General features: G+C 61.2%; 101 protein-coding genes, 1 tRNA gene, 1 pseudogene and 1 CRISPR repeat array (1 of these 104 running past the window's edge). Of the genes and pseudogenes, 23 read left to right on the forward strand and 80 right to left on the reverse strand.

Going from position 1 to position 115,343, the window contains the following annotated elements; all coding sequences use genetic code 11:
- Positions 1-174: 174 nt before the first annotated feature.
- The 8 genes from rplT to DMP07_RS02635 all read right to left on the reverse strand — a co-directional run bounded on the left by rplT (position 175) and on the right by DMP07_RS02635 (position 5,813).
- Positions 175-531: a 50S ribosomal protein L20 gene (gene rplT / locus DMP07_RS02605; RefSeq protein WP_123197616.1), complete on the reverse strand. Its 357-nt coding sequence runs from the start codon at positions 529-531 to the stop codon at positions 175-177.
- Positions 532-548: 17 nt separating this feature from the next.
- Positions 549-746: a 50S ribosomal protein L35 gene (gene rpmI, locus DMP07_RS02610; RefSeq protein ID WP_123197617.1), complete on the reverse strand. Its 198-nt coding sequence runs from the start codon at positions 744-746 to the stop codon at positions 549-551.
- Between the two features lie 39 nt (positions 747-785).
- A complete protein-coding gene (gene infC / locus DMP07_RS02615) occupies positions 786-1,343 on the reverse strand; it encodes a translation initiation factor IF-3 (protein ID WP_123197618.1) in 558 nt (185 codons plus the stop codon).
- Positions 1,344-1,641: 298 nt separating this feature from the next.
- Entirely contained in the window at positions 1,642-2,571 is a 930-nt protein-coding gene (locus DMP07_RS02620; RefSeq protein ID WP_123197619.1) for a histone-lysine N-methyltransferase, read from the reverse strand.
- Between the two features lie 63 nt (positions 2,572-2,634).
- Positions 2,635-2,775 carry a hypothetical protein gene (locus DMP07_RS08745; RefSeq protein ID WP_161957007.1) on the reverse strand — a complete coding sequence of 47 codons (141 nt, stop codon included), beginning with the start codon at positions 2,773-2,775 and terminating at the stop codon, positions 2,635-2,637.
- 148 nt (positions 2,776-2,923) lie between these two features.
- Positions 2,924-3,850, reverse strand: a complete 927-nt coding sequence (locus DMP07_RS02625) for a SufB/SufD family protein (protein ID WP_123197620.1) — start codon at positions 3,848-3,850, stop codon at positions 2,924-2,926.
- 11 nt (positions 3,851-3,861) lie between these two features.
- Positions 3,862-4,638, reverse strand: a complete 777-nt coding sequence (locus DMP07_RS02630) for an ABC transporter ATP-binding protein (protein WP_123197621.1) — start codon at positions 4,636-4,638, stop codon at positions 3,862-3,864.
- A 122-nt stretch (positions 4,639-4,760) separates the two neighbouring features.
- Positions 4,761-5,813: a substrate-binding periplasmic protein gene (locus tag DMP07_RS02635; RefSeq protein WP_123197622.1), complete on the reverse strand. Its 1,053-nt coding sequence runs from the start codon at positions 5,811-5,813 to the stop codon at positions 4,761-4,763.
- 484 nt (positions 5,814-6,297) lie between these two features.
- On the opposite strand from DMP07_RS02635, the gene DMP07_RS02640 reads away from it, so the two are divergent.
- Positions 6,298-6,987, forward strand: coding sequence for a ComF family protein (locus tag DMP07_RS02640; protein ID WP_123197623.1), 690 nt, complete (start codon positions 6,298-6,300; stop codon positions 6,985-6,987).
- Positions 6,988-7,234: 247 nt separating this feature from the next.
- Complete coding sequence (locus tag DMP07_RS02645; RefSeq protein ID WP_123197624.1) at positions 7,235-8,542, forward strand: glycosyltransferase family 2 protein; 1,308 nt, start codon at positions 7,235-7,237, stop codon at positions 8,540-8,542.
- On the opposite strand, the gene DMP07_RS02650 is transcribed toward DMP07_RS02645, so the two are convergent.
- Complete coding sequence (locus DMP07_RS02650) at positions 8,487-9,371, reverse strand: TIGR03915 family putative DNA repair protein (RefSeq protein ID WP_123197625.1); 885 nt, start codon at positions 9,369-9,371, stop codon at positions 8,487-8,489. The genes DMP07_RS02645 and DMP07_RS02650 overlap by 56 nt on opposite strands.
- A 65-nt stretch (positions 9,372-9,436) precedes the next feature.
- On the reverse strand, positions 9,437-10,741 hold the full coding sequence (locus DMP07_RS02655) for a putative DNA modification/repair radical SAM protein (RefSeq protein ID WP_123198017.1): 1,305 nt from the start codon (positions 10,739-10,741) through the stop codon (positions 9,437-9,439).
- Between the two features lie 226 nt (positions 10,742-10,967).
- On the opposite strand from DMP07_RS02655, the gene DMP07_RS02660 reads away from it, so the two are divergent.
- The gene (locus DMP07_RS02660; RefSeq protein WP_123197626.1) at positions 10,968-11,327 is read left to right on the forward strand and encodes a hypothetical protein; all 360 of its coding nucleotides are present in this window, start codon (positions 10,968-10,970) and stop codon (positions 11,325-11,327) included.
- 105 nt (positions 11,328-11,432) lie between these two features.
- On the opposite strand, the gene DMP07_RS02665 is transcribed toward DMP07_RS02660, so the two are convergent.
- From DMP07_RS02665 to DMP07_RS02675, 3 genes are all read right to left on the reverse strand, one after another.
- Positions 11,433-11,507, reverse strand: a tRNA-Thr gene (locus tag DMP07_RS02665).
- A 240-nt stretch (positions 11,508-11,747) separates the two neighbouring features.
- Positions 11,748-12,761 carry an aspartate-semialdehyde dehydrogenase gene (locus tag DMP07_RS02670; RefSeq protein ID WP_123197627.1) on the reverse strand — a complete coding sequence of 338 codons (1,014 nt, stop codon included), beginning with the start codon at positions 12,759-12,761 and terminating at the stop codon, positions 11,748-11,750.
- Positions 12,748-14,127: an aspartate kinase gene (locus DMP07_RS02675; RefSeq protein ID WP_123197628.1), complete on the reverse strand. Its 1,380-nt coding sequence runs from the start codon at positions 14,125-14,127 to the stop codon at positions 12,748-12,750. The genes DMP07_RS02670 and DMP07_RS02675 overlap by 14 nt, the downstream gene beginning before the upstream one ends.
- 225 nt (positions 14,128-14,352) lie before the next feature.
- Here DMP07_RS02675 and thrC point away from each other — a divergent pair, with 225 nt between their 5' ends.
- Both thrC and thrB read left to right on the forward strand, forming a co-directional pair.
- Positions 14,353-15,834 carry a threonine synthase gene (gene thrC, locus DMP07_RS02680; protein ID WP_123197629.1) on the forward strand — a complete coding sequence of 494 codons (1,482 nt, stop codon included), beginning with the start codon at positions 14,353-14,355 and terminating at the stop codon, positions 15,832-15,834.
- On the forward strand, positions 15,831-16,718 hold the full coding sequence (gene thrB, locus DMP07_RS02685) for a homoserine kinase (protein ID WP_123197630.1): 888 nt from the start codon (positions 15,831-15,833) through the stop codon (positions 16,716-16,718). Before thrC ends, thrB begins: the two co-directional genes overlap by 4 nt.
- A 298-nt stretch (positions 16,719-17,016) precedes the next feature.
- Here thrB and DMP07_RS02690 read toward each other — a convergent pair whose 3' ends face one another.
- The 34 genes from DMP07_RS02690 to DMP07_RS02855 all read right to left on the reverse strand — a co-directional run bounded on the left by DMP07_RS02690 (position 17,017) and on the right by DMP07_RS02855 (position 53,873).
- A complete protein-coding gene (locus DMP07_RS02690) occupies positions 17,017-17,910 on the reverse strand; it encodes a radical SAM protein (RefSeq protein WP_123197631.1) in 894 nt (297 codons plus the stop codon).
- Between the two features lie 64 nt (positions 17,911-17,974).
- Entirely contained in the window at positions 17,975-18,901 is a 927-nt protein-coding gene (locus tag DMP07_RS02695; protein ID WP_123197632.1) for a DegV family protein, read from the reverse strand.
- 67 nt (positions 18,902-18,968) lie between these two features.
- Complete coding sequence (locus tag DMP07_RS02700; protein WP_123197633.1) at positions 18,969-19,871, reverse strand: DegV family protein; 903 nt, start codon at positions 19,869-19,871, stop codon at positions 18,969-18,971.
- A gap of 139 nt (positions 19,872-20,010) precedes the next feature.
- A complete protein-coding gene (locus tag DMP07_RS02705; protein WP_123197634.1) occupies positions 20,011-21,510 on the reverse strand; it encodes a nicotinate phosphoribosyltransferase in 1,500 nt (499 codons plus the stop codon).
- Between the two features lie 81 nt (positions 21,511-21,591).
- Positions 21,592-22,959, reverse strand: a complete 1,368-nt coding sequence (locus tag DMP07_RS02710) for a PSP1 domain-containing protein (protein WP_123197635.1) — start codon at positions 22,957-22,959, stop codon at positions 21,592-21,594.
- Positions 22,952-24,085, reverse strand: a complete 1,134-nt coding sequence (locus DMP07_RS02715; RefSeq protein ID WP_342210398.1) for a DNA polymerase III subunit — start codon at positions 24,083-24,085, stop codon at positions 22,952-22,954. Before DMP07_RS02715 ends, DMP07_RS02710 begins: the two co-directional genes overlap by 8 nt.
- Positions 24,082-24,819, reverse strand: a complete 738-nt coding sequence (tmk, locus tag DMP07_RS02720; RefSeq protein WP_123197637.1) for a dTMP kinase — start codon at positions 24,817-24,819, stop codon at positions 24,082-24,084. The genes DMP07_RS02715 and tmk overlap by 4 nt, the downstream gene beginning before the upstream one ends.
- On the reverse strand, positions 24,812-25,345 hold the full coding sequence (locus tag DMP07_RS02725) for a FumA C-terminus/TtdB family hydratase beta subunit (RefSeq protein WP_123197638.1): 534 nt from the start codon (positions 25,343-25,345) through the stop codon (positions 24,812-24,814). Before DMP07_RS02725 ends, tmk begins: the two co-directional genes overlap by 8 nt.
- Entirely contained in the window at positions 25,342-26,223 is an 882-nt protein-coding gene (locus tag DMP07_RS02730) for a fumarate hydratase (RefSeq protein WP_123198018.1), read from the reverse strand. Before DMP07_RS02730 ends, DMP07_RS02725 begins: the two co-directional genes overlap by 4 nt.
- 299 nt (positions 26,224-26,522) lie before the next feature.
- Positions 26,523-27,191, reverse strand: a complete 669-nt coding sequence (locus DMP07_RS02735) for an N-acetylmannosamine-6-phosphate 2-epimerase (RefSeq protein ID WP_123197639.1) — start codon at positions 27,189-27,191, stop codon at positions 26,523-26,525.
- Between the two features lie 2 nt (positions 27,192-27,193).
- Positions 27,194-28,117: an ROK family protein gene (locus DMP07_RS02740; RefSeq protein ID WP_123197640.1), complete on the reverse strand. Its 924-nt coding sequence runs from the start codon at positions 28,115-28,117 to the stop codon at positions 27,194-27,196.
- 141 nt (positions 28,118-28,258) lie between these two features.
- Positions 28,259-29,179, reverse strand: a complete 921-nt coding sequence (locus tag DMP07_RS02745; protein WP_123197641.1) for a dihydrodipicolinate synthase family protein — start codon at positions 29,177-29,179, stop codon at positions 28,259-28,261.
- 185 nt (positions 29,180-29,364) lie between these two features.
- Positions 29,365-30,210, reverse strand: a complete 846-nt coding sequence (locus tag DMP07_RS02750; RefSeq protein WP_123197642.1) for an ABC transporter ATP-binding protein — start codon at positions 30,208-30,210, stop codon at positions 29,365-29,367.
- A complete protein-coding gene (locus tag DMP07_RS02755) occupies positions 30,210-32,228 on the reverse strand; it encodes a dipeptide/oligopeptide/nickel ABC transporter permease/ATP-binding protein (protein ID WP_123197643.1) in 2,019 nt (672 codons plus the stop codon). The genes DMP07_RS02750 and DMP07_RS02755 overlap by 1 nt, the downstream gene beginning before the upstream one ends.
- A gap of 3 nt (positions 32,229-32,231) precedes the next feature.
- Positions 32,232-33,188 carry an ABC transporter permease gene (locus DMP07_RS02760; RefSeq protein WP_123197644.1) on the reverse strand — a complete coding sequence of 319 codons (957 nt, stop codon included), beginning with the start codon at positions 33,186-33,188 and terminating at the stop codon, positions 32,232-32,234.
- A 184-nt stretch (positions 33,189-33,372) separates the two neighbouring features.
- The gene (locus tag DMP07_RS02765) at positions 33,373-34,281 is read right to left on the reverse strand and encodes an SGNH/GDSL hydrolase family protein (RefSeq protein WP_123197645.1); all 909 of its coding nucleotides are present in this window, start codon (positions 34,279-34,281) and stop codon (positions 33,373-33,375) included.
- 229 nt (positions 34,282-34,510) lie between these two features.
- On the reverse strand, positions 34,511-36,106 hold the full coding sequence (locus tag DMP07_RS02770) for an ABC transporter substrate-binding protein (RefSeq protein WP_123197646.1): 1,596 nt from the start codon (positions 36,104-36,106) through the stop codon (positions 34,511-34,513).
- A 324-nt stretch (positions 36,107-36,430) separates the two neighbouring features.
- Positions 36,431-36,712 carry a 50S ribosomal protein L23 gene (gene rplW / locus DMP07_RS02775; RefSeq protein WP_123197647.1) on the reverse strand — a complete coding sequence of 94 codons (282 nt, stop codon included), beginning with the start codon at positions 36,710-36,712 and terminating at the stop codon, positions 36,431-36,433.
- Positions 36,712-37,335: a 50S ribosomal protein L4 gene (gene rplD / locus DMP07_RS02780; protein ID WP_123197648.1), complete on the reverse strand. Its 624-nt coding sequence runs from the start codon at positions 37,333-37,335 to the stop codon at positions 36,712-36,714. Before rplD ends, rplW begins: the two co-directional genes overlap by 1 nt.
- 29 nt (positions 37,336-37,364) lie before the next feature.
- Positions 37,365-38,000 (reverse strand): 50S ribosomal protein L3, encoded by a 636-nt coding sequence (gene rplC / locus DMP07_RS02785; protein ID WP_123197649.1) that lies wholly within the window; start codon positions 37,998-38,000, stop codon positions 37,365-37,367.
- A gap of 12 nt (positions 38,001-38,012) precedes the next feature.
- Positions 38,013-38,327, reverse strand: a complete 315-nt coding sequence (gene rpsJ, locus DMP07_RS02790; RefSeq protein WP_425303982.1) for a 30S ribosomal protein S10 — start codon at positions 38,325-38,327, stop codon at positions 38,013-38,015.
- A gap of 25 nt (positions 38,328-38,352) precedes the next feature.
- Complete coding sequence (gene fusA / locus DMP07_RS02795) at positions 38,353-40,458, reverse strand: elongation factor G (protein ID WP_123197650.1); 2,106 nt, start codon at positions 40,456-40,458, stop codon at positions 38,353-38,355.
- 17 nt (positions 40,459-40,475) lie between these two features.
- Entirely contained in the window at positions 40,476-40,946 is a 471-nt protein-coding gene (gene rpsG / locus DMP07_RS02800; protein ID WP_123197651.1) for a 30S ribosomal protein S7, read from the reverse strand.
- A gap of 88 nt (positions 40,947-41,034) precedes the next feature.
- The gene (rpsL, locus tag DMP07_RS02805; RefSeq protein WP_123197652.1) at positions 41,035-41,406 is read right to left on the reverse strand and encodes a 30S ribosomal protein S12; all 372 of its coding nucleotides are present in this window, start codon (positions 41,404-41,406) and stop codon (positions 41,035-41,037) included.
- A 446-nt stretch (positions 41,407-41,852) separates the two neighbouring features.
- Entirely contained in the window at positions 41,853-42,335 is a 483-nt protein-coding gene (locus tag DMP07_RS02810; RefSeq protein WP_123197653.1) for a universal stress protein, read from the reverse strand.
- A gap of 90 nt (positions 42,336-42,425) precedes the next feature.
- Positions 42,426-43,127: a response regulator transcription factor gene (locus DMP07_RS02815; protein ID WP_123198019.1), complete on the reverse strand. Its 702-nt coding sequence runs from the start codon at positions 43,125-43,127 to the stop codon at positions 42,426-42,428.
- Positions 43,102-44,850, reverse strand: a complete 1,749-nt coding sequence (locus tag DMP07_RS02820; RefSeq protein WP_123197654.1) for an ATP-binding protein — start codon at positions 44,848-44,850, stop codon at positions 43,102-43,104. The genes DMP07_RS02815 and DMP07_RS02820 overlap by 26 nt, the downstream gene beginning before the upstream one ends.
- Before the next feature lie 32 nt (positions 44,851-44,882).
- Positions 44,883-45,551 (reverse strand): TorD/DmsD family molecular chaperone, encoded by a 669-nt coding sequence (locus DMP07_RS02825; protein WP_123197655.1) that lies wholly within the window; start codon positions 45,549-45,551, stop codon positions 44,883-44,885.
- A gap of 110 nt (positions 45,552-45,661) precedes the next feature.
- Complete coding sequence (locus DMP07_RS02830) at positions 45,662-46,276, reverse strand: 4Fe-4S dicluster domain-containing protein (protein WP_123197656.1); 615 nt, start codon at positions 46,274-46,276, stop codon at positions 45,662-45,664.
- Between the two features lie 13 nt (positions 46,277-46,289).
- Complete coding sequence (locus tag DMP07_RS02835; RefSeq protein WP_244594825.1) at positions 46,290-48,914, reverse strand: DMSO/selenate family reductase complex A subunit; 2,625 nt, start codon at positions 48,912-48,914, stop codon at positions 46,290-46,292.
- A 394-nt stretch (positions 48,915-49,308) separates the two neighbouring features.
- Entirely contained in the window at positions 49,309-50,577 is a 1,269-nt protein-coding gene (locus DMP07_RS02840; RefSeq protein ID WP_123197657.1) for a dicarboxylate/amino acid:cation symporter, read from the reverse strand.
- 145 nt (positions 50,578-50,722) lie between these two features.
- On the reverse strand, positions 50,723-51,874 hold the full coding sequence (locus DMP07_RS02845; protein WP_123197658.1) for a C39 family peptidase: 1,152 nt from the start codon (positions 51,872-51,874) through the stop codon (positions 50,723-50,725).
- A 25-nt stretch (positions 51,875-51,899) separates the two neighbouring features.
- Complete coding sequence (proC, locus tag DMP07_RS02850) at positions 51,900-52,691, reverse strand: pyrroline-5-carboxylate reductase (protein ID WP_123197659.1); 792 nt, start codon at positions 52,689-52,691, stop codon at positions 51,900-51,902.
- A gap of 240 nt (positions 52,692-52,931) precedes the next feature.
- Positions 52,932-53,873 carry a manganese-dependent inorganic pyrophosphatase gene (locus DMP07_RS02855; protein ID WP_123197660.1) on the reverse strand — a complete coding sequence of 314 codons (942 nt, stop codon included), beginning with the start codon at positions 53,871-53,873 and terminating at the stop codon, positions 52,932-52,934.
- Positions 53,874-54,253: 380 nt separating this feature from the next.
- On the opposite strand from DMP07_RS02855, the gene sdaAA reads away from it, so the two are divergent.
- Positions 54,254-55,903 carry an L-serine ammonia-lyase, iron-sulfur-dependent, subunit alpha gene (gene sdaAA / locus DMP07_RS02860; protein WP_123197661.1) on the forward strand — a complete coding sequence of 550 codons (1,650 nt, stop codon included), beginning with the start codon at positions 54,254-54,256 and terminating at the stop codon, positions 55,901-55,903.
- Between the two features lie 75 nt (positions 55,904-55,978).
- On the opposite strand, the gene DMP07_RS02865 is transcribed toward sdaAA, so the two are convergent.
- The 3 genes from DMP07_RS02865 to DMP07_RS02875 all read right to left on the reverse strand — a co-directional run bounded on the left by DMP07_RS02865 (position 55,979) and on the right by DMP07_RS02875 (position 59,929).
- Positions 55,979-58,399, reverse strand: a complete 2,421-nt coding sequence (locus DMP07_RS02865; RefSeq protein WP_123198021.1) for an ATP-dependent helicase — start codon at positions 58,397-58,399, stop codon at positions 55,979-55,981.
- A gap of 180 nt (positions 58,400-58,579) precedes the next feature.
- Positions 58,580-59,542 carry an undecaprenyl-diphosphate phosphatase gene (locus tag DMP07_RS02870; RefSeq protein ID WP_123197662.1) on the reverse strand — a complete coding sequence of 321 codons (963 nt, stop codon included), beginning with the start codon at positions 59,540-59,542 and terminating at the stop codon, positions 58,580-58,582.
- A gap of 129 nt (positions 59,543-59,671) precedes the next feature.
- Positions 59,672-59,929, reverse strand: a complete 258-nt coding sequence (locus DMP07_RS02875; protein ID WP_123197663.1) for a hypothetical protein — start codon at positions 59,927-59,929, stop codon at positions 59,672-59,674.
- Between the two features lie 69 nt (positions 59,930-59,998).
- On the opposite strand from DMP07_RS02875, the gene guaA reads away from it, so the two are divergent.
- The gene (gene guaA, locus DMP07_RS02880) at positions 59,999-61,603 is read left to right on the forward strand and encodes a glutamine-hydrolyzing GMP synthase (protein ID WP_123197664.1); all 1,605 of its coding nucleotides are present in this window, start codon (positions 59,999-60,001) and stop codon (positions 61,601-61,603) included.
- Positions 61,604-62,221: 618 nt separating this feature from the next.
- On the opposite strand, the gene DMP07_RS02885 is transcribed toward guaA, so the two are convergent.
- The gene (locus tag DMP07_RS02885; RefSeq protein ID WP_022349661.1) at positions 62,222-62,635 is read right to left on the reverse strand and encodes a helix-turn-helix domain-containing protein; all 414 of its coding nucleotides are present in this window, start codon (positions 62,633-62,635) and stop codon (positions 62,222-62,224) included.
- Between the two features lie 140 nt (positions 62,636-62,775).
- Here DMP07_RS02885 and DMP07_RS02890 point away from each other — a divergent pair, with 140 nt between their 5' ends.
- From DMP07_RS02890 to DMP07_RS02900, 3 genes are read left to right on the forward strand one after another with little or no spacing between them, the layout of a single operon-like run.
- Complete coding sequence (locus DMP07_RS02890; RefSeq protein WP_006681531.1) at positions 62,776-62,979, forward strand: hypothetical protein; 204 nt, start codon at positions 62,776-62,778, stop codon at positions 62,977-62,979.
- Position 62,980: 1 nt separating this feature from the next.
- The gene (locus tag DMP07_RS02895; RefSeq protein ID WP_022349660.1) at positions 62,981-64,051 is read left to right on the forward strand and encodes a site-specific integrase; all 1,071 of its coding nucleotides are present in this window, start codon (positions 62,981-62,983) and stop codon (positions 64,049-64,051) included.
- Between the two features lie 5 nt (positions 64,052-64,056).
- Complete coding sequence (locus DMP07_RS02900) at positions 64,057-64,482, forward strand: plasmid mobilization protein (protein WP_032746262.1); 426 nt, start codon at positions 64,057-64,059, stop codon at positions 64,480-64,482.
- Between the two features lie 3 nt (positions 64,483-64,485).
- Here DMP07_RS02900 and DMP07_RS02905 read toward each other — a convergent pair whose 3' ends face one another.
- The 7 genes and pseudogenes from DMP07_RS02905 to DMP07_RS09090 form a co-directional block, all read right to left on the reverse strand.
- Complete coding sequence (locus tag DMP07_RS02905) at positions 64,486-66,189, reverse strand: DUF262 domain-containing protein (protein ID WP_123197665.1); 1,704 nt, start codon at positions 66,187-66,189, stop codon at positions 64,486-64,488.
- A gap of 51 nt (positions 66,190-66,240) precedes the next feature.
- Entirely contained in the window at positions 66,241-67,368 is a 1,128-nt protein-coding gene (locus DMP07_RS02910; RefSeq protein WP_087190429.1) for a DUF4238 domain-containing protein, read from the reverse strand.
- Between the two features lies 1 nt (position 67,369).
- Complete coding sequence (locus DMP07_RS02915) at positions 67,370-70,432, reverse strand: type III restriction-modification system endonuclease (protein WP_123197666.1); 3,063 nt, start codon at positions 70,430-70,432, stop codon at positions 67,370-67,372.
- Position 70,433: 1 nt separating this feature from the next.
- Positions 70,434-71,084 carry a hypothetical protein gene (locus DMP07_RS02920; protein WP_199408098.1) on the reverse strand — a complete coding sequence of 217 codons (651 nt, stop codon included), beginning with the start codon at positions 71,082-71,084 and terminating at the stop codon, positions 70,434-70,436.
- 581 nt (positions 71,085-71,665) lie between these two features.
- Entirely contained in the window at positions 71,666-72,637 is a 972-nt protein-coding gene (locus tag DMP07_RS02930) for an IS1595 family transposase (protein WP_123198022.1), read from the reverse strand.
- 178 nt (positions 72,638-72,815) lie between these two features.
- On the reverse strand, positions 72,816-73,892 hold the full coding sequence (locus tag DMP07_RS02935; protein WP_244594826.1) for an IS30 family transposase: 1,077 nt from the start codon (positions 73,890-73,892) through the stop codon (positions 72,816-72,818).
- A 102-nt stretch (positions 73,893-73,994) separates the two neighbouring features.
- Positions 73,995-74,108: pseudogene (locus DMP07_RS09090) on the reverse strand (hypothetical protein); the annotation flags it as partial.
- 478 nt (positions 74,109-74,586) lie between these two features.
- On the opposite strand from DMP07_RS09090, the gene tet(W) reads away from it, so the two are divergent.
- Both tet(W) and DMP07_RS02945 read left to right on the forward strand, forming a co-directional pair.
- Positions 74,587-76,506 carry a tetracycline resistance ribosomal protection protein Tet(W) gene (gene tet(W), locus DMP07_RS02940; RefSeq protein ID WP_000691721.1) on the forward strand — a complete coding sequence of 640 codons (1,920 nt, stop codon included), beginning with the start codon at positions 74,587-74,589 and terminating at the stop codon, positions 76,504-76,506.
- Between the two features lie 221 nt (positions 76,507-76,727).
- Positions 76,728-77,213, forward strand: coding sequence for a DUF4368 domain-containing protein (locus DMP07_RS02945; RefSeq protein WP_006500704.1), 486 nt, complete (start codon positions 76,728-76,730; stop codon positions 77,211-77,213).
- Positions 77,214-77,266: 53 nt separating this feature from the next.
- Here DMP07_RS02945 and DMP07_RS02950 read toward each other — a convergent pair whose 3' ends face one another.
- The 10 genes from DMP07_RS02950 to DMP07_RS02995 all read right to left on the reverse strand — a co-directional run bounded on the left by DMP07_RS02950 (position 77,267) and on the right by DMP07_RS02995 (position 88,830).
- Positions 77,267-78,502, reverse strand: coding sequence for a site-specific DNA-methyltransferase (locus tag DMP07_RS02950; protein ID WP_211324488.1), 1,236 nt, complete (start codon positions 78,500-78,502; stop codon positions 77,267-77,269).
- Positions 78,503-78,513: 11 nt separating this feature from the next.
- Positions 78,514-79,308 carry a hypothetical protein gene (locus DMP07_RS02955; protein WP_123197668.1) on the reverse strand — a complete coding sequence of 265 codons (795 nt, stop codon included), beginning with the start codon at positions 79,306-79,308 and terminating at the stop codon, positions 78,514-78,516.
- Positions 79,292-80,074 carry a DUF4391 domain-containing protein gene (locus tag DMP07_RS02960; protein WP_123198023.1) on the reverse strand — a complete coding sequence of 261 codons (783 nt, stop codon included), beginning with the start codon at positions 80,072-80,074 and terminating at the stop codon, positions 79,292-79,294. The genes DMP07_RS02955 and DMP07_RS02960 overlap by 17 nt, the downstream gene beginning before the upstream one ends.
- Positions 80,071-83,316, reverse strand: coding sequence for a helicase-related protein (locus DMP07_RS02965; protein ID WP_123197669.1), 3,246 nt, complete (start codon positions 83,314-83,316; stop codon positions 80,071-80,073). Before DMP07_RS02965 ends, DMP07_RS02960 begins: the two co-directional genes overlap by 4 nt.
- Positions 83,317-83,761: 445 nt before the next feature.
- On the reverse strand, positions 83,762-85,213 hold the full coding sequence (locus DMP07_RS02970; protein ID WP_123198024.1) for a hypothetical protein: 1,452 nt from the start codon (positions 85,211-85,213) through the stop codon (positions 83,762-83,764).
- Positions 85,210-86,262 carry a hypothetical protein gene (locus tag DMP07_RS02975; protein WP_123197670.1) on the reverse strand — a complete coding sequence of 351 codons (1,053 nt, stop codon included), beginning with the start codon at positions 86,260-86,262 and terminating at the stop codon, positions 85,210-85,212. The genes DMP07_RS02970 and DMP07_RS02975 overlap by 4 nt, the downstream gene beginning before the upstream one ends.
- A 616-nt stretch (positions 86,263-86,878) precedes the next feature.
- On the reverse strand, positions 86,879-87,280 hold the full coding sequence (locus DMP07_RS02980; RefSeq protein WP_123198025.1) for an arsenate reductase ArsC: 402 nt from the start codon (positions 87,278-87,280) through the stop codon (positions 86,879-86,881).
- A gap of 110 nt (positions 87,281-87,390) precedes the next feature.
- Positions 87,391-87,699: a hypothetical protein gene (locus tag DMP07_RS02985; protein ID WP_211324489.1), complete on the reverse strand. Its 309-nt coding sequence runs from the start codon at positions 87,697-87,699 to the stop codon at positions 87,391-87,393.
- Between the two features lie 93 nt (positions 87,700-87,792).
- Complete coding sequence (locus tag DMP07_RS02990) at positions 87,793-88,179, reverse strand: hypothetical protein (protein ID WP_123197671.1); 387 nt, start codon at positions 88,177-88,179, stop codon at positions 87,793-87,795.
- Between the two features lie 141 nt (positions 88,180-88,320).
- On the reverse strand, positions 88,321-88,830 hold the full coding sequence (locus tag DMP07_RS02995; protein ID WP_123197672.1) for a hypothetical protein: 510 nt from the start codon (positions 88,828-88,830) through the stop codon (positions 88,321-88,323).
- Between the two features lie 208 nt (positions 88,831-89,038).
- Between DMP07_RS02995 and DMP07_RS03000 the strand changes: the two genes are divergently transcribed.
- Positions 89,039-89,566 carry a hypothetical protein gene (locus DMP07_RS03000; RefSeq protein ID WP_211324490.1) on the forward strand — a complete coding sequence of 176 codons (528 nt, stop codon included), beginning with the start codon at positions 89,039-89,041 and terminating at the stop codon, positions 89,564-89,566.
- On the opposite strand, the gene psiE is transcribed toward DMP07_RS03000, so the two are convergent.
- Positions 89,553-89,990: a phosphate-starvation-inducible protein PsiE gene (psiE, locus tag DMP07_RS03005; RefSeq protein ID WP_123197674.1), complete on the reverse strand. Its 438-nt coding sequence runs from the start codon at positions 89,988-89,990 to the stop codon at positions 89,553-89,555. The genes DMP07_RS03000 and psiE overlap by 14 nt on opposite strands.
- Positions 89,991-90,266: 276 nt before the next feature.
- Positions 90,267-90,629, reverse strand: a complete 363-nt coding sequence (locus DMP07_RS03010) for a GtrA family protein (RefSeq protein WP_211324491.1) — start codon at positions 90,627-90,629, stop codon at positions 90,267-90,269.
- A 435-nt stretch (positions 90,630-91,064) separates the two neighbouring features.
- On the opposite strand from DMP07_RS03010, the gene DMP07_RS03015 reads away from it, so the two are divergent.
- The 5 genes from DMP07_RS03015 (at position 91,065) to DMP07_RS03035 (ending at position 95,533) form a co-directional block, all read left to right on the forward strand.
- Positions 91,065-91,826: a metallophosphoesterase gene (locus DMP07_RS03015; RefSeq protein ID WP_123197676.1), complete on the forward strand. Its 762-nt coding sequence runs from the start codon at positions 91,065-91,067 to the stop codon at positions 91,824-91,826.
- A 106-nt stretch (positions 91,827-91,932) separates the two neighbouring features.
- The gene (gene bsh / locus DMP07_RS03020; RefSeq protein WP_123197677.1) at positions 91,933-92,889 is read left to right on the forward strand and encodes a choloylglycine hydrolase; all 957 of its coding nucleotides are present in this window, start codon (positions 91,933-91,935) and stop codon (positions 92,887-92,889) included.
- Positions 92,890-92,967: 78 nt separating this feature from the next.
- Positions 92,968-93,837 (forward strand): EamA family transporter, encoded by an 870-nt coding sequence (locus DMP07_RS03025; protein WP_123197678.1) that lies wholly within the window; start codon positions 92,968-92,970, stop codon positions 93,835-93,837.
- A 48-nt stretch (positions 93,838-93,885) separates the two neighbouring features.
- On the forward strand, positions 93,886-94,422 hold the full coding sequence (gene thpR, locus DMP07_RS03030) for an RNA 2',3'-cyclic phosphodiesterase (protein WP_123197679.1): 537 nt from the start codon (positions 93,886-93,888) through the stop codon (positions 94,420-94,422).
- Between the two features lie 55 nt (positions 94,423-94,477).
- Entirely contained in the window at positions 94,478-95,533 is a 1,056-nt protein-coding gene (locus tag DMP07_RS03035; RefSeq protein ID WP_123197680.1) for an alcohol dehydrogenase, read from the forward strand.
- Between the two features lie 10 nt (positions 95,534-95,543).
- Here the strand turns inward: DMP07_RS03035 and DMP07_RS03040 are convergent, their stop codons facing one another.
- Positions 95,544-96,191, reverse strand: a complete 648-nt coding sequence (locus DMP07_RS03040; RefSeq protein ID WP_123197681.1) for a cyclase family protein — start codon at positions 96,189-96,191, stop codon at positions 95,544-95,546.
- 214 nt (positions 96,192-96,405) lie between these two features.
- Between DMP07_RS03040 and DMP07_RS03045 the strand changes: the two genes are divergently transcribed.
- On the forward strand, positions 96,406-97,254 hold the full coding sequence (locus DMP07_RS03045) for a metallophosphoesterase family protein (RefSeq protein ID WP_148039630.1): 849 nt from the start codon (positions 96,406-96,408) through the stop codon (positions 97,252-97,254).
- Between the two features lie 55 nt (positions 97,255-97,309).
- Here DMP07_RS03045 and cas2 read toward each other — a convergent pair whose 3' ends face one another.
- From cas2 to DMP07_RS08695, 8 genes are all read right to left on the reverse strand, one after another.
- The gene (gene cas2, locus DMP07_RS03050) at positions 97,310-97,600 is read right to left on the reverse strand and encodes a CRISPR-associated endonuclease Cas2 (protein WP_123197683.1); all 291 of its coding nucleotides are present in this window, start codon (positions 97,598-97,600) and stop codon (positions 97,310-97,312) included.
- A 5-nt stretch (positions 97,601-97,605) separates the two neighbouring features.
- Positions 97,606-98,637: a type I-C CRISPR-associated endonuclease Cas1c gene (gene cas1c / locus DMP07_RS03055; protein ID WP_123197684.1), complete on the reverse strand. Its 1,032-nt coding sequence runs from the start codon at positions 98,635-98,637 to the stop codon at positions 97,606-97,608.
- Positions 98,621-99,367, reverse strand: a complete 747-nt coding sequence (cas4, locus tag DMP07_RS03060; RefSeq protein ID WP_342210399.1) for a CRISPR-associated protein Cas4 — start codon at positions 99,365-99,367, stop codon at positions 98,621-98,623. Before cas4 ends, cas1c begins: the two co-directional genes overlap by 17 nt.
- Positions 99,303-100,196, reverse strand: a complete 894-nt coding sequence (gene cas7c / locus DMP07_RS03065; RefSeq protein WP_123197686.1) for a type I-C CRISPR-associated protein Cas7/Csd2 — start codon at positions 100,194-100,196, stop codon at positions 99,303-99,305. The genes cas4 and cas7c overlap by 65 nt, the downstream gene beginning before the upstream one ends.
- A 35-nt stretch (positions 100,197-100,231) precedes the next feature.
- Positions 100,232-101,980 carry a type I-C CRISPR-associated protein Cas8c/Csd1 gene (gene cas8c / locus DMP07_RS03070; RefSeq protein WP_123197687.1) on the reverse strand — a complete coding sequence of 583 codons (1,749 nt, stop codon included), beginning with the start codon at positions 101,978-101,980 and terminating at the stop codon, positions 100,232-100,234.
- Positions 101,977-102,642, reverse strand: a complete 666-nt coding sequence (gene cas5c, locus DMP07_RS03075) for a type I-C CRISPR-associated protein Cas5c (protein ID WP_123197688.1) — start codon at positions 102,640-102,642, stop codon at positions 101,977-101,979. Before cas5c ends, cas8c begins: the two co-directional genes overlap by 4 nt.
- Before the next feature lie 279 nt (positions 102,643-102,921).
- Positions 102,922-105,132: a CRISPR-associated helicase Cas3' gene (gene cas3 / locus DMP07_RS03080; protein ID WP_244594829.1), complete on the reverse strand. Its 2,211-nt coding sequence runs from the start codon at positions 105,130-105,132 to the stop codon at positions 102,922-102,924.
- Between the two features lie 471 nt (positions 105,133-105,603).
- A CRISPR array of direct repeats spans positions 105,604-109,525; the repeat unit is 33 nt; unit sequence ATTTCAATCCACGCTCCCCGCGAAGGGAGCGAC.
- Between the two features lie 284 nt (positions 109,526-109,809).
- On the reverse strand, positions 109,810-110,547 hold the full coding sequence (locus tag DMP07_RS08695) for a HipA domain-containing protein (protein ID WP_148039631.1): 738 nt from the start codon (positions 110,545-110,547) through the stop codon (positions 109,810-109,812).
- A gap of 285 nt (positions 110,548-110,832) precedes the next feature.
- On the opposite strand from DMP07_RS08695, the gene DMP07_RS08700 reads away from it, so the two are divergent.
- Positions 110,833-111,243 carry a hypothetical protein gene (locus DMP07_RS08700; protein WP_148039632.1) on the forward strand — a complete coding sequence of 137 codons (411 nt, stop codon included), beginning with the start codon at positions 110,833-110,835 and terminating at the stop codon, positions 111,241-111,243.
- 394 nt (positions 111,244-111,637) lie between these two features.
- Here DMP07_RS08700 and DMP07_RS03090 read toward each other — a convergent pair whose 3' ends face one another.
- Positions 111,638-113,587 carry a WYL domain-containing protein gene (locus DMP07_RS03090; RefSeq protein ID WP_123197690.1) on the reverse strand — a complete coding sequence of 650 codons (1,950 nt, stop codon included), beginning with the start codon at positions 113,585-113,587 and terminating at the stop codon, positions 111,638-111,640.
- Between the two features lie 113 nt (positions 113,588-113,700).
- Here DMP07_RS03090 and DMP07_RS03095 point away from each other — a divergent pair, with 113 nt between their 5' ends.
- The 3 genes in view from DMP07_RS03095 to DMP07_RS03105 are tightly spaced (at most 45 nt apart) and all read left to right on the forward strand, a layout consistent with a single transcriptional unit that may run on beyond the window.
- Positions 113,701-114,246, forward strand: coding sequence for a hypothetical protein (locus DMP07_RS03095; RefSeq protein ID WP_123197691.1), 546 nt, complete (start codon positions 113,701-113,703; stop codon positions 114,244-114,246).
- A gap of 45 nt (positions 114,247-114,291) precedes the next feature.
- A complete protein-coding gene (locus DMP07_RS03100; RefSeq protein ID WP_161957009.1) occupies positions 114,292-114,876 on the forward strand; it encodes a ClpP family protease in 585 nt (194 codons plus the stop codon).
- Between the two features lie 2 nt (positions 114,877-114,878).
- Positions 114,879-115,343: the start of an AAA family ATPase gene (locus tag DMP07_RS03105; RefSeq protein ID WP_161957010.1), read on the forward strand. 768 nt of this gene lie beyond the right edge of the window; the window shows 465 of its 1,233 coding nt (coding positions 1-465); the start codon lies at positions 114,879-114,881; its stop codon lies beyond the right edge, outside the window.

The raw sequence follows: 115,343 nt of genomic DNA on the forward strand, positions 1-115,343 counted from the left end.
TTTTTGACGGCCTGAACATCGTCAATATCCGACGGAAAGGTGGTTTTGTAAAGCAGATTGGGTACCACCCGCAAAGCGGGTGGTTGTCTCGGCGCGGCTACGCGCGCGCCAGGCTGAAGCCATTAAACGAAAAAGCCCGCACGGATGCGGGCTTTCAATAGCAAGGAAGCAATATTACTTCAGAGCGGCCTTGGCGACCTCGACGAGCTGAGCGAAAGCGTCGGGATCGGAAACGGCCATGTCGGCGAGAACCTTACGGTCGAGCTCGACGCCGGCCTTCTTGAGGCCGTTCATGAACACGGAGTAAGACAGGCCGTTGATGCGGGCTGCAGCGTTGATACGGGTGATCCAGAGACGACGAATGTCGCGCTTCTTGTTGCGACGGTCGCGGTACTGGTACTGGAGCGAGTGCTGGACCTGCTCTTTAGCAGCACGATAGGTACGAGACTTCGCGCCATAGTAGCCTTTTGCACGGCCGAGGATGACACGACGCTTTTTATGGGCGGAAACTGCGCGCTTAACACGAGGCATTGAGTATCACTCCTTGCTTATCGAATACCGAGGTTCTTACCGACGACCTTGCGGTCAGCTGCGGCGAGTTCGGTCTCATGACGGAAATTACGGATGCGCTTGGGGCTCTTCTTGGTCTTGATGTGGCTCTTGAAAGCCTTGGCACGCATGATCTTGCCAGAGCCGGTGACGCGGAAGCGCTTGGCAGTGCCCTTGTGAGTCTTCATCTTAGGCATGACGTATGTCCTTTCTTTTACCGATTCGACGCCGCAGGTTTACTTGGCGTCTTTCTCTGCTGCCTTTTTCGCACTTGCCGGCAACGGAGCAATAAGCATGTGCATGTTGCGACCTTCCATCTTGGGCGCATTCTCGATAACGGCGACGTCCTTGAGGTCGTCGGCCAGACGCTCGAGAATGGAAAGGCCTTGTTCGGGGTGAGCCATCTCGCGACCGCGGAACATGATCGTGATCTTCACCTTGGCGCCGCCTTCCAAGAAACGAAGCACGTGCTTCTTCTTGGTGGTGTAGTCGCCGACGTCGATCTTCGGACGGAATTTCATTTCCTTGATTTCGATCTTCGTCTGGTTCTTGCGAGCCTGCTTCGCCTTAATGGCCTGGTCGTATTTGAACTTACCGTAGTCCATGATGCGGCATACGGGCGGTTCTGCATTCGGGGCGATCTCGACGAGGTCGAGACCCTGACCGTCGGCGATGCGCTGAGCTTCGCGCGTGTTGAAGATACCCATCTGCGATCCGTCGTAACCGATCAAACGGCATTCACGGGTGCGGATTTCGTCGTTGAGCCTGGGCTCCTGAGCTGCTATCGCGCTCACCTCCTCTTCCTCTCGCTTACGCGAGTTCGTTGCTGCAACAAAAAACCCTGCGCATAGCGACAGGGCTCGAAAATGCGAAAACATATTCTTGCGACCCATCAGCTTGCGCCGAACTAGGCGGAGGGCTTATACCCCCTCTTGAAACAGCTTTGATAGCATAGCACAAAGAAAATCGATCGCAAGGGATTTTTTCATTTCGCGGGAATTTCGCCTCAGTGCGCCGGCTTCGATGCCGAATGCGGCGCCTCTCCGTGCAAAGCAGGGGCCGCGCGATACCGCACGGCCCCTTGACGTCGGCTTAAGAAGCCGCCTTTATATAGACATAGACCTGCCTGATGGTGTCGGCGAGGTTGCCCGACACGTTGGCGGCCGAATAGTCGTAGCTCAACTTGCACGACCACGAATACGCCGACCCGTCGGATCCCGTTCCGTCGCCGCCGAAGGTGTACACCTCCTGCGCGATCGTGGCGCCGTCGTCGGCATACGTGCGGTAGTCCTCGACCGCAGGCATTTCCACCGCATCCTGCGCGATGTGGACGCCGGCCGTTTCGACCAGGTTCTCGACGATATGCTCGGAAGAAACCGCGTCGATGAAGCTGACGTCGCCGTAGCCGAGCGATCCGACCGATGCGGAATAGCCCGCTTCGACGATCGCGCCGTCGGCGTCGAGGGTCAGATAGACCGAGGGAATGTTGCCGCGCGCATCGGTGGTTTCATCGGTCAGCGCAAGCGTCACGCTGCGACCGACCACCTCGGTGGTCTTCTCGTCGCCCTCGCCCTTCTCTTCGGTGATGTCTTTCGAGCTGGTTTCAGTGGCGCCGCGGCCGATTTCGTCGATCGCTTCGCCTTGCGTCTTGCCGATCAGGCCGACGAGCTGCGGGGCCTCTTTGCGGGCACCCGCGCCCTTGCCCGCATCCGTTGCGGGAAGCGATGCGTCGTTTTCCACCTTGGCGGTCTGGGCGGCGCTCTGATAGGCGACGTCGCGGGCTTCGCCCACGAGCATCCAGGCGAAGTATCCCAAGGCGGCGATCAAAAGGACGAGCACGACCGATACCGAGATCAAGACGATGCGCATCCTCTTCGACGCCTTGCGGTGCGCCGCCGCGGGATGGTCGGCGGGCGTGCCGGCCGCTTCGCCTCCCTCAGGCGCCTGGGCGTCCTGCCGGGCGTCGACCTCTTGATTAAGGCCATCTTTATCGCTGCGTGCGTGCTTGGCGTGCTTCGCCATGGATCCGCCTTCCTTTCTGGGAACCCTTTCGAAAAGCCGCGGCCACTCGAAGGGGCCGATCGGCTAGTTGAATGCAATGTATGCCACGATCGCGGCCAGAATGACCGCCGCTGCGGCGAGGATGGCCTTCTGCATGCCGCTCATGGGCGGCACGTTGTTCAGGTCTTCTTCGGTTTGCTCTCGATAGCGTTCGTTTTGCGCCATGAAGCACCCCTTTCGCTGTATCCATCGATATGCGTGTCGATCGCATTCCGAGTATTATACGAGCAAGGCCCGCTCGAATGCGGGCCTTGCCTTGAATATCCATAGCGCATCGGCGCTTCTTCGCGTCTCGGAGGAAACGAAGGGCGCTTTAAGAAAGGAAGTCGTCGAGAATCTCGGCCTCGGCCTCTTCCTCGGTCAGGCCGAGCGTCATCAGCTTGACGATCTGGTCGCCTGCGATTTTGCCGATCGCCGCTTCGTGGATCAGCTGGGCGTCTTCGCTTGCGGCTTCGATGCCGGGGATAGCCTTCACCTTCGCCTCGCCCATGATGATCGCGTCGCACTGCACGTGGCCGCGGCATGCGGCCTCGCCGATGACCAGCGGGTTGAAGATCTGCACGGAGGAATCCTGCGCGACGCTGCGCGAAATGACCTGCACGGAGGAATCTTCGCCCTTCAAGCGCACGGTCATGTTGGACGTGGCCGTCTGAGAGCCGTGCGTGAGAAGCTTCTCGGTCAAGACGAGCTTCGCGCCCGCCTCGAGCTCGGCGTTGGTATCGCGAATCGTGGAGGTGACGCCGCGCAACTGCGCGGATTCCATCTCGCAGTGAGAGCCTTCGGCCATGTAGATGTTAGTCGTCGGATTCAAGACGCGCTCGCCCGTTCCCTCGCCTTCGCCGTAGTGCTTCTCGACGTAGCGCATGCGGGCGTTCTTGCCCAGCCAGAAGCTATGGATGCCGTCGTGCTCGGTCTTCTCGTCGCCGGCGCTGTGGATGCCGCAGCCCGCGATGACCGTGACGTCCGCATCTTCGCCGATATGGAAATCGTTGTAGACCACGTCGGTCATGCCCGCCTTGGTCATGATCACCGGAATGTGGACCGTCTCGTTCTTGGTGCCGGGCGCGATGGTGATTTCGATGCCCTGCTTGTCGGTGAAGGTCTCGATGGTGATGTTGGCGCTGGAATGGCGCTCGACCAGCTGGCCGTCTTTGCGGATGTTGAAAGCGCCGCGCGGCATGCCGTGCAGGTCGGCGATCTGTTCGAGCAGTTTCTCGTCTATCGTGGAAAGGTCCGCCATGGCGTGCTCCTTTAGCAATTCGTGGAAATCTCGGTAAGGTGCAGTTCGGTGGGCTGCGTCAGCTGGCAGCCGTGCTGGCCGCGATCGGCCAGGCCGAGCTTGGGAAGGATCTCTTCGCGCGGACCCATCTCCTCGATGCGGCCGTTGCGCAGGCAGACGATATCGTCGGCGAGTTGGATGATCCTTTCCTGATGGGAAATGATCACGATGCTGCGGTCGTCGCGCGTCTCGTGAATATCGCGGAAGGTTTCGGTCAGGCGGTCGAAGCTCCACAGATCGATGCCCGCCTCGGGCTCGTCGTAGATGGCCATCTTGGGATCGCGCGCGAGCATGGTCGCGATCTCGATGCGCTTGACCTCGCCGCCAGAGAGGCTCTTGTCGACTTCGCGCGTCAGATACGCCGCGGAGCACAGGCCGACCTTGGCGAGATATTCGTTGCACTCGAGCGCGGGAAGGCGCTTGCCGGCCGCGAGCTCGAGGAGCTTCTTCACCTTCATGCCTTTGAAGCGGGCAGGCTGCTGAAAGCCGTAGCCGATGCCGAGCTTGGCACGCTCGGTGATCGAAGCGTGCGTGATGTCCTGGCCGTTGAAGACGATCGAGCCGGACGTGGGCTGCTCGATGCCCATGATGAGCTTGGCGAGCGTGGACTTGCCGCCGCCGTTCGGGCCGGTGATGACGGTGAATTTACCGTCGTCGATCGTCAGCGTGAGGCCGTCGATGATGCGTTTGGTCTGCGAAGTCCCGTCTTCGACGGGAACCTCGAATACAAGGTCTTTCAATTCAAGCATGGATGGTCCCCTTTTATAGTGCGTCTCAATTGTTACTTAAACGATAGCATATAAGCAATGCAGGGTTTCCCCGCGTGCGGAGAAACCCTGCATTGTGTCGGTAAATTCATCATTTCGACCGTTTAGGCGGCCTGAGCGTCCGTTCCTGCAGGCACGGCGGTCGAAGCTCCCTGCGTCGGCGCGGGCGCCGTGCCGGCGACGGCGCCGCCCGGCAAGACGGCGTTGGATCCGGCCTCGGCCTTCGGCAAGGCCTCGCCGTCGACGGACTCCTCCTCGGCGGCAACGTCAGGGTCGTCGGAATCGGTGTCGAGGGTCCTCGTGGAGGCCGCCGCGGAAGACGATACCTCGACAAGGGGAAGCGCGGAGAGGTCGAGCGTGGAACCGAGCCACTTCGAGCAGACCACGCCTGCCACGCCGTTGTTCGTCAGCGCCGCGAGGGCGTCGGAAATCGCTTTCTGAAGGTCGGCGTTATCGGCGCTCGCGGCAACGCCGTAGCCGCCGATGCTGCCGAGCACGCACACGGGCTCGACATCGACGTTCTGGCCCAAGGCGGCATACGTTCCGATGACCGCATCGGCTGCGACGTATTTGGAATCGCCCGTCTCGATGGAAGAAAGCGCGGAAAGAAGGTCGGCTTTGGCCACCAGGGCGTCATCGCCGAACGCGTTGGTGACGGCCCAGGCGCTCGTCGAAGAGGACTGGGCGGCGATCTTCGGCGCGGCATCGCGCGACGGGACCTTGGAGCCGGGAGCCGCGAACAGGGCGACGCCCGTCTGCGTATACGGCTCGGAAACCCACACGTTGCCGCTTTCGTCGGAAGAAGTGGCTCCCATGACGATGTCGACATCGCCCTTCTTCAGAGCGGAATCGACGTCGACTTCGCTGCCGGCGCTGCCGAGCGAAACCACCTCGAGCTTGAGGCCCAGCTGGTTCGCGATCGCCGCCGCCATATCCACGTCGAGGCCGGAGGTCGACCCGTCAGAAGCGGAAACCATGAAAGGCGCGCCGCCGCCGACGCCGACCCTCAAGGTTCCTTCCTTGCCGATGGTCGGCGAAGATACCGTGGGCTCGAGCGTTTCGGGGGTGTAGGCGGTCGTCTGAGAACAGCCGGCAAGCGCCAACGCGAGACAGACGGCGCAGGCGAACGCACCTACGAGTGACACGCGATGCTTCATCGTTTCGTTCCTCTTTTCCGATTATCGATTCGTTTCTTCTTCCGGCTGACCTAGTCTTTGCCCCCACACTCGCGCACCGGGGGTTTGCGGATTATTCCGCTCCGCCCTCTCCCCCGGTGCGGCAGGATGCCGCAAGAAATCGCCGAGGGGTGCGTCTTACTCCTAGGATACGCCATGCTCACGCGACAGAGCCGCGCTTACGTGGATCCTTTCGACCGCATCTGCCATGGACTGAGGGGCGTTCGCGCCCCCGCAACTACAGACCCGAAAGAAGTTCGGGGGTAAGTTTAGCAGATTTACCGGAAACGCCCCGCTCTTCGGGCGAAGACCTTCGTAAAGCCGGGAATGACGCGACGCGAGCGAAGCGGCCGGCACCTTGTCGGTCTTCGCCGGCGATGGAGCCGGACCGCGGGCGAATCAACGCCGGAAATCGGCCGCGTCGCAGCGCTACCCTGGACTTCGCGAAACGTCGAAAGGAGTCGCCATGCCGTCGTTTCTCATGCAGGCGCTCTGCGAGACCCTCTGGCCTACCCGATGCGCGCTCTGCGACGAACCGGGCTCGCTTCTTTGCGCGCGATGCACGAACGAACTGCGCTACATCGATTATTACCAGGCGTGCCCGACCTGCGGGGCGCCCTGGGGGCGAATCCAATGCGACGCCTGCAACGCCGTGGCCGCACAGCACAAGCCCCTGGCCGCGCCATGCGTGAGCTGCCTCGAATACGACGCCTGCGCCGCCGCAATCGTGAAGACATATAAAGATAAAGGAGAACAGCGCCTCGGCGACGTCATGGCCGCCATGATGGCGCGCGTCGTGCGGCCTTCCTGGATATCCTGGGCTCAAGCCGTCACCTACGTTCCCGCCACGCCCGAAGCCGTGCGTCGCAGAGGCTTCGACCACGCGCAAGTCCTCGCAGGCGCCTTCGCGCACGAAGTCGGGCTTCCCTGCATCGCGCTCGTCGAACAGGCAGGGGCCGCCGACCAGCGCGCGCTCGGCAGAAGCCAGCGTGCCGCCAACATCGCCGGCAGATTCCGGGCCCCGCGCGCCGCAGGATTCGACCGCGTCATAGCCGTCGACGACGTCACCACCACGGGCGCGACGCTCGCAGGCATCCAAGACGCCCTCGCGCGCATGCAATGCGCTTCGCGGCTCGTGACGTTCGCCCGCGTCTGACGCGAAACCTTGACGCATCGTGAAGCGCCGTCAACAGATTCTCAACGAAAGCCGGCGGCGCGCGCCCATGCGCGATTCAATGGAACAGGCGCAAAAAACCGCGCGCAAGCCCCTCATCCGCGCATCCGAAAAGAAGCCGTGATGATGCATTTTGTGTCTGCTTGCGATCGATGGCTAGTATGCGGCACGGCATTGACTCTATAATTTTGAAAGTTTTGTTCAAAGTAGGGCGAAAGGCAGCGACCTCGTGTTAGACCAGTTTCTCTCGCAGCTCACGGTCGTCGACATATTCAATACCGGCGTCTTTTTGGCGTTCACGATCTGCTATGTATATCAGTTCTTCTATATATTCACCGTGTTGACGAAAAAGCCGCCGAAGCAGGAGGCCAAACGCAATCATCGCTATGCGGTGATGATTTCCGCGCGCAACGAGATCGCCGTCATCGGCGACCTCATCCACAGCATTCGCATGCAGAACTACCCCCAAGAGCTGATCGACATCTTCGTGATCGCCGACAACTGCACCGACGACACCGCCCGCGTTGCCCGCGAAGCCGGAGCGACCGACGTGTTCGAGCGCTTCAACAAAGAGCTCATCGGCAAAGGCTACGCCCTCGATTTCGGCTACAAGCGCATTCAGGAACTCTACGCCGACAACGGCTACGAGGCATACTTCGTCTTCGACGCCGACAACGTGCTCGACGTGAACTACTTCCGCGAGATGAACAAGGTCTTCGACGGCGGAGCCATCGCCTCCACGAGCTACCGCAACTCCAAAAACTACGGAAGCAACTGGATCTCCGCAGGCTACGCCGTCTGGTTCCTACGCGAGGCGAAATACCTCAGCCAGGCCCGTCTGACGCTGAACACCAGCTGCGCCATCTCGGGCACGGGCTTCTACATCGCCGCCGACGTGCTGGCCCGCCACGGCGGCTGGAAGTGGCACCTGCTGACCGAAGACATCGAATTCTCCGCCCAGACGATTACCGAAGGCGGCCGCATCAGCTACTGCCCCACCGCCATGCTCTACGACGAGCAGCCCGTGACCTTCAAGGATTCCTGGAACCAGCGCTTCCGTTGGGCGAAGGGCTTCTACCAGGTGTTCGCCCACTATGCGTGGGGCCTTCTCAAAGGCATCTTCACGAACAAGAAAGGCGCGCGCTTCGCGTGCTACGACATGCTCATGACCATCGCCCCCGCGATGCTTCTCACGATCATCACGATCGGCTTCAACGGAACGATCGCCGTCCTTGCCCTGCTGGGATACATCTCTGCGGGATCGATGGTGGTCAGCGCCCTGTCGTGCATGTTCTTCTGCCTGTTCAACTACTGCCTGTTCATGTTCATCCTGGGCGCACTCACCACGTTCACCGAATGGGACAACATCCATTCGACCCCGGGCAAGAAGATCGCCTATCTGTTCACCTTCCCGTTCTTCATGCTGACCTATATTCCGATCGCACTGATCGCGCTGGTCAAGAAGGCCAAATGGAAGCCTATCAGCCACACGATTTCGGTCGATGTCGAGCAGATGAGCAAGGCGAGCCAGAAATAAGCGCCGCCTCGCCCACGCGCACGGCCCCCGCCTCGAAATCATCGCCTTTCGCAGGCCCCGCTTCGAACGAACCCTCTCGAAGCGGGGCCTGCTTCATTTCGGTCATGTTCTTCCAGAAGCGCTTCGGCATGAAGTTCGCCCGAAGGCCGTGATTCGTCCGCGCCTCGATCGAAACCTCGTCGTAAAAGCGCTTCCATGCCTTGGCCACGACGCGCTCTTCCTCGGTGGCGGGAGCCGCATCGAAGACGGGCGCTTCGACCATGATCCACGAGCCTCCTCGGGAAACGCCCGCGATATGCCGCACTTCGTCGTAGATGACGAAATCCTGCGTATTGAACCGCGCGGAGAACCAATCCATGAGCAGAGCGACCACGTTCGCCTCGGGGTTGCAGCGCGCGATATACACCCCTCCTTCGACCTGCTCGAAACGCAAGAATTGAAGCCAGCGATGCTTCTCGTTTCGAACCGCGCGCTCCATCTGCGCGAAGGCCGCGACTTTCTTATGCGCGACATCGCGCCATGCACCCTTTCCCCGTTTCATCGCATACCGAACGAATTCGAGGATCGCCCGCCCTTTCGCAGGGTCGTCCGAACAATGCACGATGCCGACGGCCTCGTACGCTTCACGCCCGCAAACGCGGATGAGGCCCTCCTCGACCCTTCGTGCGCGATTCCTGTCGGTGGCGACGATCTTTTCGCGCTGCCCGAGGCGCGGCGCGAACGACGACTCCTCGACGATATCGAGCGGGTCTTCTTTCGAGGCGTATGTCTCGAATACGCACGAAAGCATTCCTTCCAGGGTTCCGTCATATACATACGCCGTCGACATTCGAACCGCCCTTCTTCTCTTCGCCGCACGCGCCGCGAAACCGCCGCCCCGAAAGCTCCTCCGCATCATTCGCCCCACAGCGAAAGCTGGCCGGGCACGACCTTCTTCCTGCCCGATGCGCCTGTGCCGACATGGCGGCGAAGCTCGCCGCGCAAGGCTTCGGGCGTGTATTCGACCCCTTTTCCCTGATATGCGCCCTTGCATGTGATGAAAAACCGGGCGCGCGTGAACGCGATCCCGAGCTTGCGCAGCTCCGCCTCGCCTAAGCGCGTCGTGCGACGGGCGGCCACGATCGAACGCGCGCCGCGCACGCCGATGCCCGGCACGCGCAGAAGCGTTTCGTAGCGCGCGGTGTTCACCTCGACGGGAAACATATCGAGATGACGCAGGGCCCACGACGCCTTCGGATCGAGTTCGGCATCGAGAAACGGCGCGCTTTCGTCGATGATTTCATCGACATCGAACCCGTAGAAACGCATAAGCCAATCGGCCTGGTACAGACGATGCTCCCGTTCGAGCTGCGCGGCATGGAGCCGAGGAAGGCGGCCGTCTTCGTTGACGGGAAGATACGCCGAGAAGAAAACGCGCTTGAGTCCGAGCGAGCGATAGAGCGACGACGAAAGCGTCAGGATGCGCCGGTCGGTTTCGGGGGTGGCCCCGACGATCATCTGGGTGCTCTGCCCCGCCGGCACGAACGAACGCGCGGACCTGCGCGGGCGCCGGTCCGCGAGATAGCACGTCTTCTTGCGCAAGGCGGCACGCGTTTCCCTGTCTTCGGCAATGCCCTCTTTGATGCGCCTCATGGGATCGATGACCGAATCCTTCGATTTCTCGGGGCACAACAAGGCGAGGCTTTCCTTCGAAGGCAGCTCCACGTTGACGCTCATCCGGTCTGCAAGACGCCCCAGACGGTCGATAAGCTCGGGAGAGGCGCCGGGGATGGCCTTCGCGTGGATATAGCCGCGAAACCCGTATTCTTCGCGCAGGATGCGCAGGGTTTCTATGATCAGCTCCATGGTGCGGTCGGCGCACCCCAGAACGCCGCTGGAAAGAAACAGCCCCTCGATATAATTGCGGCGATAGAATTCGATGGTCAGATCTGCCAGCTCGCGCGGGCGGAACGCCACGCGCGGCACGTCGTTTTCACGACGATTCACGCAGTAGGCGCAGTCGTATACGCACGCATTGGTGAAAAGCACTTTGAGAAGCGCGATGCAGCGGCCGTCCGCCGAGAAGCTATGACATATGCCAGCCGCCACCGAATTGCCGAGCCTGCCGCCGACCGCCGCGCGATCGACGCCGCTGGACGTGCAGGCCACATCGTATTTCGCCGCATCGGCCAAGATGCCGAGCTTTTCGACCGTATCCATGGCGCCGCCTTTATAAGAATCGAACATTTATTCGCTTTTAATATAATACGAATGGATGTTCGATGCAAGACGGATTTCGACGAGCCGGGGCCGCGCGAAAGACGCACGCCGAAAACCGGCACGATACCGAAACCTTGCACCATACGGCCCGCGCCGCTCTTGCGCTATGATTGACCCGTAGGCGGCGTCGATCCGACATCGCGCCATTCGCATGACAGGAGTTCCCATGCCGGCAATGCTCGCCGCGCGCCTTTCGCGCATCATCCCGCTTCTGGCGGTTCTCGCGATTATCGCCATCATCATCTACGTCTTCGTATCGTGGCGCTCCACCCCGGCACGCGCCAAAGAAGTGCTGATCGAGGTGTTCACCGTGCTCAACGCGGGACTTTCCGCGTTCTTCCTGCTCGCCACGCTCTATGCCTGGCTCGAAGGAAACGCCTTCGTGGCCGATTTCTTCCTGACCTGCATGGTCACGACCCTCGTTCTGCTGGGCATCACCTGGCTCTGCCGCAGGTCGTTCCTGAAGAAGAACCCCAGCTACCGCTGGAGGCTCACCGACAACGCGAAGACGAAGAAACGCCGATAGCCGCCAAGAACGCGCAAGGAAACAGCCGCCGCCATGCATCCTTCGATAGACATGACGGCGACCGAAACGAAAACGGGCCGGATGACATCCGGCCCGACGAGCTTCTGGAGCCAGTGACAGGAATCGAACCCGCAACCCACTGATTACAAATCAGTTGCGCTACCGTTGCGCCACACTGGCATGTGAAAGCTGAGATATTCTACCACAACACCGAAGCATCGCTCGGTCGTTTCGCGAACACGCCGCGTTCTCGGGAAATCTCCTTAGCGCGACCGACGCGCAGCGGCGAAGCCCGCAGGCCATGGCGACGGTTTTCCCGCAAACGGAAAAGGGCGCGAGACCCGAAGCCCCGCGCCCTTCAAGCAGGCGTATCGCCGCAGACGAGCAGCGCGCAGGTCGCCCATCGCCCGAAGAAAAGCCCTATTCGGCGAGCATCTTGGCGATCTGGACCGCGTTGGTCGCGGCGCCCTTGCGGATCTGGTCGCCGCAGCACCACAGCGTAAGGCCGTGCTGGCCGGGAGCGGCCGAAATGTCTTCGCGCACGCGGCCGACGAAGATATCGTCCTGGTCGGTGGTGTCGAGCGGCATGGGGTACGCGAGCGCCGACGGGTCGTCGACGAGCTTGACGCCCGGCGCCGCGGCCAGCGCCTCGCGGGCGGCCTCGACGCTCACCTCGCGCTCGAACTCGAGCGTGATGCTCTCGGAATGCGAGCGCATCACCGGCACGCGCACGCAAGTGCAGTTCACGCGCAGGTCGGCCGCATGCAAGATCTTGCGACCTTCGTTTTGCATCTTCATTTCCTCGGAGGTGTAGCCGACCTCGTCGAAGCCGCCGATCTGGGGAATGAGATTGCAAGCGAGCTGGTAGGCGAACGCCTTGGGGTCTTCGACGGGCTCGCCCGCGGCGATGCGCGCCATCTGGGACTCGAGCTCGCGCAGGCCGCCGACGCCCGCGCCCGATGCGGCCTGGTAGGTGGAAACCACCATGCGTTTGATGCCGCCCAGCTTATGCAGCGGGTTCACGGCCACCAGGCCGATGATCGTGGCGCAGTTGGGGTTCGCGATGATGCCGTTATGCTTGGCCACGTCTTCGGGATTGACCTCGGGAATGACAAGGGGGACGTCGGGATCGAGGCGGTAGGCGCTCGAGTTGTCCACCGTCACGGCGCCCTTCTCGCGCGCCACGGGCACGAAGCGCTCGGCGATGTTGTTCTCGGCCGCGCCGAGCACGATGTCGACGCCGTCGAAGGCTTCGTCGCGCGCTTCTTCGATCACGACGTCTTCGCCCTTGAACTGCATGATCTTGCCGGCGCTGCGGGAAGACGCCAGAAGTTTCAGATTGCCGACGGGGAAATCCTGCTCGGCCAGGCACTGCAGCATCTGCTGGCCCACGGCGCCCGTGGCGCCCAGAACGGCGACGTTATACGACCTCATGGAAGGAACCTTTCTCTTCAAGTTCTTCGACGGTAATCACATTGTCTTCGGAATCGACGAACGCGTCGTAGATCACGCGGATGGCACGCTCGAAATCGGCGTCCTCGACGCCGACGATGATGTCGAATTCTTCGGAGCCCTGGGCGATCATGCGGATATTGACGCCGGCATTGCCCAGCTCGCCGAACAGGCGGCCCGAAATGCCGGGACGACTCGACATGTTGCGGCCGACCGTGGAAATGAGGGCGAGGTGCTCGACGACCTTGATTTCATCGGGAGAAAGCTCGCGCTGGATGTCGCCGACGATCGAATACAGGCAATCCTTCACATCGGCGCCCTGCACGACCACGGCGAACGAGTCGATGCCCGAGGGAATGTGCTCGATGCTCACGCGATAGCGCTCGAAGATCGCGAGCGCCTTACGCAGATAGCCGATCTGGTTGGACATATGGTTGGTGCGAATGTGCACGGCCACGAAGTCGCGCTTGCCTGCGATGCCCGTGATGATGGGCTCGGCCATGCCGGGCTCGGTTTCCTCGCTGATCACGGTACCGGGATCGTCGGGGCGGTTGGTGTTCTTGATGACCAGAGGGATGCCCGCCTCCTTGACGGGGAAGATCGCCTCTTCATGCAGGACGCTCGCGCCCATGTAGGAAAGCTCGCGCAGCTCGGCGTAGGTGATGCGCGAAATGGACTTGGGGCTGTCGACGATGCGCGGGTCGGCCGTCAAAAAGCCCGACACGTCGGTCCAGTTCTCGTATAGGTCGGCGCCGATCGACTGGGCGAGGATGGCGCCCGTGATGTCTCCGCCGCCTCGGTCGAGCAGGCGGACCTGGCCGTCGGCGGTGGCGCCGTAAAAGCCGGGGAGCACGAAGTGCTTCTCTTCGCCGATAGCGGCGCGCAGCTGCTCGCCGGTGCGCTCCATATCGAGCGAGCCGTCCTGGTTGAACGCGATCACATCGGCCGCGTCGACGAAAGGAAAGCCCAGGTATTCGGCCATCATGCGCGCGGTGAAGTACTCGCCGCGGCTGACGATGAACTCGGGCGTGAAATCGCCGCGCTTCGCGCGCTCGCGAAAAACGCCGAACTCGTGGCCGATGGGATATTCGAGGTCGAGCTCCTTGGCGATCTCGCAGAAACGCTGCCCGATGGTTCCGAGCAAGTCGTCGCAGGAAACGTGGTACTGCAGATGAGCGTTGACCAGATACAGAAGATCGGTGATCTTGCTGTCGGTCTTATCGCGCTTGCCCGCAGCGGAAACCACGACGAATCGACGGGACGGATCGGCCTCGACGATCCCCTTCACCTTCTTGAACTGCTCGGCGGAGCTGACGCTGGAACCGCCGAACTTCGTTATCTTGATCATATACTGCCCACCTTCGCATCGGTTGCCGGCACCTTCGACGCACGAACGGGATAAGGCCGCCGAGGTCCCTCGAGGACGCGCGTTACATTCGTGTTAACCGCAGCGGAAACGGCTCGGGCATTTCCCCGACAGGCCGCGCCGGGCGCGCGTTTTCTTGCTAGTATTAGCCGAAACCACGGCCGACAAGGCCCCATTCCCATCCGCGAAACGCCAAGGAGTAGTCGAATGGCATCAATGTACCACAGCACACGCTCTACCGTGAAGGAGTGCTCGGCCAAACGGGCAGTGCTCGACGGACTAGCGCCGGACGGCGGATTGTACGTCACCGATGCGCTCGGAACCGAGAGCATCGATCTGGACCAGATCGTCGCGCAGACGTATTCCGAAAACGCCGCGCTCATCCTGAAAACCCTGCTCGACGACTACGCCGACGAAGAAATCGCCGCCTGCGTCGAGGCCGCCTACGGCGACACGTTCGCCGCGCCCGAAACGACGCCCGCGGTCAAGGTGGGCGACGACTTCGTCCTCGAGCTTTTCCACGGCCCCACGAGCGCATTCAAAGACGTCGCGCTGCAGATGCTTCCGCAGCTCATGAGCCGTGCCGCCGCATCGACCAGCGAGCGCATCATGATCTTGGCCGCCACGAGCGGCGATACGGGCAAGGCGGCTCTCGCCGGCTTCGCCGACACGCCGGGCCTCGGCATCACCGTGTTCTATCCCCACGGCGGAACCTCCGAGATCCAGCGTCTCCAGATGGTCACGCAGCACGGCGACAACGTGGCCGTCGGCGCCGTGCACGGCAATTTCGACGACACGCAAAGCGCCGTGAAGCGCATCTTCTCCGACGAGGCGCTGCGCGAACGTCTGCATGAGCAGGGCGTCGTGCTCTCGAGCGCGAACTCCATCAACATCGGTCGCCTCGCACCGCAGGTGGTGTACTACTTCGACGCCTACGCGCAGCTGGTGCGCCAGGGCGCGATCGAATGCGGCGACAAGGTCGACTTCTGCGTCCCCACCGGCAACTTCGGCGACGTGCTGGCCGGCTACTTCGCCCTGCGCATGGGCCTTCCCGTGCGCAAGCTGATCGTGGCGAGCAATGCGAACAACGTCCTGACCGATTTCTTGACCACGGGCGTCTACGACCGCAACCGTCCGTTCCATAAAACCATTTCGCCGAGCATGGACATCTTGATCTCGTCCAACCTCGAGCGCCTTCTGTATTACATGAGCGACGGCGACGCCGAGCTGGTGGCGCGCCTGATGGACGACCTGGCGAACACCGGCCGATACGAAGCGCCCGCCGTCATGCTCGAGCGCATCCGCGAAACCTTCGCCTGCGGCTTCGCCGACGACGACGAGGCGCGCACGGCCATGAAGGAATGCTTCGACGAGACGGGCTACGTGCTCGATCCGCACACCGCCGTGGCATGGCGCGTTTCACAGCGCGTCCCGAAGGCGGAAGGCATCGCGCGCGTGGTGCTTTCCACCGCGAGCCCGTACAAGTTCTGCCGCGACGTCTGCGCCGCCCTGGGCCTTCCCTCCGACGGCACCGATTTCGACTGCATGCGCGCGCTCGAAGAGAAAAGCGGCATGAAGGCCCCCGAGGCCCTCGCGTCCCTCGAGAACGCGGCCGTGCGCTTCGACGACGTCATGGACGCATGCGACATGCCCGCCTATGTAGAAGGAAAGTGCGGTGAGCTGCTGTGAGCGTGAAGATTTCCGTCCCCGCCACCTCGGCCAATCTCGGCATCGGCTACGACTGTCTCGGCATGGCGGTCAGCCTGTATTCCCATTTCACCTTCGACCGCGCCGACGAGCTGACGATCACCGGATGCCCGGAGAAATACCGCGACGAGAACAACCTGGTATACCGTTCGTTCGTGCTGGCGCTCGAGCATTGGGGCGAAAAGCCCTTCCCCATCTCGATCCACATCGATACGGACATCCCCGTTTCCCGCGGACTCGGCTCCTCTTCCACCTGCACGGTGGCGGGCATCATGGGCGCCGCAGCGCTGACGGGCCGCATCGTGGGGCGCGCCGAGGCGGTCAGCATCGCCACGCAGATGGAGGGCCATCCCGACAACGTGGCGCCCGCCATCATGGGCTCGCTCGTGTGCTCGTTCACGCCCGAAGGCGAACTGCCGCGCTGCATCCGCTACGACGTGAACCACCACCTGAAGTTCATCACCGTGATTCCTCCCTACGAGGTGAAAACGGAAAGCGCGCGCAAGATCGTGCCGACGGACGTGCCCCTTTCCACCGCGGTGTGGCAGATGGGCCGTATTTCGGGATTGACGCGCGGCCTGGAGGCGGGCGACGTCGAGCTGATCGCGGCGGCGTGCGAAGACAAGCTCCAGGAGCCCTATCGCCGCACGCTGATTCCCGACTACGACGAAGTCAGGCGCATCTGCCTGGAAGGCGGCGCCTGCACCATGTGGATTTCCGGCTCCGGATCGACCATGATGGCCGTGACGGCCGACGGCCTGGTGGCCGAAAGCCTGCGGGCGCGCCTGGCCGCCCTCTACCCCGCGTTCGAGGTGCACGTGCTCGAGTGCGACACGAAGGGCGTCAGGATCTCCTACGCGGAATAACGGCGCCGGCCGCCGCATGAAAAACACCGCCGAACGACGCGCTTGAATGCGGCGCCGTTGCATCGCCTCCCGTTTCTTGGATAAGGAAATGAAACGGGAGGCTTTCTTTATGGTCGCCTGGGAAAACGCGCGACAGAAAAGCCGCGGACATGTTCGAACGCGGCTTTTCTCGCAAAGCCGCGTTGCGCGGCGCATACGCGAAATCGACGCGGCCCGCCGCACAACGCGGCGGCGCTGACGTCGCGGAAAACATCGTTCTTCAGAAACCCTCGGGGAGCCGTCCCCTGCCGAAACCCGCTCAGCGGGATGCGAGATCTTCGCCCACGACGCCTTCGAGGCTGTCGAAATCGGGAATGAAGCTTTCCTCGGCGGCGTCGCCGTCCTGCCAGAAATACTCGTCGCAGCCGATCGAGTCGGCGAAATCGAGAAGCTCCTCGTATTCGTCGGCCGACACCCTGCGCTCCAGCTCGGGGTGGTCGGGGCACGACGAAGGCGGCGTGTACTGGCTCATCATGCTCAGCGTTGCCCGGTCGCCGTACGTCTCGTGCACGAAGCGCACGTTTTCCTTCGCCTCGTCGAGGTGGCCGGGAAGCGCCAGAATGCGCACGATGACATCGGCATCGGTGCGCGCCATGGCCGCAAGCGCGGCGCGCGCGACAGCGGGGTAATCGGGCGCATGCGAGTACGCCTTCGCCGTGGCGGGAGCGGCATAGCGCATATCGGTCAAGAACACGTCGACATGCGGCGCCACGAAGGCGATCGTCTCGGGCGTTTCGTAGCCCGAGGTGTTCCAGACCACGGGAAGGCCCAGGCCCGCACGGCGCGCGCGAACGAGCGCCTCGACGGCATGCGGCGCGTAATGCGTTGCCGTGACCAGATTCACGTTGAGCGCGCCGAGGTCTTGCAGCTCGAGGAATATCTTCGCCAAGCGGTCCACGGAAATATCGGCGCCCGAACTGCCGTTGGCGATCGAGGCGTTTTGGCAGTACGCGCAATGCAGCGGGCAGTTCGAGAAGAAAACGGTGCCGCTGCCCGCATCGCCCGAGATGGGAGGCTCCTCCCAGAAATGCAGCGCCGCGCGCGCGACGCGCAGCTCATCCGCCGCGCCGCATACCCCGCGCCGCCCCGCGGCACGATTCGCGCCGCACTTGCGCGGACACAGCTCGCACTGCTCCAAATGCGCTTCGAACATGCATCCCCCTTCATGCGACGCGATACGGCAGGCAGACCAAGACGCCCCCCCCGCGCGAAAACCCTTACGCTCCTTTGACCTTGCGCGCGATGCGGTCGGCGACCGACAGGTCTTCGCGGCGGTCTTTGCCCCAGAACACGATGGCGAGCATGTCGGGACCGACATGGCTGCCGATCACAGGCCCGATGGCGCTGTCCATGAACAGCACGCTTTCGTCGTGCTTCGTCAACGCATCGTGCAGGCGCTCCATGTCTTTCGGGCAATCGGCGTGGCCCGTGACCACGCACTGGGAGAAATCGTTTTCGTCACGGCGCTCGAAATAGTATTCGACCAGTTGCTTGATCGCTTTCTTGCGACCGCGCGCGACGCCTTTCAGCGACAGCTTGCCGTCGGTGCCGATCGTCAGAAGCGGCTTCACGTCGAGCTTCGCGCCGGCGTATGCGACGGAATCGGGAATGCGGCCGCCGCGGCGCAGGCTTTCCAGGTCGTCCACCATGAACAGCGCGTTCACGAAATAGCGCGCCTCGCTCGCCCATGCTGCGAGCTCGCAAGCCGTCAGGCCCATCTCGCGCTGGCGGATGGCCTCATAGACCAGCAAGGCCTCGGCGACCGAAGCGAGCTTGGTATCGACGATATGCAGCTCCATATCGGGATAGCGCTCTTTGACCTGGTCGTACACGATGGTCGAAACGTCGTAGCTTCCCGACAGGCCCGAAGAAAAGCTCAGATACACCGTGGGAACGCCGCTTTGCGCAGCGACCTCGAACGCCTCCGTGAACGCGGGGATCGACACCTGCGCGGTGGTGGGCTGCTCGCCTGCGCGCATGCGCTCGAAGAACTCGTGCGCGGACATGCTGCGGCCCAGGTCGTCGAGGTGCTCTTCCTCTCCGAACAGGCACGGGAATCGAATCAGGTAGACGCCGTCGCGATCGACCACGTCGAAAGGCAGGTCGCAGCAGGAATCGACGATGAGATTGCATCGAGCGGTCATATGGCTCCTCTCGGGCCGAAGCCCTTCATAGGTGATAGTTCAAGCATGCCGGCAGGCAAACGGGCGCCTAGTTCACGAACGAAATCAAGTCGGCTTTTTCGGTGAGCTTGCCCTCGAGCGGGCGGGCGCACGTGTAGGCGATGCCCATAGCGGGACCGACATGCAGGCCCACGACGGGGCTTACCGGCAGCACGCGCACCGAACGGCCCAGATACGGCTCCACGACGGTGCGGGCCCATTCGACGGCATCGTCGGACGAACCGATATAGTGTACCACGGCGTCTTCGAGGCCCTTCTCTTCGGCGTCGGCCTTGAAGGTCTCGAACGCCTGGGCGATGGCCTTTTTCTGCGTGCGAGCCTTGGCTATGTCGAGCGGCATGCCGTCGCGCACCGTGAGCACGGGCACAAGGCGCACCAGATTGCCGAGCAGCGCCTTGGCCGCGCCGATCCGGCCGCCCTTCTGCAGAAACGTCAGATTCGTCGGCGCGAAGAGGAATCGCGTGCGGGACACGGCATCGGCGGCCGCGCGGGCGCACTCTTCGAGCGTCTTGCCCTGGGCGACGGCTTTTTGGGCGGCGAGCACGCAATACGCCTGGTCCCATCCGGTCGAGCACGTATCCACGACGGCGGCCTTGAAATCGATGTTGCGGGCATGCACCGCGCGCGCCGCGCGCAGCGCCCCTTCGAGGGTGCCCGACATCTTCGACGAGATGAACACGCCGAGCACCTCGTCGCCCTGCGCGGCGGCCTTTTCGAAATAGTCCTCGAAAGCCTGCTGCGAAGGCTGCGACGACGTGGGAATGTCATCGGCCATCTGCGGCAATCGCGCGTAGAACGCATCGAGGTCCATCTCGGCGTCGACGTATTCGATATCGCCTTCGCGCACGTACAGCGAAACGACGTCGATTCCCAGGGCCTTGGCATCCTGCGCAGGAATAGAGGCGACCGAATCGGTAAGAAGCTTGATCATGGAGCACCTGCCTCGTCATGGCGCCGCGCGAACGCGACGCGGCCTTTTCGTGTCCGCTATTGTAGTCCTGCCGCAGCGGATGCGGGCGAACGGATCGCATCGCCACGAAACCGCCGCGATGCGATCCGAAGGCGCCGCTTTAGCGAAGCGGCGTGCGGGCCGCGCGCAAAGACGCCGCCATGGCGGCGCGGCGGTGCCACAGGCCAGCCTCCAGGCCCACCGGATACGAATGGGGATTGAGGAAGCGCTTCTGCGATTCGTCGAGATGGCGCAGGCCTTCGATCGTGCGCGCGCGAGCCGCCGTGGCGGAGCGCTCCTCGTCGGGCAGGACCGATTCGCCTTCGCGCGCGAGCGGGGCGAGCAACGTCTCGTATTCGAGCCCGCCGAGTTCCTTGCAGCGCAGCAGGTCGGAGGGGTCGATGATCGTGCCGTTCTCGTCGATGGCCTCATTGACGTCGAACACCATATCGCCCGCCAGACGGCCGTCCGCGAAACGATAGCGGCGCACGTCCAAAACGCCCGGCAGCGTGAGCTTGGAAGACTGCTCCGATACCTTCAGACGCGCCGACCAGGCATCGTCTGCCGAAGCGCGCGTGGCCGAAAGCTTGTACACGCCGCCAAGCGACGGTTGATCGTAGGCCGTTGCGAGCTTCGTGCCCACGCCCCACGACATGACCTGCGCGCCCTGCTCGCGGATGGACTTGATCGTGTATTCGTCCAAATCGTTGGAGAGCACGATGCCGCAATCGGTCAGACCCGCCTCGTCGAGCCGCTCGCGGGCGTAGCGCGCAAGCCACGCCAGGTCGCCCGAGTCGATGCGGATGCCCGAGAGGCGCTCGCCCCTCTCGCGCATCTCGAGGCCCACCGTGATGGCGTTGTCGATGCCGCGCTTGACGTCGTAGGTGTCAACGAGAAGCACGCAGTTGGTCGGGAAGCTCTTCGCGTAGGCGCGAAACGCCTCGAGCTCGTCGTCGAAGGCCATGACCCACGAATGCGCATGGGTGCCCGACACGGGAATGTCGAACATCTTGCCGGCGAGCACGTTCGAGGTGGACGCGCAGCCGCCCACGACCGCGGCGCGGCTCGCCCACAGCGACCCGCCCGCACCCTGGGCGCGGCGCAGGCCGAATTCGGCCACAGGCGCCTCGGCGGCCAGGCAGACGCGCGCGGCCTTGGTGGCGACCAGCGTCTGGAAGTTCATGCAGCACAGAAGAGCGGTCTCGAGCAGCTGGCACTGCAGAATCGGACCTGTCACCCTGACGATCGGCTCCATGGGAAAGACCACGGTTCCTTCGCGCACCGCATCGACCCGGACCGTCAGGCGCATCGAGCGCAGATAATCCAGGAAATCGCTGTCGAACAGGGCTCCGCCGCCCGGGGCGTCCAGCGATGCGAGGTAGGCGATATCGTCGTCGGAGAAGGCGAAGCCGTCGATCATCTCGGCGAGCTGCGCCGCGCCGCAGGCGATCGCGAAGCCTCCCTTGAAGGGGTTGTCGCGGAAGAACATGTGGAAGCACGCCTGCTCGTCGGCCTTGCCGTTCTCCCAATAGCCCTGGGCCATGGTGAGCTGGTAGAGGTCGGTCAGAAGCGCATAGGCCAGCGTGGTGCGGCCGTCGCGACGAAGCGGCGTTTCGGTCATGGGCAAGGTCCTTTCTCGAAAATGGGCGCGCGGGCGCCCCTATGCAAAACCGCCGCATGCGACGACATGCGGCGGCGGGTTCTAACGGTCCTGGCGAGGATCGGCGCCCTGGGCCTTATGGCTGCGGCGGCGCGACTTACGATGCTCGGAAGAGGCCTGGGGCTGGTTTTGACGCTGCTGCTGCGACGAGCGGGGCTTGTCCTGCGAGCGCACATCTGAAAGACCCGACGAACGCTGGCCCGGCCTGCGGGTCCTGGGCTTGTCGGACTGCGGCTTGCCCTGGCCCTGCTGCTTGCCGCCCTGCTTCGACGCATTCTGGCGCTGCGGCTTGCCGCCCTGAGGAGCCTGCTTGCCGCGCTCGCGCTTATCGCCCTGCTGGCGCTGCTGCTTCGAAGGCGCATCCTGCGACGACGCCGAAGACGACTGGGCGCCCGAGCGTCCCGAACGGCGGCGGCGGCGCGAGGAGCGCTTCTTCTCTTCGTCGCGATTGCGCGAAGACGAGCTGCGCGCGGCGTTGTCGGCCAGCTTGTCGGTGCCAGTGAACATCGGCGTGACCAGCACCTCGGAAGGCACCGTGGGAGCATTGCCCTGGTTCACGCACTCATCGTACACGTCGGCAGGAACGATGCCCGGCTTGCCCGTTTTCTTGTCGGTCTCCATTTCGGACACGGGAATCTTGACGCGCTTGTCGCCCGCCATGATCGTGACCGTTTCGCGCGGCACGTTGATATCGATGACCTTGGCGTCGCCTTCGGGGGTGGACACCATGGAATTCATCTTGGGGCAGCGCGACTTGAACTCTTTATAGGTATCGGCCTCATAGCGCAGGCAGCACATCAGACGGCCGCACACGCCCGAGATCTTCTGCGGGTTGAGCGAGAGGTCCTGGTCTTTGGCCATGCGGATCGACACCGGGTTGAATTCTCCGCCGAACCTCTTGCAGCACAGCTCCTGGCCGCAGTGGCCCAGGCCGCCCACGATGCGGGCTTCGTCGCGCACGCCGATCTGGCGCATGTCGATGCGCACATGGAAGCGGGCGGCGAGCGAACGCACGAGCTCGCGGAAATCGACGCGGTCTTCGGCTTCGAAGTAGAAGACGGCCTTGTCGCCGTCGAAGAGGAACTCGACCGTCACGGGATGCATGTCGAGCTTGTGCTCGGCCACCATCTGCTTGAACACGGGCAGCGCCTCGGCCGCCTTGTCCTGCATCTCTTTCCAGACCTGCTCGTCTTCGGGCGTCGCTTTGCGCACGACCGGCTTGAGCGCGCACTTCAGCGCGTTGAGGGCCTTCTGCTCGACCTTCTTGAGGTCTTCGTCGGCGATGCCGTATTCCAGACCGCGCTCGGTGCGCACGATCAGCGCATCGCCCGCGGCGAATTCGACCCCGTTGGGATCGAACCACAGCACCTTGGGGTTATATGTCAGCCTGACGGCGGCGACGTTAGGCATACAGTACCTCTCTTATCTCGAAAAGCATGGCTTCGATACTCACTTGCGGCGATACATTATACGAGATGGCCGTTTCAGCGGCCGAAACCCGTTCCAAAGCTTCGCAAACCCGCCCCAGGTCGGTGCGGCCCGCGCAATCGCGCAGCGCGTCGATGCAGTCCACGTTGACGACCAAGCCTTCGGCCTGCGAGCAGATCATGCCGACATCGCGCAGCCACGAGCGCGTGATGCTGGTCACCTGGCCCAGCAGCTCGAAGCTCGCTTGGGAAAGGGCGCGCTTGTTGCGCGTCTCGAGCGTCTTGAGCGCCGCCTTCTGTAGGAATTCGGCGCGCTCCTCCATCATGCGCTCCTGCTCGCGGCGCACCTCGTCGAGGGGCGCCTTGGCGGCGAGCACGATATCGGAAGCGCACGAGAGCACGTCGATATCGTCGGCGCGGGCAAGCGACGCCAGCGCCGCGACCATCTTGCGCCTGAACTGGGCGCGCTCTTTCGAGCGCAGGAACTCGGCGGCTTTCGTGATCGAGCCGCCGCAGGCCTCGATGGCGATGGAGGCCTCGGGCAGCGTGCATCCCGTATTCTGCACCAAGATCCCCGCCGCCTCGCTCGCAGGAATGTGGCGGAACGGCACCACCTGGCAGCGCGACACGATCGTCGGAAGCACGCTTTCGCGCGTGCGGCCCAGCAAGATCAGCACCACGTCCGACGGCGGTTCCTCGAGCGTTTTGAGGAAGGCATTGGCGGGCGCCGCGCCCATCAGGTCGACCCGGTCGATGATATAGACCTTCTTGTTCGCCTCGATCGGCGCAAGCGACGTGTCGGCCACCAGGTCGCGCACCTGGTCGACCACGTAGCCCTGTGCGCCTTCGGGAGCCAGATAATGGACGTCGGGGTGCGTCTTGCGCGCGATCTTGGCGCACGAGGCCGACGTGCAGCCTTCGCAATCGGAGCACGGGTCGCTCGCGCACAGGATGGCCCGCGCGAACGAGAACGCGGCCTGCGTCTTGTTCGAGCCCGACGGACCGCAGAACAGATACGCGTGGCTTACCTTTCCCGACGAGACGCAGGCGCGCAGGAACTCGCGCACGCGCGGCTGACCGAAAACGCTTTCGAAGACGTCGGCCATCATATCCTCGATTCCGCGACGCGGCGCGCATCGGCCTCGCGAGCCATGTCCAGCACGCCGTCGAGTGCTAGCTCGGGAAGCAGCGGCGCGAGATGCGCGAACACGGCGCGCGCCGCCTCTTCGATGGAATCGCACGGCGCCACCACGCGGACGCGGTCGGGCTCGCGGGCCGCGATGACGCGAAACGCCTCGTTCACGCGCTCATGAAACGCCTCGCCCGCCTGCTCGAGGCGGTCGGGCTGCGCGACCGCCTCGGCACGGCACAGGCCCGAAGCCGCCGAAGGGGCTTCGAGCACGATGGTCATATCAGGACGCACGCCCTGGCATGCCGCCTCGTTGGCGCGCAGGACCGCCGTCTCGTCGAGGCCGCGACCGTACGCCTGATACGCCACTGTGGAATCGCAGAATCGGTCGCACAGCACCACGGCGCCGCGCGCGAGGGCAGGCGCGATCTTCTCGCTCACCAGCTGGGCGCGGGCGGCTTCGTAGACGAACAGCTCGCACATGGGGGCCATCTCGCCGTTCGAAGGATCGAGCACCACCGCGCGAAGCTGCTCGCCGATGGCGGTGCCGCCCGGTTCGCGCAGGCGCACCGCCTCGCGTCCCGCGGAGCGCAGGGCTTCGGCGAACAGGGCCGTCTGAGTGGATTTGCCCGCGCCCTCCCCTCCTTCGAAGGTGACGAAAACGCCGGTAGAATCGGCGGCGACCGATGCGCCGATGCGGCTCGCGTTAGCCATAGATACACTCCCCTTGGGTATCGATTCCAACGAAAACAGGCAGGTCAGAAACTTCTATACGCCATAAAGCTTCAGTTCCCAGATCGTCGTAGGCAAGCGTTTCGCCCGACACGACGCAGCGGGCCAGAAGCGCGGCCGCGCCGCCCGTGGCGACGAAGTAGATCGAGCCCGTTTCCTTGCAGGCCTCGATCACCTCGGCGCTGCGCACGCCCTTGCCGAGCGTCGCGGCGACGCCCGCGCGATAAAGCGTCGGCGCCGCGAAATCCATACGCGACGCCGTCGTAGGGCCCACGGCGCCGAACGGGCGGCCCGCCGCCGCAGGAGACGGGCCGGCGTAGAAAATGGTCGCGCCGTCGAGCCCGTACGGAAGACTTCCCTGCTCTTCCAGCTCGGCAAGCAGGCGCACGTGGCCCGCATCGCGCAGCATGAACATCTCGCCCGAAAGCAGGCAGGCGTCGCCCGCATGCAGGTCGGCGAGCGCGGCGCGCTCGAGCGGAAGAGAGATTCGCCTGCAATCCATGCTCATCGGTTTCCCCCTTCCCGCGCGGTCGCGGTCAGCTCGATCGTCGCGCGGCGCATGGCCGAGCAGCCCATGTTGATCGCAAGCGGCAGCGCGGCGATGTGGCACGGCGCCGTTTCGACGTGCACATCGAGCGCGAGCGCACGCCCGCCCAAAGCGCCCGGCCCCATGCCCGTGGCGTTGACCATTTCGAGCATCTCCCGCTCGAAAGCGGCCGCGCGCGGATCGCAGGAGCGCTCGCCCACAGGACGCAGCAACGCCGATTTCGCAAGGTGCGCCACCTTGTCGAACGTCGAACCCACGCCGATGCCGATCACGAGCGGCGGACAGGCGTTGGCCGCCTTCGCGCGCACGCAGTCCATGATTTCGTTCACGACGCCCTCGCGCCCCGCGCCGGGCGCCAGCATAACCACGCGGGAAGCGTTATCCGAGCCGCCGCCCTTAAGCATCACGTGCACGCGCGCGCCGGGGCGCTCAACGAAGTACACGTCGGTGAAAGCGGGCGTGTTGTCGCCTGTATTGGCGCGGTCGAACAACGCGTCGCGCACGACGCTTTTGCGCAGGCGGGCTTCGTCGTAGGCGCGCGCCACGGCAGCGTCCACCTCGGCGAACACATCGCCCGGCACGAGCACGTCGGGACCGGCTTCGAGGCAGACCCACACCGTGCCCGTGTCCTGGCACAACGGCACGCGGTCGGCGGCGGCGATGCGCGCGTTTTCGATCAGCTGGTCGAGCACGAACGCGCCGCGCGTCGGCCCTTCCGCCGCACGAGCCGCTTCGAGGGCCGCGTGCACGTCGGCCGGCAGTTCACAGGCGATTCGCGGAATAGCCTCGTACACGGCACGGGCAACGTCTTCTTTGGTGATGATTTCGAAAGTATCCATAACGCGATAGTATACCGCTCGACGGCACGCAAATGCCGCCCCGCCTGCGAACCGAACGGTTTCAGCATCAGCGGAACACGACGACGGCGACCGCCGTCGACGAATGGCGCGGCGCGACGACGGACGCTCGCGACGCGCGAAGCCCGCGACGGGCAAGGCGGCCTGGCCGAGCGTTTCGCACGGAAGACGGAAACGACCCGTTCGCTCGGCGGTCGTCGAAAAAAGAAAACGCGCCGCCACGAATCGTTTCGCAGCGACGCGTTCGAACGCAAGCAGACGGCGCTTCTTGCGAAGGGCCGTTACGCCATGGCGTTGCAGAACCAGCCCGTGATGCTCGTGGGATGCGTGATGGCGGTGCCGACCACCACGGCGAACGCACCCGCATCGAGCGCCTCGCGCGCCTGCGCGGGCGTATGGACGCGGCCCTCGCAAAACACCGGGATATCGCCCGCGACGGCCACGGCTTCGCGCACGAACTCGAGGTCGGGGCCTTCGGTCTTCTCACGGCCGGGAGCATAGCCCGCCATGGTGGTGGAGACGATATCGACGCCTGCAGCCACCGCGCGACGCACGTCGTCCATGCAGGCGCAGTCGGCCATGATCAGCGTTTCGCCGCGCACGGCGTTCACGGTGTCTTCGAACGTGGTGCCGTCGGGACGCAGACGGCCCGTCGCGTCGATCGCCACGATATCGGAGCCGGCGGAAATGCAGGCGCGCGCATGACGGACAGACGGCGTGATATAGACGCCTTCGTGGCCTTCTTTCCACAGGCCGATGACGGGGATCTCGACGCGGCCCTTGATGGCGGCGATGTCGGAAAGGCCCTGGCAGCGGATGGCTGCGGCGCCGCCCAGCTCGGCCGCGCGGGCGATCTGGGCCATGGTTTCGGGGTGGCGCATAGGCTCGCCCATATATGCCTGGCAGCTCACGATGAGCTTGCCCTTCAACTGTTCGATGATGGGATCCATCTCTATCCTTCCAAAGAATCCAGCAGGTTTTCGGCCGCGCCGACCAAAGGCGCAGCATCGCCGAGCGAAGCGTCGAGCACGGGAAGTTCGGCAAGCACGCCCGGCGCATGCTCCACATAGGCCGCATGCAGCGCATCGCGCCAGATAGGGCCGGCCTTGACCACCGAACCCGACACCACGGCCATTTCGGGGTCGAGCATGTTCGCCCAGCCCGCGAGCGCGATTCCGAGCGCGCGGCCGGCGTTCTCGATCGCCTCGCGCGCCGCGGGATCGCCTTCGTATGCGCGGGCGGAAATCTCGGCGCCGCCCAGATGCGTGCCCGTGGCCGCCTCGTAGCGCGCCTCGATGCCGCTGCCCGCAGCCACCGATTCCAGATTGCCGTCGCCCGCATGCAGCGTATTCGGCGTGGCGCCGATTTCTCCCGCGAAGCCGTGCGCGCCTCGCAGAATACGCCCGCCCGCGATGATGCCGCCGCCGAGGCCGGTGCCGGGAGCCATGACGATGCAGGTCTGAGCGCCGCGCGCCGCGCCCCAGCGCGCTTCGCCGAGCGCATGCGACTGCACATCGCCCAACACCGCGACGGGCAGGCCGAAGGCGGCCTTCAGGCGCTCGGCCACCGGGCGACCCGTCCATCCGGGCATGATTTCGTTCGCGTAGGCGATCGATCCGTCGCGCGCATCGACGCGGCCCGCTGTGCCCACGCCGATGCCGACGAGGTGCGCCTGGTCAGCCAACGAGGCCCTCACATCGGCCACGATGCCCACGATGCGCTCGAGCACCGCTTCGCCGCCCTCCTGGGCGCACGTGGCGACGCTGCGTTTGCCCTCCACGACGGGCGGCTCGCCCGCGCTCTCGTAGCGCACGGCCGCGCAGGCAATCTTCGTGCCGCCTACGTCGACGGCGATCACGGAGAAGGGGTATTCCATCGGTTCCTCCCGAATAACGCTCTGAAAAACAGCGCACGTCCCGCAGCCGCCGGGCCCGCGAAGCCCCGGACGGCGAACCCGCGTTCGATGCGCACCAAACAAAAAGCGCCGTCCGCGAGGACGGCGCCATGATACAAAGGCTTACAGCATGCCCGCGCGCTCGAGCACGGAGCGGATAGCCTCGACGTCTTCGCCTTCGAGCTTCTGGACGGGCTCGCGCATCTGGTTCGTGTTGAACACGCCCATCTGCCACAGAGCCGTCTTGAACGCACCGACGCCGGCGCCGAAGCCGACCGTGGCCTTGACCACGCGGGTGACGAACATCAGGCGTGCGAGGTAGTCCTGGATCTCGCGGACCTTGTCCCAGTCGCCGGCCTGCGCGGCACGCCACTGCTCGACGTAGCTGTGCGGATCGATGTTAGCGAGGCCGGGAACGGAGCCGTCGGCGCCGGACATATACGCGCCGTCGACGACGACCTCATGGCCGGTGAACACCTGCAGCGGGTGGCCGGCGTCTTCGTTCTCGAGGCAAAGCCAACGGAACGCCACGTCGTCGCCCGAGGAGTCCTTGACGCCCTGGATGACGCCGTCGGTGCCCAGACGCACGAGCATCGTGGGATCGAGCTTGGTGTGGACACAAGCAGGCAGGTCGTAGGCGAACAGAGGAAGGTCGGTGTGCTCGCGGATGGCGCGGAAGTGACGCTCGGTCTCCTTCGGGCCGCCGAGGGCGTAGAAGGGAGCGGTTGCGACCAGGCCGTCGACGCCGTAGCCGGTGGCGCGCTTGGCCTGATCGACCACGCGCAGGGTTTCCATGTCGATGATGCCGGCGAGAACGGGCACGCGACCATGCACCATAGCCACGGCCTCCTGCAGCACGTGGTAGCGCTGCGCGTCGGTGAGGAAGGCGACCTCGCCGCTGGAACCCAGGAAGAACAGGCCGTCGACGCCGGCGTCGATCATGCGGTTGATCGAGCGCTCGAGGGCCTCCAGGTCGAGCGTGCGCTCCTCGGTCAGCGGGATGACGACCGGAGGAATAACACCGTGGAATTGGATGTCAGTCATGAGTGATTACCTCTACTCTTCGGTTTGCATAAACAACGAAACTATATGGCCCGGGGCGCAAAGCGTCAAGAAGGCGCAAGCCCCTATACAAAATGCACGTCCTTCGCCTGCGAAAAAAGGGCTCTCATGCGGGAAAACGAAAAGGACCCGGCCGAAGCCGGGTCCTGAAAAGCACGCTGGATGCGCTATGCGCCCAGATCGGGGTGCAGCAGCGAAGGCGCCGCGCCCAGAAGCAGGCGGGTGTAGTCGTCCTTGGGGTTCTCGAACACCTCGGACGCCTTGCCCTGCTCCACCGCCTGACCGCCGTTCATGACGATGATGCGGTCGGAGATGTAGCGGACCGTCTGGATGTCATGGCTGATGAACACCATGGACAGTCCGAGCTCCTTCTTCAGATCGGAGAGCAGATTCAAGATCTGCGCGCGAACCGACACGTCGAGGGCGCTCGTAGGCTCGTCGGCGATGATCGCGTCGGGCTTGAGCGAAAGCGCGCGGGCGATGGCGACGCGCTGGCGCTGGCCGCCGGAGAGCTGGCCCGGCAGCGCGGCGAGAACCGAGTTAGGCAGGCCGACCATTTCGATCAGCTCCTTCACGCGGGCCTCGCGCTCGTCCTTGGTGCCCACCTTGTGCACGTTCATGGGATCCATGAGCTGGTCGTGGACCGACATGCGGGCGTTCAGCGCGGTGGCGGGGTCCTGGAAGACCACCGAGATGACGCGGCCGATCGTCTTGCGCTGGTCGGCCGTGCGCTTGGTCACGTCGATGCCCTTGAAGAACACGCGGCCGGAGGTGGGAGCCTGCAGGCCGCACATGACATTGGCGGTGGTGGACTTGCCGCAGCCGGACTCGCCCACGATGCCGATCGTCTCGCCGGGCATCAGCTTCAGCGTGAGGCCGTTGACCGCATGCACCTTGTTCGGGTGCAGGATCGAACCGGTACGCGTCTTGAACACCACGTGGATGTCGTCGAGGAAGATGATGGGGGTCTGCTCGTCCGCCTGAACCGCGGCGTTGCTCTTGGTTTCGGTCATTACTGCACACCTCCGTACGGCTTGAGGCCGAGACGCTTCATTTCCTCGTCAGGCAGCTCGGCATACCAGTGGTTCGAGTCGCCGTCCTGCTTGAGCACCGGACGCACGTCGGAAACGGCGTCGGGGTGGCTCGAACGCGGCGTGAAGCGGTCGCCCTTCGGGAAGTCCGCCGGGCTGGGAACCGAGCCGGGAACCTGATGCAGGCGGCCGGAACCCGCCTCGATGGAGAGCACCGAGCCCAGCAGGCCGCGCGTGTACTCGTGGATCGGGTTGGTGAGGATGTCGCGCACCGAGCCCTGCTCCACGATCTGGCCCGCGTACATGACGGTGATCGAGTTGGCCACCTCGGCGACGAGCGCGAGGTCGTGGCTGACGAACACCATGGCGAAGCCGAGTTCTTCCTGCAGCTTGTTCAACAGGTCGACGACCTGTTTCTGCACCGTCACGTCGAGAGCCGTGGTGGGCTCGTCGGCGATGATGACCTTCGGGTCGCGGGTCAGGGCCATTGCGATCAGAACGCGCTGGCGCTGGCCGCCGGAAAGCTCGTGGGGATACGAGTCGAGCGTACGCTTGGGATCCAGGCCGACCAGCTCGAGCAGTTCCTCGGCGGTACGGGTGCCGCCGCGCTTGGTGAGCTGCTTCATCTGGGAGCGGATCAGCATGGACGGGTTGAGCGAGGACAGAGCATCCTGGTAGATCATCGCGATCTCGCGGCCGCGCAGGGTGTTCATTTCCTTCTGGGACATATCCAGGAGGTTCTTGCCCTTATAGAGCACCTCGCCGGAGATTTCCGCCTTGGGGTCGATCAGGCCCATGATGGTCAGCGACGTGATGGACTTGCCGCAGCCGGACTCGCCCACCAGGCCCATGGTCTGGTGCGGGCGGACCTTGAAGCTCACGTTGTCGACGACGTTGACGTCGCCGTGGCGCGGGAACTTGATGCAGAGGTTCTTCACCTCGAGGATGGGCTCGTCGTCGGTGTTCGACTCGGCACGGTCGGTGCGCTTGGCCTCGATTTCCTTCAAAGCAGCCAGACGCTGCTTGAGGGACTCGGCCTGAGCCTCGTAGGCGAGCACGGGATTGGCCACCAGACGGTCGGCCTCGCGGTCGCTGTTGAGGTTGGAGTCGCTCGCCTTGATCGCTGCCTTAGGAGCAGCGGCCATAGCGTCGGTCATGCCCTCGGAAAGGATGTTCAGGCACAGGACCGTGATCATGATGGCCAGGCCAGGGAACAGCGCCTGCCACCAACGGCCGGACAGAACGCCGCCGCGCGCATCGGCCAGGATGTTGCCCCACGTGGGCGTGGGCTCGGGGATGCCTGCGCTGATGAAGGCGAGGGACGCCTCGAAGACGATTGCGTCGGCCACGAGCACGATGGTGAACACCATGACGGGCGCGATGCAGTTGCGCACGACGTGCTTGATGAGAATCCACGGGGCGCGGGCGCCGGAAACCACGACGGCGCGCACATAGTCCTGGTTGTACTCGCTGACGATGTTCGCACGCACGATGCGGGCGATCTGCGGAATGTACAGGAAGCCGATGGCGAAGATCAGCGACGGCAGGTTCGTTCCGAACACCACGACGAAGGTGGCGGCCAGAGCGATGCCCGGGAAGGACATGACGACGTCGAGAACGCGCATAATCACTTCGGAGACCCACTTGCGCGAAACAGCGGCGAGAGCGCCGATGATCGAACCGCAGATGAGCGCGAAGCCGGTGGCGCCCAGGCCGATGACGAGCGAATAACGCGCGCCGTACATCATGCGCGAAAGAACGTCGCGGCCCTTGTCGTCGGTGCCGAAGAGGAACTGCGCGTCAGGAGCCTGACGGGCGGTGAAGATCTCGAGCGGGTTGTGCGGTGCGATGAAGTTGGCCAGCGCCGCGATCAGCACGATGATGACGAGAACGATGAAGGAGATGCGAGCGCCGATGCTCATGGCCTTCCAGCGACGGAAGTGCACCTTGCCGGCGTTCGACTCCATAGTCTCGGTGAGATTTTTCCTAAGCTGAACCATGCGTTACACCGTCCTGATTCGGGGATCGATCAGGATATAAAGCATATCCACGATGATGTTGATGATGATGAACGTGAAGGCCACGCACAGAACCACGCCCTGGACGAGCATGGTGTAGTTGGACTGGATGCCCGAGATGATGGCCATACCCATGCCGGGGAGGTTGAAGATGACCTCGATGACCACCGCGCCGCCGATCAGGTAGCCGATGCGAAGACCAAGGACCGTGACGGGCGTGATGAGCGCGTTGCGCAGAACGTTGCGCGCCACGACGACGGCCTTGGGAATGCCGGCGCCCAGAGCGGTGCGCACGTAGTCTTTATCGAGCTCTTCGACCATGGACGTGCGGATAACGCGCGTCAGCTGGCCGATGACGGGCACGGCGAGCGCGAAGGCCGGCATGGCCATACGCGCGATCCATCCGCCCGGATCGGACGTGAAGGACGGCAGCGGGCCCGATGCGGGCAGCAGATGCAGCATCGAAGAGAACAGCAGGATCAGCAGGACCGCCAGCCAGAACGAGGGGGTGGCGATAAAGGCGATGGAGAAAACGCGGATGATCTGGTCAGGCCAGCGATCGCGATACAACGCCGAAATCACACCCAGGATGACCGCGAAAAACACCGCGATAATCAAGCCCATGAACGTGAGCTGCATCGTAACAGGCAGCGCTTCGGCGATACGGTCGGCAACCGACGCGTTGTTCGCGCCGTAGGTGCCCAGGTCGCCCTGAACGAGGCCGACCATGAAGTTGCCGTACTGCACGAGCACAGGGTCGTTCAGACCATGCTCTTCGCGATACTGCTGGACTTGGGCCTCGGAGGCGTTTTCGCCCAGGACTGAATAAGCCTGGTCGATGGGAGAAAGCGCCATGAGGAAGAATACGAGGATGGTAACGCCGATGATCATGATGGGAAGCGCTATAAGACGCCGTCCGATCAGACGCAGCAAATTGCTCACCTCGACCCCCTTTCGTTAAGCGGACATGCCAAAGGCGAGCGGGTGTACGAGCCCAAAACGCACTCCCGCTCGTCTTTGAAAATTAACAACTGTCTTATTCTATACGAATTTACACGAAGTTCAAAAAATCGACGAAAGGACTTATTTTGAGCATGAAAGCGGACTCTTTCACGCTGAAGCCCCGTTAAAGGTCTTTTTCACAGACGAGCGACCAAGTATTGCCCGTCGCGCGGGCGAACGGACAGTCGAGACAGTCGTCGCGATCGCATGCGTCTTTCGTATGCATATCATCCCCTTCGAACGCAGCGTCGAGCTCGGATGCGCACGTAGCATTCACCGGCATGCCCTGGCGAGCCATGGAACGCACGGCCATCGATGCCAGCTGACGCATGCCCCTGGCTGTCGGATGCGTTCCGTCCACGGCCTCGTAATCGAGGCCGAACGATGCAAGGTCGATCACGCGGCATCCGTGATCGGACGCCTGCAAACGAATGGCGTCGTCGTAGGCGCGCACATCGACGCCGCGCAAGCGGCGGATAAACGTGGTCTCCTGAGCGTCCGCGAGCCTACCGGGGCACAACGTGCAGCACCACACCTGCGCATCGGGATACGCCGCGCGAACGCGCCCCAGCATGATGCCGTAGGCGGTGCCGAAGGCTGCGGCCGCATCGTCGGCCGCGAAACGCGCCGTGCGCTCTTCGCATGCAGGAGCGGCATCGGGCACCGCGCGCCCGCGGCCGGCGGCCTGGTTGGCGGGGCCGCCCCAGCCGTAGTCGTTAATGCCGATGAACGCGATCACGATATCGGGGTCCATGCCGTCACGCGACAACGCGGCGACGCGGCGCACACTCGACGCCGCAGGAAAACCCGCGCCTTCGACCATGCTTCCCGAAAAGGACCCGTTCACGAGTATGTCGCCACCGATGGCGTCAACCACAAGACGCCACCACGTATCGCACACGCGCTCGACTCCCGTCATGCGCCGCCGTTCCCCTTCGTAGAAAACATCGAAGCCATCGGGGTTGCACCCCTCGAAGGTGGATATCGAATCGCCGAGAATCGACACGAGCGGGCGGCGTGCGGAGTCGGGCATGGCACGGTTCCTTTCTTCTTGTTCTGCGGGAGACGAAACGAATTATAGCGACATGCGGCGAAGGAATCCTGGGAAGACACCCCTCCCCCGCCGCGGCCGAATGCCTCGGTTCCGAAGACTTCGATCGGAAACGCGCAGCGGTCGGCGGAATGCGGCGACGCGCCACGCAAAGAAAAGGACCCACCCCGAAGGATGGGTCCTTGCATAACGAATGATTTCGCCTGAAAGCTTACGCCTTGGCGCTTGCGCCGAGGAACACGAGGCCGGTCGTGGCGATCGGCTTGAAGCCCTCGATCTGGGCGGCCTGGTAGCCGGTAGCGACCTGGCGATGGAACAGCGGGTACAGCGGCACCTGCTCTGCCAGGATGTCGAAGCACTGGTTCCACAGCTGCTGCTGCTCGTCGCCGGTAGCCTCGCGAGCTTCCTGCATGAGCTCCTGCAGCTGGGTCCACTCCTCGGTGCCCTTCCAGCAAGAACGGCCCTGGGTCCAGATGTTATCGGCGTACCACCAGCTCATGAGCAGGTCGGGGTCGTTGCCGAAGCAGGTCGGGTCGCCCGGGGTCAGCATGACATCGTAGTCGAGCGTGGCGCCGTCTGCGGGAGCGGCGAATTCGGACCAGTTGATCTTCTGCTCGGCATTGGTCATCTTGATGCCGACGGCCTCGAGGTCGTTCTGAATCTGAGCGGCAAGGCCCTTGACCCAGTTGTTGTTGGTCACCATCGTGAACTCGAGGTTCTCGACGCCGGCCTCGGCGAGCAGAGCCTTGGCCTTCTCGGGGTCGTAGGTATAGACCGTGGAAGCCTTGTGGAAGTTGGCATGAGTCTTCGGCAGGAAGCCCTCGACCAGGTCGGCGTGGCCGGCCATCTGGTTGCTGATGAGCTTCTCGGTGTCGATGGCATAGAAGAACGCCTGACGCACGCGATTGTCATTGAACGGAGCCTTCTTGGTGTTGAACATCAGGAAGGGCTGATTGAAGCCGGGAACGTACTCGACGGTGGCGCCGGCAGCGGAGAGCTGGTCGGCGTTGGCGTCGGGAACGTTCTCCATGACCTGGACGGAAGCCTCCTGCAGCGCAGTGGTGCGTGCGGTGTCGTCCAGAAGGACGTTCCAGCTCATGGTATCGGCAGTGGCCTTCATGGAGCCGTTGTAGTTCTCGTTCGGAGCGAACTCGATGGTGCCGCCGTCGTCGCCGTTGATGGTGACGTACTTCCAGGGGCCGGAACCGATCGGCATGGTCTTGAGGTCATCCTCGGTCGCAGAAGCCGGGAACACCTTGACGACGCTCAGACGGCCCTTGAGCAGGCTGTCGAAGGGATACTTCAGAGTGAAGGAGACGGTGGCGTCGTCCTTGGCGGAGACGGACTCGATGAACTCGAGGAACGCGCCGTAGGTGGCATCAGCCATGTTCTTCTCGAAGGCGTTCACGACGTCGGCAGCGGTGACGTCGGTACCGTCGGAGAACTTGGCGCCTTCGCGCAGGATGACCTCGTACTCGACGTCGGAGACCTTGACGGGCTCGTCAGCGGCCAGGGCGTTGTAGGTCTTGTAGGTGTGCAGGTCCAGATCGTAGAGACCCTCGAAGACATGCCAGGTGGCGGCAAGCATCAGAGCGGAGCTGTTACCGATAGGATTGCAGTTGGTGCTGGTATAGGCGCAGGCACCCGTCAGAGCGCCGCCTTCGACGGCAGCGCCTTCGGCGCCGTCGGTGGTCGCAGCGGTGTCATCGCCGCCGCCGCAGCCGTACAGACCCAGACCGACCGTAGCAGCGGCAACGGCGCTGCCCGCAACGAAGGTGCGGCGGTCGAGAGCGAACTTGTTTTCCATTGTCCTCCCTTTCGACAATATTGATGGGGAACCGGTCCGGCATGCGGCCGGCCCTCGTCATGCTACGGACGGGATTGTATCGAAACGCCCCGAATCCCTAGCATACATTCCGCTCATTCACGACGAACGGCATGTATGCCAGCCGCATAGGCTTGTCAGCAGACTTCGTTAGTCTACCGTGAAATGCCGCTGCGTTTCGTCTCGGTTAAACAATTGTAAAAGAGCGATTCTTTTTTACGGCAAGCGGCGTTTCCCCGCGTCCGAACGGCATAGAAAAAGGCTCCCGACGAATCGGGAGCCTTTCGAAAAACAAGCGTTTCCGGCTTAGCCGAACAGCTCGATGGTCTGGCCTTCGGCCAGGGTGACCATGGCCTTCTTCCAGCTGCGGGTGTAACCCTGCTGGTAGCGAACGCGCTTCGGCTTGGGCTTGACGTTCATGGTGTTCACGCGAACGACCTTCACGTCGAAGATAGCCTCGATAGCCTGGCGAATCTCGACCTTGTTAGCGTCCTTGGCAACCTCGAAGGTGTAGGTGTTCTTGGACATCATGTCGTAGCTGTGCTCGGTGATAACCGGGCGAATGATAACCTCGCGGGGATCCTTCATTATGCGAGCACCTCCTCAAGGCGTTCCAGAGCGGCAGCGGTCAGCACCAGGGCCTTGTTGTCCACGAGCTCAAGAGTGTTGGCAGCGGACACGGGGATGATGTTGACGCGCTCGATGTTGCGGAAAGACAGGTAGGTGTTGACGTCTTCGTCGTCCACGACAATGGTGGTGCGACGGTCGCAACCCAGAGCCTTCAGCGCAGCGGCGGCTTCCTTGGTGGAGGGCTTCTCGAAGTTGAAGCCGTCGACCACGATCAGCTGCTCGTCGGCGAGCTTGGCGGACAGAGCGGAACGCATGGCCAGCTTGACTTCCTTGCGGTTAACGCGGAACTCGTAGCTGCGGGGATGCGGACCGAACACGGTGCCGCCGCCGGCCCACTGGGGAGCACGGATCGTACCCTGACGGGCGCGGCCGGTGCCCTTCTGGCGCCACGGCTTCTTGCCGCCGCCGCGGACCTCGCCGCGGGTCTTGGTGTCGTGGGTGCCCTGACGCATGGCGGCGCGATAGGCACGGACGACCGTGTGCATCACATGCACGTTCGGCTCGATGCCGAACACAGCGGCGTTCAAGTCGGCCTCTTTGACCTTCTTGCCGCTGGCATCTTTGATTTCAATCTTTGCCATTATGGTGATCTCCTCTTATGGGTAAGGTCTTAAGCCATGCGAACGCGGACGATGCCGTTCTTGCCGCCCGGCACGGAGCCCTTGACAAGAATCAGGTTCTGCTCGGCGTCGATGCGGACGACCTCGAGGTTCTTAACGGTCACGGTATCGCAGCCCATGTGACCCGGAAGGCGGACGCCCTTGAAGACGCGGGACGGCGTAGCGCACTGGCCGATGGAGCCGGGAGCACGGTGGAAGTGTGCACCGTGGCCGCCCGGGCCGCCGCCGAAGCCGTAGCGCCTGATGACGCCCTGGAAGCCCTTACCCTTGGAGGTACCGGTGACGTCGACCTTCTTCACGTCGGCGAAAGCCTCGACGGTCTGGAGGTCGCCGACCTTGTACTCGCCCGCGTTCTCGACGCGGACCTCGCGCAGGTAGCGAGTCGGCTCGGTGCCCTGCTTGGCGAAATGGCCAGCCATGGGCTTGTTGATCTTGTACTCGCCGCTCTTGTACTGCTTGACAGCGCCGAAGCCGAGCTGGACGGCCTCGTAGCCGTCGGTGGCGGCGGTCTTCACCTGGCAGACCTTGTTGGGCTCTGCAACGATGACAGTAACGGGGACGACGCGGTCGTTCTCGTCGAACAACTGGGTCATGCCGATTTTCTTGCCGTAAATCGCGTTAATCATGCTACACACTCCTTACAGCTTGATCTCGATGTCGACGCCCGCGGGGAGGTCGAGACGCATGAGCGAATCAACCGTGTTCGGGGTCGGCTCCAGGATGTCGATCAGGCGCTTGTGGGTACGCATCTCGAACTGCTCACGGGAATCCTTGTTCACGTGGGGTCCGCGCACGACGCAGTACAGGTTGCGCTCGGTGGGCAGGGGGATAGGTCCGGAAACCTTAGCACCGGTCTTCTGGGCGGTGTCGACGATGAGCTTGGTGGACTGGTCCACGATCTCATGGTCGTAGCCCTTCAGGCGGATGCGAATCTTCTGATTAGCCACTTTCATTTCCTCCATGAATTAAAGGCTCGGCTTAGGCGTTGCCGCCGGCCTTGCTGATGATCTCCTCTTGAACGCCCTTGGGCACAGGCTCGTAGGAGTCGAACTGCATGGTGTAGGTCGCACGACCCTGCGTACCGCTACGCAGGTCGGTCGCGTAACCGAACATGTTGCCCAGAGGAACCTTCGCGCTGATGGAAACGGCATTGCCACGCTGCTCCTGGCCCTGGATGAGGCCGCGGCGGGACGGGATGTCGCCCATAACGAAGCCGGTGTACTCCTCGGGGGTCTCGACCTCGACGGCCATGACGGGCTCGAGAATGACCGGGTTGGACTTGCGCAGGGCCTCCTTGATGGCCATGGAGCCGGCGACCTTGAATGCCGCCTCGGAGGAGTCGACGTCGTGGTAGGAACCATCGACGAGCTCGACGCGCACGTCCTCGACCGGGTAGCCGGCCAGAACGCCGGAGTTCAGGGCTTCCTGAATACCCTTGTCGATGGAGGGGATGTACTCCTTCGGGATCACGCCGCCAACGATCTTGTTCTCGAACTCGTAGCCCTTGCCGGCCTCCTGCGGGTACATGTTGATGACCGCATGGCCGTACTGGCCGCGACCGCCGGACTGACGGACGAACTTGCCCTCGGCGTTCATGACTTCCTTGCCCGGACGCTCGCGATAAGCAACCTGCGGCTTGCCGACGTTAGCTTCGACCTTGAACTCGCGAAGCAGGCGGTCGACGATGATCTCGAGGTGCAGCTCGCCCATGCCGGCGATGATGGTCTGGCCGGTCTCATGGTTGGTGGACACGCGGAAGGTCGGGTCCTCCTCGGCGAGCTTCTGAAGGGCGAGGCCCATCTTGTCCTGCTCGGCCTTGGTCTTGGGCTCGACGGCGATGTCGATAACCGGGTCGGCGAACTCCATGGACTCCAGGATGACCGGAGCGTTCTCGTCGCAGAGGGTGTCGCCCGTGGAGGTGTCCTTCAGGCCGACGACGGCAACGATGTCGCCCGCGGAGCAGGAGTCGATGTCGACGCGCTGGTTGGAGTGCATCTGCAGCAGACGGCCGATGCGCTCTTTCTTGCCCTTGCACGCGTTGGTCACGTAGGAGCCGGACTCCAGGGTGCCCGAGTAAACGCGCAGGTAGGTCAGCTTACCGACGAACGGGTCGGTCATGATCTTGAAGGCCAGAGCGGAGAACGGAGCCTTGGGATCGCTCGGACGCTCTTCCTCGGCGTCGGTGTCCGGGTTGATGCCCTTGATGGCAGCAACGTCGGTCGGAGCCGGCATGTAGTCGACGACGGCGTCGAGGAGCTCCTGCACGCCCTTGTTCTTGTAGGAAGAACCCACGAAGACGGGGTGCAGCTGGCAGGCGATGGTGCCCTTGCGCAGGGCGGCCTTCAGCTCGTCGACGGTGACCTCCTCGTCCATCAGGACCTTCTCCATCAGCTCGTCGTCGCAGTCGGCGGCGGCGTCGAGGAGTTCCTGGTGGCGCAGAGCGGCCTCTTCGGCGAACTCGGCGGGAATCCCGGGGAGCTGCTCGGGATAGGTCATGCCCTTCTCGTCAGCCTTGAAGTCCCAAGCGGTCATGTCGACCAGGTCGATGAGGCCCCAGAAGTTGTCCTCTGCGCCCATCGGCATCTGAGCGGCGATCGCGGGGGCGCCCAGGCGCTCCTTCATGGTGTCGATAGCATGGAAGAAGTCGGCACCGACGCGGTCGTACTTGTTGATGTAGGCGATACGGGGAACACCGTAGCGGCTAGCCTGACGCCACACGGTCTCGGACTGGGGCTGAACGCCGGCAACGGCGTCGAAGACAGCCACGGCGCCGTCGAGAACGCGCAGAGAGCGCTCGACCTCGGCCGTGAAGTCGACGTGGCCCGGGGTGTCGATGATCTGGAAGCGGTACTCGGTACCGTCCTTCTTCCAGAAGCAGGTGGTGGCTGCGGAGGTGATGGTCACGCCGCGCTCCTGCTCCTGAACCATCCAGTCCATGGTAGCGGCGCCTTCGTGAACCTCGCCGATCTTGTGGGTCTTGCCCGTGTAGTAAAGAATACGCTCGGTCGTGGTGGTCTTGCCCGCGTCGATGTGGGCCATAATACCGATATTACGCGTATTCTGAAGATCGTTGGATTTAGCCATGGTAGTAAATCCCTTCCCTACCAACGATAGTGCGAGAACGCACGGTTGGACTCGGCCATCTTGTAGAGGTCCTCACGCTTCTTGACCGAAGAACCGGTGTTCTCGGCCGCATCCATGATTTCGGCGGCAAGACGCTGAGCCATGGTGTGCTCCTTGCGCTTGCGGGAGAAGTCCACGATCCAACGGATGGCGAGCGTGGTGGCGCGACGGGGGTTGACTTCCATCGGGACCTGGTAGGTAGCGCCGCCGACACGCTTCGGCTTGACCTCGAGCGTGGGGCGAACGTTGTCCATGGCCTTCTTGAAGACGGACAGGGGATCCTGCTCGGTCTTGGCGGCGACGATGTCGAACGCACCATAGACGATGCCCTCGGCGATGGACTTCTTGCCATCGAGGAGGACCTTGTTGATCAGCTGCGTGACCAAACGGTTGTTGTACACGGCGTCCGGCTGAACTTCACGACGGACTGCTGCTGCACGACGCGGCATATGAATGCTCCTTCATGTTCTGTGCGCGCTTCGGGGCTTTGCGCCCATTAGGCCGATTTCCTTACCGGCCCGCGCGGCTTAATCCTACTTATTTGGGGCGCTTGGCGCCGTAGCGGCTACGAGCCTGCATGCGGTTGTTGACTGCAGCGCAGTCGAGAGCCGCACGGATGATCTTGTAGCGGACACCGGGGAGGTCCCTAACACGACCGCCGCGGATGAGCACCATGGAGTGCTCCTGGAGGTTGTGGCCGATACCGGGGATGTACGCGGTGACTTCCACGCCGTTAACGAGACGGACACGAGCGACCTTACGCAGTGCGGAGTTCGGCTTTTTCGGGGTGGTGGTGTACACGCGGGTGCACACGCCACGCTTCTGGGGGTTACCCTTGAGCGCCGGGGTCTTCTTCTTGTCGACCGATTTGGCGCGGCCCTTGCGGACCAGCTGGTTGATAGTAGGCAAAGTAGTTCTCCTCTTCTTTCGCCTATTTCTTACAGGCGGATCGGCCGTGCGTCGAGGTTCGTCGTTCAACCCTGGAACCCCGCTACAGGACTTCTCCTTGCTTCCGGTCACGCAGCATACGTACTCGAAAACAAACGCCTTTGCAGACGCAAGGTGGAACTTTAACACCCGCACCAAAGGGTGTCAAACGCCACGCGCCCGGGTGTATCTACTTAATATTTTCGCCATAATGCCTGGTAATTCGCATGATTAACCCGCGATTCCGCACGCTCCTCCATCATTTTCGCCAAAAAACTTGAAAACCTTTCGCTCTTATGGGTCTTGGCGGCGCGAAACGAGCGACGAAGGGCCCCAAAGCGCGAAAAAGGGGCTCCGCACACATGCAGAACCCCTTGAAACGCCGTCGTCAGCGCCCGCCGAAACCGCGGATGGCGGCGGCGAGGATGCTATTTCTCGATCAGAACCGGGCAATCGGCGTTGCGCAGCACGGCGTAGCTGACCGAGCCGAGCATGCCGGCCACGGCGTTCAAGCCGCGACAGCCCATGACGATCAGGTCGCACTGGTGGTCGGCCGCGTAATCGAGGATCGCCTTGCTGGGCTTGCCCTGCCCCACGGCCACCTGGAACAAATCGGCTGCGGCAAGAACGTTTTCGCCGACGTATTCCTTGAGGTCTTCCACCAGAAGGCCGCGCTCGTAATCGAGGTATTCCTTCTGCATGGCCGCGAGCTCCTCGGGAGGAACGCGCACGACGCCCGCCATGTTCTCGGCGGCGAGGAACTGAGACGATTCGAATTCGGGCACGGGAGACGCGAAGAACGCGGTCACTTTCGCCGATTCGGCATCGGCGGCCATTTCGAGCGCCGTGGTCAAGGCGCGCTTCGCGGATTCGGAGCGATCGTAAGGAACGAGGATGTTCGAGTACTTCATGTGAACTCCTTTCAAAGCACCTCTTCACGCCCCTATTTTACCACCGCGCGAATCGGCTGTCCCCTCGAAGGGCCACACGGAAGACCCCAATTAGAGCCTATCGGCGAGTTTGTACCCGACGCGCCAAACCGTGAGGAGATACTTCGGTTTCGAAGGTTCTTCCTCTATTTTCTCCCTGATCTTGCGCACGAGCACGGTGATCGTGTTCGGGTCGGCCGAGGAGTCGTCCTCCCACAGCGCGGAAAGGATCTGGTCGCGCGTGAACACGGCGCCCGGATCGCCCGCGAGCAGCGAAAGCACCTCGAACTCGCGCGACGAGCACGCGACGGGGCGGCCTTTCAGGCGCACCTCGTATTTCCCGAAGAAGATTTCCAGGTCGCCGATCCGATAGACGCCCGCCTCTTTGGGCTTGCGGGCGCGCGCGTCGGCGGAGCGGCGGCGAAGGTGCGCGTCGATGCGCAGCAGCAGCTCTTCGGGCAGAAAGGGCTTCACCAGATAATCGTCGGCGCCCGCCTTGAAGCCGACGCTCTTGTCGACGATATCGCCTTTGGCCGAAAGGAACATGATCGGCACCTGGCGCCCTTCGCCGCGGATGGTGCGGCAGATGTCGAAGCCGTTGATATCGGGCAGCATGACGTCGAGCACCAAGAAATCGGGGCGCTCGCGCCGCAGCATGTCGAGCCCCTCGTACCCGCACGACGCGCAGCAGAAATCGTATCCCGCACGCGCGACCACCTGGCCTATGAGCATCTGCATGCTCTCGTCGTCATCGATCAGCATGATTTTGGTCATGACGCCCTCCTTCGTCTTGCCCTGCGCGTTCATGCCATGATTCGTTCACGGGGAAATACACCGTGAACAGCGAGCCCTTCCCCGGCTCGCTGTTCAGCTCGACCCGGCCGCCGAGCATGCCCGTCAGGTCTCTGACGAGCGAAAGCCCCAGGCCGCTTCCTCCGTAGCGCCTCACGGTGGACATGTTCTCCTGCGTGAAGCGCTCGAATATCAGCCGGTGCTTGTCTTCGGGAATGCCGATGCCGGTATCGCGCACCGCGACGGACACCTCCGCGCCGCCCGGCGCAAGCGACGCATGCACGTCGACCGAACCGCCCGCGTCGGTGAATTTGACCGCGTTGCTCGTGAGGTTCGATACGATACGGCGCATCTTCTCCCAATCGCTCGTAATAAGCGGGACGTCCGCATCGACGCGCGTCGAGAAGCGCACCCCTTTCTGGACCGCCACGGCCGCCGTGGACGATTCGACCTGTCCCAGCACGTCGGCGATATCGACCACTTCGAGATTGAAGCGCTCCGAGCCCGCCTGGATCCGCGCCGTCTCGAGCACATTATCGACCATCTCGAGCAGGATGCGCCCGTTTTTACGTATCTCTTCAAGCTGTTCGCGCGCGAGCTCGTCGTTCGTGCCGACGGTTTCTTCCATCAGCTCGGCGAACACGATGACCGACGTCAAAGGCGTACGAAGCTCGTGGCTGACGATCGCGAGGAAGTCGGACTTGTATTTGTTCTCGTTTTTGAGCCGCTCGTTCACGCGCTCCACGTGGGCGCGCTGCGCCTCGAGCTCTTCGTTGGCGCGGCGCAGCTGCTCCGTGCGCTCTTCCACCTGGGATTCCAGATCGCCGTAGAGCACCTCGAGGCGCTCGGACATCTCGTTGAAGCGGGCGAACAGCTCGACTGTTTCGGACGTGGCGTAGGCCCCGTGCGCGTCGAACAACGACACGCGGTGCGCTTGCGTTCCCCCGACGCGAGTCAATCCGGACGAAAGCGCCGCCACGGGCCTGACCACCAGCCGGTCGAGCGCCACGTAGATGCCCGCGCTCATGCAGGCCACGATCACCAGGAAGAACAATATATTAGAGCGGATGGCGCCCCACATGTTGGAATCGTAGAGCGCCGTGGGAATGGTGACGCTGGTGGCGCCGGCAAGGTCTCCTATTTCCCAGCCTTCCTTCGGATACCCCGTGACGTCGATTTCGCCCGCGGGCCCGCCGTGGCACTCCGTGCATTGCTCGGTGACCTTCATGGCGCTCACGTAGCGAAAGACGCGCTCGTCGCCGCGCATGCCGAACTCGTAATATTCGTCGAGCTCGGGGTCGGCCGCAAACATCTCGAGCGCCGCGGTTTCAGTGGCGTCGGGCGCGTTGGCGATGTTGCGCGGGTCGATCATCGTGAAACGCATGCTGTATTCGGAATCGCGCGAGAACAGGGCCGCGACGGATTTGCCCACGATGGCGCAGTGCAGCCCCTTGTATTCGTACGTGCCGTCGCTCGTATGGTCGATGCGGCTCTGGTTGCGCGAGATGAAATCCCAAACGGCGTCCATCTCGTCCACCATGACGCGCGACGTTTCCACCAGCTCGGTTTCGGTGGCATGGCGCTGCATGGCGTAGGTCCACACGCCGAACGCGCCCAGAAGCAGCAGCGACGACGCAAGAAGCAGCCCCAGAATCTTCGTTTTCAGGCCGACGCCCGCCCCCAGGGAGCGACCCCAATCACGCATCGAACCCCTCCCCCGTTGCGATTTCGTATGCGCTATCTATTATGGCCGCGCCAGGCGTCCAAAACGGCGGCCGTTTCGTCGATCGCCGCGTCGATCAGGCGCGCCGCGTCGCGGTAGAACGCCGTGCGGGCCGCCTGGGCCGCCTGCTCGAGATACGTGTGCGAGAACGCGAGCACGTGCTCGTGCATGAAGCCCCATGCCGCATCGAGAAACGTCGCGGCCCGCGCCTCGTCGGCGGCTTCGGCACGGGCGAACAGCTCGGCGAGAAACGCCAGCTCGATGCCCAGATGATCGTCGGGCTGCGAATCGGACGCGGAAAGCTTCAGGCCGAAACGTTCGTATTCGTGACGGACTTCCAGCGTGGTGGGACCGAACATGGTGGCGTCATCGGTGCGATAGACCGACTCGAACGGAGAAGCTTTGCTCACCGACACCATATAGAACAGAAACGCGTAATCCTGGCGAAGGTCTCGATAGAACGCATCGAACGCCGCTTCGTCGGATGCGGCGGAGCGAAGGGCATCGGCCATACGAAGGGCCGTGCCGTCTCCAAGTGCGACGAACGGCGATTCGCGCAGCAGGTCGGACGCCTGCGCGAGAGCGGTGAGCTTTTCGCGGTCGGGACCTTCGTAAAGCAGCGAAGAACCGAACGCGCACATGGTCTGACAGGCCATCAAGATTTCCGAAGAGGGCTTTGTCATTTGCTGTCCCTTCTATGCAAGAACGCGCCTTGGCGGCGCGAATCATCATATCGAAAATACGGAGGCGCGCGCAGGGCGCGCCTCCGTACAGGAGGGGTATATGGGTAAGCCTACTGCTCGTGGCTCACTTCGAGGGGATTCTTGAGAACGCCGCCCTTTTCCGCATCGCGGTGCGGCTTGAACACCACATTGGGCTGAGTGCTGTCGCCCAGCTCGCCCAGGGCGCACACGTCGCCGTATTCGGCACGCAGCTCGTCGATATCGCCGAACTTGATGGCGCGCACAGGGCATGCCTTCGCACAGGCAGGGTCGGGCTGGCCGTCTTCGGTGCGGTCGGTGCACATGACGCACTTGTGGGCGAAGCCGTCGGACATCTGCGTGGGATGGCCGTAGGGGCACGCCTTCTCACAGCTCATGCAGCCGGTGCACAGCTCGTAATCGACCTTGACGATGCCGGTCTCCTCATCCTTGGACAAAGCGCCGGTGGGACACGATGCCATGCAGGCGGGCTTTTCGCACTGGCCGCACGTCATGGAGACGTAGTAGCCGAATGCGGTCTGGGTGAATGCGCCGGACTCGTCGGCGGTCCAATCGCCGCCGCCGAATTCGTACACCTTGCGGAACTTCTGGGGAACCTCAAGGTCGTTGCGATCGAAGCACGAGGTCATGCAAGCCTTGCAGCCTGTGCAGATATCGGTGTTGACGAAAAAGCCGTATTTAGTCATCGCTTATGCCTCCTTATGCTTTCTCGATCTTGCACAGGTTGGAATGCACGCCGTTGCCCTTGGAGATGGCGGTCGGACGCTGCGAGGTCAGAACCGAGATGCAGCCGCCGCGGTCCAAGACGCTCGGGTCGCCCAGCTTGTCGGCATCGCGAGTCTCGGGATCGTACCAGGCGCCCTGCGGGATGGACACGACGCCCGGCATGATACGGTCGGTGACCTTCGCCGAGATCTGCGTGCGGCCGCGCTTGGTGCTCACGATGACCATGTCGTCGTTTTCGATGCCCAGTTCGGCAGCGTCTTTGGTGTTGATCCAGCACTGCTGGGGCGCGACGGATTTCATCCAGTCGACGTTGCCGTAGGACGAATGCGTACGGGTCTTGGTGTGGTGGCCGATGAGCTGGAAGGGGTATTCCTTCTTGGTCTCGGCATCGCCGAAGCTCTCGAAGCTTTCGTACCACACGGGGCACGGCGTGATCTGGTCGAGGCCGTCCTCGGGAACGTAGCCCGCGGCCGTGATGTCCCACTGCTTGGAGATGTTGTACACCTGCTTGGAGAACACCTCGTATTTGCCGGAAGGCGTGGCGATTTCGGAAGTGTCGGCCACGGCGGGCTCATGGTCGTCGGTCTGCTTGAACAGGCCGGTCGACTTGAACTCCTCGAAGGTGTCGGGCAGAGCAGCGCCCTTCTCCTTGCCCTGCTCGTAGAGCCACTTCACCCAGTCTTCCTGCGTCTTGCCCTCGGTGAACTCGTCCTTGACGCCGAGCTCTTCGGAAAGCATGGTGCAGATCTCATAGACCGGCTTGGCCTCGAACAGCGGATCGATCGCCGGGCTCTCGCAAAGCACGAAGCCGGTCCAGGCGCTGCCGCCCTTGGTGACGTCGATTTCCTCGAAGCTCGTGGTGCCAGGAAGGATGTAGTCCGAAATCATGGCGGTGGGCGTCATGTACACGTCGCACGTGACGATGCAGCGCAGGCCGGAATCCTTCTCGTCGGGCAGGTTGTAGATGCGCAGGCAGTCGTTGATGTCGGCGTGCTGGCCCATCATGACGTTGCTGGCGTAGTTCCAGATGAACTTGATGGGGGCCTTCAGGCTGATTTCGCCCGGCTCGGCCGCATGCACGGTGTCGCCCTCTTCGTTCACGCGACGCAGGCCCCAGGTGGTGTCGGTCATGGATTTGTAATCCTCGATGGCGCGGAACCACTCGAAGAACGAAATGACCGGCTCGACGGTGTTCTTGTCGGCGAACACCGGAACGGAACCGGGAACCTTGTAGCCGACGCCGCCGACGCCTTCGCGCGCGCCCGTGCCGCCGCCGGAAATGCCGGCGTTGCCGGTGATCGCGGCGATCAGGCCGATGGCGCGGGCGGAGTTGCCGCCGTTGGAGTGGCGCTGCGGGCCCCAGCCCTGAATGGTGGCGGTGGGTCCGTTGACGAACACCTCGGCCAGCATGCGGATGGTGTCGGCGGGAATGCCGGTGATGGCGCTGGCCCACTCGGGGGTCTTCTCGCCGGAGCCGGCGTAGGCGCCCGTGCCCTTGAGGTAGGCCTCGTAGGACATGTCTTCGTCGACGGTCAGAGAGCCGGTGGGATCGACGCCCATGAACATGGACGGATCGGTGGGCTCGGCGGCCGCCACGTCGGCGGCGAAGGAATCGGAGAAGAAGCCGACGAACTTCTCGCGGATCATGCCCTCGTCGAGCTTGCCGTTGGTATACAGATAGTGAATCATGCCAGCGACCAGCGCGGCGTCGGTGCCGGGGCGGATGGGAATCCACGTGGTGGCCACGCCGATGGCGGTGTCGGACAGATGCGGGTCGACCACGATGATGCTGGCCTCGGGGTTCTGCTCGCGAACCTTGGTGATCAGATACATCATGGCAGAGCCGGACATGCGCGTATTGGCCGGGTTGTTGCCGAACAGCACGATATTCTTGGAGTTCACCAGGTCGGTGACCTCGTTATTGGAATAGGAATCGCCGTTGAACAGGGACAGCTCGCGGTCGATCTGGCCGGTGGAGTAGTCGCAATACTGACGCAGGTAGCCGCCCCAGCAGTTCATCATGCGCGCGAACATGGTGGCATCGGGATGCCACGACTTGGCCACGGTGCCGCCCAGCTGGCCGGTGCCGTACTGAATATAGAAGGCGTCGTTGCCGTATTCGTCCTTGATGCCCTTCATGATGTCGCCGATTTCGCGAATGGCGTCTTCCCAGGAAATCTCCTCGTACTTGCCTTCGCCGCGCTTGGTGCCCTCGACGCGCTTGAGCGGCTTCTGAATACGGGTGGCGTTGTAGATACGCTGGCGGTTCGTGCGGCCGCGCACGCAGGAGCGCATCTGATAGATTTCGCCCGGACCGAAGTTATCGGTGCCTTCGTTGTCGTTTCCGACGCGCACCACCGTGCCGTCTTTGACATAGAGTTTCAACGGGCAACGGCTGCCGCAGTTGACGTGGCATCCGCCCCAGACCTCTTTGTCGAATTCGAACGGCTGAGAACCGATGACTTCCTCGTTGACCTCAGCGGTTTTATCCTCGGCGGCCTTGGGAGCGCAGCCGCTCAGCGCGGCTCCAGCGCCCAGAACGCCGGCCCAAGCGACGAACGAACGCCTGCTCAGACCCATGCCCTGTGCATCATGCATAATTCCCCCTCTTGTTGCACTCGTGCAGAACACTGCAAGAAAGAGTGTATGCCCTCGCACAAGGAACCTCTATACCGCTTATATTTCGTTTTTATTGCTCAAATCTTATCGATTTATTAACGGCGTCCGGCTTGTCGATGGAGGACACGACAAACCCGCGTCAAATCCTTCGGGGCCGCGATAGCACGACGGCAAAGCCGAGCGACGTCGAAACGCCGGCGTAAGGACGCGATTTTGCCGTAAACACAGCCCGAACGCCAGGCGAAAGGAAGCCGGGGCGCGCTCCGCACGATGCGAAGCGCGCCCCGGCCCCGACAGCAGGAAGGGCGGCCTGGAATCCAGGCCGCCCTTCCCGTTTGAACGATCGATGCGAGCGTCGCAACGATTGCAATGCTTATTTCGCGCTCAGCTCCGCAGCCTTCTCGCGCTGGTCGTAGCTGATGCCCAGCTTGGTTTCGTCGGAGGTGTTGAACAGCTCGACGTGCTGGTCGCTTTCTTCGATGCCCTTCTTGCGCACATAACCGCTCAGGAACAGCGAAAGCGCGCCGTCGCCCGTCACGTTGCAGGCGGTGCCGAAGCTGTCCTGCAACGCGAAGATGGTCAGCACGAGCGCGGTGCCAGTGGCATCGAAGCCCAGAACGCCCGTGATCAGGCCGAGCGACGCCATGACCGTGCCGCCCGGAACGCCCGGGGCTCCGATCGCGAACACGCCCAGCAGCAGGCAGAACAAGATCATGGTGCCCAGGCTCGGCATGGAGCCGTAGAGCATCTGGGAGATGGTCATCACAAAGAAAACCTCGGTGAGCACCGAGCCGCACAGGTGGATGTTGGCGAACAGCGGAATGCCGAAGTTCACCATGTCGCGGCGCAGCGGCGGCACGGCCTTGTTCGCGCACTGCAGGGCCACCGCCAGCGTGGCGGCCGAAGACATGGTGCCCACGGCGGTCAGATACGCCGGGCCGTAGTGCTTGATGACCTGCAGCGGGTTCTTGCCCGCATAGGCGCCGGCAATGCCGTAAATGACCGCGAGCCAGATGTAGTGGCCCACGATGACGATCACCACGACCAGCAAGAACACGGGCAGCTGCTTGGTGATGGTGCCCTCATACGCCAGCGCGCAGAACGTGGTGGCGATGAAGAGCGGCAGCAACGGAATGACCACGCGCGTGACCACGGACAACACGATGCGCTGGAACTCGTCGAGCAGGTGCGCGATGCCGTCGGCCTTCGCCCACACGCACGCCAGGCCCAGCAGCACGGCCAGCACGAGCGCGCTCATGACGGGCATGATCTGCGGAATGTCGAGCTGGAACACGATTTCGGGAAGTTCTTTGAGGCCGTCGACCGACGTGGCGATCGACAGGTTGGGAATGAGCGCATAGCCCGACGCCATCGAGAAGAACGCGGCGCCGATGGACGACAGATACGCCAGTATGACGGCGACGCCCAGGATGCGTGAAACGTTCTTGCCGAGCTTAGTGATCGAGGGGGCGATGAAGCCGATGATGATCAGCGGCACACAGAACGTGATCAACTGCCCCAGGATGTATTTGACGGTGACGACGACGTTCATGACCGACTCGTTGGCCACCAGGCCTACGAGAATGCCCACGACGACGGACACCAGCAAAATGAAAGGCAAGCTGGTGAACACCTTCTTCATGACGTGGTCCTCCTTCTGTTGAAACGTGCAATATGGAGGCATACTTTACCACGATGAAGCGCTTTCTCGTGCGAAAAGCCCATTCGGCGCCACAGACGGCGGGATATAAAAAAGAAAAGCGGCGCCCGGAGACGCCGCTTGCAGGTTATGCGCGGAAAGCGTACATGCCGATCGACTGGTTCGCGATCCGCTCGGGATCCCACGTCTTGGCCGAACGCACGCTCGAATACGGGTCGTTCACCTTCACGGTGCCGTCTTCGGCGAGGCCCGTCGCCACGAAGAAGTGGCCCGAATCGGTGAAATCGCCCGGTCCGACGTTGCAGATCACCACGTAGCCGCTTTCCAGATACGTGAGGAAATTCTGCGTGGTGGGCGTGAACTTCTCGCACTGCAGGCCGAAGCTTCCCGCCATGTCAGTCAAAAACGAGGCATAGGTTCCCTGCCCGTCTTCGGCGTAACCGTTCTGGGTGGAAATGGCCGCGAAATCGGCGGGCGACTTGTCGGTCTTGCCCGTCAGGCCCGCGTACACCATGGAAAGCGACGTGGGACAGCAGCCCGTCGTGCCGATCGGACCCGCGCAGTAATCGACGTAGCCCCAGCGCGTATCCCACTGATAGAACATCGGAACGACGCCCTTCTTGGCCGATTCGTCGATGGGCGCGGCCGACGCCGCAGGATAGTTATCAAGCACGCCCGCCACGAAATCGAGCGCTTCGTCGTCTTCGGCCGCCAGCTTGATCAGATTCGCGGCAGATACGGCGCCGAAAGATTCGACGTAGCCCTGCGCGTTATTGACGATAGAAACCACGCGCTGGTCATCGGCCTTCGCCTCGAGCGCAGAAACCACATCGGCCGGCGTATCGGCGGGAAGAAGCGAGAAATCGGCCTGGGCAGACGGCTGCCCTTCGGGGGCGGCGGTTCCGTCGCCCGTATCCACCTGCATGGCGGCGGGCTGCTCTTCCTGCACCGTGCAGGCGCGCTCGATTGCCGAGACGCCGGCGAAAATGGCCACGAGCAGCAGGATGCCCGCGCCGAAAATCACAGGACGCGGAATATGCACGCCGTCGGAAAGCACCGATGCGGGGGCGCCCACGAGCGAGCGGGACAACGGGTCGATCCGTTCGTCGTCGCGCGAGCGCGAACGCTGGCGCTCGGACGCGGCAGGCGCCTGACGATGCGACGAGGCGGACTGGGCGCCCGAAGCCGCACGACGACACTCGAGGCGACGACGCGCCGCTTCGCGCTCGTCCTCGTAATCGTCGTAGATATCGTATCTGTCGTTTCGTCGCGATGCCATGGACGTCTTCTCCTGCAATCAGGGTCTAAAGGCGCTGAGCCTTGGCGACCGTGGCGGCCAAGGCCTCCATGACGGCCGAGCGCATGCCGCGCTGTTCGAGCGCGCGCACGCCTTCGATCGTCGTGCCGCCGGGCGAGCACACGGCGTCTTTCAGCGCGCCGGGGTGCATGCCGCTTTCCTGGACCATTTTCGCGGCGCCGAGCACCGCCTGCGAAGCGAAGCGATAGGCCTGGGCGCGCGGCATGCCTTCGAGCACCGCGGCGTCGGCCATGGATTCGATGAACATATAGACGAACGCAGGCGAGCATCCCGCGGCGGCGCTTGCCGCATCGATCAGGTGCTCGGGGATGATTTCGCTTTTGCCGAAGGAGTTCACGATCGCGAGCACCTCGTCGATATCGGCCTGCTCGCACGCCTCGCCCACCACGACGGAGGTCATGCCCTCGCCCACCGCGGCGGGCGTGTTGGGCATCAGGCGCACGATCTTGCGGACGCCCGACTGCTCGGCGAGCCACGCCAGGCTTTTGCCGGGCGCGATCGAGACCAAAACCGTGTTTTCGGCCAGATGGGGCTTCACTTCGGCGATGACGGATTCATACATCTGCGGCTTCACCGCCAGAAACACCGTGGACGCGCGGCACGCCTCGGCGTTGTCGAGCGTCGTGTCTACGCCGAAACTCTCGCGCACGGCATCGAGCGTTGCCTGGGTGCGTGCCGAAACCACGATGTCGGACGGGGCGGCCAGCCCCTGGGCGACGATGCCCTGAACCATGGCGCGACCCATGTTGCCGCAGCCGATGAAACCGATCCTATGCATGCTTTTCCTCCGATTCCGCGCGAATGTACGGATGGTATGCGCCGAAGCCGACGGGCTCCCGACGCGATTTTCGGGACATACTACTACGATCGCGCGCACGGGCGCGCAAGCGCGTCGTAAAAACAAAACCGCATGAAAAACGACGGGCCGCGCCCGGCGCCCCGGAACGAAACGTCCGAGGCTCCGATGCGCGACCCGCCGCTTGCGGACGGCTCTCGCCGCCCTGAAAGGCGCTTCGCCTTAGGCGTGGGCCAGAATGGGAGCGGCCACCTGCTTCTTGCGGGAAAGCACGCCCGGCATCCACACGCTTTTGCCCGTGGCATCGATGCCGAAGGTGTCGTTGACGAAATCGACGTCGCCCTCGACGATGAACTGGCTGCCTTCGGCCAGGATGTCGGTGGCGAAGAAGAGCACGAACTGGTAGCCCTTCTCGGCGACGAGGGCCTTGATGGCCTCGCGGATTTCGGCCTCGCGGCCCAGAACGGCCTGCAGGTCGACGGTCTCGAACTGGCCGATGTAGACCTTGTTGCCGTTGGCCAGCTCGAATTCCTTCGCGTCGGCGTTGACGATCTTTTCCACGGGCAGCTCGGCCGGGTTGGAGCGGCACTTGAAGATTTCCATGCCGTATTCCACCGGATCGACGCCCACGTACTCGGCGGTGGCGGCGATCACCTTGCGGTCGAAATCGGTGGTGGTGGGAGACTTCATGATCACGGTGTCGGTGAGCATGGCGCCCAGCAGCAGCGCGGCCAGGCCCTTCGGCAGCTCGACGTTGCAGATGCCGAACTCGCGCACCACGATGGCCGAGGTGGAGCCCACGGGCATGGCGTTGAAGCGCAGCGGCTGCGCGGTGACCAGGCCGCCCAGGCGATGATGGTCGACGATTTCGACGATTTCGGCGGCCTCGATGCCGTCGGCGGACTGCAGCGCCTCGTTGTGGTCGACCAGGATGACCTTGTCGCCCTCGCCCACGCCGTCGATGCGGCGAGGCTCCTCGATGCCGCGGTCGGCGAGGATCTTCTTGGTCTCGGGCGGGAAGCCGCCCAGGCGGCAGGCCTCGTAGACGACGTCTTCGCCGTTGCGACGGGCGAGCTCGTTTTTCAGATACGCGTAACCGACGGCGGCCGAGATGGCGTCGTTATCGGGGTTCTTGTGACCGAACACCAAGATGGGTGCTGCCATTGCATTCCTCCTTGTTTTGCGTGCGAAGTTGATTCGAGACAGTTTAACACGCTGATACGATGCGGACGGCGCTGGAAAAACGATCCCGCAAAACCCACGCCACGAAGCGACGGGGCCGCGTCTGGGATGCGGCGGCGCGGAAGAATGCGCCGCTGCGGATTCGCGGCGCCGACGCACTCGGGGCCTAAACGACCGCGACCGCCGTCCCGGCACGCGAGAAACGCGCCCGAAGTGCCGCAGCACGCGGAAGAAGGCGGCGGGAAACGAATCGATGCGACGCAGGATTCACGCGCGCGGGCGCATGCGTTCGGGTATATTCTCTGCGAAACGAAACTTTCCGCGCCGCAGCACGCGACCGGGACGAAAAGAAAGGACGCGCGATGAAAATCCTCGGCATCCGCGACATCATAGGACCCATCATGATCGGCCCCTCGAGCAGCCATACCGCGGGCGCGCTACGCATCGCGCTGATGTGCCGTCGCCTGCTCGCGGGCGAGCCGCGCAAGGCCACGTTCACCCTGTACGGCAGCTTCGCCCACACCTACCGCGGCCACGGAACCGACAAGGCGCTCGTGGCGGGCCTGCTGGGCATGCCCACCGACGACACCCGCATCCGCGAATCGTTCGACATCGCCCGCGCGGCAGGGCTCGACTTCGAATTCGTGCCCGCCCCCGACACGCCGTGCGAGCACCCCAACACGGTAGATATCGACGTGACGGACGAAACGGGCGCCGTCACGAGCATGCGCGGCGAGAGCATCGGCGGCGGCGCGGCGGTGATCAGCCGCATCAACGGCGTGGACGTGCGCCTGACAGGCGAATACCACAGCATCGTCGTGAAGCAGCGCGACGTGCGAGGCGTGCTCGCGCATATCGCCACCTGCCTGAACATCTTCGACATCAACATCGCCACCACGCGCCTGTTCCGCGAGCGCAAAGGCGACGTGGCCTACACGATCATGCAGACCGATGACGAAATCGACGAGGCGATCGCGCGGGCCATTGCCAAAAACCCCAACATCTACGAGGTGCGCATCGTGAAAAGCGACCGTGCCACCGACGCGGTGCCGCCCGAAGCCGCCGACGAAACGCGCCGTCCCGACGGGTTCGGCGCCGACCTGACGCCCGAAAAGGCCGCCGAAATGTTCGAGCGCCTCGACTTCGCCACGGGCGCGGAGCTTTTGGCCTACTGCGAGGAAAACGGCCTGGGCATCAACGAGGCGATCTGCCGCCGCGAGCGCTGCATGCTGGCGGCCGACCGCATCGCCGTGGACGACACGCGCCGCTACCTGGCAGAGGCGCTCGACGTGATGCGCGAATCGGCCACCTTGCCGCTGACCGACCCCGCCCGCTCGATGGGCGGGCTGATCGGGGGCGAGGCGGCGAAGCTTTCCGAAAAGGAGGCCGCGGGCCCGTGCGGCGAGCTTCTGGCGCGCGCGACCACCTATGCGATGGCCGTGCTGGAAACCAACGCATCGATGGGCCGTATCGTGGCCGCCCCCACCGCAGGGTCGTCGGGCGTCGTTCCCGCCATGCTTCTGGCGTGCCAGGACGTGCACGGCTTTTCCGACGATGAAATCATCGACGCGCTGTCCAACGCCGCCGCGATCGGATACCTGATCACGCGCAACGCCACCGTGTCGGGCGCCGAGGGCGGCTGCCAAGCCGAAGTGGGCGCCGCGAGCGCCATGGCCGCGTCGGCCGCGTGCCAGCTGTTCGGCGGCACGCCGCGCCAGTGCTTCGCCGCCGCATCGAACGCGATCGCGGGGCTTTTGGGCCTGGTGTGCGACCCGATCGCGGGCTTGGTCGAAGCGCCGTGCCAGAAGCGCAACGCCACAGGCGTGGCCAACGCGCTCGTTTCCGCGCAGATCGCACTGGCGGGCATCGGCAACCTGGTCGATTTCGACCAGACGGTCGAAGCCATGCACCATGTGGGACGCTCGCTTCCCTTCGAGCTGCGTGAAAGCGCGCTGGGCGGTCTGGCAGCCACGCCTGCTGCCTGCGCCTTCTGCCAGGGCTGCGCGCGCTAAGACGAACAGGCGCCGCGCCGCGCGTTCCATACGACGAAAAAACGGGAGTCCGCAGCTTGCGGGCTCCCGTTTCGCTTACAGGTCGATGCGCACGATGGGCGCGTAGTCTTTGAGCAGCTTCTTCGTCACGCCGTTTTTGGCGAACTTGACGTGCAGCAGGTCGCCGTCGACCTTCATCACCTTGCCGCGGCCGAACGTTTTGTGATCGACCGTGTCGCCCACCGCGAACGTGGCATTGGCAGCCGCCTTCTTGCCGGCGTTGGGATTCGTGCGCATGCCCGACCCCGCCGACGACGCCGAACGCGATGCGGCGCTGCGCGATGCGGCCCCGCCCATGAAGTCGGAAAACGACGATCCGCCGCCCGAAGAGGCGCGGCTCGCGCTGCGCGGCCTGCTGCCGCCCGCGCTGGACTGGCCGAACACGCGGCCGCCGCCCGCCTCGGTGCCGCTGCCGGAAATTCCGCGACGGCTGCCGCGTTTCTCCCAGCCCGTGCCCGAGAAGCCCGAGCTGCCCAGGCCGATCGTCTCGCGCAGCTCGCCCGGGATTTCGCCCACGAAACGCGACATGGGATTGGCCACCGTATCGCCGAAGATCTGGCGGGCATACGCGCAGGTCAGATACAGCTTCTTGCGCGCACGCGTGATGGCCACGTAAGCCAGGCGTCGCTCCTCTTCCAGACCCGATTCGTCGCGCGAGGAATTGGAATGCGGGAACAGCGTTTCCTCCATGCCCGCCACGAACACGCAATCGAACTCGAGGCCCTTCGACGAATGCACGGTCATCAACGTAACCGCCTGGTCGTCTTCGGCGGTGGCGGCGTCAAGATCGGTACGCAGGCGCACCCACTCGATGAAATCTGCCAGCGAATCGGGCGAAAGCTGGCGCACCGCGGCGATCGCGTCGTCGCGCGCGATTTCGGGGCCCTCCTCGTCGATCTGGTGCGTCTGCACGTATTCGTCCACGACAGAGAGGAACTCCTTGATGTTTTCCACGCGGCCTCGCGCCTCGTCGGTGCCTTCGGCCTCGAGGGCCGCCACCATGCCGCTCTTGTCGATCACGGCCTCGATCACCTTGCGCAGATCGCCGCCGTAGCTGCGCGCCTCTTCGATCAGCGACAAGAAACCGCCCACGGCGTTGCGGGCGCGCATCTGCAGATGCTCGTCGGCCAGACACAGCTCGGCGGCCAGCATGAACGGCATGTTCGTCATGCGCGCGGCGGAATCGATGTATTCCACCGTGGTGCGGCCGATGCCGCGGCGCGGCACGTTGATCACGCGCTTGGCGGCGATATCGTCGGACGGGTTCACCAGAAGCGTCAGATACGCCATGACGTCGCGGATTTCCGCGCGATCGAAGAATCGGGTGCCGCCGACGATGCGATACGGCACGCCCGCGCGCAGCAGCATGTCTTCGAGAGAGCGGCTCTGCGCGTTGGTGCGGTAGAACACGGCCATCTCGTCGTAAGAGTGGCCCTCGGCGTGCAGATGGTCGATTTCCGCCGCGATCCAACGGCCCTCGTCGCGCTCGTCGGAAGCCATGTACACCTTGATCTTATCGCCTTCGCCCGACGCGGTGTAGAGACGCTTCCTTTTGCGGTGCATGTTGTTGGACACCACCGCGTTGGCCGCCGCCAGGATGTTGCCCGTGCTGCGGTAGTTCTGCTCCAGCTTCACCGTGTGGGCGTTGGGGTAATCGGACTCGAACTCAAGGATGTTGCGGATGTCGGCGCCGCGCCACGAGTAAATGGACTGGTCGTCGTCGCCCACCACCATGATGTTTTTATGCTTGGACGCCAAAAGCTTGGTAATCGCGTACTGCGCGTGGTTGGTGTCCTGATACTCGTCCACCATGAGGTAGCGGAAGCGGTCCTGATAGGCCTCCAGCACATCGGGGTGGTTCTTCAGCAGCAGATACGTGTACAGCAGCAGGTCGTCGAAATCGAACGCGTTGGATGCCTTCAGACGCTCCTGCAGGCGGCGGTACACGCGCGCAGCCACCTTGGCCGCGGGGTCGTGGGCCTGCTGTTCGAATTCGCCCGGCACCATCAGCTCGTTTTTCGCCGTGGAGATGCGGTTGCGGATCGCGTTGATCGGCCAGCGCTTCGGGTCGATGTCGAACTCGGCCATGATGTCTTTCACCAGGCGCTTGCTGTCGTCATCGTCGTAGATGGTGAAGCCCTTGTCGAAGCCCAGCTTCTCGCAATCGGTGCGCAGCATGCGCACGCACATGCTGTGGAAGGTGGACACCCACATGCCGCGCGCGGCGGGTCCCACCAGGCGGCCCAAACGCTCGCGCATCTCGGCAGCGGCCTTGTTGGTGAACGTGATGGCCAGGATCTGCCACGGCTGCACGCCCAGATCGCCCAGCATATGCGCGATGCGATACGTCAGCACGCGCGTCTTGCCCGACCCGGCGCCCGCCAGAACCAGCAGCGGTCCTTCGGTGCACAGGACCGCCTCGCGCTGAGGCTCATTCAACGAATCGATATCCACCATGCCCATGAGCATTCTCCGTTTCCTTCGGTTTCAACCGCCGCAAGCAAAGGGCGGCGCATCCCGCGCGACATGACCCTACGGCCGCCCCGCGGCAAAAAGGGCGCGCCTTGCAAGCGCGCCCCGACGTGCGAACAGAAACGCGCCGAACGGCATTCGCGAAGCCGTCCGGCGCTTACGGCCTTACGCGGCGATCAGCAGGAAGTAGCCGAGCACCACCAGGCCCAACACGATGCGGTAGACGCCGAACACCGTGAAGTCGTGCTTTTTCACATAGCCCACCAAGAACTTGATCGCGACGACCGACACCACGAACGCCGTGACCAGGCCGATGCCGAAGATCATCCATTCAAGTCCCGTGTAGGCGAAGCCGTGCTTGATGAACTTCAGAACACTCCAGCCCAGCATGATGGGAATGGCCAGGAAGAACGCGAACTCGGTAGCGATGGTGCGCGAGGTGCCCACCAGCATGGAGCCGATGATGATCGAGCCCGAACGCGAGGTGCCGGGAATGATCGCCAGGCTCTGGAAGATGCCGATGATGAAGGCCTTGCCGTAGGAAAGCTCGTCGAAGGTGTTCACCTTGGCGATCGCGCTGGAGGCGTCGTATTCGGCCTCGGCATCGGGGTCGACCGACACCATGCGAGCCGCGGAAGCCTGCCGGCTCTGGCGGGCATGCTTGCCGCGCGGGGCTTCAGCGGCCTCGGCGATCAGGCGGCGGTTACGCAGCTCGATCGCGATAAAGATCACGCCGTAGACGATCAGGGCCGACGCCACCACGATGGCCGCGATGTCTTCGTTGGTCATGATGTGCTCTTCAATCCAGTCGTCGAGCAGCAGGCCCACGATCGCGGCGGGGATCGAACCCGCGACCACCTTCGCCCAGATGTTCCACGTGGTGCGCTTCTGCGCCTCGTTCTTGCGCGGCGAGAACGGGTTGAGCTTGTGGAAGAACAGCAGGATGACGGCCAGGATGGCGCCGAGCTGGATCACGACGAGAAACGTGCTGTAGAACGCCTCGGACACGTCCAGCTTCACGAACTCGTCCAGAAGCATCATGTGGCCGGTGGACGAGATGGGCAGCCATTCGGTGATACCTTCGACGACACCGAACAAAAACGCTTTCAGCGCTTCGAACAAAACCATGCGTTGTCTTCCTTATCTGTTGCGGCTTTCATTGACCGGGACGCGGCGCCCCTTCCCCGCGCGCCGACGCCGCGGGCGCGAGAAGCCCGATGCCCGCGAAGCGAAGCGGGCCGGACGCGAAACAGCGGCCTATCGCCGCTGCTGTTCGTCATGATGTTCCTGCAGGCCCGCAAGCGCCAGAAGCGCCACGGCGGTCGCCAAGCCGATGAAGGCGAAGGTGTAGTCGAGCCGGCCGAGGACGGCGGTTGCCACCACGACGATGCCGATCACCAGGGCGATGAGCCTGCATATATAGGAGATACGCCCGTTGAAACGCAGGCCGAATTCAGCACCTTCGTCCGAAGTGTTAGGAACAGGTGACTGGACTGTGTTTTCGGGCTTTTCCATGCGCGCTATTCTAGCATATGCGCTATGCTTGCCCGCACGTTTCAACCACCCGACAAAAGGAACAGATGCATGAAAGAATCCACCTTGCCCGAGCAGAAGGTCGTCGTGTTGGACTTCGGCGCCCAGTACGGCCAGCTGATCGCACGCCGCGTGCGTGACCTGGGCGTTTTCTCGGCCATCGTCCCCTGCGACGTGACTGCCGAGGAACTTTCTGCCATGAAGCCTTCCGCGATCATCCTTTCCGGCGGCCCGGCATCGGTGTACGCCGAAGACGCCCCGAAGATCGACCCCGGCGTGCTTGAGCTTGGCGTGCCCGTGCTGGGCTTTTGCTACGGCCAGCAGATCATGGCCGTCACCCTGGGCGGCGCCGTGGGCCACACCGAGAAGGGCGAATACGGCCCGGCCGTGATCGTGCGCCAGGGCGAAAGCGCCGTGTACGGCGACACCCCCGCGCAGCAGACCGTATGGATGAGCCACCGCGACGCCGTGAGCCGCGTGCCCGAGGGCTTCACCGTGACCGCCGCCACCGACGTGTGCCCCGTGGCTTCCATGGAATGCGCCGAGCGCAAGCTCTTCGCCACGCAGTTCCACCCCGAGGTGCGCCACACCGAATACGGCAACCAGATGCTGAAGAACTTCCTGTTCGACGTGTGCGGCCTTGAGGCGAACTGGACCATGGACACGATCATCGAAGACTCCGTGGCCGCGATCCGCGAGCAGGTGGGAAGCGACCGCGTGATCTTGGGCCTTTCCGGCGGCGTGGATTCCTCCGTGGTGGCGGCGCTGTGCGCCAAGGCTATCGGCAAGCAGCTGACCTGCGTATTCGTGAACCACGGCCTGCTGCGCAAGAACGAGCCCGAAGAAGTGGAAGAGGTGTTCACCAAGCAGTTCGACGTTGACTTCGTGCACGTGCATGCCGAGGAGCGCTACCTGAAGCTGCTCGAGGGCGTGTGCGACCCCGAGGCCAAGCGCAAGATCATCGGCACGCAGTTCTGGAACGAGTTCTTCGAAGTGGCGAAGGAGCTCGAGCAGGACGGCCGCCCGGTGAAGTTCCTGGCACAGGGCACGATCTATCCCGACATCATCGAAAGCGGCGCGCGCAAGACGGGCGGCAAGGCTTCCACCATCAAGAGCCACCACAACCTGATTCCGTTCCCCGAAGGCGTGCATTTCGACCTGATCGAACCGCTGGACCACTTCTTCAAAGACGAGGTGCGTGCGCTGGGCACGGCGCTGGGCCTGCCCGACCACATCGTGCACCGCCAGCCCTTCCCCGGCCCCGGCCTTGCCATCCGCATCATCGGCGCGGTGGATGCCGAGAAGCTGGAGATTCTGAAGAACGCCGACGCGATCGTGCGCGAAGAGCTTGACGCGTACAACCAGAAGCTGTTCGAAGAGACCGGCGAGCGCAACAGCGAGCATGCCTGCTGGCAGTATTTCGCCGTGCTGCCCGACATCAAGAGCGTGGGCGTAATGGGCGACGAGCGCACCTACGCACGTCCCATGATTCTGCGCGCGGTGGAGAGCAGCGACGCCATGACCGCCGACTGGGCGAAGCTGCCCTACGACGTGCTGGCGAAGGTGAGCGGCCGCATCGTGGCCGAGGTTCCCGGCGCCAACCGCGTGTGCTACGACATCACGAGCAAGCCGCCCGCGACGATCGAATGGGAGTAGGCTGATAGGGTTCTGACCTGCATTTTTGAGTGCCGCACTGTGCCGCTGAGTTTCGTTTCGTACGAGAGTCATGGCAAAGCCGCCAGCGATGTTGGTGAGTAAATACGATAACCGAGCCTCCGTTCCCGCGTTGGGACGGAGGCTTTTTCTTTGTCGTTTTACTCCCTTTCACCTGCGATTTCGCAATTTACTCCCCCGTGTTTCAAGACGGCAAGGCACGGTGCGGCATTCGGAGGAACGGGAGTAAGGATTCATCCCAAGTGAGTAGACGCGCGATTTTTGTCTCCGAGAGCCAAACGGGGCCGTTTCGGGGCCTGTGAAACTCAAATCGAACTCAATAGGCTTTTCGGCGGTCTTCTCACAGCGTTTTCCCAGGTGGTTAATGGGGAGTAAAGAATCTCGCCGCCTCAATGAAAACGGGAGTAACCAGGGGAAATGCCACGGCGTACTGCCGCGTGCCGCCGTGTAAGCCACCGCGTCATTTACTCCCCAGGTGCGCCGGAAATGCCTTGGCATGCAATGGGGAGTAAAAACTCAGCTTACGCAGGCCCGAGCGGCGCTCGCCGCCTGGTCCACCGTCCTGATTCGGTTGCGTTGATCGCGAAATGCGGAGAGCCGCTACAGCGAGGCTTTCCAGTCCTCGTATTCGTCGGCGTCGATCTTGCCGTTTTCGAGCTGCGCGCGCTTCTCTGCCCACAGTTCGATCGCCATCGCGGCTTTGGGCGCGTGCGGCGCCTTGGGGTTCAGGGAGAGGCCCGTGCCGTCGGCTGCGGGCACGATGCCGAAGGAGTCCTCGAGCCGCACGAGCAGCGACATGAGGTCGCCCGCAGTCTCGACGCCGTAATCCTTGAGGGCGTTGACGGACACGCCGAGCGCCGCGGAGATGGACTCGAGCAGCTCGGGCTTCACGGCGCGGATGCCGCTCTCGTAGTGGCGCACGGCCCCCTCGGTCAGGCCGACCGCCTCGGCGAGCTGCGCCTGCGTCATGCCGCGCGACTTGCGGTACCGCCTTATGTTCTCGCCTACGGACATGAGCCCTCCTCCTGGAATTACGTACCAGCACATCTTATCAGCGTACGCAAATGTACGCAATTCTATTGACAGTACAGATATGTACGTTTACTCTGAATCTGTGAACCGTACGTATCCGTACGCCATTGATTGGAGGAGCCATGGACGAGAAGGTGGCGAAGACGCCGAGGCCGCACATGCTGGACGCCGACGAGGTCGCGGAGCTGCTGAGGATCAAGAAAGGCAGCGCCTACGAGGTGATCAGGAAGATAAACGCCGAGCAGGAGGCGCGCGGGCGCGTGGTCATCCGCGGGCGCGTTCGAAGCGACGTCTTCGACGCCCTGTACTTCCCGGAGGTGGACTGACATGCCCGTGTACAAGGACGACGGCAACGGCACGTTCTACGTGCAGTGCTACTACCGCGACGCCCGCGGCTCGAAGCGCCACAAGACGAAGCGCGGCTTCTCCTCCGAGGTGGAGGCCGCAGTGTGGGAGAGCCAGTTCAAGAGCCTTAACGGCGGGGCCATGGACATGACGTTCTCCGAGTTCGTCGAGGTGTACGCCTCCGAGGTGAAGCCGCGCATACGCGAGCACACGTGGATCACCAAGGAGTACATCATCAACGACAAGCTCGTGCCGTTCTTCGGGGACATGCGCATGTGCGACGTGAGGCCGATCGACGTCATCAGGTGGCAAAACGAGCTCACCGAGCACCGGGACGCCGACGGGAAGCCCTGGGCACCGACGTACCTGCGCACAGTGAACAACCAGCTCAACGCCATCTTCAACCACGCCGAGCGCTACTACGGCCTCAGCGACAACCCGGTGCGCAGGGTCGACAAGATAGGCTCGAAGAAGGGCGGCGAGATGCAGTTCTGGACCAAGGACGAGTACCTGAGGTTCAGCGAGGCCGTCATGGACAAGCCTCTCTCATTCCACGCCTTCGAGCTGCTTTACTGGACGGGCATACGCTGCGGCGAGCTCCTGGCGCTCACGCCGTCCGACTTCATGCTGGAGAGCTCGCGGCTGCGCATCAACAAGTCGTACCAGAGCCTCAACGGCGTTGACACCGTGACCGACCCCAAGACGCCCAAGTCCGTGCGCACGATCGTCATGCCCGCCTTCCTGCGCGACGAGATGGCGGACTTCATCGAGATGCGCGACGACGTCGCCCCCGACGAGCGCCTGTTCGCCGTGACCAAGCACTTCCTAGCCCACGAGATGGAGCGCGGGTGCAAGGCGTCGGGCGTGAAGCGCATCCGCATACACGACATACGCCACAGCCATGTGAGCCTGCTGATAGAGATGGGCTTCTCCGCGCTGGCCATCGCCGAGCGCATGGGCCACGAGGCGGTGGACATCACCTACCGCTACGCGCACCTGTTCCCCACGAAGCAGGACGAGATGGCCGCCGCGCTCGACGGGGCGAGGGGGTAAGAAGGATGCCGTGCGAGAACAGCGCCCGCAAGCGCAGCAAGACGATGGCGTTCCGCTGCACGCCCGAGGAGCGCAAGCTCATATGCGAGATGGCAGCCTGGAGCGGCATGAACAGGCAGGACTACATCATCGCCAAGCTCACCGATACCCAGGTCGAGGTGAGGCCCTCCGTGAGCGTGCAGAAGGCACTGAGGGACTCGATGGCGGAATTGGCCAAGGAGGTGCGGCTGGCGGCCTCCTACGGCGAGCTGAGCGAGTCCCTGCAACAGAGAATTGAGCACGTGATGAGGTTCTTCCTAGCGCTCGGCGAGCCTGTTGACGCGCCGACGGAAGAGACATCGCCACGAACTACGTTTTTGGAAGAGCCGGTTCCATCCGTCATCGATGCGGGTTCCGACACCGCAAGCATCTTCGAGATGGGACGCAGGTAGGGCCTAGCGCCAGACCTCCAACGCCTTGTCCGCAAGCCATTCGGCGCGATCGGCGATATCGCCCTCGTTCCAAGACTCCTTCTCTAGGGCGCCGGCCATGGTCGCAAGGCCGGCGGCGCAGAGGGCAAGGCCGTCCTTGTATCCCTTTCCCTGCTTCTTGGTGGGCCAATCGGCATCGCGGATGGAGGCGTTGAGCGAATGCGTGATGATGGCGAGGTTGCCGAGCGTGAGGAGCTTCCGGTCCCTTCGCGTGGCAGCCTCATCGTCGAGGGCTCCCCATTTGTTGCGCCACTTCTTGGGCATCATGTGCTCGAGGGTGTACTGGTTGAACCCGAGCAGGGCCGTGCTGCTCATGCCCGGACGAATGGCGCTTTCCAGCAGATAGAGGACGCCCTTGGACTGGAGGTTGTACAGACACGATTCCTCGAATGCCGCTCGAACCTCGGCGTCGCCGGGCATGTACGTCGTCGCCTCGTCATTGGCTTCGAGAGCCTTCCTCAGCGCCTCCGCGTCCTTCACCTCGTTCAGGATCAGCGAGGTGAACAGCCTGTTGTAGTTCTTCGTGGTCGCCTGAACCAGCATTCGGCGGACGATGTAGCTCTCAAGCAGGGCGTAGATCTTAGATTCCTCGCCCGAAGACTCCGCGTTCTTTCGAACGTAGAGCACGTACGGGATGAGCGTCGAGTTCTTGAGGCCGAATATCAGCACGTTCAGGCGCTCGACGCCGGAAGCGGAGGGGATGTCCGCGTCGCAGTAGCCAGGGTCGAACGTGGACTCGAACGCCTCGGCATACGCCTTCATGTTGTCGAGAATCTCGACCTTGTCGCCGTTGCAGTACCTGCCGATGAAATCCTTGTAGGACTGGAAGAGGTTCGAAGTACGCGAATAGAAGAGCTTGTCCTCGGTCGTGACGCCACGCCTCTTGTCCTGGACCAGAATCTGGAGGAACGCGTCGAAGAAGAGGTCGACGAGCGTGCGCTTGATGCGCCCGGTAACGATCTCCTGCTCCCAATACTCCCTCTTCTCAGCCGTGGGCTCGAAGACGTCTTCCCAGCACTCCTTGAACGCCTGCTCGTTCTCGCGGTTGAAGAAGTAGTTCTTAAGGAGCTCCGCCGTCGTCAGGCGCACCCCGAGCGAGTTGATGGTGTCGAATATCTGCTGCTCGTCCTCGCCCTCGGTAAGATCGATGCAGACGAACTGGACGTTCGACTTGATCGTGTTCCTGTCGACCTTCTCCGGGTCGATATTCTTGAGGAAGTAGTTGTAGGCAAGGACGATGGCCGAGGAGCCCTCGAGGGGTTCGCAGCCCGTGGCGCTGACGACCTTTTCGAAATCCTGCCGGTCGTACTTGCCGTGCCGCAAGGCGACATCGCCGGTCTCCAGGACGAAATCTCGCTCAAACAAATTGTTGGTGCCGTTTTTTGCACAGAGTGCCTTGAAGAAGATGACCATGGTCGTGAGTCGCTGCTGGCCGTCGATGACGGTGCGAACCTCGGAGACCTCGGACCAGGTGTTGCCGGAGGAGGCCTGCTTCAGGATGATGGAGCCCAGGAAATAGGGCCGCTTCGAGGCCGTGACGAACTCCATGTCGCCGAGGAAACGCTCCCATTGCTCTTCTCCCCAGACGTACGCCCTTTGGTAAAAAGGTATTTCGAGCAGGCGCGATCCGTTGAACACGCCGCTTATCGTTGCTTTTCCTGCATCCATCCTTAAAGCCCTATCTATCCTTTGCGGTTATTGCTGGCGGGGTCAATTTTATCAATACGCTGCTTGACCCTTTAATGTTCCCGGTCCTTGCCGTCTTCTCCCCAGAAGGTGCTCGAAGATGATGCGCAGGTCCTCGTCATCAAGGCAGCCGCCCTCGAGGCAGCCACGGTCGATGGTATCGATCATCGTCTGCCCCTTCTTCTTCGAGCGGTCGTAGATCACTGTGTCGAGGGATAGCTCCCTGCCGTCGCGCGTGAACATCTCGTGCATGAATTCGGCACTGTTCGCTTGACTCCAATCGCGTACCGCGTGCTCGAGCGGGCCGCTTCCCCTCGATATGGCGACATCCCAATGCTCGCAGTTAAGCAGAAGAAGTCGGTTCATGAACTCGACGCCCGAAAAACCGAGTCTCGCAAACGGCGGAAATAGAGGGTCATCTGAAAAGACCGCAGCATACTCACTGCTCAACGGCATATACGCGAGATGAAAATCGTACGAGTCGTCCTCGGGCCCGATGATGAACATAGGCATCGACGTCGTAACGAACCCTGAGCCGACGGGTGCCCTAAGGATGGAGAAGCTCTTCTCAAAAAAAGCCTTTCGAATACGGTTAACTGGCACAATATCATCGTTGGAGAAGAGCATGGTTGCGGCGGCGGCAAGCTCGACCACCGCTTGGGAATCCCCGCGCCAATCCGACCAATCGAGCAAGCCGAGCTCATAGGGTGTCAGATGAACGTTTCTGAGCAGCTCTTCGGCAGTCTCGCGTGACCATTTCTTGTCGACGCGCATACTGATAGGGTGCCGGACGATGATATTTGCTGCCAGCTCGCAAACGGCGGCTTTCCCATCAGAATACCCTTCGTCTTCGCACTGGTCTTCTTTCTGGCGTTCCAAAAAGCGATCGTAAAGCGGCGCGATGCGGCTCTCGAGCTCAGATAGCTTAACCTCGATGAGGTTCTGCGCATAGAATCTGTCTGTCGCATCGCCTGTCGCATCGGCATGCTCGACCTCATAAAGATCGCGCATGCTGCAAAGGTTCTCGCAATTCGTGCGGAAGAAGGAGCCCTTCTGTCTGCTGTAGGCATGAAGCTGCCCGGAGGAATCCGCGAAATGGCGCAGGTAGAACCGCGGCACCCAGTGCTGCTTTCGCGTCATCTTTCCGGGCAGCTTCGACATCCTAAGCCTTCACCGCCTCGTATTGGTAGGTCGTGCGCACGTTGTAGTGGAAGTCATCTCCAAGCTCCAGCGCCTCGAAGTGCTTCTTGGCGCAGCCGATCTTGATCTTCTCCGCGTCGCGCAGGGCGGGCTCGCCGTTCTTTCCGCCCTTGGTCTCGGTCACGAAATACACGCGACGCTCGCCGTCGGCCTCCTCGACATACGCCCAGTCGGGGTTGTAGCTGCCGAGCGGTGTGTCGATCTTGAACGTCGAGGGGAGCTTCGCGAACACGAGCACCTCTTCCTGCTTGTCGAGTGCCTCGGCAAAGGAGCGCTCGACCCCCGCCGAATCGTAGACAACGTAGTTGTACAGGCTCTTTCCCGTCACGTCCGGCTTCCACGCGTTCTGTCCGAGGTAGGCGGTGTAGTCGTCGAGCTCGAGGTCGCGCATGGTGTACCACTCGTCCTCGGGAAGGCGCACGTACTTGATGCCCTGGGCGATGAGGTCGTTCTTCACGCGGTTGATCTTGTCGCCGACCTGCGCGAGGAAGGTCGCGGGGTCGATCTCGAACTCGCCGAAGCGGCTGCAGCCCTCGAGGATCGCCTTGATGGTGCCGCGGGTGAGCCCGACGGCGTCCTGAAGCTCTGCGATCGGGTCGGGAAGGTCGTATTTCACCTTTCCCGAAACGGACACCACGGAGGTGCCCGTGCCCTCGGCGCTCACGCCCGCGTCGTCGATGCCCAGCGATGCACGCTCGCTCGTCACCTGGGGCGGGCGCACGGCGAGCATGCCGTCGATCGCCTCGATGGCGCGTTCGATGAGCTTGCCGGAGTCGACCTCGACCTGGAAGCGCGTGCGCTGGCGGATGCGGTCCCACAAGGCCTGGAACGCAGGGTCGAGCGTGACGTCCTTCTGCAGCTCGACGGAGACCTCCTTGGCCTTGTCGCGAATCTGGACCCTCTGGGACTTGTGGATGATGATCGCCTCGACTTGTTCCTTCGCCGGCTCGAGCTCGGCGGAAAGCTCCACCTTGCCTTCCTCGGCGGCCGCCTTGAGCTCGGGCGTCACCGCGCCCTTGCCGTCGACCATGCCGGTCGCGACGAGGTGGTCGAAGACCTGCTTGGACTTCTCGTAGCCCAGGCGCACCTCGACGCCCTCGGGAGTCTTGACCGTGACCTTCGTGAAGCTCTCTGGGGTGATGACGCCGAACTTGAAGTCCTCCGCCTCGAGCTCCTTCTGCAGGCCGTTGGCGAAGTCTTCGTAGCTCTCATTCGCGATGACGGTGAGCACGTTCGCCTCGGGGTCGTACAGGCGCTCGCCGTCCTGGTTCACGCACAGGCGCAGGCCGCGGCCGATCTTCTGGCGCTTGGTGAGGTTGTCCTTGGTCTCAACGAGCGTGCAGATCTGGAACACGTTGGGGTTGTCCCAGCCCTCCTTGAGCGCGGAGTGGCTGAAGACGAACGACACGTCTTTGTCAGCGTCCTTGCCGTCCGGGAAGGAAATGAGCGTCTCCTTCTTCTGCATGATGAGCTCGAAGGCCCCGGCGTCGTCGGCGGTGCCGGCGGCTCCCTTGGAGTCCTTGAACTTGCCCTTCTTGTCCTTGGCGAAGTATCCCTGATGCACGGCGTGAGGGTCGCGCACCAGCGGGGCGCCGACGGCCTCGTAGCACTCGAGCCACGTGCCCTTGCCGATCCCCGCCGCCTTGGCGACGCGCCTGGGCGCCTTCGAGTTCAGGGCACCTGCGTACTCCTCCTCGAACATCTGGGCGTACAGGCCTCCGTGGACCTCGGGCTCGTAGACGCGGTAGCGGTCGACGCGGTCGATGAAGAAGAGCGAGAGCACCTTCACGCCGCGCGGCCACAGCTCGAACTGGCGGGCCAGGTGGTCCTCGATGGTGCGGCGAATCTGCGCGCGCTTGACGACCTCCTCGTTGACGTCGCCCAGCGCCTCGCCCAACTCGAGCACCTCGCCGTTCTGGAACTCTATGAACTCGTCGCCCTCGGCGGCGCCGATGTTGTTGACGACCCAGCCGCTCTCGTAGTCGCTGTTCTCGCCGCTCTTCTGGTAGAGGTCGGCGCCGGTCTTCACGGCGACGGCCTTGCGCTTCTGCGTGCCGTCGGCCTGGCGCACGTCGATGGACACCTTGGCGGAGAACGGGTCGGATTTGACGGACTCGAGCCTCACGTAGGCGCCATTGAGGTTCGCCTCGGCCTTAATCGAGTCGACGCAGATGCCCTTCACCAGGTGGCGCTCGAAGGCGTCGACCGGCGTGAGGCGGTAGATCATGTTGTAGGCCTGCTTGTGCGTGGCCGAGTAGCGCAGCACGAACAGCGGGTTCAGGCTCTTGATGGCGGCCTTGGCCTGCTTGGTGTTGTCGACGCTCTGGGGCTCGTCGATGATGACGACGGGCTTGCAGGCGCTCACGAGCTCGCGAGGGCTGAAGCCGCCGGTGAGCTTCTCGCTGGGACGGTGGAAGAGGTTGCCCTCCTTCGCGGTGCCATCCTTCTCGAGGCCCTTGTTGAACGCGTCGATGTTGATGACCATGACCTGGATGGAGCTCGACGTGGCGAAGTTACCCACCGGCCCCATGTCCTTCGAGTCGTACACGAAGTAGTCAAGCGGCGTGCGGTCGTAGAGCGTCTCGAAGTGCCTGCGGGTGGTCTGGAGGCTCTTGAGGACGCCCTCGCGGATGGCCACGCTCGGCACGACGATAACGAACTTGGTGATGCCGTAGCGGCGGTTTAGCTCGTAGATGGAGCGGATGTAGACGTAGGTCTTGCCGGTGCCGGTCTCCATCTCGACGGTGAAGTCTCGCAGGCGCCCATCGGTGAGGACGTCGGTTGCCGGGAGGCAGCCCTCCTCCTGCACGGCGTGCAGGTTGTCGAGGAGCTGGCCCGGCGCCACGCGAAGCTCGTTGCCGTGGCCGACCATGAGCTCGCCGATTGCCGTCTGGCCTTTGCGGCCGGAATCGGCGGAGAATACGCTGCCAATAAATTGTTGTCCGCGGAACAGGTCGCAGGTTGCTTCGATGGCCTCCAGCTGGTGCTGCTGGTCGGATGAGAACTTGAACTCGAGCGCCGCCATGCTAGACCGTCCTCAATTCGATCTCACAGCCCATGCGCTCGCCGGCGTGCTTGAAGATCTGCACGGCGTTGAGCTTGAGGGTGTCGTCGAGGACGGAATCGAGGATGAGAACGCGCCTGGGCTCCATGTCGGCGATGGCCTCGAGCGCCTCAATGGTGAGGCCTCGGGACATGCAGCAGACGAGCTCGTCGCAAGCGACGGACCAGATGGGATAGCCCGCGGCTTCAGACTTCTCGACGGGCAGCGTGAGCTCGAGGCCCCATTTGAGCATCATCTCGAAGACGATATCCATATCGGAGCGATCGGGCTTGACCACGTCGAAGAGGAGCTGACCGGGCTCGGGCTTCTCAATGCCGGACTCATCGAGCTCGAACACACGGAAGCCGATGTCGGGAAGCTGCTTGGGTCCCTCGCCAAGCTTGAGTTGACGGTTGGATTCCTCGAGCTCGGTTTTGATTTTGTCGCCTGCGCGGCGAATGCGTCCTTCGCCTATGTCGCAGAGAGTCTCATACCCGTCCTTGTAGGCGTCGCGTTTCGGGTCACAAGGCTCTGGAAGCTGGACAAGGATAAACTGATAGCGATCATCTTTTCCGAGCTCCTGCAGGAACATGGCATGGGCGGTCGATGCTGAGCCTGAGAAAAAATCAAGCACAATATCACCCGTGCTTAGATGCTCATGTACGGTAAAGAAGCAAGCAACCGAAAACAATAGATAGACCGCCAGCACTACACTATTCCGAACCAAAGACCAAAAGATAAGCATTTTGAGAAAATCTAAACTTTTGGATTTTCCTACAATGCCGACTACGGCGGAATCCCTCCCACTCCTTATATATTTCTTTCTGTATACATTGAATTTGTATTTAGTAAAATGCAGACAACACCACGGATCGGCTTTTGGCTGGACAATTCCAACCAAACACCGCAGCAGACAGTAGAAACCATTCTGAACGTTAGGAAGCCGGTATGATTGTTACATATAAGGGGTTGATTTCCGATCTCAGCCGAACACATTGAGCGGATAGCCCGTTCCCGCAGCTAGCCGAACGCCCCCGCGGCCCCTCCCGGGCCCCGGGGGCGCCGTTTTCCCAGTTGAAGGAACGATGGAGATATGTTTCGATAGGTCCGGTGGCCATGCTCCGCCCGCCGCCCGGCACCTCTTCCCAGACTCAGCCGGACGGTCGGCCCGTCTATTCCGTTTTCTAACAGTTTAGATAACGGGTGATGCCGCACCTATCCCAAGCTGCGGTAAGTCGCGTCGGCCATCAGGATATGGCGCACCACCCTTGCAGTCGGGTCCCACCTGTCGCGCGCCTGGTTGACCCTGAAGAGGTAGACGTACCAGTCGAGGTAGGCCTGCAGGTTCGCGGGCGACATCCCCGTGAAGCGCCACAGGTAGCGTTTGAGCCAGGAGCACAGGTCGTTCACCATCTCCATCCGCTCCAGGTAGACCGGGTCGTTCACATCGGCCCTGTGCGCCTCGCTCTCGAGCCCGCCGTCCCTGACCAGCGCGTTGTGCGCCCGCTCGAGGTCGTGGATCAGCAGCGCCCCGGGCGCTATCCTGCCGCCCATGGCCTCCCTCACGCGCGCCGAGCTGGGCTTCCCGTGGCCGCAGACGACCGCGACCGGGTTCTTGTGGACGTCGATGGCGACGCAGATGCACAGCTTCTGGCGGGAGAGGCCGCGCTTGCGGGCCTGCCCGTAGCCCTTGGAGAGGTCGGTGTCGTTTATGTAGGTCTCGTCCACCCAGACGGTGTCGCGCAGCACGATCCGGTCCTGGTAGCCGGACACCGTCGCGAGCACGCGGTGCCGCCACTCGAAGGCCGTCTTGTGGGTGACGCCGCACATCTCGGCCGCGCACTCGACGGGCACGTTGTGGCGCATGAGCCTGATGAAGGAGACCCAGGCGGGGAGCGGCTTTCGGCAGTGCTCGAGGACGGTGCCCGTGAGGGAGTTAAACCTCCTGCCGCAGCAGCGGCAGCGCCACCTCGGGACGCCGGCGGCGGTGGAGCCGTCCCTCCAGGCGCCGCGGGCGCCGCACCCCGGGCACTTCGGGTCCGGCCGATAGGCCGCGGCGGCCTCGGCCAGCGTGCCGACGCCGACCTCGTCGCGGCAGCGCCTCTCGTCGACGGCTTCTCTGAGCAGCAGGAACTCGTCGGCGGTGAGGCCCGCCACGAGCGCCCTGAAGGGGTTCGCTCTTCCCATATGGATCTGTCCCATCCGCCCGAACGCCCACCCGGAGGGATTGTCGCCAAACAAAGATCCGGGTGGGCGCTCGGGCAAATTCTCTGTTTGGCTGGGAAGAGCATAGCATTCGGGGGCCTTGCGGTCCCCGAATCATCACCTGTTATCTAAACTGTTAGATTCCGTTTTTCCCTCTAGGCTAGGTCAGCGGGGCATCGCCCCTCTCTGCGCGCGCCCGCTCCAAGAGCCCCGGCGTCAGGTCGAGATCGGCGAGCGCCACGCCCTCCACTCCGTAGGCGTCCAGCAGCGCCGCCGCGTCCTCCCCGAGCATCGCCCTGAAGGCGCGGGCGGGCGTCGAGAAGCCGAGCGCGCCGCGGGGCTCGGAGTTCACGTGCGACATCGCGAGCGCCAGGTCGGCCGGGGCGAGCCGGTCGAACCTGAGGCCGGCCCCCTTGGGCAGCAGCTTCCTTATCTCGACGTGGTTGCGCTCGCAGGCGCCCTTCTGGTCGCTCCGCCTGGGGTCGCAGTAGAACAGCCTCGTCTCGCCTGGCCCCTCGCCCAGGAGCGCCGCGATAGCGCCCTCGTCGGAGAACTCGGCGCCGTTGTCGGTGAGCACGGCGCGGAACACGCGGCGCGTCCCGTCGGCGCCGAGGACCGCCCGGACGCCCTCCAGGGCGGCCGCCACGCACGCGGCGGTCTTCTCCTCCAGCAGCAGCGCGAGCTGCAGCCTGCTGGGGCGGTGCAGCAGCGTGAGCAGGCACGCTGAGTCCTCCCGCGCCCCCTCGACCGTGTCCATCTCCCAGGCCGCGGCGCAAGCGTCCTCCCCGAGGGCGAGGAACGCGGCGTGCGACCTGCGGGCGGAGTGGCGCGTGGCCGCCCGGCCGGCGGCGCGCTTCCTCGGCCTGTAGCCGACCTTGCGCCTGAGCTCCATGTTGGTCATGCCGTCGTAGCCCGCCGCGACCCAGCGGTAGATGGTCGACGGCGACAGGTCCACGGGCCCGCCGTTGCAGGCCGCCATCTGCTCGGGCGACAGCCCCCGGCGCAGGCAGTCCCTGATGGCCTCCAGCCTCGCCGCGGCGGCGGGCTCGTCGGTGTCTATGCCGCGCCTGGACGAGACGAGCACCGAGTCCGCGCACAGCTGCGCGGCGCGGGCCTCGTAGAAGACGTGCGGGCGGCGCTTGCAGCCGATCGCGCGGTAGCGGCCGCAGCCGTTGCAGCAGCGCGGCCACGCCGCCAGGCGCGGGCAGGCCGCCGACAGGTCGACCGAGGCGTCCACGCGCTCGCCGCGCCTTGGCTGGGGCGCCGTGATGAACCTGTGCGACGCCACCTCGGCGCTCACCGTCGAGGGGGACCTGCCCAGCTCCCTCGCGATCTCCCTGCACGAGGCCCTGCGCTCGAGCATCCTCTGGACCGTGTCCCGCTCGTGCCTCGTGAGCCTGCCGTAGGCCCTCGGGACCGCCTTCTCGGAACCCTTTTTCCTCTTTCCGGACATGACGTCCTCCGATCTCCCGGGGCCGGCCGATCCGGCCCTCAGGGTATCGGGTTCCCAGATTCATCCGTACATGTGCGGATGAATCTGGGAAGTGTTCGGATGAAGTTGATATTCAAGGGTTACATATAAGGGGAAGAAAAATTTCTTTTAGATACTTGTTTTCCTAAAACTGATGTGATATAATAATTCAATTCCAGAAAAGGAGTAAAAAATATGCGGCAAGGTATTCTTAAATAAAACTATAATCAAATAGTGGGAACAAAGGATTATGATAGTCCATTTTGTAGGGGCTTAGTTTTTTGTACCCAATTTAAGAATACTTTTGCCTTATCAATTTTGACATATCCCCAAAAACAGCACTCACAAACAGGTGTAGGCTGTATATGTGTATGTCCGCAAATTATCATCCCCAGTGGTAAAAGTATTTTACTGCTGGGGATTTTTATGCCCTTCGGGGCAGTAAAGGGAGGACAATCACATGAAAATAATCAATATTGGAATTCTTGCCCATGTAGACGCTGGAAAGACGACCTTGACGGAGAGCCTGCTATATGCCAGCGGAGCCATTTCAGAACCGGGGAGCGTCGAAAAAGGGACAACGAGGACGGACACCATGTTTTTGGAGCGGCAGCGTGGGATTACCATTCAAGCGGCAGTCACTTCCTTCCAGTGGCACAGATGTAAAGTCAACATTGTGGATACGCCCGGCCACATGGATTTTTTGGCGGAGGTGTACCGCTCTTTGGCTGTTTTAGATGGGGCCATCTTGGTGATCTCCGCTAAAGATGGCGTGCAGGCCCAGACCCGTATTCTGTTCCATGCCCTGCGGAAAATGAACATTCCCACCGTTATCTTTATCAACAAGATCGACCAGGCTGGCGTTGATTTGCAGAGCGTGGTTCAGTCTGTTCGGGATAAGCTCTCCGCCGATATTATCATCAAGCAGACGGTGTCGCTGTCCCCGGAAATAGTCCTGGAGGAAAATACCGACATAGAAGCATGGGATGCGGTCATCGAAAATAACGATAAATTATTGGAAAAGTATATCGCAGGAGAACCAATCAGCCGGGAAAAACTTGTGCGGGAGGAACAGCGGCGGGTTCAAGACGCCTCCCTGTTCCCGGTCTATTATGGCAGCGCCAAAAAGGGCCTTGGCATTCAACCGTTGATGGATGCGGTGACAGGGCTGTTCCAACCGATTGGGGAACAGGGGAGCGCCGCCCTATGCGGCAGCGTTTTCAAGGTGGAGTATACAGATTGCGGCCAGCGGCGTGTCTATCTACGGCTATACAGCGGAACGCTGCGCCTGCGGGATACGGTGGCCCTGGCCGGGAGAGAAAAGCTGAAAATCACAGAGATGCGTATTCCATCCAAAGGGGAAATTGTTCGGACAGACACCGCTTATCCGGGTGAAATTGTTATCCTTCCCAGCGACAGCGTGAGGTTAAACGATGTATTAGGGGACCCAACCCGGCTCCCTCGTAAAAGGTGGCGTGAGGACCCCCTCCCCATGCTGCGGACGTCGATTGCGCCGAAAACGGCAGCGCAAAGAGAACGGCTGCTGGACGCTCTTACGCAACTTGCGGATACTGACCCGCTTTTGCGCTGCGAGGTGGATTCCATCACCCATGAGATCATTCTTTCTTTTTTGGGCCGGGTGCAGTTGGAGGTTGTTTCCGCTTTGCTGTCGGAAAAATACAAGCTTGAAACAGTGGTAAAGGAACCCACCGTCATTTATATGGAGCGGCCGCTCAAAGCAGCCAGCCACACCATCCATATCGAGGTGCCGCCCAACCCGTTTTGGGCATCCATCGGACTGTCTGTTACACCACTCCCGCTTGGCTCCGGTGTACAATACGAGAGCCGGGTTTCGCTGGGATACTTGAACCAGAGTTTTCAAAACGCTGTCAGGGATGGTATCCGTTACGGGCTGGAGCAGGGCTTGTTCGGCTGGAACGTAACGGACTGTAAGATTTGCTTTGAATACGGGCTTTATTACAGTCCGGTCAGCACGCCGGCGGACTTCCGCTCATTGGCCCCGATTGTATTGGAACAGGCATTGAAGGAATCAGGGACGCAACTGCTGGAACCTTATCTCTCCTTCACCCTCTATGCGCCCCGGGAATATCTTTCCAGGGCTTATCATGATGCACCGAAATACTGTGCCACCATCGAAACGGTCCAGGTAAAAAAGGATGAAGTTGTCTTTACTGGCGAGATTCCCGCCCGCTGTATACAGGCATACCGTACTGATCTGGCCTTTTACACCAACGGGCAGAGCGTATGCCTTACAGAACTGAAAGGGTATCAGGCCGCTGTCGGCAAGCCAGTCATCCAGCCCCGCCGTCCAAACAGCCGCCTGGACAAGGTGCGCTATATGTTTCAGAAGATAATGTAACGTCTTGCGCAATGCAAGCGTTCATTGCTGGCTATTGCGAAATATCATTGATAAAATCAGTATCAGAGAGGAGAAACTATTTTGAACCAGGAACAGACGAATAGAACCGCAAGCAGGACTGTTATATCTGCGGCAGCTACAAGAAGCGTACCCGTGACTGTACGGCACACTTTATCCGCACCGACCTTTTGACGGCGGGCGTGCTTTCCAATCTCCGGCAAGTGACGGAATACGCCGCCAGGCATGAGAGCCGCTTTGTAAAGCTGCTCATCCAGCAGAACGAAATCGGCGGCAAGAGAAAGACCGCCGCAGCCACGAAGCAGCTTGAACAGGCCCAGACACGCATTGCCGAAGTGAACCGCATTATCAAGCGGCTGTATGAGGACAATGTAAGCGGCAAAATCAGCGACGAGCGTTTCATGGAGCTGTCGGCGGACTATGAGCAGGAGCAGCGGGAACTGAAAGACCGGGCTGCCGCTTTGCAGGAGGAACTTTCCAAGTCGCAGGCCGCCACCGTCAACGCCGAGAAATTCATGGGGATTGTGAGAAAGCACCTTGCTTTTGAAGAATTGACCCCCACCCTCTTGCGGGAAATGATTGAGAAAATCGTCGTGCATGAGTGCAGCTATGACGAGAACGGCACCCGCAGGCAGGACATTGAGATTTATTACAGCTTTGTCGGCAAGATAGACTTGCCGGAAGCCTAACGCCTGACCTATCCGACACAGCCCTAAGTGCCGGATAGGAACGGCAAAATTTTTTACACTTCTATTACTTCTTTATCGCACATTAGCAGATTCGCAAGGGTTATCAGGCGCTGAAGTAGTTTCGTCGGTTTCGGTCCATCGAAATAGCCCTTTCCGTCAAATAGAGATACGAGCTCCTTGGCGCCTTCCTGGCTGTGACCCACTTCTTTGTAAAACATGATTGAAGTTGGAGCCATTCCATCATATTTGAGCTCTGTTAGGAAACGCTTGATGCAAGGGACGCTGTCGCCGTTTGGGCCAAACCAAATGCGGTTATCCTGGAGGCTCTCGCGAAACGCGTTTCGCGAGAGCCTCCAGCAGCGTCCTGCTGGAGGCTCTACAACACGCCCCGAGGGCGTTGTGATTGGATAGTCGGAATCTGGGCTGTAAGTCTTTACACTGAGGTCGCTTGGCTTCCAAACGCCTCGAGGGTCGTTGTCTGGATTCTTGTAGCGGGCGTTTGCCTCGTCTGTTCTCGGCAGGCGTCCAATCACAAAGCGCTCAATGGATTTGGCGTATACGAGAACATAATCATGGCTATTTGAAACGTATTTGGCGTCATTCTTGGGCGAGTAAGCTCGTTCCCAGATTAGCTGAGAAACGAAATTTGCCTCTCCGAACACCTCGTCACAGAGGATGCGCAAATTGCGGTCTTCGTTATCGTCAATCGAAATGAAAATGACGCCATCGTCGGTTAGGAGCTCTCGAGCCAGTCTCAACCTAGGGTACATCATCGAGCACCAGTCGCTATGGTAGCGGCCACTTGTGTCGGCGTTGGACTGGCCGGCGAGTCCCGCCTGCTCCTTATAGTTATCGACAGAGTTGCCGAAATTGTCCTTGTAGACAAAGTCGTGACCCGTGTTGTAGGGTGGGTCGATGTAGATCATCTTGACCTTGCCGTGGTAGCCGCGCTGTAGGAGCTTCAGCACCTCGAGATTGTCGCCTTCGATATAAATGTTGTCCGAGTCGAAGGACCCATCCTCTCCATCGCGGCTGCGGCTTTTCTCGATACGGGGACGCAAAGTAGCAGTGCTGGACATCTGCGACTGGCGGATGGCATCGGCCTTGCCGGGCCACGTGAACGCATAGCGCTCCAGGCCCTCGTCTACCTCGTCGCCAAGCTCCAGCCGCAGTTTGTCGAAGTCGATTCCGCTCTCGGAGAACACTTCGGGCATCAGCTCCTTGAGCTTATTCAGGCGGTCGTCAATAAGACTCTCCGATTCAAGAGTCATCTTTTCTATCTCGCCCATGAGGTCTCCTCCTAGGAAAGTTGAGATTTGATTAGTTGAACTATGTAGGGCATGGCGGCAATAAAAACGTCGGTGCCCTTGCCGGCAAGCCAGCTCAGGAGTTTGTCAAGCTTGCTGCCCCGTTTGCTTTTATCTTTTGTGTTGAGATCGCCCATCATCCCTTTGAGCAGCGTCTTCTCGTCATCGGAAAGCGTTGTCTCTGGCAATTTGTCAATCTGTTCAAAGGTTGCCTCTAACGTGACCTGTACGTTGCTCGTGGCGGATGCCGTGAGGCTGACGCTAGCGCCCTGCGCTTCGGCGATTTTCAGCTTACGGAGCTCCTCATCACGGAAATGCTTCAGTTTGTCGATACGTAGTTGCGTCTGTTCATCGTTGAAATCATTGCGATTGGAAGACCCATAGGAATGGGAGGCTAGTCCGTCCGTGTAGGAGTCGTAGCCCCTCGCGTTTGCGTAGACGTAGTCGATCGAGCCGTATACGGCTTTGAGCTCGTCGTCTTTCACGCCCTCTTCAAGAGCTTGCTCCAGTCTCCTGATATGCTGCGTTATAGTTGCGCAGAATGCGGCACCGAACGCTTTGTCGTCTGAGTCTTCCCGCTTTAGGCGCAGCTTCTGGAGAATCATCCCTAGGTCGCTTTTCGAGTAACGAAACGAGCTTGAAGAATTGATGTATGCGAAAGCCTCGGGGTTAGTGTAGTCGAGGTCGAAGACCCGCATGATTTCACGGCAGAGCGCATCAACGTCCTCATCCGCATCACCCCTCAAAAGGCGCGCTGCTCGCAAAATATACTCATCTAGAACGGCCATTGCAGACCTCCTTTATCTCATCGGCGACCGCCCTCAGGCGTCGCTCCTCTTCCTTCATTTCCATCCTCAGCTTTGCGGACTCGTTGAGCGTTATGTCCTTCGACCGCCGTTGCTCCTTCAGCCGCTTGACGGAGGCTCCCAACTCATCGTAGCGCGACGTGAGGACAATCAGCTTCTCCCGGTCTCGAGCGGGGCATGCGGGGTAGAATCCCAGGCCGCCGATCGCGCGGGACAGCGCTACGGCGCGCGACAGGTCGAGCAGGTACTCCCAGAGGTCGCCTTGCGAGAGCCGCCCGAAGGCCAGCGCGCCCAGGAAGTCCGCGTATTCCGGGCTGCCCGGGTCGAACACGCCCGTCGACTCGATTCGGTCGACGACCGTCGCACCTTGCTCAGCCTGGCTCTTCCGCGTGAGGGCGACCGATACGCACGCGCGGTCATTCGCCTCGACCAGGAGCACCGTCGGGTTCGGGAAGCACTTGTGCACGAGCTCCGCAGACTCCGCTACGGCCATGGTCCCGGCTGCCATCTCGCAGCGAAGAAAGACGATGCTCTGCACGTTGCGCCCGTCGTCCTCGTACGGCGGGATGCGCGTCGTGGACTTTTGGACCGTGGCGAAGTGCTCGAGGCGCGCGACCTTGTCGAGCCTTTTCTGCTCGGTCTTGGCGAGCATCACCTGCTTGACGAGCACCGTCTTGGGGATGCGTCGGTCTCCCGCGAGCGCCGCATCGGGCAGGTGCAGGATGCCGTTCCAGTCGACGCCGCTCATCGCAGCACCGCGAAACATACCAGCGAGTAGTCGTTGAAGCCCATGACGGCGCCGCTGCCGACCTCGCCCAGGCTGAACAGGCTCTCGATCCCCTTGTCCCGCTGCGTCCCGGTGATGGCCGCCACCACATCGTCGAGCAGGTCGGTGTAGGCGTCCATCCTCGTCCCGTCGCGGGTCTCGCGGTTGAACTCGCGGCACAGCTCGGCGATGGGCTCAGGATGCCCAGAGCAGACGGCGCGCATGATGTCGAGCGCCGGCTTGGGCTGGGTGTGCTTCGTCATGACCTCGCCGTCGCCAGACACGTACACCACGTAGTACGGGAAGACGGGGTTCGTGTCCCTGGGGTCGTTGCCCTCGTCGTTCTGCTTGAGGCAGAAGACCACGCCCGGCTTCACGTCGTCACGAAGCTCGTCGGGGATGGAGGCCACAGCGTGGAGGCCCGCCGGCGAGTTCTCCAGCGCGCCGGGATGCTCTTTCGCGTAGCGCTGAAGCTCCACGCGGAAATCGTCGAAGGCGAAGTCCGTGATCGAGATGCCGCCCGAGATGTCCTCGAGGTCGAGCACCTCGCTTTTGAGCTGCTGGAGCTGCTGGCGGCGGTACTTGAGGTCGTTCATCTCGCCGTTGCCCTTTGCCTCCAACACGTTCTCCTCGCCGGTGGCCGACGCGTCGAGCAGCGCCATGCGCCCCTTCACGCGGCCCTCGAGCTGGATGTACTCGTCGAGCGCGATGTCAGGCCAGAAGTTGACCAGCTGGATCTGGGAGTTCTTCGATCCCAGGCGGTCGATGCGGCCGAAGCGCTGGATGATGCGCACGGGGTTCCAGTGGATGTCGTAGTTCACCAGGCAGTCGCAGTCCTGCAGGTTCTGGCCCTCGGAGATGCAGTCCGTCGCGAAGACGACGTCGATCTCGCCGAGCTCCCCCTGCTTCTCCGGCAGCTCCTTGGAGACGGGAGAGAACCTCGCGAGGATGTTCTCGAAGGTGGTTCTTGGGAGCTTCAGCGAGTAGGTCCGGTTGGAGCTGCCCGCAACCTCGGCGCACTCGATGCCGAGCTCCCGTTTCAGCCAGGGCGCCAGCTGCTCGAAGAGGTACGCCGTCGTGTCGGCGAACGCGCTGAACACCAGCACCTTGCGGTTGCCGGGATTGTACGGCTCGCTGACCTTGCCCGCGATGAAGTCGCGCAGCTTCACGAGCTTGGCGTCGCGCTCGGGAGTCACCGCGTCGGCGTAGGTTAGCAGGGCCCGGAGCACCTGGATGTCGAAGTCGAGGTCCTGGCCCAGGCGCAGGGCGTCGACGTCGCGCAGATCGACGCGCACCTTGCCGCCCGCCTCGAACTCCTCGGCATCGTCGTCGTCGAAGCCGTCCTCGAGGCCCTCGGTGCCGTAGGCGACCCCCGACGCGTCGGCGTCGAGCCTCGCGCGCAGGTCGACGCAGCCGTCGAGGATGCGGCGCAGCGTGATGCGGAAGCTGTTCACGGAGGACTCCATGCGCTTGAGGACGTTGACGCGCATGAGGTTTGCCACCGCCGTCGTGCGGTGGACCTGGCTCTCGAAGTCCTTGCCCCACGTGTCCCCGTAGCGGTCCTCGTACTTGCGGCGCTGGTCGGCGCGCACGTAGGAGAGCACCTGGTACTGGGCGAACGTGAGCTGGGCGATCATGTCGTTGAGCTCGGCGATCGGCGGCAGCTCGCCTTCGAGGTCGATGGGCGTCTGGAACGACAGGGGCGGCCGGCGCGCCGGGAAAGTCCCGCTCGCGGCGCCATAATATTTCGTGATGTGCTTGCGACTGCGCGCGATGGTCAGCACGTCGAGCAGCTTGAAGTAGTCGGCGTTCACCGCGTTCACGAAACTCTCGGTGGTTCGCTCGGAGTCGGAAAGCTTGCTCCACTCGTTGAAGCTCTGCTGGGCGGCGCGGGTCACGTGGGTGATCGACGGGATGCCGTCGGTCTCCTCGAGGTACGCGTCATCGCCTTCGGTGATGAGCTCGATCTGGTTACGGAGGTCGAGCAGCCGATTGTTCACCGGAGTGGCAGAGAGCATGAGCACCTTCGTCCGCTGGCCCGACTTGATGACGTCCTCGATGAGGCGCGTGTAGCGGTCGGTCTTCTCCGCGTCGGTGCTCTTGTTCCTGAAGTTGTGGCTCTCGTCGATGACGAGGAGGTCGAAGTGGCCCCATCGCAGGTGCTCGAGGTCCACCTCGCCACTCATGCCGTGGTGGCGCGACAGGTCAGTGTGGTTGAGCACCGTGTAGCTGAAGCGGTCGTCGGCCAGCGGGTTGCGGTCGTCGTTGTCCTGAGTCCACAGGGTCCAGTTGTCTCGCAGGCGCTTCGGGCACAGCACGAGGATGCGGTCGTTGCGCTCCTGGTAGTACTTCATGACGGCAAGGGCCTCGTAGGTCTTGCCCAGGCCCACCGAGTCGGCGATGACGCAGCCCTTGTACTTCTCCAGCTTTCGGATGGCGCCTACGACGGCGTCCTTCTGGAAGTCGTAGAGCTTGTTCCAGACCACGGACTCCTCGAACTTGAGGCCAGGGCGGATGCCATTGTCCTCGTCGTCCTCCATGAAGTCGCGGAACAGGCGGTACAGGGTCAAGAAATAGATAAACTCGGGCGGGTTCTCGCGGTAGAGCGTCTCGACCTGAGCGGCCACCTGCGCGGTGACCTCCTCGACCATGGCAGGGTTGTTCCAGACCGATTCGAACATCATCTTGAGGCCGGCGGCTTCGGTCGCGTTCTCAAAATGGCTCACGCAGGTCACGGTTCCCGGGCGGCGCTCGTAGCCGAGACCCTCCTGCGTGAAATTCGCGGCGGCGCCCATGAAGGCATGGTCGCCTCCGGAGGGGTTCTCCACCACGTACGTGCCGCCCGGCTGTATGGCGCCAGACGTCTTGGCGGACTTGAAGACCCCCCTCTCGCGGATCCACTCGGCGCATTCTCGGGCGAGCGCGCGCTGGTTGAGGTTGTTGCGCAACGTGAGCTCGAGCCCCGAGCCGCCGACGCCGACCTCGCGCGCACGGCGGGCCACCTCGAACTCGCGCGGCTCCTTCAAGTCGGCCATGCGCTTGATGAAGGTGGGTTCGCTGAACAGAAAGCGTACCTCGTCGATTTTAGAGAGCTCCCCTTTGAGCTCTCCGTAGGCGAACACAGTGAAATATGAGCTGATTATCGACAGCTTCGCGCCGTCGTCGATGGATTCGCCAAGGGCGTCTCCCAAGCGCTCGACACCGACGTTGTTTAGTGATTTCACGCCTCTAAGTTCCCTTCTTCGTAAGCCCCTCGACCATTCAATCGTGCGCGAAAGGCGAAAAGCTCATGCTGCACGGAGCCGCCTTCTTCTTGGCCGCATCGGCTGAGATACCATGGATACGTAAGATAGCGAGTGTCTTAGCTTTCCATCAGGAAACTGCGGTTCTGCTCAACTTAGCATCTGGCGCTTACGAGCCATCCGCACATCACTAACGCCAGCACTCTAATCGCCATAAGTGCAACACAAATGAATTTTAATCATTATAGCGTCCGAATTATTGAACACAGCAACACGGACTTCCACACATACGTCTCCTAAGCAGCGGTCACGGCGAGCGGCGTGAACGGCCCCAATTGCGCTCCTCTCGAAGGACCGCAATCATCACGTCGACCATGCGCTCAACAAGAAAAGCTCCCAGACCGCACCCAACAGCCAGGAGCTACCGCTAATTCAGGAAGAAGCCATCGATCTCCTTGCGCGTATGCAGGATTTCACCATCTGGCACATTGAGACTTGCCGCCAACTCGATAGAACCGGAAAAGGCCCTAGCGACATTCGGCGAGAAAGCCTTACCGAGAAGTTCGATATATACGGCCATATTCTCGCGAAGGCTGCTTAGACATGCAGCATATTCGGCATCGACCTCTGCATCGAGGGCCTCCAATTCCCGAGCGTAATGCGCCAGGAGCTCCGACTCCTGCTTGCTGTGGAAGTCTTTTCCGAGCTCATAAACAGTCGTGCCTACGGCGTTACCGACAAGGGCACCTAGAACAGGGATAGGAATAAGGGACTGGCCCACAAAACTCGAGAGCGCACTCACAGACGCATCGAGACAAGCCGCTTCGGAACTTTCAATGAATTCGACCTCTGTAAGATCGCCATTACGAAATCCGTGAGCACAATCCGCAACCCCGAACGACGCCGTAACCAACGCGCTTGCAACCGATGATGGCGTGGCTGCGTAGTTGCTCAAACCATAAACCGCCCCGCCGCGGACTCCGCCCTTGACGAATCCCATTCCAGAATCTCTGGCGATATCCACCCAGTCATCCCGAGTCAAATCACCGATTCGCTTCCCGTTCGCAAGATGGCGCTTCACCGAGAGAGCGAATGCTGTGCCCGTTTCCAAGGCAGCACCGGCCGCCGCAGCCTTTGCACCCTCCTGGAGTGTAGGCTCGTGATCCTCGCAGATACCCCTCTTTATCCGAGCGCTTTCGCCTGCAAGACTATCTTTCTCCTTGCCCATCTTGTCGGCAATGGCGCCCTTCTGAACCTCCGAGTACTCAAACTTCGAAGCCTCCAAGTCATCGATTCCGAATCCGCTCGAGTCGAAAAACTCATGAACGGCCTTCCAGATGGAATAGGATGGACCACCGTCCGATGCCGTCAGCTTGACCGCCTCGTCTTTAGGCATTTCGTACAAAGCCCGCACGACATCGAAATAGTCCTTCGGAATCTGATAGACACCGTCCTTATCAAGGAAATCGGGATACTTCTCCAAATGGGCGGCCACCGCATCCAAGGAAAACTTACCGCCCCCGTTCACGAACTTGACCTGTATCTTAACGCCGTTACGCACAAGGTCGGCAGGACCATTGTCGTTCACCCATTCCATGACCGGTTTTTCGCCATGGACCAGACTCTGCGCATTCTCCAGGCCGCATTCGGCCACTTCGGCAATGAAGCCATGAACGCCTCTGCTGCCTCCCCTATTCGAAACAACAAGCTCATCGATTTTTCCAATCGCCCAATCCATAGACTTCATCGCGGAATCGAGGTTCTGGTCTTGCCGGTCAAGACTCTCGATAAGGTCGTTAATCCTCAACTGATTGACAAGACCGACCCATGCAGCAACGGCTTGCTCCTGGGTGCTCTTGACCACCCTCTTCACCTTCATGGCCATTCACCTCCCTGAACAGCCACCTTGTCGGCAATGAGGCTGCCAAGACATTTCGCATTATTCACCAAAGAACCCAGAGCCAGCCTATCGTCGTCAGAAATGGACAGATAATCGACGCTATGTAGGCGACATACGAGCATGAAGGATTTCGACAGCTCTTCACGAAGGGTATCGGTCTTCGTCCTGAGACCCTCGATCGCCGCAAACGCCTCCCTAAGAATCTCGGTATTTCGCTTTACAGCCAGGAGTTCCTGGTGCTTTTCTCTGACAATGTCGTGCTTCTTTTTCACAAAAAGAACAATGGAGGTCAACAAGGTGGCACCCGCGACACTCCAGCCAATGGGACCGGCCATCGCAAGAAACGCACTGCCTGCAGCCATTCCCCCGCCTCCAGCAGCAAGCGCGCCGCCGCCAAGCCATGCCATAGCCGCATTTGTTGCAGCAGCACCTGACAGCGTAGAAATCGCCGCACCCGTTGAGGCAGTACCGAAAGTTGTGGCAACCCACATGGCCGCGGATGGGGCAATGCTAGCAACGGCTGCACCCGCCGCGACACCGGCGCCAGCGCTTGCCGCCGATTTACGTGCCGAACTCAGCTCCTCGCGGGCAAAGGCTTCCGACTCTTTGAAATTTCGCTTCTCGTGAGTTATTTCCCCGATATCCTTTGCGAACGACTTCGGAGTGTTCGCGATCGAATTCACCAGCTCAATAACAAAGTCAAGCAAGTCAACGCTTCTCAGCCGGGACTGGTATAGCGCGACCCCTTCCGACTCCAAGTCAGCATAAGTTTGGTTGTAGCCGATAACAGCGAGCTCGTACTCGTCAGGCCCTGTCGTCTTCGCGCTCTCAACGCCCTGCTTGATTCCATCGGCAATTTCCCCCGCCTTGCCCAGAAAGCCTCCGACGGCCTGCCCCGCTTGGTTGACGGCGCCTTGGGCGGCATTCACCGCTTGCCCAGCAGCTTCCGCGATTCCTTTTCCGGCGACATCCGCAGCCTTTTGCACCTCTTTCAAAGGGTCGAAGCCCTTATCGAACAGGCCCATCATCCCACCTTCTCCCTCTGCAATCTGAAATCACCAACTCGACAAAAAGAACGACTCTGAACGGCGGTCGAGTGTAGGCCATTATCTATGCAAGAAACGTGACCAATGTACACCAATCGGGACACAAAATTCAGATGACAGGCAACCCGCGACGCAAACGGCCAGACAAGAATCGTCGGCTCGGCATCGCAGGTCACAAAAGCTCGAACCCGAACAATGCCCGCTAACTTTTCCGACCTGACGTCCACGACCAACAAACGGATTTCTAACCATGGATTTTACGATCTCACCCGAAACAGCAAAGAATAATAAGGCATCGGCCTGTGCCAGCGTCGACCAATGCCCGAGAGAATGAGGAGTCGACAAGTCGAGACGCAAACAAGCATTAGCAAGACTCGCTAAGTAGCCGTAATGTGATCAGAAGAATCCAAACGGACACCCCACGAGCCCGTTACGCGAATCGGAGATACCCCGCGTTCACGAGAACATACACGCAATGGCAATATGCTCAGCGCCGACAGTCATGGGCAGTATCAACAGAACCAGCGTCGAAACCGCACCGGCCTTCGCTGGACCACCTTGACAATGGCCCCATGCGCCCCGATTCCGCACCATAGCATCAAACGACTTCGCGCTCTACACTCGCCAGCGCTTTTACCCGCGAATCTATTTCAGCAATGACCTCACGAAACTCCTCGTCGCTCTTTCCTGTCGGGTCATCCAGGCCCCAATTGTCGTCGAACGGCCTTCCGATGAACGGGCAGCCGACATTGCAGCCCATGGAGATCGCGATGTCTGGGTCGGGAATGTCGCAGATCAGCTTGCTGCGCTGCCCTTCCGCCTCCATATCGATGCCGTAGATTTCCTTCATCAAGCGAACCGCGTCCTTGTTGATCCGCGACTTCGTTTCGGTTCCGGCGGAATGGCTCTCGAACGCATCGCCCGCGAAGCGCCGCCCGAGCGCCTCGGCTATCTGGCTTCGGCAGGAGTTGTGAACGCAGATGAATGCGACCTTCTTCATTTCGTAAACCACGCTTTCGATTCATTCGCCATTTTCTCAAGCTCGTACGCTCGCGAGCGAACGATGCCACCACGACGCACATCGTCGGCGCCGCCAAACAAACGGCCCCTCTAGAACCAACGGTCGTACATACGCCGCAGGAAGCTCTTCGTCAGCGGGTACTCGTCCGATTCGGGGAGGACGGAATCGATGCCGCAGCGGGGGCAGAGCGCCGTGTCGCCGCCTTCGTCCTCGATCCATTCCTCTATCTCTCGCGGGTCGAAGGTCGCCAGGCAGTAAAAGCATCCGCACCTGTCGACGCGCTGCAGCGCCTCCCTGTTGCGAATGCATCGCGCATGGACGTCCAGGACCAACTGGTCCACGCCGTCGCCTTCTTCCTCTTCGGGACAATGGTCGCGTTTGAATAGCCAGTTGAACATGACCGCCTCCAGAACGTTCCGCGTCCGAATCCGCATCCGAATCACAGCATACGGCCGCACAGGACCCCGTCTCCACGCACCGCATCGGACGCCTTACTTGAAATACCCGACTTCCGCAGGGAACTCTCCGTCCAATTGAATTCGTAAAGCGATTCTGCGAATGAGTTCCCACGCCTGCGCGTCTATCCCATCGCCGTCAAAGCAAATAGCGTTCGAGCAGTTCGTCACCTTCAAAGACCCCGCTGCGACCATCTTTTCGTAATCGACGTTTTCCGCCGACCTTATGGGGACCCCGTTCGGATAGCGCTTCGTTTTCTTCGGAACGTATGCGGACGCGATCGGCCGCAACTCGACGTATATCTCGCCATCTTCGCGAGGGTCGTTGTCCCGCTTGTTCAGGTTCGTGCATGCATACGCGTAGATGGCGCTTTCACCGTCGCTCAGCACAAGACGGGCCGCACCTCCATATCCCAGGCTCACAAGGCACGCGCCCCTTTCAACATCAAACGACAAAATAGCTGGAGCGGCAAGGCCTGGCATTGACCGCACACAAACGACGCCCTCCTCGCCGTCGCCTGACGAACCGCGACGATAAAGCACACAGAGAGCCCTTCTCGCTCGTCATTTATAGAATACGTCGAATTCAATGTGATGAATTCGCGCGTCGTCCGGTCCAGCATCGATGGTGGCATGGTCGGCATCGGTCACTTCGGCCCATACCTCGTAGCCATCGTTGATCTTATCGACGATCAACATGACGGCCTCTTCCTCTTCTGGAGTAGCACGCCAGGGAATATCGCAAAGTTTATCGCCATCCGAGGTAACCACATCGAGCCAGGCCGCGTCTTCCGGAATGCTCGAATCCCGTTCGAAATGCAAAATCGAACCAGGCCCCAACGCCTCACGCTGCATCTCGACGGGATCAGGCCCGAAGATAGACTCGTCGTCTTCGTCAATCCATTCCTTAGGCCAAAGATAACCGTATCCTATTGTCTGAACGCTAACGAGGTACTTCTTGCCGGAATCGGAAGCCTTGGCAAACGAGGGCTTGATAAAGAAAGCACCGAAAGCCGATGTGGCCAACACGATAAATCCTCGGCGGGTCAACCCTGATTCTTCTCGACCGTCCATGAGCGCTCCTTTCTGCATGAGCTTCTAATTGCAGACAAGCGGAAACCGTCGAGGGCACCGCCCCGTGCCCAGCATAGCGCAAGCGAAAACATCGGACAGGATCATTGAAGCAGCCAACCCGCGCAACGTGAACGGTAAAAGCTACGTCACGCCTGTGAAGTCGTAGAATCCGTGGGGTTCGTGCTGAGCGTTCGGCATCGTTTCCATCATGGAAAGCAACCTGCTCATGCGGACAGGCGGCATCGATGCGAACGAGGTCCAAGCCGAAAGCCAAGAAGCCCCCGATCCCTCCGAACGCTTCTTGGCCTATTTCTCCCACGCGACCATGACCGAGAAAACGCTTCCGCTGTTCGGCGCCGCATCTCAGGCAGGCGAAGGCACTCCGGCGATCGACGACGCATATCCGCTTAACGCCGGCGGCTACCCCATCGATGCCGTGAGCTCGATTCTGGCCTCGGGCGGACTGTCTCTGGAGACCACCACGCCCTACCGAAACGACGAAGGCGACGTGGTCTCCTGGACCGACTCTCTGACAGGATTGAATTCCTGCTATTCGCGGGAAGGAACCCGGTCGCTCGGCGAAGACGTGCGCACCGGGCCGCGCCGCCACCGTCGAGTCATGCATGGTGCTGTCAGGCCCCTGGAATTTGCAGCTGACGAACGACGGCGCGGTGTCGCCGGCGCATCCGCCCCCGAATCGATCGACGACGCTCGCAGAAAAGCTACTCGCGTTTGAGCAGCTTCGTGTTCGCAAGATAGAGAGCCACCACCAGCACGAGAATCGAGATAGAGAAGATGAGCGTGTGCATGGGGTCGTCGTGGTACAGAATGATCAGCCTTATGATGGCGGTGATGCCGATGTAGATGAAGTAACGCAGCGGGAAATGGAGGCCCGACTGGTAATACTTGGCGATCAGCGCGAGGAACTCGAAATAGAGGAACCAGGTCACGATCGAGCCGAGGATTTCCGCCCCGCTCAACTCGTGTGCGACGAACACGAGTGAAATGAGATTCCAGGTGCTCATCAAGAGCAGCGCCGAAAGAATGCCGCCCAGAATGAACAGCACGCCCGACAAAAACAGCTGCATGAGCCTCGAAAGCAATTCGGGGTCTATCAGTCCCTTGAACGGAATCGGGTCCTTCGTCGCCTTATCTTGCATGTGTCCATCCTCCAACGATTCGTACGGGCGCACCGGACGCATGGGCGTCGGACGCGCGAAGCGTGCGCAGAGCGTCTGACCGCAAGCGAAACGGCAACCTGATGCCGCGTATGCTGCGTCGCCTTCCCCTTGGCGTCTCTGCAACGCTTGTAAATGATACTATATAAATAGCATTTCAGGACACAAGACGCCCCATTGGATGGGGGCGCCTTTCGCCACGGACTTTCGCCAGCGAGCACGCACGCGAATCGAAAAGAATGGGCCGAGGCGACCGCCCTACTTGAAAATCACCCATTTGCACAGGCAGAAGCCCCAGATTCCCTGCATGACCATGGTGACAAGCTTGCCCGCTGCCTGAGGCCACCCGAAAGCCGCCGACGTCGCATCGATGAACCAGGTTCCGAACAGGAAATTCCACACATACAGCAGCACGAACAGCGCCACGCTGCGCCAGAAATTGCTCGATGCCTTGAACGTGACGTTGCGGTTCATGAAGAAATTGAACGCGCCCGAACAGGCAACGGCAATGCCGTTCGAAACGCCGACAGCCAGTCCGAACGCCTTCATAAGGGCGAAAACGCCGAATTCCACGAACGTCTGCGCGATCGACACGCCGTAATACGTAAACGCCTGACGCAAAAATCCGCCTGCGCGTTTAGGCTCGCCGGCGCCCGCTTGAGATGCGGAAGCCTTCGCCCCTGCACCATTCGGCACAGTCGCCTCACCCTCCGCCGCCATCGGTCGCGCTTCAGACTGCATGTCGAACCTTCCCGCCTATCGAGCCGTTATTTCGGCGAGAACCTTACTCCGACGCCCGCGTCGTCCTTCCCGGCAAGCCCGCAATGTCACGCAATCGCCACGCGAAAAGCGGCGCGCGTTCGCAAGACCCGCTGGCGCGGCCGAAGCCTCGCGCCAACACGGGGCACGAACGACATCTCCCGCCCGCAAATCGAGTCGGATGCGGTGCAGGAGCAAAAGACGCGCACAAGCCTTCAAGCCGCCCGGCCTCCATTGACAAGAAGCCCGATACGATGTACTGAAATATGTACCGCACAACCAAGCGATAGGAGGACTATGGCCATCTACGCTATGAGCGACATCCACGGATTCATCGAACCCTTCGAAGAGGCCCTGACGCACGTCGATTTGAGCGACGGAACATCCCGCCTGATTCTGCTCGGCGACTACTGCGACCGCGGCCCCGCGAGCCTCGACGTCTACCGCAGGATCATGGGACTTCAGGAAGAATTCCCCGGCCAGGTGATCGCCCTGCGCGGCAACCACGAAGAAATGCTGCTGGAATACATCGACATTGCGCCCGTTGACCTGGGGTTCACGCAAGGCTGGATCCTTGCAGACGTCAATCTGAAAACCGCGCAAAGCTTTTTGGGCGAAGATGCCTTCGCCGAAGTGAAACACCTGCTCATGCGCAGGAAATTCGAGGACGCGTATCTTCTGACGACCGATTACATGAAAACGCGCCACGCCGACGTCATCCGCTGGATCCGCCGCCTTCCCTATTACTACGAAACGGAATTCAACCAAGTGTTCTGCCATGCGGGAATCGACGAAGAAGCGGGCGATCTGTGGCGCATCGGAACACCCAAGGAATACTTCACGTCCATGTCGCCGTACTACACGGGCAAGCATTTCGAATTCGACGTCATCGCCGGCCACATCAGCACAGAATTCGTCTCCGAGATTCCCGGCTACCACGACATCTGGTTCGACGGGGCGTCTCACTATTACATCGATGGCCAAACGGTCACAAGCGGACGCATTCCCGTTTTGAAGTACGACGAAGCAACCGGCACGTATTCAGGTCCCGGGCTGTAGCCGTCTCAAAAAAACGGCACGGTAGCGGCCGTCAAGCTGTGCCCCGATTGCGCCGCGAACGTGGCACAATCGGGGTGCAACGACCCCGGCAGAAAAGGAGACCGCCATGTGCACCGCCGTCAGATTCGCCGACCAAAACGGAGCCCTGTTTTTCGGGCGCAACCTCGACTGGACGGAATCCTACGGCGAAGAAATCCTGGCCACGCCGCGCGGCTTCGCCTATGACTACGCGCTGGGGGCAGCGCATGCCGAAGAGCCCCATGCCGTTTTGGGCGTCGGCTGCGTCATGGGCGGCAGGCCGATGTATTTCGACTGCGCCAACGAAACAGGCCTCGCCGTGGCGGGCCTCAACTTCCCGCGCTGTGGAGCGTTCCCGCACGAACCCGCCGAAGGCATGTGCAACGTTGCCACCTTCGAATTCCCCTTGTGGGTAGCGCGTAACTTCGCCTCGACCGACGAAGCGGAGCGTGCGCTGGCCGACGTGCGGATCGTATCGCTCGTGCAACAAGGGCAGCCCGAATCGCTGCTGCACTGGATTATTGCCGACGGCGCGCGCAGTATCGTGGTGGAATGCACCGCGACCGGGCTGCATGTCTACGAGAACCGCGCCGACGTGCTGGCGAACTCGCCGGAACTACCGTGGCACATAGCCAATCTGGACAATTACCTGCACACGAGCAGCGAAAACCCGCAGCCCGTCGCATGGGGCGCGCACGAGCTGCGCGCGTGGGGCATGGGCGCAGGCATGCAGGGCATTCCGGGCGACCCCGGATCGCCCTCGCGCTTCGTGCGCGCGGCCTACGCCAATGCGCACCACCCCGCCAAAACGACGGAACGCGAAAACGTGGCGCGCCTCTTCCGCACGCTCGCGTCCGTACAGGTGACGGAAGGCACCGTGAAATCCGCCGGCGGGCGCTTCGAAAAAACCATCTTCACCAGCGGTTTCTCCGGCGCGACGAACACCTATTACGCGAACACCTACGACAGCTTCGAAATTCGCGCCTTCCCGTTCGATAGCTTCGATATGAACGGCAGCGCCCTGCAGACGCGCGCGCTATACTGAACGCGACCACGCACACCCGCACAACGGCGCCCGACCCATCGAGCCGAATGACGCCGCTCGATCGAACGGAGGCGCCTTTTGTCCTGGATCGCAGCAGCGTTCGCAGCGGCGTTTTTCGCCGGCATCACATCCATCCTTGCCAAATGCGGCATCAAAACCACCGATTCGGACGTGGCCACGGCCCTGCGCACCTGCGTGGTGCTGGTGTTCGCCTGGATCGTGGCGGCGCTTTCGGGCCCGCTTGACGCCATGGGCGCCATCAGCGCGCGATCGTGGCTGTTCCTCCTGCTGTCGGGCCTGGCCACGGGCGCTTCGTGGATCTGCTATTTCAAGGCGCTTTCGATCGGCGACGTGAACAAGGTGGTGCCCGTCGACAAATCCAGCACGGTGCTGGCCACGCTTTTGGCCATCGTGCTGTTCGGCGAAACCAGCAACCTGGGCGTGAAGCTCGCAGGCACCGCGGCCGTGGCGCTGGGCACCTTCATGATGATCGAGAAGAAACAAGGCGGCAGCGTATCGAACGACCGCACGTGGCTTCTGTGGGCCATCGGAGCCGCCGTGTTCGCCGCGCTGACCTCGCTTTTGGCGAAGGTGGGCATCAAAGGCGTGGAATCCAACCTGGCAACCGCCATCCGCACCTGCGTGGTGCTTGCCATGGCGTGGGCGATCGTGGCCATAAAAGGAAAGCTCGGCCAGGTGCGCGGCGTGCGTCGCGGCGAATTGGGCTTCCTGGCGGCGTCGGGCTTGGCCACAGGCGCTTCGTGGCTGTTCTATTACTACGCCATATCCGCAGGCCAGATAAGCGTCGTAGTGCAGATCGACAAGCTATCCGTACTGGTTTCCGTCCTGTTCGCCTTCTTCGCATTCGGCGAGAAGCTCACCAAGAAAAGCGCCGCGGGCCTGGCGCTCATCGTGCTTGGCACCTCCGCCATGGCGTGGTGGACCTAACCGCCGAAAACCCGCGCCCGCCCGAAACGAGAGGACTACAATAGGGACATGAGAATCTTCATCGCACTTGAAATACCCCCGCTCATGCAAGACGAACTGGCGGGAATGGTCAGGCCCCTGCGGGCATCGATGCCCGGGCGGTTCATTCCGCGCGAGAATTGGCATGTCACCCTGGCGTTTCTGGGCGATGCGCCCGAGGCGACTCTGCCTGACGTCGAAGACGCGTTGGACGAAGCGGCGAAAGGCATCGGACGCGTCACGCTTGCCCCCGATCGGCTGGGAAAATTCGGGCGCAGCGCCGATGCGTCGTTTTGGCTCGGACTGGCCGACGACCTCTGTCTGACCGCGCTGGCCACGCGGCTGCGCGAAGAGTTGCGCGAAAGGGAAATCGACTTCGACGACAGGCCGTTTCTGCCGCACATAACCCTGGCGCGAAGGGCGCGCATTCCCAAGGGCGAGCTGCCGCCCTTGCCCTTCCCCGTTCCGGCGCAGGCGACGCGCGTCGCGGTGTTCAAGAGCACCCTCTCACGCGAAGGCGCCTCGTACGAAGAGATATACGGCATAGACCTCGAACCCGCGCACTGACACCCGCAAGCCGCGCACGAACAGAACCACTCGCCCACGCAACGAAGGAGACCCCATGAAAGCACTGGTGCATGACGGAAACGGAACCATCGCGATCGAAGACCGCCCCAAGCCCGAGCCCATCGATCCAGGCGATGCGATCGTGCGCGTCACGCGATCGACCATCTGCACCAGCGATCTGCACATCATTCACAGCGCCGTGCCCCGAGCCTTGCCCGACACGGTGCTGGGCCATGAGTTCGTGGGCGTGGTCGAACAGGTGGGCGCAGGCGTGACGAAACTTGCCGCGGGCGACCGCGTGGCCGTGAGCTGCGAGACCTTCTGCGGCGAATGCTTCTATTGCAAGCGCGGCTGGGTGAACAACTGCGTGCAAGGCGGCTGGGAGCTGGGCTGCCGCATGGACGGATGCCAGGCCGAGTTCGTGCGCGTTCCCTTCGCCGAGCAGACCTGCAGCGTCATTCCCGACGGCGTGGCCGACGAAGACGCGCTGTTCTTGGGCGACATCGTGGCAACGGGCCAATGGGGCGCCGAAATAGCCGAACTCGAACGCGGCTGCACCGTGGCCGTGATCGGCGCGGGGCCCGTGGGTCTTGCCACCATGATGTGCGCGAAGCTCGCCGAACCCGGATGTATCATCGCGATCGATATCGACGCGAAGCGCCTTGCTCTGGCGAAAGAACGCGGCCTGGCCGACGAGACGATCGATGCAAGCACGATGGACCTCGACGCCGTGGAAGCCGCCGTGCGCAAGATGACCGAAGGCCGCGGCGCCGATGCCGTGGTGGAGGCCGCGGGCGGGTCGAACACCTTTGAAATGGCCTGGCGCATCGCCCGCCCCAACGCCGTGGTGGTGATTTCTGCCATGTACGAAGGCCCGCAGACGCTGCCGCTGCACGAGATGTACGGCAAGAACCTCGTGTTCAAAACGGGCGGCGTCGATGCCGCCAATCTGGGCGAAACCATGAAGCTCGTCGAAGACGGCCGCATCGACACGAGCTGCCTCATCTCGAAGCGCTATGCCCTCAACGACATCTTGGAGGCCTACCGCGCATTCGAAGCCCGCGAGGACGACTGCCTGAAAATGGTCATCACGCCGTGGGAGGAGCGGTAAGCACCCGTCGTTAGCCCTCGATCCATGCGATGGCTCGGCAGGGCGAGCCATCGCCGTTTTCGATTTTCAGGGGGAAGCAGCCGAAGTCGAACAACCCGCGGCCGCACTGGTCGAGATTCGTCAGGTTCTCGATGTTGACGACGTCGCGGCCCGCAAGCAGCTTCTTGTGCCGCGGAAGGCTTTCGTCCCAGATGGGATCGATTCCCATCACGTCGAAGCCGACGCCTTTGAATTCTCGCTCGATCACGAAATCGAGCACGTCGTCATCGATGCAGGGATAGTCGCCGAAATACTCGGGAGTGCCCCATCGCGCATCCCATCCCGAATTGAACAGCAGGAAATCGGCCTGCTCGACCGCCTGGCCGCATGCCCTGACCTGCTCCATGGTGATGGCGCCGCCTTCGCATACGTCGCGGCAATCAACCACGACGGCCTTGCCCACGAAATGGCTCGCGGGAAGCGCATCGATCGTGGTGCCGTCTGCGAAAATATGGGCCGGCGCATCCATATGCGTTCCCACGTGCGTCGACATGCGCAGCATGGTGGCGCGATACCCGTCCATTTCGTACGACCCCGCCTGCGCAAGCTGCGGCGCATCGTCGCCGGGAAACACGGGCATGTCCGCGCAAATCGTATGCGTCAAATCGACCACTCTCATGAAGCCCCTCCTGAGACGAAGCGTCCATCGCGACCCATCGGCCGCCGCCATCATCATACCCCGCAAATGCCGCACACCGAACGGCGACCGGACGAGCACGGCCTTCGGCGCGTGATTTCCACGTCGACCTTACCGCCCCGTTACAAAAAACGAAAACGGAATATGAACTATTTATAGTACATAGTTTGCATTATATAATTTAAAGAAATACCTGTTGGAAAAGGAGGCGGCCATGTCAACCCTCGTTGTCGGAGACCTTCATCTCAAGCAAACCACCATCCTGCCGCTCGTCGATTCCGCCATTGAAAAGAACCCCTCGATACAGCACGTGATCTTCCTCGGCGACGCATGCGACGATTGGGGCGCCGATGAAAAACTCGCATTGAAAGAGCTCGGGTTCTATGCAGACTGGGTCGAGTCGCACAGGGAGGCAGGCCTTCGGATCGACGTTCTGCTGGGCAATCATGATTTCTGCTATATTCGCGGCAGACGAGGGCCCGGCACCCTCATGGGCATTCGCCGGCAGGTGAAAGACATTTTGGTAAAACGGCTCGACGCGCAAATCGCAACCGTCGCGAACGACGTATTTCTCTGCCTCCATGCAGGCCTGACACATCTATGGGCCCTGCGGCACCTTTCGCAGACATCGTACGTCTCGAAAACTTCAAAGGAGTCGGCATCGCTTTTCGAAAGCCTGCAACGAAACGCGAACGCATACGCCACGGAGCTCAATAACCAGCTTGGCAACATAGCGTTCCACGAAGGCCTCGATAGCTGCCCGCCCTCGCGCGGAGGTTGGGAAATTCCCGGCCCCCTTTGGGCCGATTTGTCCGACCTAGAGCGCGACCCCGCCAAAGGCGTCTGGCAAATCGTCGGCCACACGCCTGTTCATACCGTCTACGTCTGCGGCGACGAACAATCGCCGGCAGAGGCGCAGCTTGATCGCCCGGTTCTCATCGCATGCGACACCCTGTCAACGACCGCCTATGGGTCTCCTATCGGCGACGGTTCCGCCCTCCTGATCGAAGGCAACGACGTCACTCGCGTTTTCTTGCGCGATTAAAACCAAACGGCGGCGCAGGCGCAATCAGCGCTCGCACCGCCGTCTCGACCCGCGTTTAAAGCGCGAGAAAGCCTTCGGCATCGTAAGAAGGCTTCGCTCCATAATGTTCGACCTTGCTGCGATACGAGCTGCCAAGCGAATAAAACCGCAAGCTATCGACGCTTGGATCGATCATTGAAACCAAGTCCTTCTTTATCCGGACCATCAGTGCAGCATCGGCAACGCATTCGAACACGGAGTTTTGCACGCGCTGCCCGTAATTCACGCAATACTTCGCCACCTTACGCAGCCTTTTCCTTCCTGGCGAATTCGTCGTGTTCACGTCGTACGTAATAAGCATCATCATGCGAATCACTTCCAAAGAAACGGCGGGTATCCGCCCAGATCCCCGCGCAGACATTTGGCAAGCAACTGGGCTTGAATAAGAGGAGCAAGACCGCGCGGCACTTTCTCTTTCAAAAACGGATGAAGGATGATTTCACGCTTCCTTGCCTGCCACGATTCGAACAGCAGCCTCCTCCCCTTGTCCGACAAGATGACCTCCCCCGTTTCACGATGCTCGAAATCGCCCGGACCGACAACTCTGTTGTTTATGGCCGTCAATACGAACCTATCGACGAAAATAGGCCTGAACTCCTCCATGCAATCAAGGGCGAGCGAGCGCCTTCCTGGGCGGTCGCAATGCAAAAACCCTATATACGAATCAAGACCCACACCCTCAAGGGCCGACGCGCAATCTCGGGACAAAATGGAATAAAAGAATGAAAGCATCGCATTCACCGCATCGGTAGGCGGGCGCCGAACTCGACCCTTGAACGAAAATTCCCCATCGTTCCTCAAGATAAGCTCATCGAAAACGGAGAAATACACGGCCGCAGCGTCACCCTCGATGCCTCGAAGAGAGTCGAGAGATTCGCAGTACCTGACCGCCGCCATGGACTCGCTTAATTTCCGAGACGCTCCCTTCAGGGCGCTGACATCGACCCGCAACGCATGATCGCGACAAGCCCTCTCTATCACCCATTTACTGTTGTAAATCTTTCCCATGATGAAATTACGAGCAATTGGCAGACTTCGTCCTTCATCGGCAGATACCCCATACTGAGCACGCCTCAGAAGAACATTGCCGCGCACCGCGCCGCTCGCGTCTACAAGAAATTTGCCCTTCCGATCGTAAAACGAAAGAGCAATACCGCGCGATGCGCAAGCACCCATAAGGGCGGGACTGGCGCCGGCGTACGAAAACGAATGGATGCCCTCGAGCGTATGGAGAGGAATTCTCCCTATTTCATCCCCCTGCCTTTTCGCGACGACGTTTTCGCCATCGAGCGCCAAATAAGCATCCTCGGTAAAGATGTACAGAGTGTTAAGAAGGCGTCTCATCGAAATCCCCCATATGCTCTGCGATATACGCCGCAACCGACTTTTCGGAAGCTTCCGCAAGACATAGCGTGTCAAGCGAACAAGACCGGCACGCTTTCGTTCTCTTCGCCTTAGGAACGTAATGACGCGCGAAAAGAGCATGCATCTCTTCGGACGCCCGTATGACCTTCTCCCTAAGCTCGTCATCGAAGACGACATGCTCGCGAGACTTCGTGGCGCCGTAGAACAGAAACCCTTCCTGTATCCTGCACGAAAGCATTTCCTCCAAACAAAGCGCCTGGGCGCACAGCTGCATGCGATCGGCGTCGCTCTGCTTGCTTTTGCCCCTCTTATACTCGACAGGACGGGCCCGCCAAAGGCCATCCTCCCCGAAAAGAGGATGGCCTTCGGAATCCTTGACGAATTCGACTACGTCGCATTTTCCCGCAAGGCCCAAAGCAGCCGAGCGAACATACAACCCGCGCACGACCAAGGAATCTCCGCGCCGCTCTCGCAAAGCCTCGTCATGCGCTCTTCCATGCATCACGTTTCCCATGGCCGTAAGAGCGTTTTCACGCCATTCCCGCTCGATATGAATGAGCGCCCATTGCCGACGGCAGAACGCGAAGTGCTGAACACCGGATAAAGCAAGAAACTCATCCTCGACATACATGGCATCCCCCGTGCTACAGCTTCCTGATAACCTCGACCCCAGATGGAATGGCATCCATGTCGATTTCGACGTCGCCATAGTCGGAGAACGAGCGAGGAGCTTCGACCTCGGGGTTTTTCTCAATGGAAACGGCGTCGAACAGGCAGTGAGACGGGGCGTTGCCGAACTCGGAATCATGCTTGAACACGATCAAAGACCGGACCGCCATCTTGCCGCGCGCTGCGGAATGGTCGTGCTCGAACATGTTGATGATGGCATCCCACAGCAACTCGAGGTCATCCTCGGAAAATCCCGTGACCTTGCGTGCGAGGTTAGCCGAAACATATCCCTCGCAACGGTACAGGCCATAGGGAACGATGTACTTGCGACCCATTTCCGTGCCCTTTTTCTGAGCGTCGTCTTCGGTGGTGATGGCGACGCGCGTAATGGTGACCTCTTGAGGAATGATGGGGTCGACGCTTCGCGAGAAGGTCAGCTGCACAGGACCGCGGACCTGACCGCAATTAAGATTGTTTTTCGTAAACGTCGTCATGACGGCGCCGAACGTCCTGACGTCGTAGAACATCCTACACATGGCATCGCGCAGCGCAATATCAAGATGGGGATCATCCTTCTTGAGCTTCTTGATTTCTTTCACATCGATCCCCAGCTCATCGAAAGCCCTGCGATCGCTCGTATTCAAGGCAACGCCGTCCTTGATGTAAATATCGAAGCCGGGATCGTCCTCGTGCACCATTTCGACGTAATTCCTGATTTTTCGCTTCAAGCAAACGTCCGTGACCAAGCCATATCCGGTCTCGGGGTCGATGCGGGGCATGTTTCCAGCATCCGGATCGCCGTTGGGATTGCCGTTTTCGACATCGAAATACACGACGAATTCGTAACGATTTTTAATGGGATCGCTCATGACTACGCTCCTTGTCTTTCCTATACGCTTGCGATTTAGCGGTTTGCTTTAGCTGCAGCAAATCGTTCCTGGGACTGATGGTAATAACCCAGCGAGAAATCACCCTGATCCCTCAGCCCCATTCGAACCGGGTATGTTTCGACCGACTCCATGACCTGGCAAAGATCTTTACGCAAATTGACGGCGAGCCCAGGCTTGTCTTTTGCGATTTTCGCCAAATGAGCCTCCGAAAGCCTTGCGAGCATCGGGAAAACGACAGCAGGAGTCGTACAAGCCGAATTTATATATCGAGCAGCAATATTGGAATTGCCGTCATTGGCGATAGACTGAATTCTCTCGTAGAGGGAGAACGCCCTTCCCAATGCATATGCCACCTCGTTACGCTGACTATTGAGCTCCACCGTAATCTCCTCCTTATCGTAGTGAGCATTGCGAAGCAAATACGCTTTGACCAGCGCCGCCGCAGGTCTGCTGACCCCATGCGTAGCGCGCATGCGCAAAAGAACATTCGAATACAGAGCGTCCGGGTACCTTCCACCCTCCAAAACGGCACGCATAAACGAAGCCGAAAGCTGGGAAGAAACGACCGGCGATTTCGAGTTCTCGTTTTCGAGACTCTTCAGTGCAAAATAGGGAACCAGACGGCCGGCCTCGAACGGCGCATGCACGATATCCGTCTCGTCGTAATAGCGAGCCACGTTGCGCAAAATGGCACCGAACTCGTCTCGCATGAAAAAGCGAACTGCGAGACGCGCTGCGTTCGGAGCGATGCCTAGCACGTAGAAGGTCGATCCGAAATCGACGCCGTCGATTTCGGGCATCTTTCCCCGCAAGAGCTTCGCGAGAGCATCGCCGAGAGCCTTCTCGGCATCGTCTCGGTCGCCGTCCGAACGCTTGTCAGGCGCGACATTGCCCATGATCTCATTCATGAAGTCGCAGTTCTCGTCGTCGCAGGTCTCCGACCAAAAAACAACCGTCGTGTCACCCAAGCGAAAATGATGCTTTACATCCGAGAGAAGATAGTTCAACGCGGCGCCGTAAGCCTGCGTCACATCGACCGAAACAGGAGCGTTGCGGCCCTGCTCGCCCTCATGGCCATACGACTCGAAAGCCGGCGCGTTAAAACCCACAAGCGAAGCACCCATGGACTGAGCACCGTAGACGCCCTTGATAGCCGGATGCAAGCGCGCCACTCGGCCGCGCGCGCCCGTAACAAGACAGGTCATGTCGGAAAGCCCATCCTGGGCCGACTGCGACCCGGCGCCCCACGCATCCTTGATCGCGCGGTCGTCCGCGACCTCGACGAATTCGCCGTCGCAAGAGCACGCGAATACAAGATTGCCACCCGCAAGAAGCTCGTCGCCAGCCCTTGCCACAACAGGATGGTCAAGAGCGGAAATCGGATTCCACTTTTCGAAAAAGGCGACGACCGCACGAGCGCATTCGCTATCGACAGAAGAAAGCAGTTCCGTATGCAGCGCCTTGGCGGCCTCGAAGCATTTCACGGACCTTTCGGGCTTGCCCTTCGCGTCGATGCCGAGAAAATAACTTGAAGTATCGCAAAGAAAATTCGCAGCTACGCCCGATGACCGTTTCACCTGCTCGGGCACCATTTTGGTCCATCCACGCTTCTCCTGCGAAGGAATCACGTTAACGAGCTCGCCATCACCCGACAATTCCAAAATGAACTTGATTTGCCGAGAGCACCATCCCGGAGCAGGAATTCGTTCAGGATGGTCATTGAGAATTTGCTCATAGTAGTCAGCAAGCGCAGACAGGATCATCGATACACCTCGCTTTGCGACACATTCACGATGCCGTTTTTCATAACGGCCCTGTAGAACATCGGGAGAATATCGTCCTTATTGCTATAGTCCATATCGAACAGCATCAAGCCGAAGTCTCGTTCCCCGGCATCGGCGTATGCGCCGCGAGGGACGATTCCCTCAGGGCAGGGTTTGAAATGAGCGGGAAACTCACGTGTTCCGAAATACGGCTGCGAATAGCACTGCCCCTTTTCAATCCTGCGCCTGAAAATGTCAGCGAACTTGCCCGGATTATCGGATTCGTTCGCCTTCCCTGTCATTTCGAAGTGAAACTCAATTGCATATCTAACATCGGTCAAGATAACAGAGGCGCGCTGCTGAATATCCTCCTTCGTATTGATATAAGGCGCAGAAGCACCTCCGACTAAAGAGGATTTCAGGGACGAAGCAAGCGCCTTGGACTTCACTTCGTTGCGACGCGTCGTAGTAAATTCGATAGGATTGATAATCTGGATTTTATCTATCACAACGCGCAGACCGGGATGCCAATAGATGGCTTCGATCAGCCCTCGTGCCGCGCTGGGCGTAATAAAGTCATACGTGAATCGCTCCACGCTCAGCTCAGGTCGCGTGAACAGGGCCCGATCCCCCCAGACTTCAACCGTAAACCCGAAAGACATACCGGCTCCTTTCGCGTCAGTGTGCCGAAAACCGCCAACCGCCGCCATGGCGGCAAAAGCGACTTGCTTCGATTGGCGTCTTTTACAGATTACTCTCTCTGCTGTCTTATTTCAATATTTCAGTTTACTTAACATGCAATTGTTTTTTATTTCCGAATATATATGATGGCAACGCTCGCACGTCGCACAGCAAGCGAGCGCGTCGTTCCCAGGAACGTGGATTGAAATAGTTTCCTTAAGATGCAGGCCGCCAATTCCAAAAAGGCGGCCATGCACAACTCACCAAAAGAGACCCGACCCGCTGTCGGCCGAAGAATCGAGACCCGTCTCCTGACTGTATTTACTCGCGTCCAAGAGAAGGAACAATTCGTCCGTAATCGGCCTCAATGCGCCAACCTCATTCAGCCTGTCAAGGTCGCCCTGATAAACCGACACCGATATACGCGACAGCCGCCGCATCCCCGCCCGGGAAAGAAGTCCTCGTTCGAGCGCAACGATTTCGTCCTCATACCCCGGCGTAGGAACGATCACCGAATACGAGCTATCGTCAATGAATTTCATCCGATTCGCAGCGGTCTCAAACGGGATATCGAACAACTTAAGCCTTCCCGTCGACTTTCCATAAGTCGACAGCATCTCCGCGACACCCTCGGAGTCCAGTCCGCGCTCACCTTGCACTTTGTAGAGACGATTGAAATAAGCAGCTATCGTTTCGGTCGAATCAAGCCTGGATACGGCGTAATCGGCAGCCATCAAAACGCCCCTCGCAACCGACGCGTGCTGTTCGACTTCGCGAGGAAGCGCATACGAGCTCGGGGGCTCGAAAACCACCATGCGGCCCTCGGTCGCAGGCCTCCTCATTTCGCGATTGCAGCGGCCGGCGGCCTGAACAAGAGAATCGATGCCCGCCATTGCTCGAAATACGGTAGGAAAATCAAGGTCGACCCCCGCCTCGACGAGACTCGTAGCAACGACGACGCAAGGATCGCCGCCGCCGAGACGCGAGCGCACCTCCCCCAAAACACGGCGCCGGTGGTCAGGATGCATAAGCGTCGTCAAATGGTATACGCCATCCGACCCCCGCGCCGATTTCACCATTTCATACAACGCCTTAGCCTGGCGCCGACTGTTCACGATGCATAATGCCTGGCCGCTTTCAGCGAGCATCCCGGCAAGCGATTCGTCATCCAAAACTCCGGCGTCCTCATACGTAACACGCCTCAAGGACGCAAACAGGACATCGACATCGCTGACGATCTCTTTAACGTCGAAATCCTCTTCCTCGAAAAACGACGCCAAGGACGGCTGAGTCGCAGAACAGAGCACAACCGTGCAGCCGTAATTCCGCACAAGCTCAGCGAGGCATTTCACGCAGACCGCCAGATACTTCGTCGGTATCATCTGAGCTTCATCGAGCACAATGACGCTGCCTGCTATGTTGTGAAGCTTCCTACACCGTGAAGTCCTATTCGACAAGAGGGACTCGAACAGCTGGACGTTCGTCGTCACGACAATAGGCGCTTCCCAGTTTTCAGAAGCGAGCCGAAGCCGACGCCCCAAACCAGATTCGTCATCGAATGAGAAATCGAAATTAGCATGATGTTCGAGAATATTCTCGTCCCCGAGCGCCTCGCGGTACACATCGGCATTTTGCTCGATAATCGAAGTGTAAGGCTCTGCGCAAATAACTCGACGCATGCCGTGCTTTTCGGCATGATTGAGTGCGAAGCGCATAAGCGCATACGTTTTCCCGCTTCCCGTGGGCGCCGTTATGGAATACACCCCCCGATCAGACTGCGAAGCCCTGAGGCAATCCTCAAGAACACCGCACCTAGCTTCGTTGATTTTTGTTTTCGGAGGAAAGAAGGGAGCTATTTTCGCTTCAAGCCGCCTATTCAGGTGTGAAATGCCATCGCTTCGAAGGCGATCCCGCGAATCGTCCGCCATAAAGCGCTCGGTGCAAAGGTAATCCGCATCGACAAGACAGCTAAAAACCATACGTGCAAGAAAAGAAAACCTGAAGCGAGCCGACTCTCTCGTCGCCTTTATAGTCGGATTCTCAAGGCTTTCCGGACTGAAGTCCACTTCCTTCTCATATGCCGTAAAGCAAGGAATATCACCCCTTTGGGCCTTCGTCATCCTCTCGACAAACCCAGAACGACAGGATTCTTGCCCAGGCACGCCGTCGGGAAGACCGCCGTGATGACCGGCTATGCAATAAGACAGAAGGTCCCTTCCCGATTCCGCGAGCAACCAAGCGCCCGCCGTGGAATGGTCGACTTTGGGACCATTGTTGAGAAGACGATTCTGAAACTCATCCGAATATTTGCCGACGTCATGAAGCAAGCCGACCGCGCGACCCCAGGATTCCGCCCCAAAAGCACTCGCAAACTCCGCAGACATCTCGGAAACCTCCCGGAGATGATCTTTCAGGAGTTCGATCCTTCCGTCTTCGCTTCGATGCGAATAATACAAACGGTCATCAGGCATAACTGTACCTCTTTTCGTACATACTTTAATTATTTTAGCACGTACCATCTAGAGAATCATTAGCCGCCAGCTACAAGAGGAAAGACTGGAGGCTGACGAGCGGGGCACCCGAAAAGGCCCGGCAAGATTACCCCGAGCAGCATCGAGCGCCAGAAAAGACTGCGCCCTCCGCCTCCTTGAAATAAAGCATGCCGAACACAGCCCAAACAATCCCAATGTCGGACGCCTCAATCCACACCCTGCAAAAGGGCGACTTCTGCGCTCTCGCGCCCATCGTCGTTTCAACCCCCCGCCACCATATAGTGGCGACTTCGCGACTCGGCATAGCGTCTCGATGAATCATATTCCAATCTGCACCCACCGCGGAAGGAGCGGCGACAAGCGGCTGACGGCATCGAAAATGCGGCCGACTTCAATCCACACCCCGAAGAGGGCGACGCGAGCGCGGTCCGCCGTCCCCGTCTGCACGGGATTTCAATCCACGCTCCCCGCGAAGGGAGCGACTGGCCAGCAAGACCTCGTGGGTGACCCAGCGTTTATTTCAATCCACGCTCCCCGCGAAGGGAGCGACGCCGCGACATCGCGTCCGAATACATGGGCTATCAATTTCAATCCACGCTCCCCGCGAAGGGAGCGACAAGCGCAGGAACGCGCAGCGCGTCATAGACGATATTTCAATCCACGCTCCCCGCGAAGGGAGCGACCCTCGCCGCGATCGATTGCGACTTCGCGATCATATTTCAATCCACGCTCCCCGCGAAGGGAGCGACTAGCAAACGCAATCGTGGTTGCATCCGCGATTTATATTTCAATCCACGCTCCCCGCGAAGGGAGCGACTGAAAATCAAATATTGGCAACTCGCCGACGTTTTATTTCAATCCACGCTCCCCGCGAAGGGAGCGACAGCCGTGGCCGTCATCGTATTTTTTTAGGCAATATTTCAATCCACGCTCCCCGCGAAGGGAGCGACTGCGCTGGTCTGCACGTTGTGCGCGAGGTTCGCATTTCAATCCACGCTCCCCGCGAAGGGAGCGACAGCTGCCGGCGATGGACTTCGCGAGGCCCGCCCAATTTCAATCCACGCTCCCCGCGAAGGGAGCGACGATATCGGCCGGCGAAGGCAGGCCGGCGATAGGCGATTTCAATCCACGCTCCCCGCGAAGGGAGCGACCCGACGAAACGGGAGGCGAGCAGCACGCACAGCGCATTTCAATCCACGCTCCCCGCGAAGGGAGCGACCAAGGCACCGCATCATGAGGTCCTGGAGGTCGGATTTCAATCCACGCTCCCCGCGAAGGGAGCGACTGGTGTTTTGCGTGAAGAAGTCATTACGGTCAATATTTCAATCCACGCTCCCCGCGAAGGGAGCGACCCCTCTCGCCCGCTTCTTCGGGCGAGCAGAACACATTTCAATCCACGCTCCCCGCGAAGGGAGCGACGGATGCAACGCCAATCGTCCGTGTTGTCGAAACATTTCAATCCACGCTCCCCGCGAAGGGAGCGACCGCACGGGAGATCGGGAGCGGCTGCCCTAGGATATTTCAATCCACGCTCCCCGCGAAGGGAGCGACTTCATGCCCTCAAAAGATGGAGCCGAATCGATGATTTCAATCCACGCTCCCCGCGAAGGGAGCGACCTCGGACGGTGCGCCGCCCTGCGTTATCTTCGCGATTTCAATCCACGCTCCCCGCGAAGGGAGCGACCGCAAGCTGTCGGACGAGCAGCTGTTCGCCTTGCAATTTCAATCCACGCTCCCCGCGAAGGGAGCGACGTTGCTGGTGTAATACGCGGTGTTGTCCGCGTAATTTCAATCCACGCTCCCCGCGAAGGGAGCGACCGACGCGGCCGAACTCTTCCAACTCTTCGACCGTATTTCAATCCACGCTCCCCGCGAAGGGAGCGACGAGCCGACGCGGGCTTTCAACCGAAGCTCCGGCGTATTTCAATCCACGCTCCCCGCGAAGGGAGCGACCGCGCATTGGAAAACGCTTGGCTACCAGGTCAAATTTCAATCCACGCTCCCCGCGAAGGGAGCGACAAGCGGCCGGGGTTGGACTCCTGCAAGCGCATCAGATTTCAATCCACGCTCCCCGCGAAGGGAGCGACGACACGATCAGGCGGAGCACGTCGCCCTCGGTGATATTTCAATCCACGCTCCCCGCGAAGGGAGCGACGGTGTACGTGAAGGGCAAGAAGCCGTTTTTCGAAATTTCAATCCACGCTCCCCGCGAAGGGAGCGACGGTGTACGTGAAGGGCAAGAAGCCGTTTTTCGAAATTTCAATCCACGCTCCCCGCGAAGGGAGCGACGCAGGGATTCGCCGAAGCCTACGCCCGTGAGCATATTTCAATCCACGCTCCCCGCGAAGGGAGCGACGAGGGAGTGCGGCATCGAGCTGCACTTCCTCGTCGAATTTCAATCCACGCTCCCCGCGAAGGGAGCGACCTCGGTACACGGACAAAATAAACTTGTTGTACCTATTTCAATCCACGCTCCCCGCGAAGGGAGCGACAACCACCGCGCTACGCACGTCAAGCGGCCAGACTGGATTTCAATCCACGCTCCCCGCGAAGGGAGCGACGCCTGAAACATGCCGTTTCGAGTGGAGCGATGCAATTTCAATCCACGCTCCCCGCGAAGGGAGCGACTGCGGGGTTCCAGGGCGGAACGCCCACGATAGCATTTCAATCCACGCTCCCCGCGAAGGGAGCGACCGTGCGCTTTCTCCGCGACACGCAGAACTGCACAATTTCAATCCACGCTCCCCGCGAAGGGAGCGACCATCTCGTCCAAACGCTCTTCGACGATGTGCCGATTTCAATCCACGCTCCCCGCGAAGGGAGCGACTATTTTTATCGCCGATGCTTTCGCCGTCGATTGTATTTCAATCCACGCTCCCCGCGAAGGGAGCGACCCAATCGTGCCGTCGGTGTCCATCAATCCTTGCAATTTCAATCCACGCTCCCCGCGAAGGGAGCGACCTGTAAATGGCGGTGCTCGTAGAAGACACGAGGCAATTTCAATCCACGCTCCCCGCGAAGGGAGCGACCTATGCGGACGATCGCCCTGAAATGGGCATCATTCAATTTCAATCCACGCTCCCCGCGAAGGGAGCGACCGGATTTTCGCAGGTAGAAGCCATCGCTTAGCAAATTTCAATCCACGCTCCCCGCGAAGGGAGCGACTTGGCATGGTCAAAAAGACGTTTCGCGATGAAGTGATTTCAATCCACGCTCCCCGCGAAGGGAGCGACAAGCTCGAGCAGGTCCCGTTCCTTTGGGTCGATATTTCAATCCACGCTCCCCGCGAAGGGAGCGACGAGGTAATCTTCGATGAAACGAACCTCGATGAACTGATTTCAATCCACGCTCCCCGCGAAGGGAGCGACCAAGAGGTGCCGGGTGCGGTGCTGGTCGAAAAGAAATTTCAATCCACGCTCCCCGCGAAGGGAGCGACCGAGGGAATCGCGAACCTCATCGTTAGGATCGATATTTCAATCCACGCTCCCCGCGAAGGGAGCGACGCCGCGCTTATGCAGTGCGTGAAGTGCCAAGAGATTTCAATCCACGCTCCCCGCGAAGGGAGCGACGGCTTTCAGGTCGTTGCCGAACACGGCGTTTTCATTTCAATCCACGCTCCCCGCGAAGGGAGCGACACGAAATTACCGCCGTTGCCTATGTGGTCGATAAATTTCAATCCACGCTCCCCGCGAAGGGAGCGACTGGACGAGTATTATCACGACGGCCGCGCCGACGGATTTCAATCCACGCTCCCCGCGAAGGGAGCGACGTCCGACGGAGGGCGCTCGCGCAGGGCGCCCAATTTCAATCCACGCTCCCCGCGAAGGGAGCGACCCGGCGCATCGGTGTCGGTGATCGACCCCGTTAACGATTTCAATCCACGCTCCCCGCGAAGGGAGCGACACCGAATCGCGGTCGCGCGTCGGTGAAGTACTCAATTTCAATCCACGCTCCCCGCGAAGGGAGCGACCACCGCGCTACGCACATCAAGCGCCCAGACTGGATTTCAATCCACGCTCCCCGCGAAGGGAGCGACGTTTTAGTCGGTTTCATAGCCACCCCAAAGATAAATATTTCAATCCACGCTCCCCGCGAAGGGAGCGACTGGCTTTCGGGGTGTAGCAGCGTCCCGCCCTGGTATTTCAATCCACGCTCCCCGCGAAGGGAGCGACCGACGATTATATCAACACGTTCGCAGACCAACAATTTCAATCCACGCTCCCCGCGAAGGGAGCGACGCGCGCGAGATCAACACTCTGCAAAGCCGCGAGATATTTCAATCCACGCTCCCCGCGAAGGGAGCGACGAAAAGGCGAAAGCCGACCTCGCGACCATGGAGATTTCAATCCACGCTCCCCGCGAAGGGAGCGACCGCTACATATAGTAGCAAACATTCAACCCAATCAACCTGAAGGGCAGGTGGCAATTCGGAATCGATACCCCGCGACTCCTGGAGCAGTTAAATCGAACTTTTCGAGGTGCGAACCCCGCACATGAAATCCGGCCACTCTCGCTTCGCACCTATTCACCAGCCTCGCTGGACAACGCCGCACCAAAAGATTCCCCAGATCATCGACACCATGACGAAGCCTACGCATATTGTATAGAAGCCCCGGGGCAACTCGTTGCAATGACTTTCGCTGTCGCCAAGCCATATCAGAGCCGCAGCGATGCGAACGAATCCAGACCGTCATCGGTTCCGCAGCCACGCACCGAACCCACCGGGTCGCCCTTGAGAATCGCTTCGATCTGGCATTCGATCAGTCGCTCCATCAAGCGGATGCGACTCTCGGGAAGACCGGGCAGCAAAGACCTGTCGAATTCGAAGCCGCGCAGGTTCTTCAAATCGCGACGCAAGCTGTCAGTCAACACGAAATGCGCGACTCCGTTGAAATCGTCGCCGATCCTCGAAGAAAGCAACGCCGCGCACGCCATCATGCGTTCGAAATCTTCGCCGTCGTACGACGGAAGAAACGCTTTATTGTTGTCGAACACGGGCGCCATACCCAGCACTTCAAGGGTGTCTGCGTCGAACAGCACGCCATGATTTCCCAGATGGCGATCGGTATTTAAACACAGAGCATCGAATACGAGCATCTTTCTGAACGCCGCTTCGGCCCCGATGCTTGCGTAGAAATCGAGCATCGATTTCGGACGCGACGCGTCGTAATCGCAGGCATGCAATCTTCCATATTGAAGAAAACCGACGCTCTCGGAAGTGAAGGCTTCGCAGGCCGAAAAACTGCGCCTCGGGTCATCGCGATGCTCGGGCGAAAACACGATTCTGTATTCGACGCGCTCATCCAGAAACGCTGCGGCCAGCTGCGAGGCCATGGCCTCCGAATACGATTCGAATCCTAGGGGTTTGAAGCTGCCGCGGTCGGCCGACTTCAAAAGATATATTCGACCGCGGCGACGCATCCAACACTTCGCGTAGGAACCGTCTGTCGTGAACTCGGGAGAAAGGATCAAAGGCTCCGTCGCTCGAACATCCCGCCCGAATAAAGCAGCATCAGCAACGGGCCCGGCGAAATCATTCCGATACAAAGAAACGTCGCTCCACGACAACGACGAATCCGCAGGCTTGACCCAAAACGTATCATTGAGAGAAAGCGCGCACGTCCTGCGAATGAAATCGCTGGTCGAATTGCATCCGCACTGCCACAAAAGGCGATTCATATGCGTGCGATCCCGGGCGCTGAGGCGTTTTTCCAACCAGCTTTCCATGTCGGAAAAGCTTCGGGGAAGCCGCTTTGCATCGAACGCCCCCAGCACCTCGAATCGACCGGGAGAAAACGTATTCCCGCCCGCATCGGCAAACGACAGCACTTCCTCGTTCTTGTTCATCAGGCAAAACGTATCCGCGCCCGCAGCAGCATCCATAGACTTCCCCTATCCCACAAACAAAAGAAGGGCGCTCGCGGCCGCGGGCATGGTCAGCAGGCCCAAGAGCATGCGCGCCGCCTTCGCAACGGAGCCGGCGCGCAGCAACGCCGTTATCTCGGCGCGCTTGCAAAAAGCCTGGAAAACAAGGGCAACGGCTCCAGAAGCGAACAATCCCATTTCCATCGGTCTCCCCTTTCGGCGTAGCCATACCGAGCGGGAAGGCATGCGGACGAACGATTCGCCCCGCTTCCCGCTCCGCTTTCGATGGCCGCAATTATGCGATCGCCGCAAGAAGGCGGTCGACGGGTTATTCCGCTATATAAAGGAACAACCCATCGACCCAAGACCGAAACATGCAGTATGACCGGCTATCACGCTTCCGCAATCCTGCGGAAAACCGCCTCCGCCTTGTCGATATCCCTATAGCCGACCCGCGCAGAGCCTTCGCCGTCCTTCTCCCTTCCGCCAAGAACCTCCGTCAAGCGTTTGTAATTCGTTTTCGGCCTTGAGACGAACGGATGAATTCGCGCATGAATTCAAGGGCGTCTTGGATCATCTTCTCATCGCAATCAATCATGCTTTCAACCTTTTCTCGGCATTACCGCGCATGCGAATCGGCCGGCGCCTTCTTCCCGCGAGCCGCTTCTTCGTCATAAGACGCCCTCTCGGAAGCCGCCTCCTTCTCATGGAACGCCTGCTCGGCCTGCTGCTCGACAGAGGCATCGCGCGATCCATTGGAGCCATCGAGATGATACGGATGGAGATTGACTCGTTTCGCGATATCCTTTCGAAGCCGCGGCGGCTCAACGACGTCGATGCCGTCCAGGAACTTCTGCACCCAATAGCCTATTCCATCCGGAGGGGCCGCGAACGTAACGGTATACCAGTCCTTCTCCCTCTTCGGACGGCCGTCCCCTCCGGACCCCGCCTTGGCCTGAGTCACGCTCCAGCCTTCGCAGTTCGAAAACCGCTCGATCAGGTAATGCAGCGCTCTTTCATTGCATCGCATCTTGATGAGTTTCCGCTTGCCGCCCATTCCGTTCATCGACCAGCGAAGATACTCGAAGGGCGACTGAGGATCATTGAGTTCGACATACACGCTGGATTCGTCCTCCTCCGACACCTTCAGGTCGGCCATCAAATCGACTCGATGTATAGAAAACCCGTTCCCCTTCTTGCTCTTGTCCTTGCCCTTGCCCCCCTTCGTGCTCTTATCCTTTTCGGCGGTATCGGCGGCGGCCTTTGCATCGGTTCCTACGACTGCTCCGGCGGCGGCTCCGGCATCGGCTCCGGCGACGGCTCCGGCGGCGGCGTTGTCAACGCCCTCGTCTCCGATGAGTTTGTTCGTCAAGAGGAAGCAGTGGCCGTCTGCGTAGCGAAGGGCGTAAGGGGTCACGTCGATATACTCGTTTTTCGGCCTCTCATCCTGCTTGCTCGCCGACCCCTCATCCTGCCCGTTCGTCGCCGGCCCGGCTTTCCTGTCGTCGCTACACAACTGCGCGCCCGCCATATCGACTTTGGTCGAGTACTTCAGATCCGTGAACGAAATCGTCTTCTTATCAACAATCGCGCCATACAGCTTTGACAGCTCGGCCAAAAAATTATCCGTACTCGGCCTGATGTCCTTCTCTTCCTTCTTCAACTTACACGCGGGCTGCCCGATGGCGCCTTCGACCGCCCGACCGTCGCCCGAATCGAAATCGGTATCCAGCAAAAACGCCCTCATTCTGCGATCGCCCTGGAACTGCAGGCTTCTGAGTTTTCTCACAAGGTCGTTCGCATCCTTGTCTTTCATGAACGGACTGGCGTCGATCATGGCGATCAGAAGCTCGATTTCATGGTCCTCAAGCAGACGGCCGGGTTCGAACCAATACAAACCCTTCCTGCGAGACTCACTCTTCTTTTTCGCTTCATCCAAACCGGCCTTTTTTTCATCATCGTCGGTCAGGTCGCCGAAACCCATCTTCCAGCTGAAAAAATCGATCAGGGACTCTTCCTCAGTAAGACGCGGCTTGATGGAGCTGAATTCCATCATGGCGGGAAGCAGCTTCTCCCTCACGTAATCGTCCGACACTTCGCAATCATAGACATCCTTGAGATACCTCACCACATCGGAAACGGAAAGTTTGCAGCCTTTGGTCGAACCGGAATACTCCATGAAAATGCGCTCGGCCGCAAGCGGCACCCAATACGGAACCGCCCTTCTTTGACCGCCCCTCTTCTTGCCGCCGGCAACCAGCTGCGAATCCGCCTTCACGCCCGCCCGGTTCGCGGCTTTCACGCGCTCCTGTTCCATGGGATTTCCCTTCTTTCGACAACGACGGCATTGTACCGCCCCCGCCGCAATGCAGGACGCTGTTCCTTTATTTAGCGGAACACGGAGCGGGAAATCGGCGGAAAAAGCCCGCGGGGAACCCAATGGCGCCGCTGCCGAAAGAAAAAACCGAACCCGCACGAAAACGCCCGCGCAAACCCCCGACGTCGATGCGCGGCTCGATGACAAATTCAATCTTCCGCTATTTAGACGAACAATGCTCTGAAAAAACATGGCGTCGCAGGAATAATGGGGCCCATCGACAGCGCAGTCGGAACGAATCCGAACACATACCTCTTAAGGAAAACGAAGCAGACGCAGCCCGTATCTGCAGGAAAGGAACCGCAATGAAAAACGTCAAGAACCTTGCCATGATCGCCCTTAAATCCCTCGTGCCGATCCTCTTCATCATTCTGATGATAGAGCCGCTCGTGCCTTCGATCTGGGACGGGCTCATTGCAGAAGGCGCGCCGAGCACCGGCATCATTTTGTTCTCGATCGCCATGGCGCTCGACGCCGCGGGCCTCATTTCGGCCATCGCGACTCAGGCGGCGAAGCTCGGCGACAAGATGCATTCCTTGCTCATGAATCTGTCGATCGGCGCGCCCATCCTTGCCAAGCTTCCGCTCTTCCTGGCCGTATTCATGCCCGTAGAGATGAATGAGGCCAATATGCCCATCGTCGCCGTCTACGCCATCGCCTTCATCGCATTCATCGTCGCTGGAATCGTGAAAACGCTGAAGACGACCGACGACAGCAAGCCCTTCAAGCGCTGCGCCGGCCTGGCGTTCGCCATCTACGTCGGCGGATGGACCCTCACCATCCCCCTCCTGCGCTTCATCCCCCACCTCATTGCAGGAATGTTCATCCTTGCGCGCTACGCCGTCAAATAGGCGACGCGCAGAACCCTCGCACGCATCCGTCCGAAAGGAATGCCCATGAACACCGCCTCCGACCTCATCGAGCGCCACGGCCTGAATGCGCCGAGCATCGCGCTGCTTGAAAACCGCACCGTATCGATCTGGGGACCGATCGACGACCTTGTGGCGAAAAGAACGATCGAAGACATCCTGTACCTCGACCACGAAAATCCCGGCAAGCCCATCACGCTGCAAATCTTCAGCCCGGGCGGCAGCGTTTCGGCGGGGCTCGCCATCCTCGACACCTGCCGAAACGTCAAAAGCAGCGTGAACACGATCGGCATCGGAACCTGCGCATCCATGGCGGCGGTGCTGCTCATATGCGCCGGCGACAAAGGATGCCGCTACGTCACCGAACACGCCGACCTGATGCTCCACCAGCCCCGCAGCTCGCTGTCGGGCGATGCGACCTCAATCGAAGCCGTCGCGCAGAAGATCTTGCGCACGAAAGACGTCCTCGAAGGGCTTATCGCAGACGCATCGGGAATGACCCGCGCAGAAGCGAGCCGCCTCTGCGACCGCGACACATGGCTCGAACCGGAAGAGGCCATCGCCTTGGGGCTGGTCGACCGCATCGTAGGAAAGAACCGAGAGGAGGCATAGCCATGAACGAATCCACCAGGCCGAATGGAGCCGCACGAGCCGAAGGGCCCCAGGCGACGAAGCTCATGCACAGCCTCATTTTCATGTGCAACAAGTCGAACCGCGTTCCCCGCACGATCGAGGAAGCGGACAAGCAGCGCCTGGCCTTTCTCAAAAGCGTCACGGCGGACGATATCGTCGCGGCGTGCAAACAATACGTCGTCGGGCAGGAAGACGAACTGCGACGCGTGGCCGAGTACGCCTGCCTGTGGCTTGCACGCTACTTCGCGCAAAAAAGCGGAACGCCCGAAAACGACCTGCCCACGCTGAACGCGCTTCACCTCGTCGGCAGCACCGCCTCGGGCAAAACCTTCATCTGCCGACAGGTGTTCCACGAATACCTGGGGTTCAATTACCACCATACGAGCACCGCGTCCATCACGGGAGAAGGCTGGAAGGGCGCATCGATATCGAACGTCCTCAGGCGG

Origin of the sequence: Slackia faecicanis (genome assembly GCF_003725295.1) — a bacterium.
In the GTDB taxonomy this organism is placed as follows: domain Bacteria; phylum Actinomycetota; class Coriobacteriia; order Coriobacteriales; family Eggerthellaceae; genus Slackia; species Slackia faecicanis.

What these genes read in the sequence shown, in the direction of transcription:
- rplT (WP_123197616.1), bottom strand. Translation starts at nt 531, where the DNA reads ATGCCTCGTGTTAAGCGCGCAGTTTCCGCCCATAAAAAGCGTCGTGTC.
- rpmI (WP_123197617.1), bottom strand. Translation starts at nt 746, where the DNA reads ATGCCTAAGATGAAGACTCACAAGGGCACTGCCAAGCGCTTCCGCGTC.
- DMP07_RS02620 (WP_123197619.1), bottom strand. Translation starts at nt 2,571, where the DNA reads ATGGCGAAGCACGCCAAGCACGCACGCAGCGATAAAGATGGCCTTAAT.
- DMP07_RS08745 (WP_161957007.1), bottom strand. Translation starts at nt 2,775, where the DNA reads ATGGCGCAAAACGAACGCTATCGAGAGCAAACCGAAGAAGACCTGAAC.
- DMP07_RS02625 (WP_123197620.1), bottom strand. Translation starts at nt 3,850, where the DNA reads ATGGCGGACCTTTCCACGATAGACGAGAAACTGCTCGAACAGATCGCC.
- DMP07_RS02630 (WP_123197621.1), bottom strand. Translation starts at nt 4,638, where the DNA reads ATGCTTGAATTGAAAGACCTTGTATTCGAGGTTCCCGTCGAAGACGGG.
- DMP07_RS02635 (WP_123197622.1), bottom strand. Translation starts at nt 5,813, where the DNA reads ATGAAGCATCGCGTGTCACTCGTAGGTGCGTTCGCCTGCGCCGTCTGT.
- DMP07_RS02640 (WP_123197623.1), top strand. Translation starts at nt 6,298, where the DNA reads ATGCCGTCGTTTCTCATGCAGGCGCTCTGCGAGACCCTCTGGCCTACC.
- DMP07_RS02650 (WP_123197625.1), bottom strand. Translation starts at nt 9,371, where the DNA reads ATGTCGACGGCGTATGTATATGACGGAACCCTGGAAGGAATGCTTTCG.
- DMP07_RS02655 (WP_123198017.1), bottom strand. Translation starts at nt 10,741, where the DNA reads ATGGATACGGTCGAAAAGCTCGGCATCTTGGCCGATGCGGCGAAATAC.
- DMP07_RS02660 (WP_123197626.1), top strand. Translation starts at nt 10,968, where the DNA reads ATGCCGGCAATGCTCGCCGCGCGCCTTTCGCGCATCATCCCGCTTCTG.
- DMP07_RS02670 (WP_123197627.1), bottom strand. Translation starts at nt 12,761, where the DNA reads ATGAGGTCGTATAACGTCGCCGTTCTGGGCGCCACGGGCGCCGTGGGC.
- DMP07_RS02675 (WP_123197628.1), bottom strand. Translation starts at nt 14,127, where the DNA reads ATGATCAAGATAACGAAGTTCGGCGGTTCCAGCGTCAGCTCCGCCGAG.
- thrC (WP_123197629.1), top strand. Translation starts at nt 14,353, where the DNA reads ATGGCATCAATGTACCACAGCACACGCTCTACCGTGAAGGAGTGCTCG.
- DMP07_RS02690 (WP_123197631.1), bottom strand. Translation starts at nt 17,910, where the DNA reads ATGTTCGAAGCGCATTTGGAGCAGTGCGAGCTGTGTCCGCGCAAGTGC.
- DMP07_RS02695 (WP_123197632.1), bottom strand. Translation starts at nt 18,901, where the DNA reads ATGACCGCTCGATGCAATCTCATCGTCGATTCCTGCTGCGACCTGCCT.
- DMP07_RS02700 (WP_123197633.1), bottom strand. Translation starts at nt 19,871, where the DNA reads ATGATCAAGCTTCTTACCGATTCGGTCGCCTCTATTCCTGCGCAGGAT.
- DMP07_RS02705 (WP_123197634.1), bottom strand. Translation starts at nt 21,510, where the DNA reads ATGACCGAAACGCCGCTTCGTCGCGACGGCCGCACCACGCTGGCCTAT.
- DMP07_RS02710 (WP_123197635.1), bottom strand. Translation starts at nt 22,959, where the DNA reads ATGCCTAACGTCGCCGCCGTCAGGCTGACATATAACCCCAAGGTGCTG.
- DMP07_RS02715 (WP_342210398.1), bottom strand. Translation starts at nt 24,085, where the DNA reads ATGATGGCCGACGTCTTCGAAAGCGTTTTCGGTCAGCCGCGCGTGCGC.
- tmk (WP_123197637.1), bottom strand. Translation starts at nt 24,819, where the DNA reads ATGGCTAACGCGAGCCGCATCGGCGCATCGGTCGCCGCCGATTCTACC.
- DMP07_RS02725 (WP_123197638.1), bottom strand. Translation starts at nt 25,345, where the DNA reads ATGAGCATGGATTGCAGGCGAATCTCTCTTCCGCTCGAGCGCGCCGCG.
- DMP07_RS02730 (WP_123198018.1), bottom strand. Translation starts at nt 26,223, where the DNA reads ATGGATACTTTCGAAATCATCACCAAAGAAGACGTTGCCCGTGCCGTG.
- DMP07_RS02735 (WP_123197639.1), bottom strand. Translation starts at nt 27,191, where the DNA reads ATGGATCCCATCATCGAACAGTTGAAGGGCAAGCTCATCGTGAGCTGC.
- DMP07_RS02740 (WP_123197640.1), bottom strand. Translation starts at nt 28,117, where the DNA reads ATGGAATACCCCTTCTCCGTGATCGCCGTCGACGTAGGCGGCACGAAG.
- DMP07_RS02745 (WP_123197641.1), bottom strand. Translation starts at nt 29,179, where the DNA reads ATGACTGACATCCAATTCCACGGTGTTATTCCTCCGGTCGTCATCCCG.
- DMP07_RS02750 (WP_123197642.1), bottom strand. Translation starts at nt 30,210, where the DNA reads ATGACCGAAACCAAGAGCAACGCCGCGGTTCAGGCGGACGAGCAGACC.
- DMP07_RS02755 (WP_123197643.1), bottom strand. Translation starts at nt 32,228, where the DNA reads ATGGTTCAGCTTAGGAAAAATCTCACCGAGACTATGGAGTCGAACGCC.
- DMP07_RS02765 (WP_123197645.1), bottom strand. Translation starts at nt 34,281, where the DNA reads ATGCCCGACTCCGCACGCCGCCCGCTCGTGTCGATTCTCGGCGATTCG.
- DMP07_RS02770 (WP_123197646.1), bottom strand. Translation starts at nt 36,106, where the DNA reads ATGGAAAACAAGTTCGCTCTCGACCGCCGCACCTTCGTTGCGGGCAGC.
- rplW (WP_123197647.1), bottom strand. Translation starts at nt 36,712, where the DNA reads ATGAAGGATCCCCGCGAGGTTATCATTCGCCCGGTTATCACCGAGCAC.
- rplD (WP_123197648.1), bottom strand. Translation starts at nt 37,335, where the DNA reads ATGGCAAAGATTGAAATCAAAGATGCCAGCGGCAAGAAGGTCAAAGAG.
- rplC (WP_123197649.1), bottom strand. Translation starts at nt 38,000, where the DNA reads ATGATTAACGCGATTTACGGCAAGAAAATCGGCATGACCCAGTTGTTC.
- rpsJ (WP_425303982.1), bottom strand. Translation starts at nt 38,327, where the DNA reads ATGAAAGTGGCTAATCAGAAGATTCGCATCCGCCTGAAGGGCTACGAC.
- fusA (WP_123197650.1), bottom strand. Translation starts at nt 40,458, where the DNA reads ATGGCTAAATCCAACGATCTTCAGAATACGCGTAATATCGGTATTATG.
- rpsG (WP_123197651.1), bottom strand. Translation starts at nt 40,946, where the DNA reads ATGCCGCGTCGTGCAGCAGCAGTCCGTCGTGAAGTTCAGCCGGACGCC.
- DMP07_RS02810 (WP_123197653.1), bottom strand. Translation starts at nt 42,335, where the DNA reads ATGAAGTACTCGAACATCCTCGTTCCTTACGATCGCTCCGAATCCGCG.
- DMP07_RS02815 (WP_123198019.1), bottom strand. Translation starts at nt 43,127, where the DNA reads ATGACCAAAATCATGCTGATCGATGACGACGAGAGCATGCAGATGCTC.
- DMP07_RS02820 (WP_123197654.1), bottom strand. Translation starts at nt 44,850, where the DNA reads ATGCGTGATTGGGGTCGCTCCCTGGGGGCGGGCGTCGGCCTGAAAACG.
- DMP07_RS02825 (WP_123197655.1), bottom strand. Translation starts at nt 45,551, where the DNA reads ATGACAAAGCCCTCTTCGGAAATCTTGATGGCCTGTCAGACCATGTGC.
- DMP07_RS02830 (WP_123197656.1), bottom strand. Translation starts at nt 46,276, where the DNA reads ATGACTAAATACGGCTTTTTCGTCAACACCGATATCTGCACAGGCTGC.
- DMP07_RS02835 (WP_244594825.1), bottom strand. Translation starts at nt 48,914, where the DNA reads ATGCATGATGCACAGGGCATGGGTCTGAGCAGGCGTTCGTTCGTCGCT.
- DMP07_RS02840 (WP_123197657.1), bottom strand. Translation starts at nt 50,577, where the DNA reads ATGAAGAAGGTGTTCACCAGCTTGCCTTTCATTTTGCTGGTGTCCGTC.
- DMP07_RS02845 (WP_123197658.1), bottom strand. Translation starts at nt 51,874, where the DNA reads ATGGCATCGCGACGAAACGACAGATACGATATCTACGACGATTACGAG.
- proC (WP_123197659.1), bottom strand. Translation starts at nt 52,691, where the DNA reads ATGCATAGGATCGGTTTCATCGGCTGCGGCAACATGGGTCGCGCCATG.
- DMP07_RS02855 (WP_123197660.1), bottom strand. Translation starts at nt 53,873, where the DNA reads ATGGCAGCACCCATCTTGGTGTTCGGTCACAAGAACCCCGATAACGAC.
- sdaAA (WP_123197661.1), top strand. Translation starts at nt 54,254, where the DNA reads ATGAAAATCCTCGGCATCCGCGACATCATAGGACCCATCATGATCGGC.
- DMP07_RS02865 (WP_123198021.1), bottom strand. Translation starts at nt 58,399, where the DNA reads ATGGTGGATATCGATTCGTTGAATGAGCCTCAGCGCGAGGCGGTCCTG.
- DMP07_RS02870 (WP_123197662.1), bottom strand. Translation starts at nt 59,542, where the DNA reads ATGGTTTTGTTCGAAGCGCTGAAAGCGTTTTTGTTCGGTGTCGTCGAA.
- DMP07_RS02875 (WP_123197663.1), bottom strand. Translation starts at nt 59,929, where the DNA reads ATGGAAAAGCCCGAAAACACAGTCCAGTCACCTGTTCCTAACACTTCG.
- guaA (WP_123197664.1), top strand. Translation starts at nt 59,999, where the DNA reads ATGAAAGAATCCACCTTGCCCGAGCAGAAGGTCGTCGTGTTGGACTTC.
- DMP07_RS02885 (WP_022349661.1), bottom strand. Translation starts at nt 62,635, where the DNA reads ATGTCCGTAGGCGAGAACATAAGGCGGTACCGCAAGTCGCGCGGCATG.
- DMP07_RS02890 (WP_006681531.1), top strand. Translation starts at nt 62,776, where the DNA reads ATGGACGAGAAGGTGGCGAAGACGCCGAGGCCGCACATGCTGGACGCC.
- DMP07_RS02895 (WP_022349660.1), top strand. Translation starts at nt 62,981, where the DNA reads ATGCCCGTGTACAAGGACGACGGCAACGGCACGTTCTACGTGCAGTGC.
- DMP07_RS02900 (WP_032746262.1), top strand. Translation starts at nt 64,057, where the DNA reads ATGCCGTGCGAGAACAGCGCCCGCAAGCGCAGCAAGACGATGGCGTTC.
- DMP07_RS02905 (WP_123197665.1), bottom strand. Translation starts at nt 66,189, where the DNA reads ATGGATGCAGGAAAAGCAACGATAAGCGGCGTGTTCAACGGATCGCGC.
- DMP07_RS02910 (WP_087190429.1), bottom strand. Translation starts at nt 67,368, where the DNA reads ATGTCGAAGCTGCCCGGAAAGATGACGCGAAAGCAGCACTGGGTGCCG.
- DMP07_RS02915 (WP_123197666.1), bottom strand. Translation starts at nt 70,432, where the DNA reads ATGGCGGCGCTCGAGTTCAAGTTCTCATCCGACCAGCAGCACCAGCTG.
- DMP07_RS02930 (WP_123198022.1), bottom strand. Translation starts at nt 72,637, where the DNA reads ATGGGAAGAGCGAACCCCTTCAGGGCGCTCGTGGCGGGCCTCACCGCC.
- DMP07_RS02950 (WP_211324488.1), bottom strand. Translation starts at nt 78,502, where the DNA reads ATGGGCGAGATAGAAAAGATGACTCTTGAATCGGAGAGTCTTATTGAC.
- DMP07_RS02955 (WP_123197668.1), bottom strand. Translation starts at nt 79,308, where the DNA reads ATGGCCGTTCTAGATGAGTATATTTTGCGAGCAGCGCGCCTTTTGAGG.
- DMP07_RS02960 (WP_123198023.1), bottom strand. Translation starts at nt 80,074, where the DNA reads ATGAGCGGCGTCGACTGGAACGGCATCCTGCACCTGCCCGATGCGGCG.
- DMP07_RS02970 (WP_123198024.1), bottom strand. Translation starts at nt 85,213, where the DNA reads ATGAAGGTGAAGAGGGTGGTCAAGAGCACCCAGGAGCAAGCCGTTGCT.
- DMP07_RS02975 (WP_123197670.1), bottom strand. Translation starts at nt 86,262, where the DNA reads ATGATGGGCCTGTTCGATAAGGGCTTCGACCCTTTGAAAGAGGTGCAA.
- DMP07_RS02980 (WP_123198025.1), bottom strand. Translation starts at nt 87,280, where the DNA reads ATGAAGAAGGTCGCATTCATCTGCGTTCACAACTCCTGCCGAAGCCAG.
- DMP07_RS02985 (WP_211324489.1), bottom strand. Translation starts at nt 87,699, where the DNA reads ATGTTCAACTGGCTATTCAAACGCGACCATTGTCCCGAAGAGGAAGAA.
- DMP07_RS02995 (WP_123197672.1), bottom strand. Translation starts at nt 88,830, where the DNA reads ATGGACGGTCGAGAAGAATCAGGGTTGACCCGCCGAGGATTTATCGTG.
- DMP07_RS03000 (WP_211324490.1), top strand. Translation starts at nt 89,039, where the DNA reads ATGGAAAGCAACCTGCTCATGCGGACAGGCGGCATCGATGCGAACGAG.
- psiE (WP_123197674.1), bottom strand. Translation starts at nt 89,990, where the DNA reads ATGCAAGATAAGGCGACGAAGGACCCGATTCCGTTCAAGGGACTGATA.
- DMP07_RS03015 (WP_123197676.1), top strand. Translation starts at nt 91,065, where the DNA reads ATGGCCATCTACGCTATGAGCGACATCCACGGATTCATCGAACCCTTC.
- bsh (WP_123197677.1), top strand. Translation starts at nt 91,933, where the DNA reads ATGTGCACCGCCGTCAGATTCGCCGACCAAAACGGAGCCCTGTTTTTC.
- thpR (WP_123197679.1), top strand. Translation starts at nt 93,886, where the DNA reads ATGAGAATCTTCATCGCACTTGAAATACCCCCGCTCATGCAAGACGAA.
- DMP07_RS03035 (WP_123197680.1), top strand. Translation starts at nt 94,478, where the DNA reads ATGAAAGCACTGGTGCATGACGGAAACGGAACCATCGCGATCGAAGAC.
- DMP07_RS03040 (WP_123197681.1), bottom strand. Translation starts at nt 96,191, where the DNA reads ATGAGAGTGGTCGATTTGACGCATACGATTTGCGCGGACATGCCCGTG.
- cas2 (WP_123197683.1), bottom strand. Translation starts at nt 97,600, where the DNA reads ATGATGATGCTTATTACGTACGACGTGAACACGACGAATTCGCCAGGA.
- cas1c (WP_123197684.1), bottom strand. Translation starts at nt 98,637, where the DNA reads ATGAGACGCCTTCTTAACACTCTGTACATCTTTACCGAGGATGCTTAT.
- cas4 (WP_342210399.1), bottom strand. Translation starts at nt 99,367, where the DNA reads ATGGCGACGTCGAAATCGACATGGATGCCATTCCATCTGGGGTCGAGG.
- cas7c (WP_123197686.1), bottom strand. Translation starts at nt 100,196, where the DNA reads ATGAGCGATCCCATTAAAAATCGTTACGAATTCGTCGTGTATTTCGAT.
- cas8c (WP_123197687.1), bottom strand. Translation starts at nt 101,980, where the DNA reads ATGATCCTGTCTGCGCTTGCTGACTACTATGAGCAAATTCTCAATGAC.
- cas5c (WP_123197688.1), bottom strand. Translation starts at nt 102,642, where the DNA reads ATGTCTTTCGGGTTTACGGTTGAAGTCTGGGGGGATCGGGCCCTGTTC.
- cas3 (WP_244594829.1), bottom strand. Translation starts at nt 105,132, where the DNA reads ATGCCTGATGACCGTTTGTATTATTCGCATCGAAGCGAAGACGGAAGG.
- DMP07_RS08700 (WP_148039632.1), top strand. Translation starts at nt 110,833, where the DNA reads ATGCGTGCGATCCCGGGCGCTGAGGCGTTTTTCCAACCAGCTTTCCAT.
- DMP07_RS03090 (WP_123197690.1), bottom strand. Translation starts at nt 113,587, where the DNA reads ATGTTTTTTCAGAGCATTGTTCGTCTAAATAGCGGAAGATTGAATTTG.
- DMP07_RS03095 (WP_123197691.1), top strand. Translation starts at nt 113,701, where the DNA reads ATGAAAAACGTCAAGAACCTTGCCATGATCGCCCTTAAATCCCTCGTG.
- DMP07_RS03100 (WP_161957009.1), top strand. Translation starts at nt 114,292, where the DNA reads ATGAACACCGCCTCCGACCTCATCGAGCGCCACGGCCTGAATGCGCCG.